General features: G+C 60.9%; 97 protein-coding genes, 2 tRNA genes and 1 riboswitch (2 of these 100 cut by a window edge). Of the genes, 75 read left to right on the top strand and 24 right to left on the bottom strand.

The annotated features are described in order from the left end of the window. Together JOD50_RS06810 and JOD50_RS06815 are read right to left on the bottom strand one after the other, a co-directional pair. Nucleotides 1-1628, bottom strand: the 5' portion of a protein-coding gene (locus JOD50_RS06810; protein WP_204880915.1) for a DUF885 domain-containing protein. Its footprint begins 43 nt before the window's first position; the window shows 1628 of its 1671 coding nt (coding positions 1-1628); it begins with the start codon at nt 1626-1628; the stop codon falls past the left edge of the window. Nucleotides 1629-1653: 25 nt separating this feature from the next. After that, the gene (locus JOD50_RS06815) at nt 1654-3603 is read right to left on the bottom strand and encodes a heavy metal translocating P-type ATPase (protein WP_204880916.1); all 1950 of its coding nucleotides are present in this window, start codon (nt 3601-3603) and stop codon (nt 1654-1656) included. Between the two features lie 224 nt (nt 3604-3827). On the opposite strand from JOD50_RS06815, the gene JOD50_RS06820 reads away from it, so the two are divergent. From JOD50_RS06820 to JOD50_RS06830, 3 genes are all read left to right on the top strand, one after another. Then, on the top strand, nt 3828-5402 hold the full coding sequence (locus JOD50_RS06820) for an AAA family ATPase (RefSeq protein ID WP_204880917.1): 1575 nt from the start codon (nt 3828-3830) through the stop codon (nt 5400-5402). Nucleotides 5403-5497: 95 nt separating this feature from the next. Further along, complete coding sequence (gene catA / locus JOD50_RS06825; protein ID WP_204880918.1) at nt 5498-6367, top strand: catechol 1,2-dioxygenase; 870 nt, start codon at nt 5498-5500, stop codon at nt 6365-6367. 441 nt (nt 6368-6808) lie between these two features. Beyond that, entirely contained in the window at nt 6809-8695 is a 1887-nt protein-coding gene (locus tag JOD50_RS06830; RefSeq protein WP_204880919.1) for an FAD-dependent monooxygenase, read from the top strand. Nucleotides 8696-8787: 92 nt separating this feature from the next. Here the strand turns inward: JOD50_RS06830 and JOD50_RS06835 are convergent, their stop codons facing one another. Both JOD50_RS06835 and JOD50_RS06840 read right to left on the bottom strand, forming a co-directional pair. Continuing rightward, complete coding sequence (locus JOD50_RS06835) at nt 8788-9891, bottom strand: enolase C-terminal domain-like protein (protein ID WP_204880920.1); 1104 nt, start codon at nt 9889-9891, stop codon at nt 8788-8790. Between the two features lie 26 nt (nt 9892-9917). After that, nucleotides 9918-10844: a LysR family transcriptional regulator gene (locus JOD50_RS06840; protein ID WP_239541551.1), complete on the bottom strand. Its 927-nt coding sequence runs from the start codon at nt 10842-10844 to the stop codon at nt 9918-9920. Nucleotides 10845-11090: 246 nt separating this feature from the next. Here JOD50_RS06840 and catC point away from each other — a divergent pair, with 246 nt between their 5' ends. Next, nucleotides 11091-11399: a muconolactone Delta-isomerase gene (catC, locus tag JOD50_RS06845; RefSeq protein WP_204880921.1), complete on the top strand. Its 309-nt coding sequence runs from the start codon at nt 11091-11093 to the stop codon at nt 11397-11399. A 99-nt stretch (nt 11400-11498) separates the two neighbouring features. On the opposite strand, the gene JOD50_RS06850 is transcribed toward catC, so the two are convergent. From JOD50_RS06850 to JOD50_RS06875, 6 genes are all read right to left on the bottom strand, one after another. After that, on the bottom strand, nt 11499-12350 hold the full coding sequence (locus tag JOD50_RS06850) for a MetQ/NlpA family ABC transporter substrate-binding protein (RefSeq protein WP_204880922.1): 852 nt from the start codon (nt 12348-12350) through the stop codon (nt 11499-11501). 54 nt (nt 12351-12404) lie between these two features. Continuing rightward, a complete protein-coding gene (locus JOD50_RS06855; RefSeq protein WP_204880923.1) occupies nt 12405-13142 on the bottom strand; it encodes a methionine ABC transporter permease in 738 nt (245 codons plus the stop codon). Then, on the bottom strand, nt 13139-14113 hold the full coding sequence (locus JOD50_RS06860; protein ID WP_204880924.1) for a methionine ABC transporter ATP-binding protein: 975 nt from the start codon (nt 14111-14113) through the stop codon (nt 13139-13141). Before JOD50_RS06860 ends, JOD50_RS06855 begins: the two co-directional genes overlap by 4 nt. A gap of 283 nt (nt 14114-14396) precedes the next feature. Then, nucleotides 14397-16265 carry an ABC transporter ATP-binding protein gene (locus JOD50_RS06865; protein WP_204880925.1) on the bottom strand — a complete coding sequence of 623 codons (1869 nt, stop codon included), beginning with the start codon at nt 16263-16265 and terminating at the stop codon, nt 14397-14399. A 136-nt stretch (nt 16266-16401) separates the two neighbouring features. Next, nucleotides 16402-16653 carry an acyl-CoA carboxylase subunit epsilon gene (locus JOD50_RS10450; protein ID WP_204880926.1) on the bottom strand — a complete coding sequence of 84 codons (252 nt, stop codon included), beginning with the start codon at nt 16651-16653 and terminating at the stop codon, nt 16402-16404. Then, nucleotides 16650-18263 (bottom strand): acyl-CoA carboxylase subunit beta, encoded by a 1614-nt coding sequence (locus tag JOD50_RS06875; RefSeq protein ID WP_204880927.1) that lies wholly within the window; start codon nt 18261-18263, stop codon nt 16650-16652. The genes JOD50_RS10450 and JOD50_RS06875 overlap by 4 nt, the downstream gene beginning before the upstream one ends. 317 nt (nt 18264-18580) lie before the next feature. On the opposite strand from JOD50_RS06875, the gene JOD50_RS06880 reads away from it, so the two are divergent. The 11 genes from JOD50_RS06880 to tpx all read left to right on the top strand — a co-directional run bounded on the left by JOD50_RS06880 (nt 18581) and on the right by tpx (nt 31856). Beyond that, the gene (locus JOD50_RS06880; protein WP_338052053.1) at nt 18581-19462 is read left to right on the top strand and encodes an SDR family oxidoreductase; all 882 of its coding nucleotides are present in this window, start codon (nt 18581-18583) and stop codon (nt 19460-19462) included. 103 nt (nt 19463-19565) lie between these two features. Beyond that, nucleotides 19566-20684, top strand: coding sequence for a biotin--[acetyl-CoA-carboxylase] ligase (locus JOD50_RS06885; protein WP_204880928.1), 1119 nt, complete (start codon nt 19566-19568; stop codon nt 20682-20684). Between the two features lie 36 nt (nt 20685-20720). Continuing rightward, nucleotides 20721-21242, top strand: coding sequence for a hypothetical protein (locus tag JOD50_RS06890; RefSeq protein ID WP_204880929.1), 522 nt, complete (start codon nt 20721-20723; stop codon nt 21240-21242). 163 nt (nt 21243-21405) lie between these two features. Continuing rightward, on the top strand, nt 21406-22821 hold the full coding sequence (locus JOD50_RS06895) for an adenylate/guanylate cyclase domain-containing protein (RefSeq protein WP_338052054.1): 1416 nt from the start codon (nt 21406-21408) through the stop codon (nt 22819-22821). A 101-nt stretch (nt 22822-22922) separates the two neighbouring features. After that, entirely contained in the window at nt 22923-25277 is a 2355-nt protein-coding gene (gene ligA / locus JOD50_RS06900; protein WP_204880930.1) for an NAD-dependent DNA ligase LigA, read from the top strand. Continuing rightward, nucleotides 25274-26809, top strand: a complete 1536-nt coding sequence (locus tag JOD50_RS10625) for an inositol monophosphatase family protein (RefSeq protein ID WP_204880931.1) — start codon at nt 25274-25276, stop codon at nt 26807-26809. Before ligA ends, JOD50_RS10625 begins: the two co-directional genes overlap by 4 nt. Before the next feature lie 101 nt (nt 26810-26910). Further along, nucleotides 26911-27207 (top strand): Asp-tRNA(Asn)/Glu-tRNA(Gln) amidotransferase subunit GatC, encoded by a 297-nt coding sequence (gene gatC / locus JOD50_RS06910; RefSeq protein ID WP_204880932.1) that lies wholly within the window; start codon nt 26911-26913, stop codon nt 27205-27207. A gap of 6 nt (nt 27208-27213) precedes the next feature. Further along, complete coding sequence (gatA, locus tag JOD50_RS06915) at nt 27214-28764, top strand: Asp-tRNA(Asn)/Glu-tRNA(Gln) amidotransferase subunit GatA (protein ID WP_204880933.1); 1551 nt, start codon at nt 27214-27216, stop codon at nt 28762-28764. A 2-nt stretch (nt 28765-28766) separates the two neighbouring features. Next, complete coding sequence (gene gatB, locus JOD50_RS06920; protein ID WP_204880934.1) at nt 28767-30260, top strand: Asp-tRNA(Asn)/Glu-tRNA(Gln) amidotransferase subunit GatB; 1494 nt, start codon at nt 28767-28769, stop codon at nt 30258-30260. A 134-nt stretch (nt 30261-30394) separates the two neighbouring features. Then, nucleotides 30395-31288, top strand: coding sequence for a ribokinase (locus tag JOD50_RS06925; RefSeq protein WP_204880935.1), 894 nt, complete (start codon nt 30395-30397; stop codon nt 31286-31288). 73 nt (nt 31289-31361) lie between these two features. Next, nucleotides 31362-31856: a thiol peroxidase gene (tpx, locus tag JOD50_RS06930; RefSeq protein WP_204880936.1), complete on the top strand. Its 495-nt coding sequence runs from the start codon at nt 31362-31364 to the stop codon at nt 31854-31856. Between the two features lie 187 nt (nt 31857-32043). On the opposite strand, the gene JOD50_RS06935 is transcribed toward tpx, so the two are convergent. Further along, nucleotides 32044-32922: a phosphotransferase family protein gene (locus JOD50_RS06935; protein ID WP_204880937.1), complete on the bottom strand. Its 879-nt coding sequence runs from the start codon at nt 32920-32922 to the stop codon at nt 32044-32046. Nucleotides 32923-32952: 30 nt separating this feature from the next. Between JOD50_RS06935 and JOD50_RS06940 the strand changes: the two genes are divergently transcribed. Then, nucleotides 32953-33777: a CPBP family intramembrane glutamic endopeptidase gene (locus JOD50_RS06940; protein ID WP_204880938.1), complete on the top strand. Its 825-nt coding sequence runs from the start codon at nt 32953-32955 to the stop codon at nt 33775-33777. A gap of 52 nt (nt 33778-33829) precedes the next feature. Here JOD50_RS06940 and JOD50_RS06945 read toward each other — a convergent pair whose 3' ends face one another. Continuing rightward, nucleotides 33830-34471 carry a VOC family protein gene (locus tag JOD50_RS06945; RefSeq protein ID WP_204880939.1) on the bottom strand — a complete coding sequence of 214 codons (642 nt, stop codon included), beginning with the start codon at nt 34469-34471 and terminating at the stop codon, nt 33830-33832. Nucleotides 34472-34672: 201 nt separating this feature from the next. After that, nucleotides 34673-34788, top strand: a riboswitch (SAM riboswitch). A 104-nt stretch (nt 34789-34892) separates the two neighbouring features. Between JOD50_RS06945 and JOD50_RS06950 the strand changes: the two genes are divergently transcribed. The 3 genes from JOD50_RS06950 to JOD50_RS06960 all read left to right on the top strand — a co-directional run bounded on the left by JOD50_RS06950 (nt 34893) and on the right by JOD50_RS06960 (nt 38197). After that, nucleotides 34893-36224, top strand: a complete 1332-nt coding sequence (locus JOD50_RS06950; protein WP_204880940.1) for an O-acetylhomoserine aminocarboxypropyltransferase/cysteine synthase family protein — start codon at nt 34893-34895, stop codon at nt 36222-36224. Nucleotides 36225-36308: 84 nt separating this feature from the next. Continuing rightward, entirely contained in the window at nt 36309-37499 is a 1191-nt protein-coding gene (gene metX, locus JOD50_RS06955) for a homoserine O-acetyltransferase MetX (RefSeq protein ID WP_204880941.1), read from the top strand. A 23-nt stretch (nt 37500-37522) separates the two neighbouring features. Beyond that, nucleotides 37523-38197, top strand: coding sequence for an alpha/beta hydrolase (locus JOD50_RS06960; protein WP_204880942.1), 675 nt, complete (start codon nt 37523-37525; stop codon nt 38195-38197). Between the two features lie 58 nt (nt 38198-38255). Here JOD50_RS06960 and JOD50_RS06965 read toward each other — a convergent pair whose 3' ends face one another. Further along, nucleotides 38256-38495, bottom strand: a complete 240-nt coding sequence (locus JOD50_RS06965) for an RNA-binding S4 domain-containing protein (RefSeq protein ID WP_109303838.1) — start codon at nt 38493-38495, stop codon at nt 38256-38258. Between the two features lie 140 nt (nt 38496-38635). On the opposite strand from JOD50_RS06965, the gene JOD50_RS06970 reads away from it, so the two are divergent. The 11 genes from JOD50_RS06970 (at nt 38636) to JOD50_RS07020 (ending at nt 51568) form a co-directional block, all read left to right on the top strand. Beyond that, nucleotides 38636-40024: a glycine--tRNA ligase gene (locus tag JOD50_RS06970; protein ID WP_204880943.1), complete on the top strand. Its 1389-nt coding sequence runs from the start codon at nt 38636-38638 to the stop codon at nt 40022-40024. Then, nucleotides 40021-40959 (top strand): GNAT family N-acetyltransferase, encoded by a 939-nt coding sequence (locus JOD50_RS06975; RefSeq protein WP_204880944.1) that lies wholly within the window; start codon nt 40021-40023, stop codon nt 40957-40959. Before JOD50_RS06970 ends, JOD50_RS06975 begins: the two co-directional genes overlap by 4 nt. Then, on the top strand, nt 40952-42298 hold the full coding sequence (locus JOD50_RS06980) for a YibE/F family protein (RefSeq protein ID WP_204880945.1): 1347 nt from the start codon (nt 40952-40954) through the stop codon (nt 42296-42298). Before JOD50_RS06975 ends, JOD50_RS06980 begins: the two co-directional genes overlap by 8 nt. Further along, on the top strand, nt 42295-43500 hold the full coding sequence (gene dusB / locus JOD50_RS06985) for a tRNA dihydrouridine synthase DusB (protein ID WP_420825529.1): 1206 nt from the start codon (nt 42295-42297) through the stop codon (nt 43498-43500). The genes JOD50_RS06980 and dusB overlap by 4 nt, the downstream gene beginning before the upstream one ends. Nucleotides 43501-43585: 85 nt before the next feature. After that, nucleotides 43586-44968, top strand: coding sequence for a deoxyguanosinetriphosphate triphosphohydrolase (locus JOD50_RS06990; RefSeq protein WP_275587736.1), 1383 nt, complete (start codon nt 43586-43588; stop codon nt 44966-44968). 9 nt (nt 44969-44977) lie between these two features. Continuing rightward, nucleotides 44978-46921: a DNA primase gene (gene dnaG, locus JOD50_RS06995; protein WP_204880946.1), complete on the top strand. Its 1944-nt coding sequence runs from the start codon at nt 44978-44980 to the stop codon at nt 46919-46921. A 129-nt stretch (nt 46922-47050) separates the two neighbouring features. Then, a tRNA-Asn gene (locus JOD50_RS07000) sits at nt 47051-47122 on the top strand. Between the two features lie 102 nt (nt 47123-47224). After that, complete coding sequence (locus tag JOD50_RS07005) at nt 47225-48310, top strand: glycosyltransferase (protein ID WP_204880947.1); 1086 nt, start codon at nt 47225-47227, stop codon at nt 48308-48310. Nucleotides 48311-48479: 169 nt separating this feature from the next. After that, entirely contained in the window at nt 48480-49322 is an 843-nt protein-coding gene (locus JOD50_RS07010) for a phage holin family protein (RefSeq protein ID WP_204880948.1), read from the top strand. Nucleotides 49323-49444: 122 nt separating this feature from the next. Beyond that, nucleotides 49445-50335 (top strand): DMT family transporter, encoded by an 891-nt coding sequence (locus tag JOD50_RS07015; protein ID WP_204880949.1) that lies wholly within the window; start codon nt 49445-49447, stop codon nt 50333-50335. Between the two features lie 48 nt (nt 50336-50383). Further along, entirely contained in the window at nt 50384-51568 is a 1185-nt protein-coding gene (locus JOD50_RS07020; protein ID WP_204880950.1) for a glycosyltransferase, read from the top strand. 145 nt (nt 51569-51713) lie between these two features. On the opposite strand, the gene hutH is transcribed toward JOD50_RS07020, so the two are convergent. From hutH to JOD50_RS07040, 4 genes are all read right to left on the bottom strand, one after another. Beyond that, on the bottom strand, nt 51714-53273 hold the full coding sequence (hutH, locus tag JOD50_RS07025) for a histidine ammonia-lyase (RefSeq protein WP_420825530.1): 1560 nt from the start codon (nt 53271-53273) through the stop codon (nt 51714-51716). A gap of 56 nt (nt 53274-53329) precedes the next feature. Beyond that, entirely contained in the window at nt 53330-54538 is a 1209-nt protein-coding gene (gene hutI / locus JOD50_RS07030) for an imidazolonepropionase (RefSeq protein ID WP_204880952.1), read from the bottom strand. Between the two features lie 47 nt (nt 54539-54585). Further along, nucleotides 54586-56289 carry a urocanate hydratase gene (gene hutU / locus JOD50_RS07035; protein ID WP_204880953.1) on the bottom strand — a complete coding sequence of 568 codons (1704 nt, stop codon included), beginning with the start codon at nt 56287-56289 and terminating at the stop codon, nt 54586-54588. A 186-nt stretch (nt 56290-56475) separates the two neighbouring features. Further along, nucleotides 56476-57330, bottom strand: a complete 855-nt coding sequence (locus tag JOD50_RS07040; RefSeq protein WP_204880954.1) for an IclR family transcriptional regulator — start codon at nt 57328-57330, stop codon at nt 56476-56478. A gap of 299 nt (nt 57331-57629) precedes the next feature. Here JOD50_RS07040 and JOD50_RS07045 point away from each other — a divergent pair. From JOD50_RS07045 to JOD50_RS07055, 3 genes are all read left to right on the top strand, one after another. Beyond that, a tRNA-Ile gene (locus JOD50_RS07045) sits at nt 57630-57703 on the top strand. A 742-nt stretch (nt 57704-58445) separates the two neighbouring features. Next, nucleotides 58446-60608 carry a Rib/alpha-like domain-containing protein gene (locus JOD50_RS07050; RefSeq protein WP_204880955.1) on the top strand — a complete coding sequence of 721 codons (2163 nt, stop codon included), beginning with the start codon at nt 58446-58448 and terminating at the stop codon, nt 60606-60608. 148 nt (nt 60609-60756) lie between these two features. Continuing rightward, nucleotides 60757-61134, top strand: a complete 378-nt coding sequence (locus tag JOD50_RS07055; RefSeq protein ID WP_204880956.1) for a hypothetical protein — start codon at nt 60757-60759, stop codon at nt 61132-61134. Nucleotides 61135-61254: 120 nt separating this feature from the next. On the opposite strand, the gene trhO is transcribed toward JOD50_RS07055, so the two are convergent. After that, nucleotides 61255-62157: an oxygen-dependent tRNA uridine(34) hydroxylase TrhO gene (trhO, locus tag JOD50_RS07060; RefSeq protein WP_204880957.1), complete on the bottom strand. Its 903-nt coding sequence runs from the start codon at nt 62155-62157 to the stop codon at nt 61255-61257. A 95-nt stretch (nt 62158-62252) separates the two neighbouring features. Further along, nucleotides 62253-63539 (bottom strand): hypothetical protein, encoded by a 1287-nt coding sequence (locus JOD50_RS07065; protein ID WP_204880958.1) that lies wholly within the window; start codon nt 63537-63539, stop codon nt 62253-62255. A gap of 420 nt (nt 63540-63959) precedes the next feature. On the opposite strand from JOD50_RS07065, the gene JOD50_RS07070 reads away from it, so the two are divergent. Next, complete coding sequence (locus JOD50_RS07070) at nt 63960-65582, top strand: peptide MFS transporter (RefSeq protein WP_204880959.1); 1623 nt, start codon at nt 63960-63962, stop codon at nt 65580-65582. A gap of 62 nt (nt 65583-65644) precedes the next feature. Beyond that, the gene (locus JOD50_RS07075) at nt 65645-67750 is read left to right on the top strand and encodes a CocE/NonD family hydrolase (RefSeq protein ID WP_204880960.1); all 2106 of its coding nucleotides are present in this window, start codon (nt 65645-65647) and stop codon (nt 67748-67750) included. 53 nt (nt 67751-67803) lie between these two features. Here the strand turns inward: JOD50_RS07075 and JOD50_RS07080 are convergent, their stop codons facing one another. Further along, on the bottom strand, nt 67804-68400 hold the full coding sequence (locus JOD50_RS07080) for a M23 family metallopeptidase (RefSeq protein WP_338052056.1): 597 nt from the start codon (nt 68398-68400) through the stop codon (nt 67804-67806). 394 nt (nt 68401-68794) lie between these two features. Between JOD50_RS07080 and rpsB the strand changes: the two genes are divergently transcribed. The 6 genes from rpsB to JOD50_RS07110 all read left to right on the top strand — a co-directional run bounded on the left by rpsB (nt 68795) and on the right by JOD50_RS07110 (nt 73982). Then, nucleotides 68795-69631, top strand: coding sequence for a 30S ribosomal protein S2 (rpsB, locus tag JOD50_RS07085; protein ID WP_204880962.1), 837 nt, complete (start codon nt 68795-68797; stop codon nt 69629-69631). Nucleotides 69632-69673: 42 nt separating this feature from the next. Beyond that, nucleotides 69674-70510, top strand: coding sequence for a translation elongation factor Ts (tsf, locus tag JOD50_RS07090; RefSeq protein WP_204880963.1), 837 nt, complete (start codon nt 69674-69676; stop codon nt 70508-70510). Nucleotides 70511-70728: 218 nt separating this feature from the next. Continuing rightward, nucleotides 70729-71454 (top strand): UMP kinase, encoded by a 726-nt coding sequence (gene pyrH, locus JOD50_RS07095; protein ID WP_204880964.1) that lies wholly within the window; start codon nt 70729-70731, stop codon nt 71452-71454. 158 nt (nt 71455-71612) lie between these two features. After that, nucleotides 71613-72170: a ribosome recycling factor gene (frr, locus tag JOD50_RS07100; RefSeq protein WP_109303815.1), complete on the top strand. Its 558-nt coding sequence runs from the start codon at nt 71613-71615 to the stop codon at nt 72168-72170. Between the two features lie 59 nt (nt 72171-72229). Continuing rightward, nucleotides 72230-73330: a phosphatidate cytidylyltransferase gene (locus JOD50_RS07105; RefSeq protein ID WP_338052057.1), complete on the top strand. Its 1101-nt coding sequence runs from the start codon at nt 72230-72232 to the stop codon at nt 73328-73330. Between the two features lie 88 nt (nt 73331-73418). Then, a complete protein-coding gene (locus JOD50_RS07110) occupies nt 73419-73982 on the top strand; it encodes a DivIVA domain-containing protein (RefSeq protein ID WP_204881589.1) in 564 nt (187 codons plus the stop codon). A gap of 95 nt (nt 73983-74077) precedes the next feature. Here JOD50_RS07110 and JOD50_RS07115 read toward each other — a convergent pair whose 3' ends face one another. Beyond that, nucleotides 74078-74542 (bottom strand): GNAT family N-acetyltransferase, encoded by a 465-nt coding sequence (locus JOD50_RS07115; protein ID WP_204880965.1) that lies wholly within the window; start codon nt 74540-74542, stop codon nt 74078-74080. A gap of 188 nt (nt 74543-74730) precedes the next feature. Between JOD50_RS07115 and JOD50_RS07120 the strand changes: the two genes are divergently transcribed. The 6 genes from JOD50_RS07120 (at nt 74731) to JOD50_RS07145 (ending at nt 82521) form a co-directional block, all read left to right on the top strand. Next, nucleotides 74731-75993, top strand: coding sequence for a 1-deoxy-D-xylulose-5-phosphate reductoisomerase (locus tag JOD50_RS07120; RefSeq protein WP_338052058.1), 1263 nt, complete (start codon nt 74731-74733; stop codon nt 75991-75993). Nucleotides 75994-76049: 56 nt separating this feature from the next. Next, the gene (locus JOD50_RS07125; RefSeq protein WP_204880966.1) at nt 76050-77402 is read left to right on the top strand and encodes a M50 family metallopeptidase; all 1353 of its coding nucleotides are present in this window, start codon (nt 76050-76052) and stop codon (nt 77400-77402) included. Nucleotides 77403-77573: 171 nt separating this feature from the next. Continuing rightward, on the top strand, nt 77574-78710 hold the full coding sequence (gene ispG, locus JOD50_RS07130) for a flavodoxin-dependent (E)-4-hydroxy-3-methylbut-2-enyl-diphosphate synthase (RefSeq protein ID WP_101630705.1): 1137 nt from the start codon (nt 77574-77576) through the stop codon (nt 78708-78710). 68 nt (nt 78711-78778) lie between these two features. Next, nucleotides 78779-79657, top strand: a complete 879-nt coding sequence (locus JOD50_RS07135) for a GNAT family N-acetyltransferase (RefSeq protein WP_204880967.1) — start codon at nt 78779-78781, stop codon at nt 79655-79657. Between the two features lie 192 nt (nt 79658-79849). Continuing rightward, on the top strand, nt 79850-81646 hold the full coding sequence (locus JOD50_RS07140) for a proline--tRNA ligase (protein WP_204880968.1): 1797 nt from the start codon (nt 79850-79852) through the stop codon (nt 81644-81646). 83 nt (nt 81647-81729) lie between these two features. Continuing rightward, nucleotides 81730-82521, top strand: coding sequence for a sulfite exporter TauE/SafE family protein (locus JOD50_RS07145; protein WP_420825541.1), 792 nt, complete (start codon nt 81730-81732; stop codon nt 82519-82521). On the opposite strand, the gene JOD50_RS07150 is transcribed toward JOD50_RS07145, so the two are convergent. Beyond that, nucleotides 82518-83522 carry a hypothetical protein gene (locus JOD50_RS07150; protein WP_204880970.1) on the bottom strand — a complete coding sequence of 335 codons (1005 nt, stop codon included), beginning with the start codon at nt 83520-83522 and terminating at the stop codon, nt 82518-82520. The genes JOD50_RS07145 and JOD50_RS07150 overlap by 4 nt on opposite strands. Before the next feature lie 82 nt (nt 83523-83604). On the opposite strand from JOD50_RS07150, the gene JOD50_RS07155 reads away from it, so the two are divergent. The 24 genes from JOD50_RS07155 (at nt 83605) to JOD50_RS07270 (ending at nt 109851) form a co-directional block, all read left to right on the top strand. Beyond that, nucleotides 83605-84198 (top strand): ribosome maturation factor RimP, encoded by a 594-nt coding sequence (locus tag JOD50_RS07155; protein ID WP_204880971.1) that lies wholly within the window; start codon nt 83605-83607, stop codon nt 84196-84198. 2 nt (nt 84199-84200) lie between these two features. After that, nucleotides 84201-85181 (top strand): transcription termination factor NusA, encoded by a 981-nt coding sequence (nusA, locus tag JOD50_RS07160; protein ID WP_101630710.1) that lies wholly within the window; start codon nt 84201-84203, stop codon nt 85179-85181. A 58-nt stretch (nt 85182-85239) separates the two neighbouring features. Further along, entirely contained in the window at nt 85240-85557 is a 318-nt protein-coding gene (locus JOD50_RS07165) for a YlxR family protein (RefSeq protein WP_338052059.1), read from the top strand. Nucleotides 85558-85756: 199 nt separating this feature from the next. After that, nucleotides 85757-88633 (top strand): translation initiation factor IF-2, encoded by a 2877-nt coding sequence (gene infB / locus JOD50_RS07170; RefSeq protein WP_338052060.1) that lies wholly within the window; start codon nt 85757-85759, stop codon nt 88631-88633. Between the two features lie 202 nt (nt 88634-88835). Next, complete coding sequence (gene rbfA, locus JOD50_RS07175; protein ID WP_204880974.1) at nt 88836-89264, top strand: 30S ribosome-binding factor RbfA; 429 nt, start codon at nt 88836-88838, stop codon at nt 89262-89264. A gap of 7 nt (nt 89265-89271) precedes the next feature. After that, a complete protein-coding gene (gene truB, locus JOD50_RS07180) occupies nt 89272-90180 on the top strand; it encodes a tRNA pseudouridine(55) synthase TruB (RefSeq protein ID WP_204880975.1) in 909 nt (302 codons plus the stop codon). A gap of 68 nt (nt 90181-90248) precedes the next feature. Beyond that, a complete protein-coding gene (locus tag JOD50_RS07185) occupies nt 90249-90623 on the top strand; it encodes a hypothetical protein (protein ID WP_239541793.1) in 375 nt (124 codons plus the stop codon). A gap of 43 nt (nt 90624-90666) precedes the next feature. Then, the gene (locus JOD50_RS07190; protein ID WP_338052062.1) at nt 90667-91143 is read left to right on the top strand and encodes a hypothetical protein; all 477 of its coding nucleotides are present in this window, start codon (nt 90667-90669) and stop codon (nt 91141-91143) included. A 115-nt stretch (nt 91144-91258) separates the two neighbouring features. Continuing rightward, complete coding sequence (locus tag JOD50_RS07195; protein WP_204880977.1) at nt 91259-92254, top strand: bifunctional riboflavin kinase/FAD synthetase; 996 nt, start codon at nt 91259-91261, stop codon at nt 92252-92254. 48 nt (nt 92255-92302) lie between these two features. Continuing rightward, nucleotides 92303-93130 (top strand): class I SAM-dependent methyltransferase, encoded by an 828-nt coding sequence (locus JOD50_RS07200; protein WP_239541553.1) that lies wholly within the window; start codon nt 92303-92305, stop codon nt 93128-93130. 181 nt (nt 93131-93311) lie between these two features. Beyond that, complete coding sequence (rpsO, locus tag JOD50_RS07205) at nt 93312-93581, top strand: 30S ribosomal protein S15 (protein WP_204880978.1); 270 nt, start codon at nt 93312-93314, stop codon at nt 93579-93581. Between the two features lie 280 nt (nt 93582-93861). Then, nucleotides 93862-96090, top strand: a complete 2229-nt coding sequence (locus JOD50_RS07210) for a polyribonucleotide nucleotidyltransferase (RefSeq protein ID WP_204880979.1) — start codon at nt 93862-93864, stop codon at nt 96088-96090. A gap of 177 nt (nt 96091-96267) precedes the next feature. After that, nucleotides 96268-97041, top strand: a complete 774-nt coding sequence (locus JOD50_RS07215; RefSeq protein ID WP_204880980.1) for a cyclase family protein — start codon at nt 96268-96270, stop codon at nt 97039-97041. A gap of 40 nt (nt 97042-97081) precedes the next feature. After that, nucleotides 97082-98791, top strand: coding sequence for a thiamine pyrophosphate-binding protein (locus JOD50_RS07220; RefSeq protein ID WP_204880981.1), 1710 nt, complete (start codon nt 97082-97084; stop codon nt 98789-98791). Between the two features lie 137 nt (nt 98792-98928). Beyond that, a complete protein-coding gene (locus JOD50_RS07225; RefSeq protein ID WP_204881593.1) occupies nt 98929-100320 on the top strand; it encodes a M16 family metallopeptidase in 1392 nt (463 codons plus the stop codon). A 124-nt stretch (nt 100321-100444) separates the two neighbouring features. Beyond that, nucleotides 100445-100939, top strand: coding sequence for an S-ribosylhomocysteine lyase (locus JOD50_RS07230; RefSeq protein WP_338052063.1), 495 nt, complete (start codon nt 100445-100447; stop codon nt 100937-100939). Between the two features lie 43 nt (nt 100940-100982). After that, the gene (gene dapB, locus JOD50_RS07235; RefSeq protein ID WP_338052065.1) at nt 100983-101756 is read left to right on the top strand and encodes a 4-hydroxy-tetrahydrodipicolinate reductase; all 774 of its coding nucleotides are present in this window, start codon (nt 100983-100985) and stop codon (nt 101754-101756) included. A gap of 51 nt (nt 101757-101807) precedes the next feature. Next, nucleotides 101808-102266, top strand: a complete 459-nt coding sequence (locus JOD50_RS07240; protein ID WP_204880982.1) for a hypothetical protein — start codon at nt 101808-101810, stop codon at nt 102264-102266. A 10-nt stretch (nt 102267-102276) separates the two neighbouring features. Continuing rightward, on the top strand, nt 102277-103179 hold the full coding sequence (dapA, locus tag JOD50_RS07245; RefSeq protein WP_204880983.1) for a 4-hydroxy-tetrahydrodipicolinate synthase: 903 nt from the start codon (nt 102277-102279) through the stop codon (nt 103177-103179). A 17-nt stretch (nt 103180-103196) separates the two neighbouring features. Further along, nucleotides 103197-104906: a ribonuclease J gene (locus JOD50_RS07250; protein ID WP_204880984.1), complete on the top strand. Its 1710-nt coding sequence runs from the start codon at nt 103197-103199 to the stop codon at nt 104904-104906. A 116-nt stretch (nt 104907-105022) separates the two neighbouring features. Beyond that, nucleotides 105023-108076: an FtsK/SpoIIIE family DNA translocase gene (locus tag JOD50_RS07255; protein ID WP_204880985.1), complete on the top strand. Its 3054-nt coding sequence runs from the start codon at nt 105023-105025 to the stop codon at nt 108074-108076. Next, nucleotides 108055-108663 (top strand): CDP-diacylglycerol--glycerol-3-phosphate 3-phosphatidyltransferase, encoded by a 609-nt coding sequence (pgsA, locus tag JOD50_RS07260; protein WP_204880986.1) that lies wholly within the window; start codon nt 108055-108057, stop codon nt 108661-108663. The genes JOD50_RS07255 and pgsA overlap by 22 nt, the downstream gene beginning before the upstream one ends. A 63-nt stretch (nt 108664-108726) precedes the next feature. Continuing rightward, nucleotides 108727-109218: a CinA family protein gene (locus JOD50_RS07265; protein ID WP_204880987.1), complete on the top strand. Its 492-nt coding sequence runs from the start codon at nt 108727-108729 to the stop codon at nt 109216-109218. 192 nt (nt 109219-109410) lie between these two features. Next, nucleotides 109411-109851, top strand: coding sequence for a helix-turn-helix domain-containing protein (locus tag JOD50_RS07270; protein ID WP_204880988.1), 441 nt, complete (start codon nt 109411-109413; stop codon nt 109849-109851). 157 nt (nt 109852-110008) lie between these two features. Here JOD50_RS07270 and JOD50_RS07275 read toward each other — a convergent pair whose 3' ends face one another. Beyond that, a complete protein-coding gene (locus JOD50_RS07275; RefSeq protein ID WP_204880989.1) occupies nt 110009-110245 on the bottom strand; it encodes a DUF3046 domain-containing protein in 237 nt (78 codons plus the stop codon). A gap of 351 nt (nt 110246-110596) precedes the next feature. On the opposite strand from JOD50_RS07275, the gene recA reads away from it, so the two are divergent. Both recA and JOD50_RS07285 read left to right on the top strand, forming a co-directional pair. Then, on the top strand, nt 110597-111646 hold the full coding sequence (gene recA / locus JOD50_RS07280) for a recombinase RecA (RefSeq protein ID WP_204880990.1): 1050 nt from the start codon (nt 110597-110599) through the stop codon (nt 111644-111646). After that, a complete protein-coding gene (locus tag JOD50_RS07285; RefSeq protein ID WP_204880991.1) occupies nt 111643-112785 on the top strand; it encodes a regulatory protein RecX in 1143 nt (380 codons plus the stop codon). The genes recA and JOD50_RS07285 overlap by 4 nt, the downstream gene beginning before the upstream one ends. 22 nt (nt 112786-112807) lie before the next feature. Here the strand turns inward: JOD50_RS07285 and JOD50_RS07290 are convergent, their stop codons facing one another. Next, entirely contained in the window at nt 112808-113290 is a 483-nt protein-coding gene (locus JOD50_RS07290) for an FBP domain-containing protein (protein WP_204880992.1), read from the bottom strand. Nucleotides 113291-113433: 143 nt separating this feature from the next. Here JOD50_RS07290 and miaB point away from each other — a divergent pair, with 143 nt between their 5' ends. Further along, complete coding sequence (gene miaB / locus JOD50_RS07295; protein WP_204881596.1) at nt 113434-114963, top strand: tRNA (N6-isopentenyl adenosine(37)-C2)-methylthiotransferase MiaB; 1530 nt, start codon at nt 113434-113436, stop codon at nt 114961-114963. Nucleotides 114964-114973: 10 nt separating this feature from the next. Beyond that, a protein-coding gene (miaA, locus tag JOD50_RS07300; RefSeq protein WP_204880993.1) for a tRNA (adenosine(37)-N6)-dimethylallyltransferase MiaA crosses the window boundary here: on the top strand, nt 114974-115343 show its start. Its footprint extends 542 nt past the window's final position; the window shows 370 of its 912 coding nt (coding positions 1-370); the start codon lies at nt 114974-114976; its stop codon lies off the right edge, out of view.

The raw sequence follows: 115343 nt of genomic DNA on the forward strand, positions 1-115343 counted from the left end.
AGCTTGAGTGCGCGGGTGTGGAAGTCTTTCGCGCTGAACTTGGAGCCTTCACGCTCTTCGGCTTCTGCGCGGATCTGCATCCAGATCTGCTCGCCGATCTTGTAGGACGGAGCCTGGCCCGGCCAGCCCATGTAGCGCAGCCACTCGAACTCGATGCGGCCTTCGGATTCGAATACGTTCTTCTTGAGGAACTCGAGGCCCTTCTCAGCGGTCCATACGCCGGAACCCCAACGCTCTGGGATATCGAAGCCGCAATGCAAACCGATGTCGAATACGACGCGGGCCGCACGCAAACGCTGAGCCATGAGCATTCCGAGGCGGTCGCCTGGATCTTCGAGGTAGCCGAGTTCTTCCATGAGGCGCTCAGCGTAGAGAGCCCAGCCTTCGCCGTGTCCGGAAGTCCAAGCGAATTCGCGGCGGAAGCTGTTGAGTTCGTCCGAGTTGATGGTCGAGGTAGCGATCTGCAGGTGGTGGCCTGGCACGCCTTCGTGGTAGACGGTCGAGGTTTCAGACCACGTCGTGAACGTGTCTTCGCCCTCTGGCACGGACCACCACATGCGGCCCGGGCGGGAGAAGTCATCGGATGGGCCCGTGTAGTAGATACCGCCCTCGTTGGTTGGAGCGATCATGCACTCGAGGCGATCCATAGGGGGATCGATCTCGAAGTGAGAACCGGCGAGCTCGAGCACGGCCTTGTCGGAGAGCTCCTGCATCCACTCGCGCAGCGCATCGGTTCCGTGAAGCTGGCGTGCAGGGTCTGCGTTGAGCACGTCCATCGCCTCCTCGATGGATGCGCCTGGCTTGATCTGCTCGGCGACCGCTTCTTGTTCTGCGATGATGCGGTCGAGCTCTTCAACACCCCACTGGTAGGCCTCTTCGAGGTCTACCTCGGCGCCGAGGAAGTCACGCGAAGCGAGCGCGTAGTATTCGCGGCCGCACGCGTCTTCTTGGCGGGCCGATGGGCGCAGAACGTCGGTGACGTACTCCGCGAAGTCTGCGTAGGCTTTGCCTGCCTGTGTCGCGGCGGCAACGAGTTCCTCGCGTGCCGCGTCGTCGAGTCCGGCAGGGGCTGCGATCTCGGTGATTTTCGCGAAGTAGCCGTCTTCGGCCGCGTAGGCCGCGCACTGCTCGGCGACGATGTCTACCTGGCGTACCGCGGGGACCTTGCCGTTGGCTCGAGCCTCTTCGAGGGTTGCGCGGTAGCCCTCTAGCGCGGCAGGGATGTGTTTGATGCGGCGCGTGATCCCGGCCCAGTCCTCAGCGGTCTCCTGCGGCATGAGGTCGAGGATCGATCGGATGCCTTGGGCCGGGGACGCGATGTTGTTGAACGACGGAACCCCGGTGTCCAGCAGTTCGAGCTTGACGGTGAGGCGCTCGTTCATGATGTCGAGCGTGACGGCGTCGGCGTCATCGGTTGGCTCGAGTGTCTTGAGCTTCTCGAGCGTGGATACCAACAGCTCGCGCTCCTGCGCTGTGCCTGCGGGGGAGTAGTCCGCGTAGTGGTCTGGGGCGTCTGGGCTCCCGATGCTCACGAGGTGTTCAGGCACGAGCTTGCCGAACGCGGTCATGAATTCCTCGGCAACTGCATCGATCGCCGAAGGGGTACGTGGTGATGTAGGTGTAGTCATGAAACTAGCCTAAAACGTTATCGCTCTAAATGAGAGCTCGGTCACGGTTCGTCGCGTTCCGCCGAGGGAGGAATCGGCTCACACGGTCCGGGCCACCCAGTGCACGGAGTGCATAGAGGATGCACGCGAGGTCCACGACTTCCTGCAGTAGCGCGCCGATGGTTGCCGGGATGAATCCGAAGGCCGCGAAACCCATGAGGCTCAGCGAGAGGGCGATACCGATGAGGATCGCGGTCACTGCAACCTGATATGTCCACTTGCCGACGTCGACCGCGCGGGCCACCAACGAGATGTCTTCACGGGTGATCACGGCGTCGGCGGATTCACTTGCGGCCGATGCTCCGCGTGCACCCATCGCGACGCCCACGCCGGCCGCGGCCAGCACTGGGGCGTCGTTGATGCCGTCGCCGACCATGAGGGTCGGCTGTTTCACCTCGGTGATGCGGCGGACTTTGTCTTCAGGCAACAGGTTGCCGGCAATGTCGGTGATACCGATGTGTTGACCGACCGAATCTGCGGTCGCTTGGTTATCGCCGGTCAGCAGCGCGACGTTGTTGACGCCGAGTCCGCGTAGGGCCTCGATGGTTCCGGCGGCTTCTTTGCGAACCTCGTCTGTCATGATGATGATCCCAGCGAGTTTTTCGCTAACGCTGATGTATACAGCGGTTTGGGAGGCCTGTAGTTCAGGCTGAGCGACCTCGCCCACGATTTCTTCGATGAAGGTCTTCTTGCCGACGCGAACATCCTGGCCGTCGACGACCGCACTCACGCCGTTGGTTGCGATCTCGCTCGCATCGTGGGCTTCAACCATTTCCAGGCCGCGTTCTTGCGCTTCCTGGACGATGCCGTGAGCCAGGACATGCGACGAGAACTGTTCGGCGGTCGCCGTGACCTGCAATAGGCGGTTTTCCTCGAAGCCTTCGGCGGGGAGGATGCGTTCGATGCTGGGGTGGCCGAACGTCACGGTGCCGGTCTTATCGAAGGCGGCGGAGTTCACGCGGGACAGTGTCTCCAGGGTTGCGCCGCCCTTGACGATGACACCCAAGCGCGAAGCGCGGGACATTCCGCCCATGAACGCGACGGGGGCGCCGATCAGTAGCGGGCAAGGGGTGGCCAAGACCAGGACCTCAGCGAAACGCACCGGATCGCCAGAGAGCAACCACGCAACCCCCGCGACGAGGAGTGAAACGATCGTGAAAGGAACGGCGAAACGGTCCGCGACGCGAACAGTTGGCGCTTGCTGCTGCTCAGCTTCGCGCACGAGCTGCACGATGCGTTGATATTGCGAATCGTCCGCGGTCGCGACTGCACGAACGCGGATCGCGGTGTGACCGTTAATAGAGCCCGACATGAGCTTCTCGCCACGCGTCTTGCTGAGGGGGAGCGGTTCACCTGTGAGGCTGGCTTCGTCGACCGAAGCGTGATCGTCGAGCAGTTCCGCATCCACCGGAACCACCTCGGATGGGCGAACCAAAAGGACATCGCCCACCTCAACGGCGGTGACCGGAACGTCGACGAGGCCTCGCCCGGCGGCTTCCAGGTCATGGTCTGCAGTGCTAGCTAACGCATCGGCGGTTGCGTCGGCGTGCGAGCCGTCTGCCGTGATGCGGTGAGCGGTATCGGGTGCCTTATCAACCAGCGCGGTGAGCTCACGTTGGGCTCTTGATGCCGCATAGTCTTCGAGGGCTTCGCCACCGGTGAGCATGAGCGCGATGATCGTCGCGGCGATGTATTCACCCACCAAGAGCGATGCGACCATCGCGACAACCGCGAGGATATCGAGGCCGAAGTTGCCCCGTAGGACGCTCTTGACCATGTCGACGGCCGTGATGAAGATGATGACCGAAACGTACCCGGTGGCAACCCACCGGGCAGCTGGACTGTCGATGGCCCACAACGTGACGACAACCGCGAGCGCTACGAGCGTTGCGATCGCCAGAAAATATTTCTTCGCAAAACCTTTAAATCCGCCCATGGCCCCATGATGTGCCAAACCCCTGACGGTTTCTAGCGAAGCCAGGCTAACCATAGTTAGATCAGCCTTAGCGAACCTATATCTGAAATGTCTAAGTTCATATAGACTAGGTAATTCTCGAGTCTCAAAATGTCCGCTAAGGTGAGGTGCAGAACGGGTGACCTAGGTCACTAGAGTAAGTCCTGGATCACTAAGGTGATCGTGTTGTGTGAGGAGTGGACCTGATGTTCATTGCGCCAGCCGCAGTGGTTCGAGCCACGACATCAGAAGACATGGCGGTATCCCGCGAACAAGCCAAAACATGGCGTTCTGAAGGCATGGGGATTCCCGACCGATTCCTCACGGACTACGCACTTGAAGACCTCGCTGCAACCGCCGAATCTCTAGGTAACGAGACCTTCGTGCGTACCATCGCCGCAGTGCAAGCCGCACGCAAGGGTGACTACGGGACCATCCCGAGCATCGAATCGGCCGAAGCGCTCTTCAAGCAGTTCCTTGCCGACGACAAGATCGACGGCTGGGTCTACGTGCAAGAAGAAGACGGATACCTGCACCCGTACCTGGTCGCCGACATCAAGTTTGAACACGCCGACATCTCTCGCGATGCACGCGTCAAGATCACGATGGAGGCTGACAGCCCGACGGTTCAGCGGCCTTCCAAGACGCCACGGCTTTTGCTCCTGGAAGACACCGCGATCGTAGGTAAAACCCCGGAGCAGGCGCTGACCGCCCAGGGTGCATTCCATGAGACCGAAGAGCTCAAGGCCGCCTATCAGAAGCGCCGCGACGTCTATCAGGACATCATCGACAACGGTTTCGCGCAGCAATTCATGTTCACCGGAACCGCGATCCGCACCGAAGACCACAAGTCGCCCAAGAACCGCACCAATCGCAAAGTGGTTCAGGACGTTAAGCCGGGTTCGATCGCGCCGCTGCGCACCGGAGCTCCATCAGTCCTCGCTGACAGCGCCGACGGCCAGGGCCTCGGTGAAGTTCCCGTCGTAACCGCCGTCGCGGTCTTCGACCTTGCCGCGCAAGACTACATCGACGTCAACGTCGGCGACCTCACCCCGTACGAATACGACGAAAACCTGCGAGACAAGCTGGTTCTGCCAGAAGAGCAAGTCGAGCTGCTCGACATCCTGACCTCCGACATCTCCGTGTTCACCGGAGACATCATCGAAGGCAAGTCTGCAGGCAACGTGATCCTCGCTCGCGGCCGGCCAGGCGTCGGTAAAACACTGACCGCGGAGGTCTACGCCGAAGTTTCGCACCGCCCGCTGTACTCGATCCATACCGGGACGCTCGGGATCAACCCCGAATCGATCCGGAAAAACCTCGAGACCGCATTCGAGCGTGCCAAGCGCTGGGACGCGGTGCTGTTGCTCGACGAAGCCGACGTCTTCGTACTGCAGCGCGGGCTTGAGCTTGAGCAGAACGCGATTGTCGCCGAGTTCCTGCGCACCCTCGAGTACTACGACGGCCTGCTCTTCCTCACGACCAACCGCGTGGATGGGGTCGACGAGGCCATCCTGGCTCGTTGCGCAGTCGTGATCGACTACGACCTGCCAAGCCGTGAAGACGCCCGCACCATCTGGGGCATGCTCGCAGACGGCCACGGCGCTGACCTCGGGGACGAGTTGCTCGAGACCCTCGTAGAAACGTTCCCTGAAGTCACCCCGCGCGACATCAAGATGATCCTCCGCCTCGCACTGCGCATCGCGGCATTCCGCAAGGACGAACCGAATCTCGAAGCGTTCATCACCGCGGCGAAATACCGGGGCATCCATCCTGCATAAGCCTTCCGTAGCGGCACCAGACCAGGCGCCGCATCGGGATATAACCTCAACCCAACCCAGAACGACCACAACTACTCAACCCATAAGGAGCAATCATGGCTACCCAGCACACCCAGGCATCTGAAGCCCGCGCTGCAGACTCCGGCGCACAGGCATCGGCCCGCTTCAAGGACCGTGCTGCTGCACACCGCGGCGATCAGCCAGTTGACCACGAGCGCGTTAGCCTGCTTGCCGGCAAGGCCATCAAGGCCCTGACCGACATCGTCTACGAAGAGAAGGTCTCCTACGACGAGTACAACGCCCTGAAGTCTTGGCTCATCAAGGTCGGCGAAGACGGCGAGTGGCCGCTGTTCCTCGACGTATGGATCGAGCACGCAGTTGAGGACGTAGCAACCGAGCACCGCGAAGGCTCCAAGGGCACCATCGAAGGCCCTTACTACGTCGAAGACTCGCCAGAGTACGAATGGGACGCCAAAATCCCGATGCGCGAAGACGAGCCGGGCACCCCGTTCCGTTTCAAGTCCAAGGTCACGGCTGTTGACGGCACGCCGCTCTCGAACGCCAAGATCGAGATGTGGCACGCCGACGAATACGGCCTGTACTCGCAGTTCGCTCCAGGCATCCCGGAGTGGAACCTGCGCGCAAGCTTCCTCGCTAACGAGGACGGCGAATTCGACATCAAGACGATCCGTCCTGCGCCATACCAGATCCCAACCGAAGGTGCATGCGGTCAGCTGATCGAGGCCGCTGGCTGGCACGCATGGCGTCCAGCACACATCCACGTCAAGGTCTCCGCGCCAGGCTACGAGCTGCTCACCGCGCAGCTCTACTTCCCAGGCGACGAGCACAACGACGACGACATCGCATCGGCAGTCAAGCCAGAGCTCATGCTCGACCCTAAGCCGGCAAGCGACGGCGAAGGCGAAGAGGTCCAGTACGACTTCGTCCTCGACCCAGAACGCTGATCCGTATACAGCGCTGATCTGTTGAGGCGTTGAGTAACGCCTCAGGATGAGATAGGCGAGTGGCCCCGACCATTACGGTCGGGGCCACGTCTGTTTAAGCGGTGGTCCAAGCGGAGGTGAGTTAAAGGTTGCCTTCACATCTTTTGCTCTCTTATACAGGTTGTTGTCCGGTTGATACATGGTGAGTTTGAAAAAGAATTTATTGTCTGTATTGATTCAGTATTTCTGACAATTCTTTTTCTAGGTTCGCGGCGTTCGTGCCGGATGTAACTCTGTGATTACAGAGATCGTGTTGGATCAATGCGTACTTCGAGTAAAGATATCCCCACTATTCGGGGAGTCAGATTCAGGTATTGTGCCTCAATTCATACAGTTGGATTAATTGCTAGCTTGGTCTCAATCGCACATTGTGTGACGTGCGTTACACCAGGAGGCAATACCGTGCAGTTTCATATTTCCGGATACTCAACAGGCGATCCGCTCGAGCTGCCTGCCGCAGGCTATGGCATCGACCGTCCAGATGAACTTCCAGACACGATGGACGTTCTGGTTGTCGGTTGCGGTCCGGCAGGTTCGATCGCAGCGGCCCAGCTCTCGCAGTTCCCAAATGTGAACACGCGGCTCATTGACCAGCGCCCACACCGCCTTGAACTCGCGAATGCAGACGGCGTTCACTCCCGCACCATGGAAACCTTCCAGGCGTTCGGTTTCGCTCACGAGATCTTCGCTGAAGCTCACGAGATCACCGACATGGCATTCTGGGTTCCGGACCCACAGAACCCAGAGAACATCATGCGGGAGGTCAGCACCGCGGAGCTCGGCCCTGAGTACAGCGAATGGCCGATGATGCTCATCACACAGGTTCGCATCATCGATCACTTCAACCGGTTCATGAAGAACTCGCCAACCCGCATGAAGCCTGACTACGGGTGGGAGTTCGTTGATCTCGAAGTTGCGCCAGAGTCAGCCAACGAGGAGTACCCGGTTACGGTCACCTTGCGCCGCAACGGTGGCCCAGAGGACGGCACGGAACGCCAGGTCAAAGCCAAGTACGTTGTGGGTGCCGACGGCGCGAAGAGTAAGGTGCGTAAATCGCTCGGCTACCGCCTCCGCGGCAACCAGGCCAACCACGCATGGGGTGTCATGGATGTTTTCGCTGACACCGACTTCCCAGATGTTCGCAAGAAGTGCACCATCAAGGGCAACTCGGGCCGTTCCATCCTGCTCATCCCACGCGAGGGCGGCTTCCTTGTGCGCTACTACGTCGACCTCGGTGAGGTCGCAGAGGACGACAACCATGCAGTGCGTGAGACCCCGCTGCAGACCGTGATCGACACCGCGAACGAGATCATGCACCCGTACAGCATTGACGTTAAGAATGTCGTATGGAACACGATCTACGAAGTCGGCCACCGCGTCTCAGACCACTTCGATGACCGCGACTCCGAATTCACCGAGGGCGCGCACCCTCGCGTATTCATCGCCGGCGACGCTTGCCACACCCACTCCGCAAAGGCGGGGCAGGGGATGAACGTTTCGATGCAGGACGGTTTCAACCTCGGTTGGAAGCTCGGCCACGTAGTTTCAGGCAACAGCCCACAAGAGTTGTTGCGGACCTACGCTGAAGAACGCAAAGACATCGCTCACCGCCTCATCGAATTCGATAAGCAGTGGTCTACGCTCATGGCGACCCCGGCCGATCAGCTACCGGACCCACAGACTGTGCGCCGCTTCTACAACCAGACAGCGGAGTTCAACGCAGGCTACCTCACCGAATACGAGCCTTCGATGCTCACCACGAGCGACGAACATCAGGAGCTGGCTGCAGGCTACCCGCTGGGTCGGCGCTTCCGTTCCGAAATGTGTGGCCGCGTGTGCGACCTGGTCCACACCCACATCGGGCACGAACATGCCGCTGATGGCCGCTACCGTGTCTATGTTTTCGCTGACTCGGAGATGCCAGGGGAATCTGAACGACTCAACGCCTGGGCAGACTGGTCGCAAGAGCACCTCGACTCGAGCCTGTTCGATGTCAAGGTCATCTTCCAACAGAACTATCGCGCATTCGACATGCGTCACGTGCACTCGGCGTTCAAACCGCGCGTGGGCGACTTCCAGTTGCTCAACATGGAGAACGCATGGGGAACCCTCGAAGACGTCGATATTTTCGAAACCCGAGGCATCTCACGCGAGGGCGCCGTAGTGGTGGTCCGCCCAGACCAGTATGTAGCCGGCGTGTTCCCGTTGGATCAGACGGCTGAGCTCGGAGAATTCTTGGGACGCACTTTCAACGACGTGAAAGCCAAGGCATCGTCCGTGAAGGCGTAGAAACAGCGCACGCCAGAGAGGGCGCCGCATCCACGCAAGGATGCGGCGCCCTCTCTGTTGCTGTCAGTCTGTTGATGCGTAGCGAGTGCTGTTTACAAGTCCACGCGGTAGCGGGCGAGTTTCTCTTCGTCGATCTCAGCGCCCACGCCCGGCATATCGCGGACCGCGATGCGCCCGTCAATAATCTCGATCGGATCAGCGAGCAGGTCGTCAGCCATGTCGAGGAAGTTAGACAGCTCGCCCGCACGCGCCGATGACGCCTTGTGTGCGGCGCCGAAGGTCACGGTCGCCAGGGAACCGACCTGGGTGTCGATCTGATTGCCCATCGTCACATCAACGCCGAGGCCCGTGCACAGCCCGAGAATCTCGGTCGCCTCAGTGAAACCGGAGCGCGCGGTCTTGATACAGATCGCGTTGCAACCGCCGGATAACAGTTCGCGCGAAGCGTCCCCGGCGGTCGGAACAGACTCATCGCCCACAATTGGAATACGCGAGTGGGTTACCAAGCGGCGGCGGCCCATCGCTTCTTTCGCGTCGTTCGGTTCTTCGAACAGAGTGATCGGGAGGTCCTCGATCTGCCGCAGAACATCCATCGCCTGGTTCGCGGTCCAGCCGCGGTTGGCGTCTAAGTAGATCTCGACGTCGTCGCCAAGGTGTTCAACGAGCGCGTGGCACGCCTCAACATCCTCGCTCACGGGCAGCCGGCCGACCTTGAGCTTGAACGTTGTGATGCCGTACTTCTCACCGAACATCTGAGCTTCCTCAACCAGCTCGGCGGCCGGCTTGAACCCGAGCATGTGGGAGACCCGCATCGAATCCGTGTAGCCACCCAAAAGCTTATGCACCGGCTGCTCGGTGATCTTGCCTGCGATGTCCCACAACGCGATATCGACCGCACCCTTGGCAACCTGGTTGTGGATCGTGCGGTGCATGATCGCACGCACCTTCTCGCGATCCATCGGGTTCAAACCAACGATTTCTGGTGCGAAAACCTCGTCGATAATCGACTTGATCGAATGCTGGGTTTCACCGTAGGTGTAAGGCCGTGGAGGGGCATCGGCAACGCCTGTGACGCCAGCATCAGTGTGGATGCGCACCAGCACGTGCTCGGCGTTGTGCACCTCGCCTGAGGCGAATTTCAGTGGTTTCACGTACGGGATGTTGTACGGGATCGCCTCGATGCCAGTGATTTTCACGGTGTCCTCCCACGGTCGGTAGGTTTTTAGCTCTTGTGTGTGCGGTTCCGGTCTGTCGTGTCCGGCTGCGGCAGTTTGGCCGCCGCGTCGATGGTGGTGGTAATGAAGTTTTCTGCGATAGGGGTCAGTGCGTCGCCCTTCCACGCGATGCCGAGGCTGACCGTGATGTCGGTCTGCAGTGGGCGCAGGACGATGGACTCCTGGAAGGGGTACTGTGCGGAATACGGAACGAACGCGACCCCGATGTTCGCTGCCACGAGCGCGTTGAGCGTGCTGGTCTCGGTTGCGGTTTGCACCACGCGCGGCCGGAATCCGTGTTCGCGGCACGCCTGATGCGCGAGCGAGGCTACGGCGGATTCGCGGGGATAGCTCACGACATCGATGTTCATGACGTCTTCGGGGCTCACTGGCCCGGTGTCTTCCGCGAGGGGATGGTTCCGGCTGATCGCCAACGCAAGCCGGGTATCCATGATGGGCTTGTAGTTCAGCTCATCGGATGAAATAGGCGGCCGCAGTACAGCCAGATCCATCCGGTTGTCGAGCAACGCTTGCTCCATGTGGGGAGTCAGCAATTCGCCGAAGACTTTGAGCCGTACCGATGGGTATCGATGGTGGGAGAGGCGGATTGCGGCCGGCATGAGTTCGTGGGTCGCGCTGCCTGTGAAGCCAACCCGAAGCACGCCTGCGGAGCCGGCACCGACATCGGTCACGTCACTTTGCGCAGACTCCACCGCGGAAAGGATCCCGGTTGCCCGCTCGAGGAGTAGTTCGCCGGCGGGGGTGAGGTCAACGCGGCGGGTTGTGCGTTCAAACAGCTGAGTTCCGAGTTCTTGTTCGAGCTGTTTGATCTGCGCTGAAAGCGGCGGCTGGGCAATGTGTAGTCGCTGGGCGGCGCGTCCGAAGTGCTTTTCTTCTGCAACTGCCACGAAGTACCGCAAATGGCGTAGTTCCATGGGTCCTCTCCGTTTCGTGCAGGCATTAATACTCGGTCTGATATTCGGGGCGCGTTAGACGCATCGCAACCGGACACCGAGTCCGGTGACGTATCTCACCTTAGATTCAGCGGGGCTGGATGTGAAAGACTTTTATGAGCCTTACTCATATGCCGCATATATCAATGCCTGTGGTTTAGATACTTCAGACTACGGTAAAGGGTGAATAGGCTGAAGCGTAGGCACACACATACGAAGGAGATCACGATGCTGTTTCTAGCCCGCATGGACGTTCACTTCCCGGAGAACATGGATCCGGACACGATGGCTGATTTCCAGAAGCGCGAGAAGGCCTACTCGTCTGACCTCCAGAACCGCGGCATCATGAAGGGTATCTGGCGTGTGGTCGGGGAGTACTCCAACTACTCGATGTATGACGTCGACGGCCACGATGAGCTCCACGCGATCTTCCAGGGATTCCCGATGTTCAAGTACATGGACGTCAAGGTGACTCCGCTGGCTACCCATCCGAACGCGACCAAGAGCGACTTCTTCGCGCCTGCCGCCGGGAACTGAGAACCGGAATAGTACAAGCTAAAACGCAGCGGCTTGAGAGACTCTGTTCTCTCAAGCCGCCGCGTTTATTGGTGCAGCTAACGTATGTGTGTAGCTGAATTAGAACGCTGGGATGACGGTTCCGTCTTTCCAGTTTTCTTCGATGAACTTCTTGACCTGATCGGAGTGCAACAGCTCGTCGAGCTTCTTGATGTTCTCGTCGTCCTTGTTGGCTTCACGCACAGTCAAGAGGTTGGCGTACGGGTTGTCTTCAGCCTTCTCGAGGAACAATCCGTCCTCGGACGGGGTCAGGCCGCCCTCGAGTGCGAAGTTGCCGTTGATGACTGCGCCGTCGAGGTCTTCCATGACGCGCGGAAGGGTAGCGGCATCGGCTTCAACGAACTGGAGATTCTTAGGGTTCTCAGCGACGTCGTGGATTGTCGCGGAGACGTCTTCAACGCCGTCCTTGATCTTGATGAGGCCAGCGTCCGCAAGGAGCTTGAGCGAGCGGCCCATGTTGGAAGGGTCGTTAGGGATAGCGATCTTGCCGCCGTCCTTGATCTCGTCAACACTCTTAGCCTTCGAGGAGTACAGCGCCAAAGGCTCGATGTGGATGCCCTTGAAGTGAGCGAGCTCGTAGCCCTTCTTGGAGATTTCTTCCTTGAGGTATGGCTCGTGCTGGAAGTAGTTGGCGTCGATGTCGCCGTCGTTGAGCGCCTGGTTAGGTAGCGCGTAGTCGGTGAACTCCTTGATCTCGAGATCAAGGCCAGCGTCCTTGGCGAGGTTATCATCAACGAACTTGAGGATCTTGGCCTGCGGGACCGGGGTAGCGCCGATCGTCAGGGTCGTGATGTCGCCGTCTTTCTTACCAACGCTGTCTTTGTCGTTGCCGCCCATGAGGCCGCATCCAGCGAGGCTGACGGTGACTGCTAGTGCGGCAGTGCCTGCCGCGAACTTACGCAAGAAGCGCATTGTTCTCCTTAGGGGTGAGTGTTCCTAGGTTGGTGTACCTGAGGACGATTCGGATTAGCGGTGGTTGACGCGGCGCGCGAGCCAGTCACCGAACATTTGAATAGCAATAACGATTGCGACGACGACGATGATGCACGCGAGCATCGTGTCCGTCTGGTATTGGCTGTAGCCATAGTTCATCGCGAGTGCACCCAGGCCTCCGCCACCGACTGCGCCGGCCATCGCCGTGTAGGAAACCAGCGTGACCGCGGTGACGGTCGCAGACGAAACGAGCGCGGGCAAGGCCTCGGGGATCATGACTTGGCGCACGATCTGCCCGTTCGTAGCTCCCATCATCTGCACGGCTTCGATCTTGCCTGTAGCCACTTCACGCATTGCGCTTTCAGCGAGCCGCGCAAAGAACGGGATCGCGCCCACGGCGAGCGGGACCACGGTCGCTTCCCACCCGATCGCTTTACCGACCATGAACCGCGTGAACGGGATCAACGCGATGATGAGGATGATGAACGGGATAGACCGGCCGAGGTCCACGATCGAGCTGATGATGCGGTGAATCACAGGGTTCGGGGCGAGCCCGCCCTTCGACGTCATCCATACCCAGATGCCCAACGGCAAGCCGAGCAGTACCGCAAACGCCGACGAGAACACGGTCATCAGGAGTGTCTCTTGGGTTGCTGGCCACAGCGAGTCGCGGATCACCGGGTTGTTGAACCAGGTTTCCTCGTCTGCAGCGAGAACCTGCCCAGGGACGGTGTGGAGGTGTGTAGCGAGCGTGTTCAGTTGGGTGATCATGCTGCTTCCTCGACGTAGATTCCGCGTTCGGACAGGGTACGAGCCAGTGCTCGGGTGGCTTGAGTATCGGTGCTGCGGATGCGCATACGGCCCACATCGAGGCCAGCGATGCGTTCCAACGTCGCGGCTTCAACCTCGACGATCGGGGTTCCGGCTTGCTGTGCAGCGTCGAATACCTCGGATGCTGACATGCCCGCGATGCTAATTTCCAGCATCGCGGTGTCGTCCTCGGCGTCGCGGATCGGCGCGGATGGCAACGGGATGAGCTCGCGCGCGAGCTTCGAGGAAGGATCCGAGAGCACATTGCGCAACGATGCGGTGTGCTGATTCCGGCCTTCAGCTAGCAGGGTCACGGAATCGCAGATCTCACGGACCACCGACATCTCGTGGGTGATGATCAAGACGGTGATGCCGAGGTCGTCGCGAAGGCGCTTGATGAGGGCCAGGATCTGGGCGGTCGTGGCTGAGTCGAGCGCCGACGTCGGCTCGTCACACAACAAAATCTTCGGTTCGGTCGCGAGCGCGCGTGCGATACCGACGCGCTGACGCTGCCCACCCGAAAGCTGAGCCGGATGGTTGTTTTCGCGACCATCTAGACCAACCAGGGTTACGAGTTCACGTGCCCGCTCCATCGCCTGCTTCTTCTTGACCCCAGCGATCAGCAGAGGGTGAGCGATATTCTCCAGCGCGGTCTTGGAATCCAACAGCTCGGCGTGCTGGAAGACCATCCCGATGGATCGGCGGGCTTGACGCAAGCGAGCGCCGGAATAAGCGGTGACGTCTTCGCCGTTGATTTCCACGGTCCCTGACGTCGGGGTCTCGAGTCCGGTAAGGCAACGAATCAGAGTGGACTTACCTGCGCCCGAACGTCCGACAATTCCGTGGATGAGGCCGGACTCAACGTGCAAATCGATGCCATCTAAAGCAGTTGTGCCTGCGAACTCTTTACGCAAGCCTTTCAACGTAATCATCGGACCCTCCCTTCAAAGTGACACTGGCCCTAGCGGCCGCGAATAAGTAATTCCAAGGTGTCTAGCGTACGCCTATTACCGTGCAACGACGGCCCACGCGCGCGTTAACCCGGGAACACAAACACTGACACAGTATGCGCATGATCAATAAAACACATGCGTATTGTGTTACAGAACATGTCAAGAATGGGGCCAGAACCGGGCGAATCGTGGCAGGGATCACCCTGAGATGATCATTCGAGGAGTGTTTCTAGGGCTGCGTAGGAGCGACCTGCGCCCGACCTCATTCCTGAGAGGCGAACTGGGTTCGGTACAGCTCGGCGTAACGTCCGCCCTGAGCTAGAAGCTCATCGTGGTTGCCTCGTTCGACGATCCGGCCGCCCTCAACCACAAGGATCGCGTCCGCCGCACGGATCGTAGACAAACGGTGCGCAATCACGAGGGCAGTGCGGCCAGCCATCGCTTCCGATAGCGCGTTCTGGACCGAGGCCTCATTCGTGGAATCCAAAGCGGATGTTGCCTCATCCAAGACGACCACAGCCGGAGCAGCCAGAAGCAACCGTGCAATCGTGAGTCTCTGCCGCTCGCCACCAGACAATCGATAGCCGCGCTCACCGATCACCGTATCCAGGCCATCGGGCAGTGCCTCAATCACAGGCTTGAGCCGTGCACGCTCCAGCGCAGACCACAGTTGCTCATCCGTCGCGTTTGGCGACGCGATCGCGAGGTTATCGCGGATCGATTCATGGAACAGGTGCCCATCTTGGGTCACGACGCCGATCATGTGTTTGAGCGAATCGAAGCTCACGTCACGCACATCGACATCGTTGAGCATGATGCTGCCTTCCGTCGCGTCATACAGCCGCGGTAGAAGCGACGCGATCGTGGACTTGCCAGCGCCGCTCGAACCAACCAAAGCGACAGTCTGGCCCGCCTCAATCGTGAAATCGATCCCGTGCAAAACCTCGGAACTGTCGCGCTGATCCAGCACCGCGACATCCTCGAGCGAGGCCAGCGAAACCTGTTCGGCCGTCGGGTAGGCAAACCGCACCTCGTTGAACGAAACCTTGACTGGGCCGGGACCCAACGCGACCGCATTCGGCTTCTCCTTGATCAGCGGATCCAGGTCCAAAACCTCGAAAACCCGCTCGAACGAGACGATCGCGCTCATGATGTCCATGCGGGCGTTCGCGAGCATCGTCAACGGCGCATACAAGCGCGTCAACAGCATCGCGAGCGTCACCACTTCACCCGCATTGAGGTGCCCCAGTACCGCCTGGACACCACCCACGCCATACACGAGCGCCAAAGCCAACGCTGAAACCAGTGTGAGAGCCTGCACGAACGTCGTCTGCAACATCGCGGTCTTGATGCCGATGTCCCGCACCCGGCCGGCACGATCGGAAAAGGCCTGCGATTCCGCGCCAGGCACACCGAACAGCTTGACCAGGGTCGCTCCACCCGCGGAGAACCGCTCCGTCATACGTGTAGACATCGCCGCGTTGTAGTTTGCAGCTTCGCGTTGAAGCGCGGCCAAACGGCCGCCCAGAAGGCGCGCGGGGATCAAGAACACCGGCAACAGCAAGATAGAAAACAGCGTGACCTGCCACGAAATCGTGACCATGACACCCACGGTGAGTGCGAGCGAAACGATGTTCGCAACCACCCCGGAAAGCGTGTTCGAAAAGGCTCGCTGAGCGCTGATGACGTCGTTATTCAGGCGTGAAACCAGAGCGCCCGTACGGGTGCGGTTGAAGAACGCGATGGGCATCGTCTGAACGTGATCAAACACTGTGGTCCGCAGATCGTAGATCAAGCCTTCGCCGAGCTTCGCAGAGAAGTAGCGGTTCAGCAGGCTGAAGCCGGCATCGGCGAGCGCGAGTGCTGCGATCGCGATAGCGAGCCAAATGATTGTTTCGACCGGACCCCCGGACGTGATCGCGTTGACGACATCACCCGCGAGGACCGGAGTGATGACCCCGATCACCGAAATCACAACAGAGATACCAAGGAACAAAAACAGCATCGTTTTGCGTTTGGATGCGAAGCCCCAGATGCGCTTGAGCGTCCCCTTGGAGATCTTCCCGTGGTCTTTGGTTCGCTGTCCTGCCATGGTGCGGTGCAGAACCATCCGCGGTGAAAACTGACTCATCGACATCCTCCTTGGGACGCATCATGTACGCCGCGCTGTCAATAGCGCGCTGAGAACGATGCGGCAGGCCGATGCGTACGGTGTTCGTACGCATCGGCCTGCCGTAAGGCGGTGGGTTGCGGGCCACCGCTTGAGTTTATTTGCGCCGGAAAAGCCCCGGTAGCGTCGTCAACCGTCCGCGGATGGTTGCGGCGCGGCGCAGGATTTCGCTGCGGGTTGACGGTGGCGCTTGCTCAGCGGCCTGGCGTGACTGAGCCTCTGCAAGGATGACGGCGAACAGCGCCGCGATCTCCTCATCGGTGGCTTCGCCACGCACCACCCGAAGGTCAGCCGGCTGCGGAGCCGACGTGGTTTGTGGTGCCCAGGAAAAATCTTGCGTGGTGCTCACAGTGGAATGTTCCCATGCTTACGGTCAGGGTTGGTTGCATGCTTATCGCGGGTTGCGCGCAGGCCCTTGACAATCTGAACGCGGGTCTCGCTCGGGGCGATCACCGCATCGACATAACCGAGCTCAGCGGCCTGGTACGGGTTGAGAAGCTCGGCTTCGTACGCGTCGATGAGCTCGGTGCGGCGAGCCTCGACGTCGCCGCCTTCCTGCTCAACGGCTGCCAGGTCACGGCGATACAGGATGTTGACAGCACCCTGCGCGCCCATCACGCCGATCTGCGCGGTAGGCCAGGCCAGGTTGATGTCAGCGCCGAGCTTCTTGGAGCCCATCACGATGTAGGCGCCGCCGAAAGCCTTACGGGTGATGACCGTGATCTTAGGGACGGTCGCCTCGGCGTACGCGTACAGTAGCTTTGCGCCGCGGCGGATGATGCCCTGGTCTTCCTGATCCTTGCCTGGCAGGAAGCCAGGCACGTCGACGAACGTGAGGACCGGAATGTTGAACGCGTCGCAGTGGCGCACGAAACGCGCGGCCTTCTCGGAGGCTGCGATGTCGAGGGTTCCCGCGAACTGCATCGGCTGGTTCGCAACGATGCCCACGGTGGAGCCTTCAACGCGGCCATAACCGATCATGACGTTCGGAGCGTAGAGCGCCTGCATCTCGAAGAACTCGCCGTCATCGAGCACACCCTCGATGACCTGACGCATGTCGTAAGGCTGCGAGGCCGAGTCCGGGATCAGCGTGTCGAGGGCTTCGTCGTCCTCAGTAACCTCGAGCTCAGGTTCGTCGGCGTAGAGCGTCGGCGGGGAGGCGAGGTTGTTGCTTGGCAAATAGGAGAGCAGTTCGCGCACGAAGTCGAGCGCGTCGTCCTCATCCTCCGCAAGGTACGTGGACGTACCTGTTTCAGCGTTGTGGTGGCGAGCACCACCGAGGGTTTCCATGTCCACGTCTTCGCCCGTGACAGCCTTGATGACGTCCGGGCCGGTAATGAACATGTGGGACGTCTTGTCCACCATGATGACGTAGTCCGTCAGGGCAGGGGAGTATGCGGCGCCGCCAGCCGACGGGCCCATGATCACAGAGATCTGAGGGATGACGCCCGATGCGTGCACGTTATTGCGGAAGATGTCAGCGAACATCGCAAGGGAGGCGACACCCTCCTGGATGCGGGCGCCACCGCCGTCGAGCAGGCCGATAACCGGCATGCCGTTACGCAGAGCGAATTCCTGAACCTTGACGATCTTCTCGCCGTTGACGTTGGAGAGCGAGCCGCCGAAGACCGTGAAGTCCTGCGAGTAGATCGCGACCGGACGGCCGTCTACGGTTCCGTAGCCAGACACGAGGCCGTCGCCGAGCGGGTGCTTCTTCTCCATCCCGAAGGCTGTGGTGCGGTGCTTAGCCAGCGCATCGAACTCAACGAAGGAGCCTGGATCCAAGAACATGTCGATGCGTTCGCGGGCGGTGTTCTTGCCGCGGCTATGTTGCCGCTCAACCGCGGCCTCGCCACCAGGGTTGATGGTCTCAGTCATGCGGCGATGGAAGTCCTCGAGCTTACCGGCGGTCGTTGTGAGATCCAGCTCATCCTGCGGATCAGACGGCTGTGCGGTCATCGCTTGCGAACTCTCCTTCGTTTTGGTGGAAACCTCTCAAAAAGAAAGGCATCTCGCCCATTCTACGGGGTATTTGCCCTTAAGCATTTGTGGGAGTCCTACAAAAACAGGGTAGAAAGCCCGGTCTGTGTCGACGGAATCGTCGATGGCGAGTCGCTCGGACACGTCGGTGACAACTAGTTACTCTCCGGTCACTTGGGCAATGTAACCTGGATCACAATGAATCATGTTGGATGCTGAACACCGCCTCAGCGCCCAACGCCATCTCAGCAACGAACACAACGCTGCACCGTTTGTGACCGCACCAGGAGGTACACGTGAGCAACCCAACCGCGACCCTCAAAGGCAAAACCATCCTCATGTCCGGAGGATCCCGAGGCATCGGCCTCGCGATCGCTCTTCGCGCTGCCCGCGACGGCGCGAACATCGCGATTCTCGCAAAAACGGCCGAGCCGCACGCGCACCTTGAAGGCACCGTGCACACCGCAGTCCAAGAGATCAACGACGCCGGCGGCCGCGGCCTCGCAATCGTCGGTGACGTGCGCAACGACGATGACATCCAGCACGCGGTCGACGCAACAGTAGAAGAGTTTGGCGGCATCGACATCGTGATTAACAACGCCTCCGCGATCAACCTCAGCCCAACGCCGGCGCTCGACATGAAGCGCTTCGACCTCATGCACCAAATCAACATGCGCGGAGCCTTCGCACTACCGAAAACCGCGTACCCGCACCTCAAGAAGGCCGAGAACCCTCACATCCTCACGCTCTCGCCTCCGTTGAACCTCGACCCCAAATGGGCCGGCGCACACCTCGGCTACACGATGGCTAAATACGGGATGAGCATGACCACGCTCGGCTTCGCGGCAGAATTCGCGGCAGACGGGATCGCAGCGAACTCACTGTGGCCGGCGTCGCTCATCCACACCGCCGCGATCGAAAATCTCCCCGGCGGCGAAGCCATGCTTTCCGGCGCACGCACCCCAGACATCGTCGCCGACGCCGCACACCACATGCTGACCCAGCCATCACGCACCTTCACCGGCCAATTCCTGACCGACGAAGAAGCGCTCGCCGACGCCGGCGTCACCGACCTCAGCGGCTACGCCATCAACCCCGACCACCCGCTCACCGCCGACATCTTCCTGACACAAGACCGCATGCCGAAAGGATCGATCTCGCCGATCCCAGGGGAGTGACATCGCTCATCTCAGGGGAGTGAGACGCCACGGCGCGATATGTTGATCAAGGTATGTTCTTAGAGGCATCCGACGTCAGATATCAACACAAGTAAAGGCTGACATGCACACCCCAGAGCGACTTGAAGCCGACATCATCACCGCCAACGCGCACGCCGAATGGGCGGCGCTGCACGGTTCTGAACGCACATCCGTATGGCCGCGGCTTATCGTCAAGGACCACACCGAGTCCACGAACGATGACGCGATCGCTCTGCTATCCAGCGGTGAGCTGGGCGGGCCGGACATGCCCGATGCGACCGGAACGTTGATCGTCACGCTTGATCAACGCTCGGGTAAAGGCCGGCTGGGCCGCGCGTGGGAAGCTCCCGCGGGTTCAGGGCTCGCGATGACGCTGGTGATTCAGGCGCCGTCGAGCGTCCCGACCGAATCGCTCGCGATGGCGTCGACGCTCGTAGGGCTCGTGTGGCGGGACGTTCTCGCGGCGTCCACGGCCTCCGATGTGGGCCTCAAGTGGCCTAACGATGTTCTGGTGGACGGCGAGAAAGTCGCAGGGATTCTCGCGCAGGTTGCACCTTCGTCGCCAGGGCCGCGTGGCGCGGCCGCTAGCGCGGACGGTGGCAAGACGGGGATCGACAAGACGGGGTTGGCCGATAAGACTGGTTTGGCCGATAAGGCGGGCGTTGCCAACAAGGCTGGCGTCGCTGACAAGACCGGCGTGGGTGATAAGACCGGCGTCAAAAACGGCATTGACAAGACCGGCACCGCAACTGGGGAACCTACCAATGTGACGCGCGCTGGGGGCCTCAATCTCGTCGTCGGCATTGGAACTAACCTGACCCAAACCAAAGACGAACTACCGGTGCCAACCGCGACCTCGCTCGCGCTTCACAACTGCATGACCGACGTTCATCGCCTCATCTCGGCGTTCTGGACCCGCGTGCTCGCAGTGCTCTCCGAATGGCTGCCGGCAGGCGGACCTCTCGACCAGCCGCTGGGTTCGCTCGGCTGCGCAAGCCTCATCGACGCAACCCGCAAACACTGCGCAACCATCGGAGTGGATGTGCGCGTCCACCTGCCCCAAGACGTCGAAATCACAGGCGTAGCGCGTGACGTCGACGAATACGGGCACCTCATCGTCGAAGACAGCGCGGGCAAGCGGCACCAGATCTCTGCGGGCGACGTCATCCACGTCCGCCGCAGCGATGGTCACTATGCCTAACAGCCGATAACGGCTCACCTGAGTGGAAGAGTAAGAATGGTCCCGCGGAAACTGCTGCACCCCGGCGAAGAGGTTGTGATCCGAACTCGTCGGCACCCACGTGCGCTGCGCTCCGTGGGGTGGGTTGTGGTGATTGTGACGGTCATCGCCGCGATGCTGGGCGGATTCGCGTGGCGGATTGCGGAGCTCGGTGACCCGTGGACGTGGATCTCCCGAGTAGCGGTCGTGCTCGTGGCTGTGGCGTGGGGCTTGGCTGTGCTGCGCTGGGTTCTCAGGCCGCTCTGGATGTGGGTCACGACCCACATCACCCTCACTAACCAGCGTTTCTTTATTCAGCGGGGGCGCACGGTTCAGCATATTCCCGTCCACCAGGTCACCGGGGTGTGGTTCAAGCCGGTGGATCGCGAGCAGCGCTCGCCGGGGGTTTTGGTCTTGGCAGCTAACGGCCGTGAAGCGACGTTCCGTAACGTTCCGGACGTCGCCCGGGTTGCGGGGTGCCTCCGGCGCGAAGCTGCGGCTGCGCAGAGGCATATGGTCATGGTGCCGTACGGCATATGAATCGTGGTGCCGTTCGGCATGTGAGCAGTTGACCGCATCGTGGACATGACGTGATCTTTGGCACATTTTTCGATGCAAGGTGTAAGAATAGAGGGGGTATGTTCTGCCCCAGCCTCCGCATACACAACAGCAAACTATCTCTACGGGAAGGACGGTGCTGACAGTGAGTCACGAGAACCCATCTGATCGCACCGAAAACCCCGAAGAGTATGCGGCGCTGAGCCCGGTCCCGCCGCCGTCGTTGAGACCTGTTACCGCGGAAATGAGTAGCGTCGCTCCGGAAGTATCAGATGCCGGCGAGCATGCCGAAGGCGGAGACAAACATACTGCGACGGCACAGATGCCGGCCGTAGAAATGCCAGTCGTTTCGGGGCACGTGCCTGTGGCCCAGACCAAGCCGAGCGAACCGGCGATGCCGGTGAGCGCGTCGAACCCAACTGCATGGGAAGCACTCGATACCCACGCCATCGGGGCCGTCCCTGAGCTTGGCCCGATCACGACGTCGATGCCGGTCTTGGAGACCAAAACCGAGACCGAGGACGAGGTGCGGGCCGCGGCTCAGCGGCTTGAGATGCGGTTACGGGGTTCGGCACGCACGATGCGCCGCCGCGAGATTGCGGCACACGTCGGGGTTTCGCTGCACTCCGCGCGCAAACTGTGGCGTGCTTTGGGGTTGCCGCGGGTTTCGGACGATCAGGTCGCGTTTACGATGCGGGATCAGCGCGCGCTCGAAACGATGGTCGATCAGGTCCGTCAGAAGCGTTTGTCTGAGGACGCGATGCTCTCGATCGCGCGTTCGATTGGTCAGCTCACGGACCGCATGGCGATTTGGCAGATCGAGGCGCTTGTTGAGGACCTCGTGGCCACTCACGGGATGAGCGATCTTGAAGCGCGCCGGCAGGTTGTTTTGCTGTTGGACGAGATGTTGGATCCGTTGTTGAAAATGGTCAACTATTCGTATCAGCGCAACCTCGCGGCAGCGATTCACCGGCAGGTTTTGCGCGCTGAGTCGGGTTTGCGTTCCTCGAATGAGTACCGGACGGGTACGGAGGACGATGCGGCGCTTCCGTTGGCGCGGGCGGTCGGCTTTGCTGACATGGTGTCTTTCACGTCGCTTTCTCGCGGCATGGATGCGCGGCGCTTGGCTCGGTTGGTTCAGAACTTTGAGTCGCGGTGCGCAGCGATCATTTCGACTGGTGGTGGCCGGTTGGTCAAGACCATTGGCGATGAGGTTCTCTACGTTGCGGAGACGCCGCAGGCTGGCGCTCGGATCGCGTTGACGCTGGCGCGGGCCTTCAGCCCGGAAGAGGATATGCCTGAGGTCCGTGTGGGCTTGGTGTGGGGCCGTATCTTGTCGCGTTTGGGCGACATTTATGGTGCGACGGTGAACATGGCCGCACGGTTGACGTCGATGGCCGAGCCTGGCCAGGTTTTGATCGATCCGCTGACGAGCCAGGTTTTGGCCGGCGACGAGCGGTTTGAGATTGAGCAGTTGCCCCCAGTTGAGCTGCAGGGCTTCGGCTCGGTGACTCCGTCTGAGATGTCGCCGGGGCCTGACGCAATCTTGCCGGTCGACTGAAGTTCGTGGCATAACGGCCGCGGTTCACGATAAAGCCCGGGTTGACGACATAGCCCGTGGCTGTGGTTCAAACTGTCAGACCACTGGGGCATGATGGATGCGTGGTAACTGACAAGGCATCGAAAGCATCATCTGTACCGGCCGTATCTGTAACGGCTGGCGACTCTGCAACGGGCGAGTCCGCGGCTGTCCCTGCGCATGAATTGCGGGATGAGTACGCGGATCTCGTCGATAAGGTCCGCAAGTATCGGCACGCGTATTACAACGAGAACACGCAGTTGGTTTCTGATGCCGAGTTTGATGAGTTGTTTGCTCGGCTTGAAGAGCTTGAGGCGCTGCACCCTGAGTTGGTGACGAACGATTCGCCGACGCAGGAAGTCGGCGGTGAGGTTTCGGCGGCGTTTTCGCCGGTTACTCACCCGAGCCAGATGTATTCGCTCGAAGACGTTTTCACTTACGAAGAGCTTGAAGCCTGGTTTGAGCGCGCCCGCACCAATAGTGCCTCGCTTGCGCCCGGGGTTGAGATTAAGTGGTTGACCGAGGTCAAGATCGATGGGCTTGCGGTGAACCTGATGTACCGCGATGGTGTCCTGGACGTCGCGGCAACCCGCGGGGACGGCACGACGGGCGAGGACGTCACGGATAACGTCAAAACGATCGCCGATATCCCGCACCAGTTGAAAGGTGAGGGGTGGCCGGCCGAGCTTGAGGTCCGCGGCGAGGTGTTCATCCCGTCTAAGGAGTTTGAGGCGTTCAACGAATCGCTCATCGCCGAAGGTAAAGCGCCTCTCGCGAATCCTCGCAACGCAGCGGCAGGTTCGCTGCGTCAGAAAGACCCAGCCCAGACCGCTAAGCGTCCGTTGCGGATGTTCGTGCACGGTGTGGGTGCACGCGAAGGCATGGACGTTGAGTCTCAGCACGAGATTTACGCGCAGCTTGAAGCGTGGGGGCTTCCGGTATCCCCGTATAACAAGCTGTTCCACACCACCGACGAAGTGTTCGCCTACATCGATCAGATCGGCCAAGACCGCCACAGCCTGGTTCATGAGATCGATGGCATGGTCATCAAGATCGATGACTTCCAGGCGCAACGTGCCTTAGGTTACACCTCCCGCACTCCTCGCTGGGCTGTCGCATATAAATACCCTCCAGAGGAAGTTCACACGGATCTTCTGGAGATCCGCGTGCAGGTCGGACGCACCGGCCGAGTCACGCCATACGGCGTGATGCGTCCTGTCACGGTGGCTGGTTCGACGGTTGAGCGCGCAACCTTGCACAACCGCGATGTGGTCAAGGCCAAGAATCTGCTCATCGGCGACGTCGTGGTGCTTCGTAAGGCAGGCGACGTCATCCCTGAGATCGTGGGGCCAGTGCTTCCGCTGCGTGAAGGCCGCGAGGACGAACTCTCCGAGTGGGTCATGCCAAGCGAATGCCCATCGTGTGGAACGCCGTTGCGCCCCGCGAAGGAAAGCGACGTAGATCTCCGTTGCCCTAACAGCCAACACTGCCCAGAGCAGCTGGCTCAGCGTGTTGAATACGCGGCCTCCCGCGGTGGGCTCGACATCGAGGCTCTCGGTGCCGAAGCGGCTATCGCTTTGACGATCGGCCCGGGACCGGACCCTGCTGAGAACAACGGGGTTCCGGCTCCTTCGGGTCCTGGGCCTTTGACGACCGAACGCGACTTGTTTGACCTTGCCGACCCGGAATCAGCGCTGTCGAAGTCGCTCGCGGATGTCCGCGTGTGGCGCGAGAAGCGGTCGAAAGGCCAGGGAACCGGCGTGTGGGAGCTACGCCCATACTTCTATACGCGTGGAACCTCGGCTAAACCCGCCGGGCCCAACGCGAATACGCAGAAGCTGTTCCGCGAGGTCGCTGGCGCTATGGGCAAGGACCTGTGGCGTGTGCTCGTCGCGTTGTCGATCCGCCACGTTGGCCCGACCGCATCGCGGGCCCTAGCTCAGCGTTTCGGCTCGATGGATGCGTTACGGGAAGCGGTAGCGAACGAGAACGCTGTCGAGATCCTTTCCGATATCGACGGCGTGGGAACGATCATCGCTGAAGCGCTCGTGGACTGGTTCCAGGAAGACTGGCACGTCGAGATCGTAGACGCGTGGCAGGAAGCCTGGCGGGCCAACGGCTACGAGATGGCCGACGAGCGAGACGAAGAGATCGCGGCGATCCTCGAAGGCCTCACGATTGTTGTGACCGGATCCCTTGAGGACTTCTCCCGAGACGAGGCGAAAGAAGCGATCCTCGCACGCGGCGGCAAAGCTACGGGGTCGGTCTCCAAGAAGACGAGCGTTGTGGTCGCGGGTGAAGCCGCCGGGTCTAAGCTCACGAAAGCCCAAGAACTCGGCATCCCAGTCCTGGACGAAGACGGATTCAAAGAACTCCTCGAACACGGCACATCCGTTCTCGAAGAAGACGCAGCACGTGAGGGAGGTGGCGACCAGTGAGCCACGCTCATACGGCCTCGGACCCTGTAGTGGCAGAGGTGTTCGACGTGGCGCTGGGCGCTGCGCATGCGGGCGCCACGGTACTCGCATCGATGCGGGGCCAGGCAGAAATCACCGCTCAAGCCGACACGAAATCCGCGGCAGGGGACTGGGTCACCCAGGCCGACCGTGCATCCGAGCAAGCGACCCGCGAATACATCCACGCCCGCCGGCCAGACGATGCGCTCACTGGCGAAGAATACGACGCAACCGGCGACACATACGCCGAATACCGTTGGTGCATCGACCCGCTCGACGGAACCGCGAACTTTGTGCGCGGACTGCCGCACTACGGGGTATCCGTCGCGGTGGCGCGCCGCGAATATCTCAGCGAATATCGTGGCGAAGACGGCAACCCAACCGAAGACACCCCATTCGTTGAACAGTGGGTGGCCGGGGTAGTGATCGCGCCTGAGCTCAAGCAGATGTGGGCGGCCACTGCGGGCCATGCGTACACAGCTCCGTGGAATGCCGAGAAGACCCCGCCTCGGTACGGGGAAGAATCCAGCCGAACCCTCACAGCGGAGGTCTCCGAAGGCGCTTCCGGCCAGGCTCGGATTCTCGCGTATGGATTCGGCTACGGCGCTGACCAGCGTCAAAGCCAAGCCCAAGCGCTGACACACCTCATCCCGCACTTCGACAACGTCCGCCGCCTCGGTTCAGCCGCCATCGACATGTGCCTCGTAGCGGACGGGACCCTCGACGCCTACGCGGAAACCAACATCAACGAATGGGACTGGGCGGCCGGCGCATTCATCGCAGAAACCGCAGGCTTCCCGGTGCAACGCCCCCTCTGGAACGGCTCCCACAGCTACGGATGGTGCCTCGTAGGTGATGTCCACGGACGATGGCTCGGTCCAATCGCCGCCATCGACACGGGCAATACAGCGCACGCTAGCGATGCATCCAGCGTTAGCGATGCAGTGACCGTTGACGCAGCCAGTGGTGACGGTGAGGTCAACGCGGGTGCCATCACGCTCCGTTACGCGACCTACCACGATGATGAAGTGATCCGTGAGCTCACCGAGCGCGCGTACCTACACGCCGGATACTTCGGGTCCGCAGACCACCGCTACATGCAACGGGTTGCGCAGGTAGCAGAACGCCGCAGGCATGCACTCATGCTCGTCGCGGAAGACGCTGACCAGAACATCGTGGCGTCAGTGACGTTCTCGCTCGCAGGCAGCCTGTGGGCCGACCTCGCCGAGGACGGCGAGCTTGAGATGCGGCTCTTGGTTGTGGACCCGCGGTTCCAACGCGCGGGTCTCGGCGGGAAACTTGTCGAAAAGTTCCTCGAGTTCGCCGGGACGTTGCACGGTATTCGCAAGCTCGTTCTGACCACCACACCTGATTGGGAACCAGCGATGCGTTTCTATGCCCGCTACGGATTCTCACGCGACACCCACCGGGACATCGACATCCCAGAAGTACCTGGGCTATGGCTCGCGGCATTCAGCAAAGAAATCAGCCCGCACCACACGTCGGGGTCGTGAACAGAACTCACATACAGACCTCAAAATGCCAACTACGGCAACTGCGCCTAAACTGGTGCAAGCACTTAAGCCCATCGGGACTTTGAAAGATTGGGAGGGAAATGTCTGGAATCTCACGTGACCAAGTGGCGCACCTAGCGACCCTGGCACACATTGCCATGACAGAAGAAGAACTCGACAGGATGTCCACAGAGCTCGACGCGATCGTGGACGCCGTCGCCTCAGTCAGCGAAGCCGCAACTGACGACATCTCGGCAACCAGCCACCCCATCCCGTTGACCAACGTGATGCGCGAAGACGTCGTCGGCGAAACGCTCACCCAAGCGCAGGCACTCGCCAACGCACCTGATGCTGAAGACGGCCGCTTCCGTGTCCCAGCGATCCTGGACGAGGACTGATAACCCATGGCAGAGATCTACGAACTTTCCGCATCCGAACTCGCCGCAAAACTGCGTGCACGCGAGATCACCAGCGAAGAAGCCGTCAAAGCCCACCTGGACCGCATCGAAAAGCTCGACGGCGTCATCAACGCATACCTGCACGTCAACGCTGAGGAAGCGCTCGATGTAGCGCGCGAAGTCGACCAGATCCGTGCAGCAGGCGGGGCAGAAGCAGAAGCCCTCCACCCGCTCGCCGGCGTGCCCATCGCAATCAAGGACCTCATCGTCACCAAGGGGCAGCCGACCACCGCAGCATCCCGCATGCTTGAAGGCTGGATGAGCCCCTACGACGCGACCGTGATCGCCAAGATCCGCGAAGCCAAGCTGCCGATGCTCGGCAAGACCAACCTCGACGAATTCGCGATGGGTTCCTCAACCGAATACTCCGCATTCGGCGTGACCCGTAATCCATGGGACCTCGACCGCATCCCAGGCGGCTCCGGCGGCGGCTCCGCAGCAGCGGTCGCAGGCCACCTCGCGCCACTCGCCCTCGGAACCGATACCGGCGGATCGATCCGTCAGCCATCCGCTGTAACCGGCACCGTCGGCGTCAAGCCAACCTACGGTGCGGTCTCCCGCTACGGCGCGATCGCGATGGCATCCTCGCTCGACCAGATCGGTCCCGTCGCACGCACCGTGTGGGACGCAGCCGCACTGCAAGAGCTCATCGGCGGCCACGACCCGAAGGACTCGACCTCGCTCGAAGGCGACTCCGAAGGCCTCATCAAGGCGGCCGAAGAAGGCGCGTCCAGCGACCTCACCGGCGTCAAGGTTGGTGTGATCTCGCAGCTGCGCGGCGGCGAAGGCTTCGAAGACGGCGTGACCGCATCCTTCGAAGAAACCCTCAAGACCCTCGAAGCGCGCGGCGCCGAAATCGTCGAGGTTGACTGCCCGAACTTCACCTACGCGGTCGGCGCGTACTACCTCATCATGCCGTCCGAGGTTTCCTCGAACCTCGCCAAGTACGACGGTGTTCGCTTCGGCCTACGCGTCCTCCCAGAGGACGGCCCCATCACGATCGAACGTGTCATGGGCGCATCCCGCGCTGCTGGCTTCGGCGACGAAGTTAAGCGCCGCATCATGCTCGGGACCTACGCGCTGTCCGCAGGCTACTACGACGCCTACTACGGTTCGGCACAGAAAATCCGTACGCTCATCCAGCGTGACTTTGCGGCCGCATTCGAGAAGGTTGACGTGCTCGTGACCCCAACGGCTCCGACCGTCGCGTTCAAGATCGGCGAAAAGATCGACAACCCTGTTGCGATGTACCTCAACGACATCGCAACCATCCCAGCGAACCTCGCAGGAATCCCAGGTATCTCGATCCCATCCGGGCTCTCCGAAGGCCTCCCAGTAGGCGTTCAGTTCCTCGTGCCAGCCCACGAAGACGCCCGCATGTACCGCATCGCTGCAGCCGCTGAGGCCGCACTCGAAGAAAGCTACGGCGGCCCGCTTCTAACCCAGGCACCAAACCTGGACGAAGCAGTCGCAGCCCGCGTTCAGGAGGCTAACTAAACATGACAGAGATTGTTGATTTCGACGAAGCCCTGACGCGCTACGAGCCAGTCCTCGGCTTCGAGGTCCACGTCGAGCTGAACACCAAGACCAAGATGTTCTCCTCGGCACCCAACGAATTCGGTGACGACCCGAACACCAACGTCAACGAAGTCGACCTCGGCCTGCCAGGTGTGCTTCCCGTCGTGAACAAAGCAGGCGTCGAGTACGCGATCCTGCTCGGCTTGGCACTCAACTGCAACATCGCAGAATACTGCCGCTTTGCCCGCAAAAACTACTTCTACCCGGACACCCCGAAGAACTTCCAGACCTCGCAGTACGACGAGCCCATCGCATACGACGGCTACCTCGACATCGAGCTGGACTCCGGGAAGGTCTACCGCGTCGAAATCGAACGCGCACACATGGAAGAAGACGCCGGCAAGCTGACCCACGTGGGTGGCTCCTCCGGCCGAATCCAGGGCGCATCGAGCTCGCTCGTTGACTACAACCGTGCAGGCGTTCCACTCGTCGAGATCGTGACCCGCCCTATCACGGGTGCCGGCGCGGATGCCCCAGAGCTTGCGCGCAAGTACGTTGAGGTGATCCGCGACATCGTCAAGGCGCTCGACATCTCGGATGCCCGCATGGAACGCGGCAACGTCCGCTGCGACGCGAACGTTTCGCTCATGCCGATCGGTTCCGAGAAGTTCGGTATCCGCTCCGAAACCAAGAACGTCAACTCGCTGCGCTCCGTCGAACGTGCCGTTCGTTACGAGATTTCCCGCCACGCCGGAATCCTCGACGCCGGCGAGACCGTGGTTCAGGAGACCCGCCACTGGCACGAAGACACCCGTACTACGTCGTCGGGTCGTCCGAAGTCCGACGCCGACGACTACCGCTACTTCCCAGAGCCAGACCTCGTGCCGATCGTCACGACCGCCGACCAGATTGCCGAACTGCGCGAACGCCTTCCGGAGCTGCCAGCCGCGAAGCGTTCCCGCCTCAAGGCTGCGTGGGGCTTCTCTGACGAAGAGTTCCGCGACATCGTCAACGCCGGCCTCATCGACACGATCGAAGAAACCGAGAAGGCTGGCGCGGACGCATCCGCAGCACGTAAGTGGTGGATGGGCGAGATTTCCCGCATCGCGAACGAAGCGGACAAGGACGTCACCGAAGTCGGGATCACCCCGGCACACGTCGTAGAGATCGAGAAGCTCATCGGCGAGAAGAAGATCAACAACAAGATCGCCCGCCAAGTGCTCACCCACGTCGCAGACGGAGAAGGCACACCGGGCGAGATCGTCGAGAAGCGCGGCCTTGCAGTCGTGTCCGACGACGGCGCGCTGACCGAAGCCGTCGAACAAGCGATGGCCGATAACCCGGACGTGGTCGAAAAGATCAAGGCCGGCAACCAGAAGGTCATCGGCGCCCTCATGGGACCGATCATGAAGGCGACCCGCGGCCAGGCCGACCCAGGCCGAGTCCGCGAGATCATCCTCGAGAAGATCAACTAACCTCACCTGGTCCCCGTCACAACCCAACACGTGACGGGGACCAGCGGTTAACCCACCCGACGCCACCGCCGTCGTCGAGACCCACTGCAACAGGGGCATCACCCCAGCAGGCGCACCACCCAAGGAGAACGTGCATGAGCAAGCCAACCGTCACCGTCGTGGGGTCCACCAACCTGGACATCACCGCAACCGTGCACCGCCTCCCTGGGCCGGGCGAAACCCTCCTCGGACGCACGCTCGTGCACTCACCAGGCGGCAAAGGCGGCAACCAGGCGCTCGCAGCTTCCCGCGCAGGCGCCAACGTCCGGTTCATCACGGCAGTCGGGAGCGACGAAGCCGCACGCGAAGCACACGAGCTCCTCGCCGCGGACGGCGTTGACCTCGACCACGTCCTCGTACGCGAAGATGAGCCAACTGGGACCGCGATCATCACTGTCGACCAGGGCGCCGAAAACACGATCATCGTGATCGCAGGGGCCAACCAGCACCTCGACGCTGGAGCCGTCCAAGCGCGCGCCGCTGCGATCGAAGGCGTCGTCGTCTTGCAAGGCGAAATCCCCGTGACCGGAATCCAGGCAGCCTTCGCGGCAGCAGAGGGCCGCGTCGTGTTTAATCTCGCGCCCGTCATCGACGTGCCAGCAGACCTGATCCTGCGAGCAGACCCGCTCGTCGTCAACGAACACGAAGGCGCGGGCGCCCTCACGATGCTCGGCGGCAACCCGGACGGCCTGAGCGACGAAGAGATCGTGCACGCGCTCAAAGCAGCAGGGGTGCGTTCGGTTGTCATGACGCTCGGAGCCAACGGCTCCCACGTCATCGACGATGAGGGCGAACACAAAATCCCGGCCCACACCGTAACTCCCGTCGACACGACAGGCGCCGGCGACGCCTACGTGGGCGCCCTCGCCGCGCGGCTTGCAGCGGGGGACAGCCTCGCCGACGCCGCCGGGTACGCAACCCGCTACGCCGCCGACACCGTGACCCGCGCAGGAGCGCAAGCGTCCTACGGTGTTCTGCCCGTACGATGAAACTGCCAGGTAGCGGTTAAGCCTGAGGCCAAACCCCTGCCGCGAACCAGGTCAGATCTGAAAGGATAGACGCATGGCTACTATCGAGTTCCAAGGTAAGACCCTCAACACCGTCGGCGCCCTCCCTGCAGTGGGCCAGGCCGCTCCAGAGTTCACCACCGTCAACACCGACCTCGAAGACGTGACTCTCAAGGACCTCGCGGGCAAGCGCGTTGTCCTGAACGTCTTCCCATCCATCGACACCGGCGTATGCGCCCAGTCTGTACGCGAATTCAACAAGCGTGCAGCGGGCCTCGACAACACCGTCGTTGTCACCGTGTCCATGGACCTCCCGTTCGCTCTCGGTCGTTTCTGCGGCGCTGAAGGCATCGACAACGTCATCGCAACCTCGGCGTTCCGCTCGAGCTTCGGCGAAGACTACGGAATCAAGTTCGCGGACGGCCCAATGAAGGGCCTCATGGCTCGCGGTGTCATCGTCATCGACACCGACGGCAGCGTGCTGTATTCCTCCCTGACCCCAAGCGTGGGTGAGGAGCCAGCCTACGACGAGATCCTCAACGTCCTCTAAACCACACACGTGCTGGCGCCCGGGGTCACAAGCCCCGGGCGTCTCGCGCATCCAAACACCCCTCGCTCAACAACCCGCGCAAGATAACGCGGGCGCACTGCCCGGCGCAGTCATCGTGGCTTACCTGCTGTTCTTCGTGCGAACCTACCGCTCGCAGTAACGGAGTTGCGTTGGCGTCTGTGCGGCTTTAGCGCAGTAGTTCAAGGCATGTGTCAGCCGCCACTGCTGCCCGCATGATGCGCGGCTGAGTCTTCCTCAAGAGCCGCCCCCACGTCTTGACCCCGCCGCGTAACGCGGCGTCGGCAACACGCGTCAACGCGAACGCCCCATTCCATACGTGAGCCCGGGCCGCGAAAAACTCATCCGGCGCCGCCTCATCTATGACATCCTGGCCGTGCCACAGCGATAAATGCGCGAGATTAATCGCAGGATCCCAACGCGAAGCCTTATCCCAATCCAGAATCCCTACCAGCTCGCCGTCACGCCAGTGCATATTCCTGCCGGCTAGATCCCCATGCACCAAACTCTGCGGCACAGCAGAACCCGCGGCATACCCAATCTCGCCCACGGCAGCTAACACCGCGGCAGCACTTTCGCGCACACCGGGATCCAACGCATCAATCGCGGCATCCTTGCGGTCCTGCGTCCACTCCGGCCCGGCATCCCACGCGGCACCCACCAAGTCTTCATACGCATCGCGAGGGACCGCCATCAGGTCGGCAACAATTCGCCCCAACACAGCCGGGTCACCTTCACGCAGCGGGTGCGCGGAGCCAGGGATAAACCGCTGGACGATCCCGCCAGCCGCATCGACGGCGGAACGGGACTCGGGAACGAGCCACGGAACATGCGGGGCCAGCGCGTCCACCAAAGCGGCCTCGTGAGGCTGCGCGAGGGCTTCCTCACGCGTACGCGCCATCCGAAAAACAACCTCAGGAACTGGATCCCCCGGGATCAGAACCACATTCGACTTACCCGATTCCTCAACCCGGCCGGATACCCAAGCGGCATCAGGGTACAAAGCAGCGGCGCGTTCGATTTCTTTACGGAGCGGTTCCCTGGCCATGCCACCAGCCTACCGAGCATAATCGGATGCATGAGTTCCCAACCCCCACATTCGAACACCGGGCATGACCAAGCCGCGCCGCCGCAGGCGGTTACTTCGAAGGCTGTTCCGTCGCGCGCGGTTTTGGGGTGGGAGATCGCTATCGTTTTGGCGCTGTCGCTCGGCAAGTCCGGGGTCTACGCCCTCATTGACCTGCTCGACACCATCACGCGAGGCCCGATTTCTTCCGGCACAGCGGCGCTCAACACGTCAACGGGGACGCGCCCGTGGATCGATCTGCTGTATCAGCTTGCGGGGATTTTCTTTGCACTCGCGCCGGTCGCGCTCGTGATCTACCTGGTGTCCCGTTGGCCGGGTAACAATCCGTTGCACAGGTGGGGCATTGACGGCCGACGATGGGGTGCGGACGCCGCTGTAGGCGTCGGCTTCTTTGTGCTGATCGGGGTGGGAACGCTCGGAGTGTACGCGGCGGGCCGCGCGTTGGGCATCACGACCGCGATCACCACATCGGGCCTACCGGATGTGTGGTGGAGCATTCCGGTGTTGCTGTTGGCGGCGCTCAAGAACGGGCTACTCGAAGAGGTCGTGGTGCTCGCGTACCTGCATGAGCGGCTCTCCACACTCAAGTGGGGCCCTGCAGCCATCATCCTTTTCTGCGCTGTGGTGCGCGGCTCATACCACCTGTATCAGGGCATCGGGCCGTTCATCGGCAACGTAGCGATGGGCGTGATCTTTGGGATGTATTACCTACGGAAGCACCGTGTTATGCCGCTGATTTGGGCGCACTTTTTGCTCGACGCGGTAGCTTTCGTGGGCTACCCGCTGTTGGCTACCTGGTTCGGTTACGGCAGCTAAAACGCGCCGCCGCTAGCCGCACACTACCGCCGCTAGCGGCGCGCTACGGCGGCTAGATCGTGACGAGTCCCTGAGGAGTTTTCAGCGTGACCGACTGCAGGCCTGGCATCCCGGAAGGGGCCGTGTAGTTGAACACGACGTTGCCCTTGAAGTCTTCACCTGGGTGGCCGAGCCATTCGTCGATGCGGTCGCGGTTGCCGGAGATCGTGAGCTCCACGATTTCACCGTGTGGCTCTTCGGCCATGGACGGGTGCAGGTCCTCGAAGCCCTCATCCCAGCGCAGGAAATAAGGCAATTGTGGGTCTGCGATGAGCCCGTTGATACCGATCTGCCGCCACGTGAGTTCGCGGCCGTCCGGGAACTTACGGGAGCCAGGGACAGCACCGCGCTGGAGGCGTTCTTCGATTGGGGTCATGTCGTCGACGGAAACAACCCAGCCCATCCAGCCGCCGCCCATCTCGGAGCGCTCACGCACAGCTTTGCCGAATGGCTGCTGCAACGTGGCCGGGTGGTCGAGTACCTCGACGACTTCGAGGTACTGGTGGTTGCGGAGTGGGAAGAACACGTTGCGTGTTCCGAAGCGTGGGTGCACGCCTCCTTTGACGTATCGGAGTCCGAGCTGCTCGGCGATACGGTCAGCAGTAGTCGTCAGGCCCTCTGGCCCGCATGCGTAAGAAACGTGGTCGAGCTTCATGGTTTAAATCTGGCACTGTGTGAGCTACATCTCTACTTAGGTTTGCCTAAGTTGAGGTTTCCGATGTGCTTGTTTATGCGACTGGGAAGGGCCTGTAGGTCTTCGCGAAAGGTCATGAAATAAACGCCGATGCGCGGCGCGGTTCACATTGTGAACACGCTCTGGCCTCGTCGTTCATCAGTGCTGTACGCTAATGAGCAAGGTCATGAGTGCCAGTGCAAAACCCCGGTTTGCTGGCCGGCAACCCTCCGTCCGCGGCGGGGTGCCCCGGGTGAGGACCTGGCCACACGGGAATGCCGCTGTGGCAAGCGCGGGCTATGCCCGCCCGTAACCGGGCGGACGTAACTTTTCCTCTTCAAGCGTTGTCGTCGTCTGACATGCGCGGGCAAGCCCCTCACAGTGAGCAAGGGGTGCTCTTTTAATGTCCCAGCAGAAATTTGAAACTCGTCAGATTCACGCCGGCCAGACGCCAGACCCAGTCACGGGGTCGCAGGCTCTACCGATCCACTTGACCAACGCGTACGTGTTCCCGGACACCGAATCGGCGGCGAATCGTTTCGCGTTGAGCGAGCTCGGCCCGATCTACACGCGCCTCAACAACCCAACCACCGAGGTCATCGAAAACCGCATCGCAAACCTCGAAGGCGGTGTCGGCGCGCTGTTCGTCGCATCCGGCATGGCCGCAACAAGCTATGCGATCCTCAACGTCGCAGAAGCCGGCGACCACATCGTCGCCTCGCCATCCCTCTACGGCGGAACCCAGAACCTCTTCAAGCACACCTTGCCTAAGCTCGGCGTTGAGGTCACTTTCGTGGAGGATCCAGACGATCTCGACGCCTGGCGCCGCGCGATCAAGCCGAACACCAAAGCGTTCTTCGGCGAAACCATCGGCAATCCACGCCAAGACGTGTTCGACATCGAAAACATCGCCGCAATCGCACACGACGAAGCCGGTGTGCCACTCATCATCGACAACACGCTGGCAACCCCGTACTCGCTGCGGCCTATCGAATGGGGCGCCGACGTCGTCGTCCACTCCGCAACCAAGTACCTCGGCGGCCACGGAACCGTGATGGGCGGGGCCATCATCGACTCCGGCAACTTCGACTACACCAAGCATCCGGAACGCTTCCCGGGCTTCAACCAGCCGGACGAGTCCTACCACGGCATCGTCTACGGCCGCGACATGGGAGTCGGTTCGCCTCTGGGCGCGAACCTTTCCTACATCCTCAAGATCCGCGTGCAGCTGCTGCGTGACACGGGTGCGGCGATCTCCCCAATGAACTCGTTCCTGATCGCTCAGGGCCTCGAGACGCTCTCGTTGCGCGTTGAGCGGCATATCGAAAACGCGCAGAAGGTCGCTGAATGGCTCGAAGCCCGGGACGACGTCTCCGCGACCATCTACGCGGGCCTGAAGTCCTGCCCGTGGTACGAACGCGGCCGCCACTACGCACCGAACGGCGTGGGTGCGATCGTCTCGTTCGAAATCAAGGACGCAGAGGAAGACGAAGAAGCCGCCCGCGCTTTCGTGGACGCGCTCGAGCTGCATTCGCTCGTTGCCAACCTGGGTGACGTTCGCTCGCTTGTCGCGCACCCGTCGTCCACGACCCATTCGCAGCTGAGCCCTGAAGAGAAGAAGGCCGCCGGCGTTGGCCCGGGCACGGTCCGTCTATCCGTGGGCCTCGAACACGTCGACGACATCATCGCTGACCTGCAGAAGGGTTTCGACGCATTCCACGCCGCCCGCGCATAACGCACGGGAAGCGCCACTTGCTGGCGCCCGGCAACGGAATCGTCAGGAACCCATCAAGCAAAAGTACTAAGCGAAGGCAGCGTCATGACGTTGGATGTACGAGAGCACTTGCAGCACAACGCCCCGGAGAACGGCGTGAAGATCCTTTCTCTAGGGCCGCTGGATCTGGAAACGGGCGGTCACTTGCCGCAGACCCACATCGCGTATGAGGTTTTCGGCGAGCTCAATGCGGACCGCAGCAACGCCGTCTTGGTCTTGCATGCGTTGACCGGCGATACTCATGCTGCGGACGGCGGGCCAGCCGACGATGCGGTTGCCGGCTCGCAAGCCAACGATGCGGCATCCACGGCCGCGGCTGCACCGGAGCCGGGCTGGTGGCGCGATGTCGTGGGGCCGGGTAAGCCCGTGGACACCAATACGTATTGCGCGGTGGTTCCGGCGGCGCTTGGCGGATGCTCCGGAACGATCGGCCCCGCATCGCTGGCCGAGGACGGCCAGCCGTATGGTTCGCGGTTCCCGTTCGTGACGATCCGCGACATGGCTGCGCTTGAGTTCCGGCTCATGCAGGCGCTCAACATCGATGCATGGCATGCGGTTGTGGGCGGCTCGATGGGTGGTGCCCGTGCGCTCGAATGGGCCGCGAGCTATCCGGAGCACGTCAAGCGGTGCGCCGTGATCGCGGCGACCGCGGAGTCCTCGGCTGAGCAGATCGCTTTCGCGCAGATCCAGACTCAAGCGATCCGACTCGATCCTGAATTCCACGGCGGTGACTATTACGGTCACGGCAACGGGACCGGCCCACAGCGTGGTCTGGGTATCGCGCGCCGTCTTGCGCACGTTTCCTACCGTTCCGCTGCCGAGCTCGACCATCGCTTTGGGCGCTCGCCGCAAGGCGAGGAGCTGCCGTTGGGTTCTGCTGGCCGCGATGAGCGCGGCCGGTACGCCGTCGAGTCGTATCTTGATCACCAGGCGCACAAGCTCGTGAACCGCTTTGATGCGAACGCATACCTCACGCTCACGGAGGCCCTCATGAGCCACGATGTGGGTCGCGGCCGCGGGGGAGTCGAGGCGGCGCTCGGCGCTCTTGATGGCGTCGAGTTCTTCATCGCCGCGGTTGATACGGACCGCCTGTATTACCCGCAGGAGTCGCAGCGGATCGCGGATGCGCTCCCGGGCGATGTTGAGGTTCACGTGGTCTCAACGCCGGTGGGTCATGATGGCTTCTTGACGGATGGGCATCAGCTGGACGCGCCGTTCCGCGAATTCCTTGCGTGAGTGCCGCGTGGCAGGATGGTCTTATGATTGAAAAGTGGGAACCGTTTGTTGTTGAGCATGTGCCTGAGGGCGTGAATGAGTCTGCGCCGCTCTTGGTTTTCTTGCATGGTTTCGGCGCGGATGAACGCGACCTCTTGCCGATTGCGAGCATGCTTCCGGAGCAGTTCATTATGATGTCGGTGCGTGCGCCGCTTGAACTGGGTTTTGGCGGTTACGCGTGGTTCCCTCTTTCAAACCAGGATCTGGAGTTCAACTCGGCTGATTACAGCCAGGTCGTTGAGGATCTGACCGAGTGGGTTGTTGAACGCAAGAAGCAGCACGAAACGGTCACGTTGGTGGGCTTCTCGCAGGGTATGGCGATGGCGACCTCAGTTGCGCGCCGTGCTCCCTCCGCTGTGGATGCGTTGGTGGGTTTGTCGGGTTTCACCCTGGAGCAGTTCGCTGACGATGCGGGTGAGGATTTCTTCAAGGATGAAGAGTTGGCGTCGCGTGAAGAGAAGATGCCGATGTTCTGGGGACGCGATCCGGAAGATCCGGTGATCCCGGACCGGTTTATTGAGCCGACGAACACGTGGGCGCGCGCGAACACGGACCTCACGAAGGTCAATTACCAAGGCATCGGCCACGGCGTCGGCCAGACCGAGATCCGTCACATCGGCGAGTTCCTGACCGCCAAGGTGCTCGGCGCTCAGGTGTAGGCCGCAGGCCTAGGCGCGCAGGTTGAGGTCGCTGTCCTAGGCGACAGACCCAGCGGCGTTAGAAGTCTTCGTCCTCGCGGGCCACACGCAACGTCATGTCGTGAAAGCCGACCACGTCGTCGAAATCGAGTTGCCGGCCACGGCGGGTTTCGACTTCGCCGTTGACGGTTGCGGCACCATCGGCGATCTCTTCGCGAGCCTGCACGCCGTCCTCAACCACGTTGGCAAGCTTCAAAAACTGACCCAAACGAATACCTGCGGTGCGGACGGGTACGTCAATGATGTCTGCGGAGCTCATATGTCCAGGGTCTCACGAGCAGAGCTAACTACGCACGCCTTCAATAACGCGCCAAATATCCTACGCAACCGTTAGGATTGACGACAGACCACAACGGACCGCAGCCGGCGGCCCGTGACAACCGATGGAGTTCACTCAACATGGCAGCAGCGTCCAAGCTGGATAAGGTCATTTCACTCGCTAAGCGGCGTGGGTTCGTTTTCCAGGCAGGTGAAATTTACGGAGGTTCGCGCTCTGCATGGGACTACGGTCCGCTGGGTGTTGAGCTCAAGGAAAACATCAAGCGCCAGTGGTGGAACACGTTCGTACGTTCCCGTTCGGACATGGTGGGCCTGGACTCCTCGATCATCATCCCGACCCCGATCTGGCAGGCATCCGGCCACGTTGAGACGTTCACCGACCCGCTCGTCGAGTGCCTGTCGTGCCACCGTCGCCACCGCGAAGACCACCTTCTCGAGGCCTATGAGGCTAAGAAGGGCCGCATGCCGGAAGAAGGCATGGCGGAGATCGTGTGCCCTGACTGTGGCAACCGCGGCCAGTGGACTGAGCCGCAGCAGTTCTCGGGTCTCATGAAGACCTATCTCGGTGCCGTCGATGATGAGTCGGGCCTGCACTACCTGCGCCCGGAGACCGCGCAGGGTATCTTCGTGAACTTCTTGAACGTCGTGAACTCGGCCCGTCGTAAGCCCCCGTTCGGCATCGGGCAGATCGGTAAGGCGTTCCGCAACGAGATCACCCCAGGTAACTTCATCTTCCGCACGCGTGAGTTCGAGCAGATGGAGATCGAGTACTTCACCCCACCTGAGCAGGCGTCTGAACTGTTCGATGAGTGGGTTGAGGACTGCTGGAACTGGTTCGTTGACCTCGGTGTTGACCCGGATAACCTGCGTAAGTTCGACGTCCCTGAGGGCGAACGCGCACACTATTCGGAGCGCACGATCGACCTCGAGTACCGTTTCGGTTTCCAGGGTTCGGAGTGGGGCGAGCTCATGGGTATCGCTAACCGCACCGATTACGACCTTAAGCAGCACATCGAACACTCCAAGACTGACTTGTCGTACTTCGATCAGGCGAAGGGCGAGCGTTACGTTCCGTACGTTGTTGAGCCTTCGTTCGGCCTGACCCGTTCGATGATGGCGTTCCTTGTGGATGCCTACCACGAGGACGAGGCACCGAACACGAAGGGCGGAACCGACGTCCGCACCGTACTCAAGCTTGACCGCCGTCTGGCTCCGGTCAAGGCCGCTGTCTTGCCGCTGTCCCGTAACGAGAAACTGTCCCCGCTGGCTCGCGAGCTGGCTCAGAAGCTCGGCGCGCAGTGGAACGTTGACTTCGATGACGCGGGCGCGATCGGCCGTCGTTACCGCCGCCAGGATGAGATCGGTACGCCATTCTGCATTACCGTGGACTTCGATTCGCTTGAAGACAACGCTGTCACTGTGCGTGAGCGTGACACGATGCAGCAGGAGCGCGTCGCGATCGATGAGCTTCCTGCTTATCTTGCAACCCAGCTGATGGGAGCTGTATGAGTGTGGCTGAACTTGAGGGCCTGACGTTCCGCCCGTGGGCGGAAGGCGACGACCTGCGTCTGTTGGAAGTGTGGGGTGGCCCCCGCACTCCGCAGGCGCATGAAGACCGAGCCATGTTGCGGCCCTCGAGTGATGAGCCGTTCGCTCGTTGCATTGTCGCTGAGCTGAATGATGTTCCGATCGCGGCGGGCGTCGTGTATTCCTCTAGCCTGCATCCGCAGCGGTACTGGTTCTATGTTGAGGTCGCTTTGGGCGAACGTCGGCAGGGGATCGGGCATCAGTTGCTCGCGCTTTTGAAGGCTGAGTTGCCTGCGGGTGCGCAGCTGAAGTCGCGTTATACGGCGGCTGCCGCGGGCGAGAACCCTGATGCCGATGGTGCTGCCGGCTTCCTCGCGGCCGAGGGCTTTGGCCTGATCAACAAGTCGATGCTGGTGGTCGTTGAGCCGTCTGCGTTGCCTTTGCCTGAATTCGCTGAGGACGGGCTGGTGCTTGAGGAAGCGGCGACGGGCTCTGTTGAGTTGTCCACGTTGGTCGCTGAGTTCTATAACGCGACGCATGCGTGGGATCCGTCGACTATGACGTTGGGTCTTACTCAGACGATGCTGTTGGGTCCGCACACAGGCGCCAAGGGTGCTGTTGTGGTTCGTGACCGCGCGATGGGAGAGGACGCTCCGATCCTCGCGTTCGCGGTTTCGTATGAGCCAGCGCGTCCGGACGCTCCGACCGAGGTTTTGTTGGGGTGGAACCCTGAGCTGGATGAGGAACGCGCAGCGCAGGCTTGCAGGGATTTGCTGGCGATGCTGGTGCATCAGTTCCCGGTTCAGCTCGAGGTTGATACCGCGATGGTTCCGCTGGGTCGTGTGATTGACGAGCTGGGCCCGAAGGGGTTGGCCACGATCGTCACGACGACCAATATTGTTGCGACGGATGCGTAAGGATCTTTTCCGCCGCAGCCCTGGTGACCGCGGCTCTGCAGGGCACGGCGCCCATGAGCCTCACGGGCACAGTCATGATGCTCCGATTGCTAACCCGCGGTTGCGTCGTCGTGCCACGATCGTTCTGACGGCCATCTTGATCCCGCTTGCCCTGCTCACGATTGCGGGGCTTGTGTGGTTGTGGCCGAGCGCCAATGAACGGCCAGATTCGTTGGGTCAACCGTATTCGGCTGCCCCGGGCGTCAGTATTCTGACGTTGCCGGTGGACAAGGTGGATTCGGACGGCAGTTGTGCCGCTTCGGATTCGCATGCCGGGGACGTGGAAATCGAGTCGGACGAGACCTGTAGCGTCCCGTACGTCACGGATCCGGAAACGGAGCAGCTAGTTCCGATGCAGATCCCGCCTGAAGTGGAGAACCACAATCCTCCAGAGGTCGGGGACAAGATTCGCGTCATGCTGATCAGTGCTTCCGTGGGTGGGGAGGACGTCGGCCCGGATGCGGCTCCGACCGCTACGTTCATCGATTACAACCGCGATTTTCCGGTTGCGTTGCTCTCGATCGTGTATGCACTGCTTGTGATTGTGGTTGCTGGCTGGCGTGGCTTCCGCGCTCTGATTGGGCTCGCGTTTTCGTTTGTGATTTTCGGCTGGTTCATGTTCCCGGCGCTCTTGGCGGGTAAGCCTGCGCTGTGGGTTGGGCTGGTTGGCGCGATCGCGATCATGTTCGTTGTCTTGTACTTCGCCCATGGGCTTACGGCACGCACCACGACAGCGTTGCTGGGCACCATCGTCGGGCTTTTTGTGACCGCGGGCATCGCGGTGTGGGCCACTGACAGCGCATCGCTGTTGGGGCTGGGCGAGGATTCGACGTACACGCTCAACCAGGTCGTGCCGAATGTTTCGCTTTCGGGGATCGTGTTGTGTGGCTTGTTCATCGCGGGTCTTGGCGTGCTCAACGACGTGACGATCACGCAGGCTTCCGCGGTGTGGGAGCTCGCAGATGCTAAGCCGGATGCTTCGGCGCGCGAACTGTTCAGATCTGCGATGCGCATCGGGCGAGACCACATCGCCTCCACGGTGTACACGATTGTGTTTGCGTATGCGGGTGGCGCGATCGCGACGTTGCTTTTGATGAGCATGTACGACTATTCGATGCTGAAGTTCCTCACGACGGGTGAGCTCGCCGAAGAGGTCGTGCGCACGTTGGTGGCTTCGATTGGTTTGGTCATCGCGATTCCGGTGACGACGCTGATCGGTGTGATCGTGGTCAAGGCCTCGATGCAGGGCGCCGGTTCGCATGGCACGCCGGCCGCGGAGCATGGCACCATGGAATCGTGACTATTGCAAGCCCTATCGCCCCGTTGAGCACCGGTGAGACTGATCATCCGGTCAAGCTCACGTTGCCTGAATTGTGTCTGCGTGACCTCAGGTTCGCTTCCCCTGTGGTGCTTTCGCCGATGGCGGGAATCACGAACTCGGCGTTCCGACGTTTGTGCGCCGAATACGGTGATGGGTTGTTTGTGTGCGAGATGGTGACCTCGCGCGCACTGGTTGAGCGTACGCGGGAGTCGATGCGGATCATCAAGCATCACCCGGATGAGCGCATCCGCTCGGTTCAGCTGTACGGCGTGGAACCGAACACGGTGCGCGCGGCGGTGCGGATGCTCGTCGAAGAGGGGCGCGCGGACCACATCGACCTGAACTTTGGGTGCCCGGCTCCTAAGGTCACGCGTAAGGGCGGCGGTTCGGCGTTGCCGTGGAAGATCGATCTTTTTGAACGTCTACTGGCCGGCGCTGTTGAGGAAGCGCATGCGGGTAACGTCCCGTTGACGGTCAAAGTCCGTAAGGGCATCGATGACGATCATTTGACGTATATCGAGACCGGCAAAATGGCTCGCGACCTGGGTGTCGACGCGATCGCTCTGCATGCCCGGACGATGAATCAGCACTATTCTGGTCGCGCGGATTGGGAGGCACTCGCGCGTTTCCGCGGGGAGCTTCCGGACATTCCCGTGATCGGCAACGGCGATATTTTCAGCGCCGAAGACGCCGTGGACATGGTTGAACAGACCGGTGTTGACGGCGTCCAGATTGGTCGCGGTGTTCAGGGTAAGCCGTGGCTTTTCGGAGATCTTGAGGCCGCGTTGAACGGTTCGCCGGTGCGCTATCGGCCAACTTTGGGCGATGTTGCTGGCGTTTTCCGCCGCCATGCTGAGCTGCTCATCGAGCATTTCGAGGACGAGTTCCGCGGCTTGCAGGATCTGCGCAAGCACGTGGCCTGGTACTTCAAGGGCTATGAGGTCGGGGGTGAGGTCCGTTCGGGGCTCGCGAAGGTTTCGGGGCTCGATGAGCTGGATGGGTTGCTCTCGAAGCTCGACTGGGATGCCCCGTACCCGGGCAAGGCGGCGGAGGGTTCGCGTGGTCGCGCCGGTAGCCCTAAGCGCCCGCATCTGCCGCAAAACTGGCTGGAGTCGCGCTACTTGAATGACGAGCATCAGGCCATGATTTCCCACGCGGAATTGGATATTTCCGGTGGGTGATCAGGGTTTGAATCAAGGGCAGGGCTTGAAGCAAGAGCAGGGTTCGAAGCATCCGCGGTATCACGTCGGCGTTGCCGGCGAAGCTCTGGCGTCCATCGCCGGCTATGAGACCCACGACATGGAGCGCTGGGTTCCTGAACCACCTAAGAAGGCGTACCGGTCTGCGTTTGAGCGTGACCGCGCCCGCGTTTTGCATTCCTCCGCTCTGCGCCGTCTGGGCGCTAAGACTCAGGTGGTCGCGCCGTTTTCGGACGACTTTGTGCGTACTCGGCTGACGCATTCGCTTGAGGTCGCGCAGGTGGGTCGCGAACTCGGCGCGGCGCTGGGTTGCGATCCGAACGTCGTGGATACCGCGTGCCTTTCGCACGACTTGGGGCATCCGCCGTTTGGTCATAACGGTGAGAAGGTTTTGGATCAGCTGGCCGATGAGTGCGGAGGCTTTGAGGGTAATGCGCAGACGCTGCGTTTGCTGACTCGGCTCGAGACGAAGACGTTCCGCGCGAATGGTGCTTCTGCCGGTTTGAATCTGACGCGTGCGACGTTGGATGCGACGATCAAGTATCCGTGGACGCGGCAGGAGGCTCCGCTGACGCGTGAGGGCCGACCGACCCGCAAGTTCGGTGTGTATGCGGACGATGAGCCGGTGTACCGGTGGGTTCGCGATGGTCGTGAGGATTCTGCGACTCCGTTGGAGACGCAGGTCATGGATTTGGCGGATGATGTCGCGTATTCGGTGCACGATGTGGAAGATGCGGTGAACGCGCATCGTTTCCAGTTGCGTTGGGTCCAAGAGAAGGCGCGCCGTGCGCGGGTCATCGATTACACGCAGCGCTGGTACCTGCCGGACACGCCTGAGGACGAGATTGATGCGGCGCTCAAGCGGCTCGAGCGTGCCGAGGAATGGGTTCCGGTGGTGGATGGCGGCCGCCGTTCGCTGGCTGCGTTGAAGGATATGACGAGCCAGTTCATCGGCCGGTTCTGTTCCGCTGCGCTCAAGGCGACGCAGGAGCGCTACGGTACGGATCCGTTGACGCGGTACGCCGCGAATCTTGTGGTTCCGCGTGAGACTGAGGTTGAGATCGCGGTCATGAAGGGCATGGCAACGGCATACGTCATGACGGTCGATGAGCGTCAACCGATCTATGACCGCCAGGGCGAGGTCTTGAGCGAGCTCGTTGAGCTGTTGCTGAAGACGGAGGGGGAGTACCTCGAGCCGATCTTCCGTGAGGATTACATCATGGCGGTCGACGATGCGGCGCGGGTGCGCGCGGTGATCGATCAGGTTGCATCGCTCACGGATTCCTCAGCGCTCGAGTGGTACTTCACGTTGGTGCGCGGCGGCCAGTTCCCGCCTGCGGTGGGGTCGCACGATTTCTTTGTCCCGGTTTCGACGCCTGACAAGAAAGCGCCTGGCCGGAACGCACCGGTTGGGAACTCGCTTGGCACGTCACCTGTGGGGGAGTCCTAGAGTGGTGACATGGCTGGGTTGATTAGGCGTGCGGACATCGATGAAGTCCGGGAACGCACGGATATTAAAGAGATCGTCGAGGAGTACGTTTCTCTCAAGTCCGCTGGTATTGGCTCGTATAAGGGGTTGTGTCCGTTCCATGATGAGCGGACCCCGTCGTTTCATGTGCGTCCGCAGATGGGTTCGTATCACTGTTTCGGTTGTGGCGAATCCGGCGACGTCATCGCGTTCTTGATGCAGATGAATTCGACGTCCTTCGCGGAGACCGTCGAATACCTTGCAGGACGTGTGGGTGTCACCCTGCACTATGAGGACGGCGGTTCCGGCCCGACCAAGGAGCAGGTGGGCCGTCGTCAACGGCTTTTGGATGCCCATAAGGTTGCTGAGGAGTTTTTCCGTAAGCAGTTACAGACCCCTGAGGCGCAGACAGCGCGGGAAGAACTGACGAGCCGCGGGTTCACCGCTGAACATGCCGAGCAGTTCGGTGTCGGTTATGCGCCGCAGGGCTGGGACAACTTGTTGCGTTTCTTGCGCAACAACGGGTTCACGGAGGACGAGCTCAAAGAAACCGGGATGTTCTCGGAGGGCCAACGCGGTATTTATGATCGCTTCCGTGGGCGTTTGATCTGGCCTATCCGCGATCTCACTGGTGCCACGATCGGTTTCGGTGCCCGCAAGCTGTATGAGGAGGATCAAGGGCCTAAGTACCTGAACACTCCGGAGACTGCGATCTATAAGAAGTCGCAGGTTTTGTATGGCGTGGATTTGGCACGCCGCGAGATCGCTAAAAAGAAGCAGCTCGTGGTGGTTGAAGGCTATACGGACGTTATGGCGTGCCACCTGGCGGGGATCACTACGGCGGTCGCGACGTGCGGTACCGCGTTCGGTGCCGACCACATCAAGGTTGCGCGGCGTTTGCTTTCGGACTTCGGCTCCGGGGGCGAGGTCATCTTCACGTTCGATGGCGACGAAGCTGGTCAGAAAGCCGCGTTGCGTGCGTTCCGTGAGGATCAGCGCTTTGTCGCGCAGACGTTTATCGCGGTGGGTCCAGACGGCATGGATCCGTGCGATGTGCGTCAGAAGCGCGGGGATGAAGCGTTGCGTGACGTGTTGAATCATAAGACGCCGTTGTTTGAGTTCGCGCTCAAGGCCGAATTGAAGCAACACAATCTGGAAACGGTCGAGGGCAGGGTTGCGGCGATGCGTGCTGCGGCGCCGATCATCGCGTCGATGCGGGATTCCGCGATGCGCCCGGCGTATATCCGCGAGGTAGCTGGCTGGCTCGGTATGGAGGTCGGGGAAGTCCGGCGCGCCGTCGCTCAGTCCGGCCGGGGAGGTCAGCCCGGACGCGGAAGCCAGCCCGGACGTGCTGGTCAGTATGGAGCGGGCCAGTACGGCCAGGGTCAGGGCGCTGGTCGCTCGTCGGTGAACGCTCCGGCGCATGGTTTTTCGGGTGAAGCCGCGGGGCCCGTGGTTCCTGCCGGAGTGAACTTGACGGATCCTGCAACCAAGATCGAGTGGGATGCGCTCGAAGTTGTGATTCAGAATCCGCATTTGATTGATGCTGATGCGTGGGCGCAGTTCTTTGAGGCGAAGTTCCTCACGCCGGCGCACGCGGCGATCAAGGATGCGATTGTTGTTGCCGCGACCATGCAGGTTTCGACTGCGGTGTGGGTTGAGACGATTCGCGAGCAGGTCCCGGAACCTTTGGCCGCTTTGGTTTCGCAGATGGCTGTTGCTCCTTTGCCGGCCTCGAACGAGGATGAGTTGCGCCGTTATTGCAAGGGGATCGTGAACCGTTTGCTTGCGATGCAGATCAACCGGCAGAAAGCTGATTATGCGGCCGAGCTGCAACGTGTGGGCTCGGATGACCCTGAGCGGGTTGAGCAGTTGCATCGAAAGCTTATGGAGCTTGAGATGCAGCGGCGCCGCTATCAATCAGAAGCGTTGTGAAGTTTCAAAAGGGCGCTGTGACCGTGCCGTACCAGGCGAATTCACCGCGAAAGATGACCTTCGCCACAACAGAAAGCATCCGTTTTGCCATCCAGGTAAACGCCTGGTAGAGTCTTCTTCTGTTGTCGATCCCTCGTAGCTCAACGGCAGAGCACTCGACTGTTAATCGAGCGGTTACTGGTTCGAATCCAGTCGGGGGAGCTGATGCAAAAGCTCCGGAACTAAAATGGTTCCGGAGCTTTTTCTTTTTGAGGATGCTTTTCAGGATCGCTTTCCGGCGTTGGCTTGCGGAGGAGTGGGTTCGTGCACTTGGTTGTTGATGCGCGGTATACGCGCACCGATCATCACGACGGTATTTCACGTTTCACGGCGTCCCTGATCGAGGCGTTGGCGCCGCACCATGATGTGCGGATGCTGATTTCTGATGAGGCGCAGTTGCCGATGTTGCCGAAGGTTCCGTACGTCAAGATCAATTCGCCGACCTCCCCGCTGGAGCCGTTGACGGCGTTGCGGGTCAACCGTTTGCGCCCGGATGTTGTGTTCAGCCCGATGCAGACGATGGGTTCGCTGGGGCGTCGGTTCCCGCTCGTGCTGACGTTGCATGACTTGATTTATTATCAGCACCCTACTCCGCCGGGCTTCTTGCCGGCTCCGGTGCGGTTGTTGTGGCGGCTGTTCCATAAGGCGTATTGGCCGCAGCGGTTTCTGCTGAACCGCGCCGATGTTGTGGTTACGGTTTCGGGGACGACCCGTTCGCTCATGCGTGAACACCGCCTCACAAAGAGACCTATCCGCATCGTTTCTAATGCCTCGGCCCCGTTGGGCGAGCCGCGGGATGCGGCCGAGGGGGCCGCGAATGAGCTCGTGTACATGGGTTCGTTCATGGAGTACAAGAACGTCCAGACTCTGATCCGGAGCATGGCGCATCTGCCGGGGTACACGCTGCGCCTGCTGTCCAAGATCCGGCCGGACCGCCGTCGTGAGCTTGAAGCTCTGGTCCCGGAGGGTGCCTCGGTTGTGTTCCACGACGGTGTGAGCGAGGAGGAGTACGCGCGGCTGCTGCGGCGTGCGCGCGCCTCTGTCACGCTGTCGAAGGCTGAAGGCTTCGGCATTCCGTTGGTCGAGGCGATGGGCCTGGGCACTCCGGTGGTGTGTGCTGACACCCCGATTTTCCGTGAGATCGGCGGGGATGCCGCGCTGTTTGTCGACGCGGAAGACGACGCGGGCTTCGCGTCCGTTGTTCGCTCGCTTGAGGATGCGGATGAGTTCGCGGCGCGCAGTTCCGTGAGCAGGGAACGTGCCGCTGAATACTCGTGGGAGCGTTCCGCTCAAGCTTTGTGGAAGGCGTGCGAGGAAGCGTACGAGCTGTACCACGCGAACGGGCGGTAGGCTCTGTCACTCGGGCCGGCGACTACCCGTGCGGTGTGAGTTGATGCTCAGCTGTGTGGAAGCTGGGATCTGAAACTCATGTTTCTGAGTAAACGGTGATAGTTTTGTTCTAGAAACCACAAGCGATTCGCACCCGGTTTGTTCCGAGTGTGCTAGGAGACCGGATTTCATGACACAGCAGGAGCAGTTGCCTCAACCGCAGAACCTGCGTCAGACCGCATCTGTGATGATGCGTTTGGCCCCTAAGCAGATTAATGACGAAGTTCAGCTGACGTTGCGTCAGCTTCAGTCCAAGGGTGTTTCCTTGGGTGTGGCTGTTGCGTTGCTCGCTGCTGGCCTGGGCCTTCTGGGCTTGCTGGTGATCGCTCTGGTTGTTGCCGCGATCGCTGGTTTGGCAACCGTGATGCCGCTGTGGTTGTCCGCGTTGCTCGTCGCTGCGTTGTTCCTGATTCTGGCCCTGATTTTCGTGGCCGTGGGCGCCACACGCGCTAAGAACGTCGTTCCTGAAGCGATTGAAATCCCGAAGAACGCCGTGACTCGCTTGCGTTATGACATGGGTGCGCTTTCGCAGGGTACTGCCTTCAGCATCGCTGAATACGAGCAGAAGCAGAAGGAAAAGGCTGAAGAGAAGAAGCGCAAGAAGGATGCTTCCAAGAAGCAGACCAACCCGAACTCGCGTGAAGACCACTCGCAGACGTACCAGGAGAAGCCTTCTGAGGGCGAGCTGAAGCGTCGCTTGTCCCGCCGCCGCGAGCACTTGGCACACTTGCGTGACACCTTGGGCCGCCAGTCGGATGTCAAGGCTCGCGTGGGCTCGGTTGCTCAGCGCACCGGTCTGGTCAGCACGGGTGGCGACTCCTATGAGGCTAACCGCGCAGCTGGCGAGAAGGTCATGCCAATCCTTGGTGCCGCTGCCGGTATCGCTACCGCGTTGCTCGTGATCTTGGGCATCTCCAAGAAGCGCAAGAAGAAGAAAGCCAAGAAGGCTACCAAGGCAGCGAAGCAGAACTAGACGAAGCTGACGCACATCTAGCGTGTAATCGAGTTCAGCTGGTATTCGAGTTTTGAACAATACATTGACGCGCTGGCAGGTCGGGAATACCGGCCTGCCAGCGCGCGTCTACGGTGCATAACATGGTCTGGATAGCTGTCACAGCGGCCCTTGTGTCGGCCGCGTTCCTGGCGCTGGGTACTCAGCGTCAGGCCGCTGCCGTGCGTAACGCACACGGCCGTGAGGTGAGCGGCCGCCAGATCGTTGAGATGCTCAAGAACCGGACGTGGCTTTTTGGTCTTGTCCTGATGATCACCGGCGTGATCCTCAACATCGTTGCGCTGTCCTTGGCGCCACTCACGGTCGTCCAGCCGCTCGGGGCTGTCGCGCTCGTTTTGACGACCATCATCAACTCGTGGGACCGCAAGATACGCATCAACGGCGCAACGTGGAGGGCCATCGCGGTGTGCACCATCGGCGCGATCGGCTTCGTGCTCCTCGCGATCAAGGCGACCCACGAAACCTTCGTGACCGGTAATCAGCGGGTTATGATCATCATCCTGCTCGGCATCAGCGGCATCATCCTCGGCGTCCTCGCGCTCGTGCATCGCCGCCGCAAAGGCGGTGCGATCTTCTATATCGTCGGCGCGGGTATCCTTTTCGGTTTCACCGCTGTCCTGGTGCGCACCATCGCGGTGACGTTCCTGAATTGGGACCCTGAAGCTATCTGGTGGAAGCAGGTTCCGTGGGGCGCGATGGTCGCGATCGTGATCGTGGGCATCATGGGTCAATACTTCAACCAGCACGCGTACGCTTCCGGGCCGCCAGAGCTTGTGGTTGCGGGGCTTACGGTGATCGACCCGATGGTCGGCGTGCTGATCGGTGTCATCATCCTTGGCGAGCTAGCGCCAGGGCTTCCGTGGTACACGGCCTGCGGGATGATCGCCGCGGGAGTGATCGCGATCATCGGCGTGTTGCAACTGTCACGGCACCACCCCGATTCAGTGGCACCCGAACGCACCGAGGTTCGGTAGACTCTTGAAACTGTAACTATGACGTCGAGATAACTGGAGTATGCGTTGGTGACACAGGAAACGCCACTGCGAATCCTTATCGCTTGCGATACCTACCCGCCCGACGTCAACGGCGCGGCCGTGTTCTGCTACCGCTTGGCAACCAACCTGACCAAGCGCGGACACGAAGTCCACATTCTCGCGGTCCGTAACGACCGTGGCCCATCCTTCGTTGAGCATCGGCCAGAGGCTACCGTTCACCGCGTAACCTCCCACAAGGCGCCAACGCACGAAACCTATAGGCTCGTGACCCCGTACTCCGCCAACAAGGTTGCGGGCCGGGTCATGGACGAAATCAAGCCAGACGTCGTGCACATCCAGTGCCACTACATGATCGGACACGCCGCCCAGAAGCAAGCGACCAAGCGTGGCATCCGTTTGATCGCAACCAACCACTTCATTCCGGAGAACCTTGAACCGTTCCTCCCGTTCCCGCAGTGGTTCCTCAACATCGTTTCTCGCAACTCGTGGCGCGACATGGGCAAGATCATGGGTAAGGCCGCCGTGGTCACCACACCGACCCCGCTTGCAGCACGCGCGATGCGCGAGAACGCTGGCCTCACAGACGTCCTGCCGCTGTCGAACGGGATCAACTCCGCGCACTATGAGATGCGCGAGAACGAAACGTTGCCGCAGCGCGACTACCAGACGGTGTTATTCGTTGGCCGCCTTGCGGTAGAGAAGAACATCGACGTCCTGCTGCGTGCGATCGCTCGTTTGAATCAGCATCCGCGTCCACACGTGCGGATCGTGGGCGAAGGCGAGCAACGGCCTAAGCTCGAGGCGCTCGCCGCTGAGCTGGGCATTGAGGAGCGCGTGCACTTCCTCGGCTTCGTGGACGACGAAACTCTGCGCCAGGAATACCTGTGCGCCGACGTCTTCTGCCAACCTGGCACAGCGGAGCTCCAGTCGCTCGTGACGCTTGAAGCGCTTTCGGCTTCCCGCCCCGTGGTGCTCGCGAACGCGCTCGCACTGCCGCACCTCGTCGACGAGGGCGTCAACGGCCACCTGTTTACCCCGGGCGATGACCAGGACCTCGCGGAGAAGCTCGTAAGCATCCTGGATCTTTCGCCGGCTGAACGCAAGGCGATGGGGGAGGCTGGCCACCAGATGGCGCTCAAGCACGGCGAAGAGAAAACCATCAAGACGTTCGAGGCGCTCTACCGCGGCGCTAACGTCCACGATTACCTCTAAAGCTCGCTACTGCCAGTTGAGCGGGGCTAGTTCAGTTGCAGCTCGCGCTGCACACTTCACATAACGATGCCGGGGTCACCTTCTGAGGTGACCCCGCCATCGTTATCTAGCCCGCGCTATTGTGCCTGCTGAGTGGTGTGCCGCGTTAGTCCTGTTTGCGGTGGCTGCTCCACGGGTGTGCCGCAACGAACTCGACAGCGGCCTCGATGTCTGGCGCGAGGAAGCGGTCCGGGCCTGGGCCTGGGACGGTCGCACGGAACGCTTCGAGGACCTCTGCGGTGGCTGGGGATGGCTTGAGCGGTGCGCGCAGGTCGATAGCGCGGGCAGCGGTCATGAGCTCGATTGCCAGAACGCGACGCAACGCGTCAATAGAGGTGCGCAGCTTGCGGGCAGCGTGCCAGCCGAGCGATACGTGGTCTTCCTGCATCGCAGAGGACGGAATTGAATCGACCGACGCCGGGGAGGCGAGGCGCTTCATTTCAGCCACCAGGCCGGCCTGGGTGTACTGGGCGATCATGAAGCCCGAGTCCACGCCCGGATCATCCGCGAGGAACGGCGGGAGACCGAAGCTACGGGACTTATCGAGCATGCGGTCGCTACGGCGCTCCGAGATCGAGGCGAGGTCGGCGGCTGCGATTGCGAGGAAGTCTAGAACGTAAGCAACCGGCGCACCGTGGAAGTTGCCGTTCGAGGTGACCGTGCCGTCTTCCAGGACCACAGGGTTGTCGATTGCGGAAGCCAGTTCACGCTCGGCAACCGCCTCAGCGTGAGAGATTGTGTCGCGTACCGCACCGGCAACCTGTGGATGGCAACGCAACGAGTATGCATCCTGTACGCGGGAGCCTTCCTTCATGACGTCGGCGACGATCGGGGAGTCCGTGAGCCAGCGGTACACGTTGGCGGCCGAACGCGCCTGGCCCGGGTGCGGACGCAGCGGTTCGTGGAGCTGCGGCGCGAACACGGTGTCACGGCCACGCAAGCCCTGGATCGACATCGCGGTGGTCAGGTCGGCAACGTCGACCAGGTCACGCAGGTCATCCAGAGCCATGAGCAGCATGCCGAGCATGCCGTCGGTTCCGTTGATGAGGGCGAGGCCCTCCTTCTCGGCGAGCTCGAGCGGCTCAATACCGGCTTCGGCAAGCAGCTCAGGGACTGGACGTTCAACGCCTTCAGCATCGCGGGCGCGGCCTTCGCCGAGCAACACGATTGCGCAGTGGGCGAGCGGCGCGAGGTCGCCGGAGCAACCGAGCGAACCGTATTCGTGAACAACCGGCGTGATGCCAGCGTTGAGCAGCTTCACAAGGTTCTCAAGCACCACGAAACGCACACCCGTGCGGCCGGTTGCGAGCGTGCGCGCCCGCAAAAACATCAGCGCGCGGATGACTTCCCGCTCAACTTCTGGCCCGGTTCCGGCGGCGTGGGAGCGGATCAAGCTCGACTGCAGTAGGGTGCGGCGTTCCTGGGGGATCGAGGTGTCAGCGAGCGCGCCGAAACCCGTGGATACGCCGTATACCGGGGTCGTGGACGCCGCGAGGTCCTCGACGTGCCGGCGCACCGCGTTGACGGTCTCGAATACCTCCGGGCCCAGCTCAACCGTGGCTCCGTAACGGGCGACCGCCACAACGTCTTCAGCGCTGACTCCCTTGGGGTTCAACACCACGGTCGAACGTGCAGCGGAGTTTTCTGGATTCTGTTCTAGGGACACTGAGTGCTCCTTCATGAAAAATCAATACGTGGGCCACGATGTGGCCGGAAGAATAATTATTCGAACGAACCAGCGATCAGCTCGCCGTTCTTGACGGTTGCGCGGACTCCCACCATGCCTGGGCGGTACGCGAGGTGGATCGCGGCGGGCGCATCCAGAACAGCGAAGTTGGCAGGCGCCCCGCGGCGCAAATGGCCGATGTCGGTGCGCCGTAACGCTGCCGCCCCACCTAGCGTTGCGGCTCGGATGGCCTCGGCCAGGGTCATGTGTTGTTGCAGCACCGCGGTGGTGATGCAGAACGGGACCGATGACGTATAGGACGTGCCGGGGTTGAGGTTGGATGCAATCGCGACCGTGGCGCCCGTATCCAGGAGCTCACGCGCAGGAGCGAGCGGAGCGCGCGTTGAAAGATCGCATGCCGGGAGGATCGTCGCAACGGTGTCGGAGGCGGCGAGCATCTCGATGTCTTCTGCGCTCATGAAGTTGACGTGGTCAACGCTCGCGGCACCGAGCTCAACCGCCATCGCGGCCCCACCCGTGTGGCCAATCTGATTACCGTGGACACGCAAACCCAGGCTGCGTTCCTGCCCAGCCTTCAAGACCCGCATCGATTCCTCGACTGTGAAGGCGCCCTGCTCGCAGAACACATCGATCCACGCGACATGCTCGGCAACCGCGTCCAACATTGGGCCGCACACGAGGTCAACGTAGGCTTCGCGGTCATGCTCGTACTCGGGCGGAACCAGGTGGGCGCCTAGGAATGTGACTTCCTCGACGTGCCGAGCAGCAACCCGTGCGGCGAGCGCCTCGGACTCCACGTCCAGCCCGTAGCCCGTCTTGGTTTCCAGCGTCGTGGTACCCAGCGCCGCAGCCTGTGCAACACGCTCGGCAACCAGCTCATCGAGCTTCGCTTCCGACGCCGCACGCGTCGCCTGAGTCGTGACCGCGATACCGCCAGCCGCATACGACTGACCCGCCATCCGCGCCTCAAACTCAGCTGAACGGTCTCCATCGAAAACCATGTGGGAATGCGAATCAACCCACCCCGGAACCACGACGGAGCCAGCGAGATCTACCTGTGCATCGGCATCAGGCGCGGCAGAAGCAGGGCCAGACCACGCGACCACGCCCTCCTCAACAACCAGCGCGGCATCACCCACAACACCGGCCTCAGCCGAAGTAGCGAGCTTTGCGGAATCCACAGCGCCATGCTCAGGATCAAACGACCACAGTTCACCAATCGAGGTGTACAGCGTCGAGGTCACAAGCGCTCCTCTCAAACGGTTCTGAATATTGTGACTGGTTATTCAGACTAGTCGCGAACGCGCGGCTTCATTGGAACGCGCACGCCGCGCTCATCCGCAACCTCAACAGCGCGCGAATAGCCCGCATCGACGTGGCGGAACACGCCCATCGCAGGATCATTCGTCAACAGCGCGGTCAATTTAGCAGCTGCCAGCTCGGTGCCGTCTGCCACACCCACCTGGCCTGCGTGGATCGAACGACCCATGCCCACGCCGCCACCGTGATGCAACGAAACCCAGGTTGCACCCGAGCTGGTCGCTGTGAGTGCGTTGAGCAGAGGCCAGTCAGCGATCGCATCCGAACCATCCAGCATCGACTCGGTCTCGCGGTATGGCGAAGCCACGGAACCTGAATCCAGGTGGTCGCGGCCAATCACAATCGGAGCCTTGACCTTGCCCTCGGCAACGAGGCGGTTGAACAACAGGCCAGCCTGGTGGCGCTCGCCGTAACCGAGCCAGCAGATGCGGGCTGGAAGACCCTCGAACTCGACGTGCTCAGCCGCGGCGTCTAGCCAACGATGCAGGTGCTCGTTTTCAGGGAACAGTTCCTTGAGTGCCTCATCGGTTACACGGATATCCTCAGGGTCGCCCGAAAGCGCAACCCAACGGAACGGGCCCAGGCCTTCGCAGAACAGCGGACGAATGTAGGCAGGGACGAAGCCAGGGAAATCGAAAGCGCGCTCGAAACCTGCGTGGCGGGCCTCATCGCGGATGCTGTTGCCGTAATCGAAAACCTCAGCCCCGGCGTCCTGGAAGCCAACCATTGCCTCGACGTGGGCAGCCATGGATTCGCGAGACTTCTTCGTGAAGCCAACTGGATCAGCCGCCGCCTCGCGGTCCCAGTCCGCGAGCGCGATCTCTGCAGGGAGGTAGGAGAGCGGATCGTGGGCCGATGTCTGGTCGGTAACGACGTCGATTGTGAGCTCGCCAGCCTTGTGGCGGCGCAGCAGCTCAGGGAACACAGCAGCGGCATTGCCTTCAATACCAATCGACACCGCCTCGCCAGCCTCAGCTGCCTGCTGCGCGCGTGCGACTGCCGCATCCAGGTCGTCTGCGATCTCATCCAGGTAGCGCTTGGAGCGGCGACGTTCCAAGCGGGTGCGGTCCACATCGACCACGAGTGCGACGCCACCGTTGAGCGTTACCGCGAGCGGCTGCGCACCGCCCATGCCGCCGCAACCCGCCGTCAGCGTGATGGTGCCCTTGAGGGTTCCGTTGAAACGCTTCTTGGCAACCGCGGCGAACGTTTCGAACGTGCCCTGCAAGATGCCCTGGGTTGCGATGTAGATCCACGAGCCCGCGGTCATCTGGCCGTACATCATGAGGCCTTCGTCTTCGAGCTTGCGGAATTCAGGCCAGTTAGCCCAGTCTCCAACGAGGTTCGAGTTAGCGATCAGCACGCGCGGGGCCCATACGTTGGTGCGGATGATGCCGACAGGCTTACCGGACTGGACCAGGAGTGTTTCGTCTTCGGCGAGGTCCTTGAGGGAGTCGACGATGGCGTCGAAGGCTTCCCACGAGCGTGCAGCGCGGCCGGTGCCGCCATATACAACGAGGTCGTCTGGACGTTCTGCAACCTCAGGGTCGAGGTTGTTCATGAGCATCCGCAGGGGCGCTTCGGTCTGCCACGAACGGGCGTTGAGCTCGGTTCCGCGAGGCGCACGAACTTCACGTGGTTCGTGGCCGGGGGAGGTGGTGTGGGCAAAGCTCATGATGATCTCCTTCGCTACTGACTGCGCGGCCTTAGGACTGGTGTGCAGTTGTTTTAGTGACCTGCAGATAGCTCATCATGAAATAGGTCACACTGCATTAAAAAGCGCGTGATCACGCTAAGCGAATCCGAGATCTCGGACAAAGTGCGGGTGTGGCTGTATCCAGGAGGGTGAATGACAGGTGGCTTAGACGCCGGCGCGAACGTTCGCGCTGACGGATCTGTCGGCCGATTTCGCGGCGGTAGGGGCGACCTCGGGGGTTACAAGTTCGTTTTCAATGACGTCGTTTGGCTGGTGCGCGATGGATGGGGCGAGGATGCCCAGGCGTCGCTGCAACGTCGAAGCTGCGTCACGCAAGAGCTCGAGGCGACGGTTGAGCGCGAGCTGGTCTACTGGGGCCTTGCCTCGCTTCCAGGTCAATGCCATTGCGGCGATAGGCCAGTTCGAGGAGTCAAACACCGGGACTGCAACTGAACAGAACTCAGGGGTGACCTGGCCGTCTTCCCAGCCGTACCCGAGCTCTCGCGTCTTCCTGATCGCTACCGCTGCACGAGTGCGCTCAGGACCCAAACGATAGAGGGCGTTGATCTGTTGGCTCGGTAGGTGAGCGAGGATTGCTCGCCCGCTCGCGGTGCGAAGTGCGTCCAGGCGGACGCCGACGTCTGTGATGAGGCTCGTTCGGTTCTGTGCGCGGGCCTCGACAAGGTAAACAATCTCGTGTCCACGCAAGATGGAAAGGTGTCCGGATTCTCCGACCTTGTCAACGAGGCCTTCGACCACGCGACGGCCCAGGCGAGCCATGGGCGCGTGACGGTTGTAGCCGGAGGATAGCTCGTGGGCGGAAGGGCCGAGTCCGTAGGCGCGGTCTTCAGCGTGGTGGATCACGTAGCCGCGGGCGATGAGTGCCTGCAGGATGTCGTAGAGGCTCGAGCGGGGGATCTCCAGGGCGCGGCCGATGTGGCTCGCGGCGGTAGGTCGCGGCTGAGCCGCCAAATACGAGAGGATACGCAGCGTTGCGTCTGCAGCAGGTACTTTCGACATGATGGCCCCTCCCTGGAGTGTGAGCGGAATCTCAAAACGTAGGTTTTATTAGTTCACCACAAATTTGAAGTAAATGCTTCACTTTCTTGAAACGTCTCACGGAGTGGAACTGGGAACTATCTTCATCTAACCCAGATTTTGGGCGCTATAGAGTGTGGTTTCTTTAGTCACACATGCCCAAAAGTCACTTGAAAGTGCTGATTTGGTCAAGTGACCGCTGGTGTGGGGTGTATTTTCACGCGCTGTGGACGCGTCAGTTAGGCTTAACACTCGTAGTTGCCGATGTCTGAAGCAACTATGGGGCGTTAGCTCAGTTGGTTAGAGCAAAGGACTCATAATCCTTGGGTCGCGGGTTCAAGCCCCGCACGCCCTACGAATGTAATGTGTCGGGACATCGTTCATACGAGGTCCCGACATTTTTATGTCCGGGGGCTTCGATGCGTCGGGTCGTCGTTCCGCTTTTTGATGGATATGCCAGGAAGCCGTTCCGTTTTGAGATGCCGCTCAGCCATGACGAATGACGATTGTTGTGCGGTTTGCGGCGTTTGCGTGGCAATTCTGTTGTTGCTCTGGTTGCTGTCTGTCGGTCGCGCTACTGGTGGTGGCATTCGTGGAGCGAACAGTAGCCTGACATGTGGGTGAACGTTGCTATGAAACCAGGCGCCGCACACTCTATGAATTACGTAATCGTTACAGGAGTTTTCAGCGTGTAGTTATCGCTGAGCTTGGAAGTCCAACGAACAGTCTTTCTAAATCACTCTATGTGGTTCAACTGTGATTTGTTGGCCAAATCATCATTCGAAGCTTGAGGATCAGCGCCTTGCACATGCTTCATTACTGACTAGTAGATTAGAAAACCCATTTCGAGACAGTCTTCTCAACTGTACAAATGTGACTAAAGAGACTATTGTTAGCCAAAGTAGCCCTATCTAGCGGATGGTGGCTACCGTTATGAATACGTCCACATTCATAGGAAGTCAAGAACTCATGACCTTTGAAAGCTCCCCCCCCCCCAGAAGAACGGTCGCGGTTGCGACTCCTCGTATAACCCACCGCTTTGGCGTCGCGGCGTAGCAGCTCTCTCTGTTAGCGCTGTTCTTGGCGCTGCAGGCATCGTGAGCGTTGCCGCTGTTAACAACACGCAGAGCGCATTCGCATCCGAAAACACTGTTGAAGCTCCAGCTCCAGAAGCTGCTGAAGACGCTCCGAAGGCTGGCGAGGAAGCCCCAGCACCTGACGCTGGCGAGGAAGCCCCAGCACCTGTCGCTAGCGAGGAAGCCCCAGCACCTGTCGCTAGCGAGGAAGCCCCAGCACCTGACGCTGGCGAGGAAGCCGCAGCACCTGTCGCTGGCGAGGAAGCCGCAGAAAAGGACCCTGCAGCTGAGCAGGCTAGCCTGTTCCAGGTTGCTTACACTGAGGTAGCTGTCACCGAGGGTGACGTTGCTGAGATTGCCGCTCCTACTTTCACGGATGCAGAGTCCGGCGCGGCAGTCGATGCCCCTGCAGGAACCACGTTCGCACTCAAGAGCAAGATCGCGGGCGTTTACGTTGACGAGGCAACTGGCGCTATTACCGTTGGGGAGCCGGCTACCGCCGCTGCTCCGTCAACCGGCGTCTACGAGGTTGCTGTAATTTACCCAGACGGCTCCAAGAAGACCGCTGTTGCGACCGTGAAGGTTGTTCCAACCGAGCAGGCTAAGCTCTACCAGCCTGAGTACACCGAGGTGACTGTCACCGAGGGTGACGTGGCTGAGGTTGCTGCTCCTAAGTTCACCGATGAAGAGTCCGGCGAAGAGCGCGACATGCCAGAAGGCACCACCTTCGCACTCAACGCTGGCGACATCGAGGGTGTCTGGATCGACGAAGAGACCGGCGAGATTAAGTCGTCGGCTACCTATGCTGCCCCAGCAACCAACACCTACGAGGTTGCTGTAACTTACCCAGACGGTTCCAAGGATGTCGTTGTTGCGACCGTGAAGGTTGTTCCAACCGAGCAGGCTAAGCTCTACCAGCCTGAGTACACCGAGGTAACTGTCACCGAGGGTGACGTTGCTGAGATTGCCGCTCCTACTTTCACGGATGCAGAGTCCGGCGCGGCAGTCGATGCCCCTGCAGGAACCACGTTCGCACTCAAGAGCAAGATCGCGGGCGTTTACGTTGACGAGGCAACTGGCGCTATTACCGTTGGGGAGCCGGCTACCGCCGCTGCTCCGTCAACCGGCGTCTACGAGGTTGCTGTAATTTACCCAGACGGCTCCAAGAAGACCGCTGTTGCGACCGTGAAGGTTGTTCCAACCGAGCAGGCTAAGCTCTACCAGCCTGAGTACACCGAGGTGACTGTCACCGAGGGTGACGTGGCTGAGGTTGCTGCTCCTAAGTTCACCGATGAAGAGTCCGGCGAAGAGCGCGACATGCCAGAAGGCACCACCTTCGCACTCAACGCTGGCGACATCGAGGGTGTCTGGATCGACGAAGAGACCGGCGAGATTAAGTCGTCGGCTACCTATGCTGCCCCAGCAACCAACACCTACGAGGTTGCTGTAACTTACCCAGACGGTTCCAAGGATGTCGTTGTTGCGACCGTGAAGGTTGTTCCAACCGAGCAGGCTAAGCTCTACCAGCCTGAGTACGCACCTGCAACCGTTGAACTCGGTAAGGTCGGCACCATCGAGGCTCCTAAGTTCACCGATGAAGAGTCCGGCGAAGAGCGCGACATGCCAGAAGGCACCACCTTCGCACTCAAGGATGCTCCAATCGACGGCGTCACGATCAACGAAGAGACCGGTGAAATCACCGTCGAATCGACCTACGCGGCTGTCAAGAACGTCTACGAAGTTCTCGTAACTTACCCAGACGGCTCCAGCGAAGTTGTCGTAGCAACGATCGACGTCATCGACTCGCCAGTCGAAGAAGAGCCAGGCGAGGAACAGCCAGGCGAGGAGCAGCCAGGTGAAGAGCAGCCAGGCGAGGAGCAGCCAGGCGAGGAGCAGCCAGGCGAGGAGCAGCCAGGCGAGGAGCAGCCAGGCGAGGAGCAGCCAGGTGAAGAGCAGCCAGGTGAGGAGCAGCCAGGTGAAGAGCAGCCAGGCGAGGAACAGCCAGGCGAGGAGCAGCCAGGTGAAGAGCAGCCAGGCGAGGAACAGCCAGGCGAGGAGCAGCCAGGCGAAGGCGACCTCGCACGCACCGGTGCTGAAGTCGGTGGCCTGATGGCTCTCATGGCTTCGCTCATGGCAGGTGCAGCATCGCTCTTTACGATCCGTCGCCGCAAGAGCGAACAGTAAGGCAACCCCTTACCCCGTCGTTCAATAGCTGAACACAGCGTGGCCCCACTCCTTAACGGAGCGGGGCCACGCTCCGTTTAATGACAGAGACATAAACAGCTGCAGACATCCCATACAAGAAATCCCCACCCTGTGCCACACTAAAGACATGAACGACAACGCAGCGGCTTCAAATAACTCAGTAGCCTCGAACCACACTCCAGAACAAAAGGCGAGCCTTGAGCGGCTCAACGTGGCCCAAGACAACCTCATGAAAGCTCGCGCGGCCCATGAGAAAGCGCTGGAAGGGCTCGAAGCCATCAAGGTGTTCAACGAAACCATGAAACCGCTCATGGACTACTACGACAACGGATGGCTAGCCGACGTCAACGCCACCTCGTCGATCTACGAGCGCCCAGAAGCCGCAGGCGAAGACGAAATCTGGGACATGCACGGAGGCCAATACGAACTCATGCGCAAACTACTCGCGATCTCCTCACAGTTCTTCGTGCACGTCCCAGGCGAAGACGACGAAACAGAAAACTAACCTGCCAACACGGGTCCCAAGCCGCCTGCCACCCAGCCCAATAACAACGGAAGCCCAATAACGGCGATGGCGGAGTCACCACAAGGTGACTCCGCCATCGTCATCTGAAAGCTACGCGTACTAGCTGCTAGCTAGCGCAGACTGCTCCATGCATTCCGGGCATTCAGGATGCTTACCAGCCGCAGTGCAATCCTCACAACGCAAGAACTGGGAACGGCACGAAGGGTGCACACAGTTCACAAACTTCGGCGTACGCTCACCGCATTCGATGCATGAACCAAGGCTCTCGGCGCCCGCACCGAACTCCATGTGCATGCGCTTATCGAACACATACAGCGAGCCGTCCCAATAGCCGTCGTTCCCGTAGGCCTCGCCATAGCGGACAATCCCGCCATCCAGCTGATAAACCTCCTGGAAACCACGGTTCTTCATCAGCACCGTGAGAACCTCGCACCGAACACCACCCGTGCAATACGTGACGACAGGCTTATCTTTGAGGTTGTCATACTTGCCGGACTCGATCTCCTCGATGAAATCGCGGGTCGTGTCGGTGTTTGGGATCACGGCGTTACGGAAACGACCGATCTCGGCCTCCATCGCGTTACGGCCGTCAAAGAAAATAACGTCCTCGCCGCGCTCATCCATGAGCTCATGCAGCTGCGCAGGCTTAAGGCGTTCGCCGCCGCCCACAACGCCGTTCGCATCGACCTGGATCTCATTCGGGGTCGTGAACGTCACCAGCTCAGGGCGCACCTTGACTGAAAGGCGCGGGAAATCATCGCCTAGGCCATCCGACCACTTGATGTCCGCAGTGCGGAACGGCTCATAGGAACGCGTGTTCTTCACATAGCGTTTAACATCCTTGATGTCGCCACCGAGGGTCGCGTTGATCCCATCCTTCGAGATGATCACGCGCCCTTTAAGATTGCAGCTTTCAGCCAGCGTGTATTGCCACAAACGCACAGCCTCGGGGTCTGCGAGTGGAGTAAACACGTAGAACAACACAATTTTCTGAACCGACATACCCCTTATTCTACGCCGATGGCGCCGGAACCTCATGTGAGATCCGACGCCATCGAACGCTATGCCTTAGTGCTTCAAGGCTTTGTATCTTCGCTTTAGAAGATGCCCTTCGACTTAGCTGGCTTACCGCCGTCGTTGAGGGTGATCTTCTTGGAGCTAACACCCTGGTCGTTCCAGGTGGACTTGTCGCCCTTAGCGCCCTTGATCTGGGTCACCTCGATGCTGTTCTTCAGACGGCCTTCGGAGGTCTTGCCGTCACCGAAGCTGAAGGTAGCGACGTGCTGCTGCTCGCCAGCCTTGACCGGGTTGGACAGGGTTACCAAGAAGGAACGGGTCGAGGTCTTGGTGTTGAAGCCGAGGTCACGCACGTGAGCACCCTTGTACTGGGTCGTGGTGATGAGGCGATCAACGCCCTTCGGTCCGTCTTCAGTCTTGACGTCAACGCGGTAGGTGACCGATGGGGACTCCGAGTAGTAGCGCTCGGTGCCCGCGTTCTTGATCTTGAGGGCAACCGAACCTGCGAAGCCCACAGCCTTAGCGTCAGAAACGGTCAGCTTCGGCTCGAGGTCCAGCTTTGCTGGCTTGGCTGGCTTAGGGTTGATCGGCAGCTTCGGCTCGAGGTCGGCTTCGAGTTCCTTGTTGACTGGGCGGTCGCCTGCACCTGGCTTGCCGCTCTGGTCGGAATCGGCAGCGTTGTTGTAGAGCTTGACGCGGACCTCGTTCTTGATCGGCGCGAATGCGGACCAAGCGGTTGGGGTGGACCACGTGCCGTTCGCGAGACAGAACTGCTGGGTGCCGGTCATCGTGATAGCGCGGAAGCCGTAGGTTGCGTCGCCGGTGTAGCCGGCTGGAACGTCGTATGGGCCGATGGTCTGGCCGACCTGCCAGGACAGCGAGTAAGAAGCAGAGCCGCCGATGGTCTTAGCCAGGGAGAACGCGATGCCTGCGTTGGTCGTGGTCTTGTCCTGGCTCTGGCTGCCGCCCAGGTTCACGTCCATGGACTGCGACTTGGAGCCGTTGACTTCGAGGCTGATCGATTGCGACTTCGAAGTGTTCTGGGTCAGCGGGATTGGGTTCTTGGTGTTGTTGGTCGTGGAGACAGTGCCGACTGGCAGGAACGAGTCGGTGACCTTGTAGACCGTGGTGCGGCGGTCTTCGCTCGCGTTGCAGACTGGGCGAGGGTTCAGGACGTTGGCCTTGAGGTGATCCGACTTGTGCGTGGTCTTGACGATCGGCAGGTTGGCGTTGAAGGCCGGGGTTTCTGGGTATTCGTGAATGTCGGTGGCCGCGTTTGCAGGTGCAAGGCTCAGGCCGCTCAGCAGCAGAGCGGATGCTCCGACTGCGGCTGCGGCGGTGGTGCGCAGTGTTGTTGTGCGGGACATGGTGTGTCTCCTTGAATTGTGTGTCTTCTTGAGACGATCGAAAGGTTGAAACAGAAAACACCATATGCGTGACAGGTGTCACAAATTACTCACGAGTAAGTACTAAATCTTTCGGATGCTTTTGGTTCTGTTTTTGTTCACCTAAAAACACTCATTTGTCTAGGTTCTAAGATAAATGAGGCTGAGAATTGGCTGTGCGTGAGGGTGAATTCTGCGAGATCTAACGGTTTTTGTTATTCCAACGAGATTATTAAAGATTTTTTGACGTTTTATGGCGTGTTGGAAAGAAACGAGTAGGCGTCAGAAACGTTCTGTACCTCGAAAGGGTCGGGGGCTAGCGTTGATAACGAACTAGCACAACCTATAGCGACTGCAAGGTTTGAATGACACTGGCAATGCGTCGTGTATGAGAGGTGTGAAATGAACAGAGACGAACAACAGAGTCAGGCAGAATCAGAGTTCAGTCTGGACCCGATCCCGGTAGAAGGCGCCCCCGGCGAGGTCCTGATCGACGGGGTGCAGATTGCCGAAGACCGGATCCCTCGCGAGAAACTCGCCCAGGCTAGCGAGCACGACGAGAAGGTCCACCAGGACCGCCGCTTCATGGGGCACCCCATGGGTCTCTTCGCGCTCTTCAACCTCGAGATCTGGGAGCGCTTCTCTTATCTAGGCTTCCAAGCGATTCTCGCGCTGTACTTCGCTGACGCGATCGCCAACGGCGGGCTCGGCTACGAACAGTCGACCGCATCGTCGATCGTGGCGGCCTACGGTGCCCTGGTCTATTTGCTGGGCATCGCTGGCGCATGGGTAGCGGACCGCATCGTAGGAACAGGGCGAGCCACACTGTGGGGCGCGATCATCATCGCCGCAGGTCACATCTGCATGGGTCTGCCGGCCGAAGTGACCACATGGACTGGCCTGGGACTCATCATCCTCGGCACAGGCCTGCTCAAGCCGAACGTCGCCACACAAGTTGGTGAGCTGTACGGCAAGGGCGACGCCCGCCGCGACTCCGGCTTCGCAATCTACTACGCCGGCATCAACATCGGTGCGTTCCTCGGCCCACTCGTTGCAGGCTGGTTGGGTCAGAACATCAATTGGCACCTCGGCTTCGCATCCGCGGCGGTCGGCATGGTCATCGGCCTCATCCTCTACATCGCGATGGGCCGCAACCTCGGCGGTAAGCGTCGCGAAGTTCTGGTCCGTGCCGCATTCAAGCCGGATGCGAACTTCTGGATCATCGTTGTGGCAGCGGTAGCTGTAGTCGCTATCGGTATCTTCTTCGGAACCCGCTCGACATCTGGCCTCGACAACGTGGTCAACGCGGTCACGGTCGTGACGATGATCGTTCCGGTCGCTTTCTTGCTGTGGATGTACTTCTCCAAGCGTGTTACCAAGGCAGAACGCGGCAACCTCGGCCCATACGTGTTGCTGCTGATCGCGTTGATCGCATACAACCTCACGTACTTCCAGACCGGTAACACGCTGAACTTCTTGGCGCTCAATAAGACCAATAACAACGCGTTCGGTTTCGAATACCCGTCGACGTGGTACATCTCGCTGACTGCGATCGTTGAGATCATCATGGGACCTGTTCTGGCGTGGCTGTGGGTCAAGATGGGCCGCCGCCAGCCGTCCGTGGCTACCAAGGTCGGCATCGGTACGATCCTCGGTGGTCTCGCGTTCCTGACTGTTGCGTTGGGTGCCGCTGTGACTCCGGCGATGGGGCTGCTGGCAAGTGTGTGGCTTATCGGCTGCTACATCTTCTTGGGCCTGGGTGACCTGATCCTGCAGACCTCCGGTATGAGCGCAACCACCAAGCTGGCTCCTCGTGCGTTCGCTAGCCAGACGATGGCGGTGTGGTTCGCGGCGATGGCACTGGTTCAGGGGCTGCAGGCGCAGATCGTGAAACTGTTCGACTTCGACGAGTTCTCTAACGCGGTCGCGTACTTCGGTATTCAGGGCGGTCTGATTGTTGCCTACGGTGTGTTCTTGATCCTCGTGAGCCCGTGGATGACCCGCCGCATCAAGGCTGTCGCCTAGCCGGCTACGCAAGTTGCTTTGGCCGCCGCGTCAAGACTTACCTGTAAACGAAAGGAATGGACATGCTTAAACCTGAAGACCTTCCGTTTGACGTCAAGATTGTTGAAAACTGGATTCCGCTCAGCGACGGCACCCGGTTGTGGATGAAAGCGTGGATGCCGGTCACCGAGGAACCGGTTCCAGCGATCCTCGAGTATCTTCCATACCGCCACGGCGACTGGACGGCTCCGCGCGACCACGAGCGTCACCCGTTCTATGCAGGCCACGGTTACGCGTCCATCCGCGTAGATATTCGCGGTCACGGCAGCAGTGAAGGCGTGCCTGGGGATGAATACGATCAGCAAGAGCACGACGACGGGCTCGAGGTGATCGAGTGGATCGCTAAGCAGGACTGGTGCACCGGCAAGGTCGGTATGTTCGGTATCAGCTGGGGCGGGTTCAATTCGCTTCAGCTGGCGAGCTACAAGCCTGAGGCCTTGAAGGCGATCGTCACGGTGTGCTCAACCGATGACCGCTACGACAACGACGTCCACTACTTCGGCGGCTCGATGCTCGGGATCGACATGCACGCGTGGGCTGGGACGATGCTCGCGTTCGAATCCCGCCCGGTTGATAAACGGGTGTGGGGTGATAAGTGGCTTGATCAGTGGAAGTGCCGTCTAGAGAACATCGAGCCGTTCATCGACACCTGGGTTGCGCATCAGGTGCGCGATGACTACTGGAAGCACGGCTCCGTGTGCGAGGACTACAGTTCTCTGGATGCTGCGGTCATGGCGGTGGGCGGCTGGTATGACCCGTACCGCGACACCGTTTTGCGTTTGACCGAGCACCTTTCTGCGCTCGGCAAGAATGTTCGCGGCATCGTGGGGCCGTGGGCCCACCAGTATCCGGACCGTGACCTGCGTCCGGGCCCGCACATCGACTTCCTGGGTGAGACCCTGCGCTGGTGGGATCACTGGCTCAAGGGGGAGGACAACGGGGCGATGGATACTCCGTTGTTCCGTGGGTGGATCACGGATTCGGTTCCGCCGCGCTCCGCATACGAGAAGATGCCGGGCCGCTGGGTTGCCGAGAATCAGTGGCCGAGCCCGCACATCAAGCCAACCGAGCTGAGTTTGGACGGCGCGCACATTGCCCCGGTCGCGGCGCAGACCACCAATAGCGACGGTGCAGTTGAGGATGGTGGGGTAGAAGTTCGCGTGGCATCGCCTCAGGATGTGGGTGCCGATGCGGGCCGTTACTTCCCGTACGGCAACGCGGCTGATCTCCCGGTGGATCAGCGAAGCGATGACGGTAAGTCGGTTGTTTTCGATTTCCCTGTGGTTGAGGACATCGACATCCTCGGCAACGCTTCGGTCAAGCTGCGGGTCAAGTCGCCGACGAAGCGCGGGCAAGTGTATGTGCGCATCAACGACGTCGCTCAAGATGGATCGTCGACGCTGGTGACGCGCGGCAACCTGAACTTCAGCGCCCGCGAAGGCCGCGATAAGGCTGTTGCGATGCCGGTGGGCGAGTGGGTTGACGTCGAGGTCCCTATTACTGGTGTGGGCTATAGGATCCCTGCCGGGCACGTGTTGCGTGTTGCGGTCTCGAGCGCTTACTGGCCGTGGGTTTGGCCTCAGCCGGGCGGTGAAGGATTCAGCCTCGATCCTGCGGCGAGCGTGCTCGTGTTGCCCATGCGTGATTCGACTGATGGCGGCGATGCGGGTGAGCGTGCTGCGCTGGATGCTTCGGTGCGTTTCGATGATCCGGTTCGCATGGTTCCGTTGGATGTGAAGTATCCGGAAGCCGGTGAAGCTGGTGCCGCTGGAACAGCTCGTCCGGAACGCCTGATTTCGCAGGACGTCGTGGCCAACCAGACGGTGTTGCAAGTCGACCCCGCCTACGGTGGCACCCGTGTGTATCCGGATGGTCTGCACTACGACGAAGACACCGTCGAGACCTACTGGATCAACAAGGATGACCCGTTGTCTGCGCGCACCGAATCCGTGTGGACGGTCGGGATGCGCCGACCAGACATGGACTGGGATACCAAGATCGTCGCGACAACCCGTATGCGTTGCGATGCCGAGAACATCTACACGTACTCGCATGTACTCGCGTATAACGGCGAGGAACTGATCTTCGAGAAGACATGGGAGAAAGCGCATCCACGTATCGCAAGCTAAGTGAGTGAATTCGCTCAACAGTAGCGGGGCTAACGTCTAGACCTCCATAGTTTTTATGGCCCGGATCCTGGCGGGGTGTCAGCATCCGGCCATAAAACCGAAGGCTGTTCAGACAACAGTGTTCGGGGGTCTCTGTATAAGACGTTGGCTCCGCTACCTGTCTTTAAACCCCAATGAACGCATCGCTGATCACACGGGCCACCCGTCGCGACCGTGCCAATGCGCTCGCCGGCAGTAACGCGATCGCCCTTGCTAACCGATGCATCGACAGGTTCAACGGTTGTACGCCAACCTGAAGGCAACTGGATCGCAACCACGGGCCGGCCAGCAACAGTGCCAACGAAGCTGACCACGCCGTCGGCGGGTGCAGCCACAGCATCGCCGGCGGCAGCTTTCAACTGGACCCCGCGGCTTCCAGCGCTCCACACATGCTCAGGGGCTTCGAATCCACGCAACATGCCTACGTCTTCCCAGGATTCGTGTTGCCTAGGTTCACGACCGACCGGCGGAACCGGTTTCGCAGCTGTGAGGGCTACCGTGCAAATCAGCGCAAGCATGCACAGCAATACCGTTCGCGGTAGGCCGATGCCGGGCAGGGTCGCGATAGTAGACAAGCGGCTACGAGCGGGAGAGGGGCTGTGAACTTTCATGGTTCACAGTTCACTGCAGGATCGATGCGACTGGGCGCCTGCAAGTGAAAATGTGGATAGAAAACCGGCTTAAAAGAGCTTGTGGATCAGTGGAAAATGCAAGCCTAAACATGATGTAGAATTGGAACAGCAGTTTTGTGCGTGCGATCTCGTGTGCCCGAAACTGACTTCGCGTGAAGACGCTGCATATCGCCGATACACATCACCATCGATGCGCATCATAGACATGCACGCCCATCCCACGGTCCACAACTGGAACACTCCCGCAACGGGATACCGGAACTGGAAACGGATGAAGCGACCACCGGTGCGTTTTCACTAGGGGCCGGCAAACCCGCTAGGCCAATAACCGTCAAATACAACAGGGCCACTGTGCCCGTACAAGGAGAACGCAATGTCCGTCGTGACCATGCGCCAGCTGCTCGACTCCGGTGTCCACTTCGGCCACCAGACCCGCCGCTGGAACCCAAAGATGCGCCGCTTCATCATGACCGAGCGCAACGGCATCTACATCATCGACCTGCAGCAGTCGCTGTCTTACATCGACCGCGCATACGACTTCATCAAGCAGACCGTAGCCCACGGCGGCACGATCCTGTTCGTCGGTACCAAGAAGCAGGCTCAGGAAGCAATCGCTGAGCAGGCTCAGCGCGTCAACATGCCATACGTCAACCACCGCTGGTTGGGCGGCATGCTAACCAACTTCGCTACCGTTTCCAAGCGCGTTAACCGCATGAAGGAACTCGAAGAGATCGACTTCAACGACGTAGCAGGTTCGAAGTACACCAAGAAGGAACTTCTCCTCCTTGAGCGCGAACTCACTAAGCTGCGCGCAAACCTCGGCGGTATCCGCAACATGAACCGCACCCCATCCATGCTGTGGGTTGTTGACACCAAGAAGGAACACCTCGCCGTTGACGAGGCAACCAAGCTGGGCATCCCAGTTGTCGCTATCCTCGACACCAACTGCGACCCAGACGAGGTTCAGTACCCAATCCCAGGTAACGACGACGCCATCCGCTCCGTCTCCCTGCTGACCCGCGTTGTTGCAGACGCTGTCGCTGAGGGCCTCATGGCTCGCCAGGGCGGCAACAAGGGCGAAGCTGAAGAGCCAATGGCTGAGTGGGAGCGCGAACTCCTCGAAGGTGAGAACGCCTCCGAGAAGGCAGAGGAAGCTCCAGCCGAGAAGGCTGAAGAAGACGGTGGCCAGGCGGCTACCGAGTCCAAGTAATTTTCCGTCCATTACAACTTCCTACGAACGGGGATAACTCGAATGGCGAACTACACCACCGCAGACATCAAGGAACTGCGTGAGCGCACCGGCGCCGGCATGATGGATGTCAAGAAGGCTCTCGACGAGGCTGACGGCGACACCGCCAAGGCCCTCGAGATCATTCGCGTGAAGGGCCTCATCAAGGCCTCGAAGCGTGAAGGCCGCGCAACCGCTGAAGGCCTCGTCGCCGCAACGGTTGTTGACGGTGCAGGCTACATGCTCGAACTCAACGCAGAGACCGACTTCGTTGCTAAGAACGAGAAGTTCGTTGAGCTCGCAAACAAGGCTCTCGAAGCTGCAGTAGCTAACAACGTCGCTGACGTTGACGCTCTGCTCGCAGCAAAGATCGGCGACAACACTGTTGCTGAGGAAATCGAAGAGCTCTCCGGTGTTCTGGGCGAGAAGATCCAGCTCCGCCGCCTCGAAAAGGTTGAGGGCGCTCTCGTCAAGGCCTACCTGCACAAGACCTCGCAGGACCTGCCAGCTCAGGTCGGCGTTCTCTTCGCAGTAGACGGCACCGGCGAAGCCGCAGAGACCGCGGCTCACGACGTCGCTGTTCACGCAGCAGCTATGGCTCCTGTCTACCTCACCCGTGAGGATGTCCCAGAGGATCTGGTTGCTGAAGAGCGCCGCATCGCTGAGGAGACCGCACGCGCCGAGGGCAAGCCAGAGCAGGCTCTGCCGAAGATCATCGAAGGCCGCATGACCGGCTTCTTCAAGGAGAAGGTCCTGGTCGACCAGCCATTCGCTAAGGACACCAAGCAGTCCATCCAGCAGGTTCTGGACGCTGCTGGCGTCAAGGCTGTCGCCTTCGCACGCTTCCGCGTAGGCGCCTAACACGCCTCAGAGGAGCGTCATGCTCCAATAGCGCAACGTGTGCCCGCACTCATACAGAGTGCGGGCACACGTTTTTAAAGCAACTACCGCACCGGACGCCAACGTGCCGATGAACCGCGCGTGAGGGACGCAACCGGCATGCCTCGCACAGCCGCGCCTGGCGTATGCGAAAATAAAGGTCGATTGCCTACATACCTCCAAGGCCCAGAGGAGCCCCGATGTCGAACACCCCAACCAAGCAACGCCGTCGAGTTCTGTTGAAGCTTTCAGGAGAGGTTTTCGGTGGCGGCAAACTGGGTGTGGACCCCGCAACAGTACGACGCATCGCCGAGCAGATCGCTTCCACTGTTGGGGAAGTCGAAACTGCAATCGTTGTGGGTGGCGGTAACTTCTTCCGCGGCGCCGAACTCGCCGAATCAGGCATGGACCGCTCCCGTGCCGACTACATGGGCATGCTCGGTACTGTGATGAACTGCCTCGCGCTCCAGGACTTCCTCGAACAAACCGGCGTTGAAACCCGCGTTCAGTCCGCGATCTCGATGTCGCAGGTCGCAGAGGAATACATTCCACGCCGCGCGATCCGCCACCTGCAGAAGGACCGCGTCGTGATTTTCGGTGCGGGCGCCGGCCTCCCATACTTCTCGACCGATACGGTTGCCGCTCAGCGTGCGCTCGAAGTGCATGCAGACCAGGTCCTCATGGCGAAGTCAGGCGTTGACGGGGTCTACACCGCCGACCCTAAGACCAACCCTGACGCCAAGAAGTTCGACACACTGACCTACAGCGAAGCCCTCGCCGGCAACATCCGCGTCATGGATCAGACCGCGATGACGATGTGCAAGGACAACGGCCTCGACATGTTCGTCTTCGGTATGGAAGGCGAAGGGAACGTCGCCGCGGCGATCCGCGGCACCGCGGAAGGTACCCACGTCACCGTAGGCTAAGTGCCGCATCGGCCGCCGTCACGCTACAAGCCAAACAGGGTAGACGTGAGGCTCGGGGCCGCCGGCGAGTAGCCTAAGATATAAGACAGGATGCACCTTTGGTGAACACAACCTGTGGTGCACACAGACGGTGTAGATAGAACCCCGAAGGAGTTCCGATGATCCAGGAAGTGCTGAGCGAAACTCGCTCCGCAATGGAACGTACGATCGAAGCAGCGCAAGAAGACTTCGCAACTGTTCGTACCGGCCGCGCAAACCCGGGCTTGTACGCGAAAGTGATGGTCGAATACTACGGCTCCTTCACCCCGCTTCAGCAGCTGGCTTCCTTCCAGGTTCCAGATGCACGCACCATCCTCATCAACCCGTACGATGCGTCCTCGATCCGCGCGATCGAGAAGGCGCTCTCGGACTCGGAGATCGGCGCTAACCCATCCAACGATGGCCGCCAGATCCGCATCACCATGCCGGAGCTGACTGAGGAACGCCGCAACGAATACGTCAAGCTCGTACGTACGAAGGCTGAAGAGCACAAGGTCGCTCTGCGTAACCACCGCCGTAAGGGCAACGACATGCTCAAGGAACTCGAGGAAGACGGCGGCGTCGGTGAGGACGACGTCAAGCGTGGTGAAAACGAACTTAACCAGTTGGTTCGCCAGTTCGGCGACCAGATTGACGAGATGACCAAGAACAAGGAAGCCGAGCTTCTCGAAGTCTAATGACACACCCGTCTGGTTCCCGGAATGAGTCCAGCCCTGTCGAGGGGCTGGACTCATCGGTGTCTGCTGATGCAACGAAGGCACGCCGCGTGGCGTCGACTGATGTCGATGCGCCCTCGCGTGCTTCGGAACGTCCAGCGGCACCCGGGAGCCGGCGTGCCCGCCGCGAAGCCGAACGTGCAGCGGCTCGCGCGGCCGCTACCGGAGACCCTGACTCCGGAGCATCGACTGACACCGCATCGACTGTCACGGCGGAACCCGTAGCCGCATCGACCGTCACGGCGGAGCCCGTCGCCGCAGAACAGACCATTACAGCGGGCGCCACTACAGCGCCTGAGCCTAAGCAATCGAAAGCGGGGCGTGACCTTCCCGCGGCAATCGGTGTTGGCATGGGCCTCTTGGCTGCGCTTGGACTGGGGCTTTTCGTTTTTCCCTACCTGCTGATTGCTCTTGGGTGCTTGGTCGCGGGTATCGGGTCGTGGGAAGTCTCTCGTGCGCTCAAGGCGCGAACGGGTATTCCGATCCCACTCGCGCCTCTGCTCATTACAAGCCTCGCATTGCCGTTGCTTGCGGGCCTCTACGGCCCTGTTGCGTTGTCGCTTGGTCTCACAGCGTGCCTCTTGCTGGTGGTGCTCTGGAACATGCTGGAGGGCAGGTCTCACGGGCCGCAGTCGATTGGGCTGAGCCTCCTCGTGGTTGGGTGGGTTCCCCTTCTCGCGTCGTTCGCGTTCCTGATCTTCCAAAGTGAACGTGGCGCGTCCGCGTTGCTCACGGTGGTCCTGCTCGTTGTTTCTAACGACACGTTCGGTTACATCGTCGGCGCTACACTCGGCAAGCATCCGATGGCCGCCCGCATCAGCCCTAAGAAGTCTTGGGAAGGGTTCGCAGGCTCTGTGCTGGGCGCATCCTTGGTCGGGATTGCGCTGTGCCTGTGGGTTTTGCGGATCCCGTGGTGGCTTGGCCTGGTTTTGGCTGTCGCTACGGTCATCTGCGCTACGCTGGGTGATTTCGCTGAGTCGATGGTCAAGCGGGCGCTTGGTGTGAAGGACATGTCTAACTTGCTACCGGGGCACGGCGGGATGATGGATCGATTGGATTCTTTGTTGTTTGCGATGCCTTTCGGGTACGCGGTGGTCATGCTCGCTGAAGCGTTGGGCTGAGACCGCTGGGCTGAAACTCAGATAAACTCTCACATGCACACACCTCTATAGAAGGAGCGCGACGGTGCCTCACACGGATAACGCCGATATGGCTGGCACGTTGTTTAACCGGGTGGCGGACGACGCCTTTGGTTACGACACGGGGCAGGTCGAGAATTTCTTGGCGCGCGCCCGCAAGACGTACGAGTCGCGCAATCTCAACAAGGATGTCGTGACGAGCTCCGTTGTGCGCCGTGCAACATTCGACCCCGTGCGGGGCGGTTATGAGCCACGCGAAGTCGATGCCGCTCTGGACCGGCTCGAGGATGTTTTTGCGGCCCGTGAGCGGAACGCACTGATCGAGGCTGAGGGGCACGATCGGTGGCTCGAAAACATTTCGCAGGTTGCGATGGTCCTGCGTGCGCGGCTGCACCGTGAGCCAGGCGAGCGTTTCCGCCGTCCTTCGAAGAAGAATATTCCGTCGTATAACGTCGCGGACGTCGATGCGCTGTGTGACCGCCTGATCCAGTACTTCGAAGAAGACGTCCCGTTGAGCGTTGATGAGGTGCGTCGAGCCGTATTTGGCCGCGCCGAGGGCGCGGAAGGCTACGAAGAGAATCAAGTTGACGCGTTTTTGGATCGCACGATCGAACTCATGGCTGCGATCGACTAACACGGCAATGTGATCCGCTAATACGACTTAAACGCTGAGGGCCTGGCACTCAACAATGCCGGGCCCTCAGCGTTTAAGCATGCTGTGCTGAAGCGTTAGCTGAGCTCGAAGTGGTCTTCGGAGACGATCTCTTCACGCGCGTTAGAGAAATCTTGTGTTTGGCCGATCTGCTTGAAGCCGCGGCCTTCGAGGATTTTGTGGGTCCCCACGTTGTCGGCGACCACGGAAGCACGTACCGGCCGCTGTGGGAACTCCTCAAGCATCGCTTTGACGGCGGCGGTGGTGACGCCTTGGTTCCAGAATTCTTTGGCGGTCCAGAAGGAGAGTTCCGCATAGTCGTCGTGGAACGCCATGACGATCGAGCCGGCTACTTCACCGTCGTGTTCGATGGTGCGCACCTCGATCTTTGGGTCGCGGAGCATGCGGCCCCAGTGGTAGTCGAAGACGCTGCGGTCGCTGGGGTTGCGGGCGCTGAATGCTGCCATGAGGTTGGCATCCGGGTCCTGCTGGTGAGCGAAGAAGTGCTCGAGGTCCGCAGGTTCAACGGGGCGCAGGCGCATGTTTCCTCCGGGTAGCTGTTGTGTCAGTGTGTACAGGTTACCTATCTTAGGCCAGATGTGGTGTGCCTGGGATTTGCGTAAATGTTTGCCGGTGGAGGGTGGGGTTGCTCGATGGGGCGTTCATTCGTGGGAGACTAGCAGGGGCGCCGCTGCGCTTTGCTTTTGTTGTGTTGTTGAGGGGGCTTGTTGTGGCTCGGTCTGTTGTGGTTGTGGGTTCGACGGGGTCGATTGGTACTCAGGCTTTGTCGCAGATGGTGCGTGCTGCGGGCCGGTTTGTGGTCCGTGCTCTTTCTGCGGGGCAGCAGGCTCGTGAGTTGGCGGCGCAGGCGGTGGTGTTCCGGCCGGATGTGGTGGGTTTGGCTGGCGCTGAGGGGATGAGCGCTGACGATGTGCGTGGTGGATTCTTGTTGCATCTTGCGGGGGCTAAGGAGACTGCGGCGCGTGACGGTGGGCTTGATCTCGCGGGCGTCGGTTTTGTTGAGGTCGATGCGACGGGACTGGATGAGTATGAGCCCGAGCTCGTAGTCGGTGAGGATGCGGCGCGTGTGTGCGCTGGTTTGCCGGATGTCGATGTGGTGCTCAATGGGGTCACTGGGTCGCGTGGTTTGCGGCCGACGTTAGCCGCTATTGAGGCGGGTTCTGTGGTGGCCTTGGCTAATAAGGAGTCGCTGGTTGCTGGTGGCAGGTTGGTCATGGAAGCGGCGGCTCCGGGGCAGATTGTTCCGGTGGATTCGGAGCATTCGGCGATCGCGCAGGCGTTGCGTTCGGGAGCGCGTAGTGAGGTTGAGCGGCTCATCATCACCGCATCGGGCGGTCCATTCCGCGGCTGGAGCGCGGAACAGCTGGAGGATGTGACGCCCGAGCAGGCGTTGGCGCACCCGACGTGGGACATGGGGCGCGTGGTGACCACGAATTCGGCGACGTTGGTGAATAAGGCGCTTGAGGTGATCGAGGCGCACCTGCTGTTCGATGTTGCTCTGGACAGGATTGTTCCGGTTGTACATCCGCAGTCGGTCGTGCATTCGATGGTTGAGTTCGTGGATGGTTCCACGATTGCGCAGGCCTCGCCGCCGGACATGGGTTTGCCGATCGCGCTGGGCTTGAACTGGCCTGACCGTTTGCCGGGTGCGTGCGCTCCGGTCGACTGGACACAGGGGCATACGTGGGAGTTTTTCCCGCTGGATCATGACGCTTTCCCGGCCGTCGAGCTCGCAAAGAAAGCGCAGGAGACTTCGCCTACTCATATGGCTGTGTTTAACGCTGCGAATGAGGAAGCTGTGGACGCGTTTCACGATGGCGTGATTGGTTTCCGTAGAATCGTGGAGGTCGTCGCCCAAGTCGTTGAGGCTTACGATGCGGACGCTAATGCCGCGGAATATGGCCGTAGTGTCGAAGGTGTTTTGGCTGCTGAGACGTGGGCTCGGGACGCTGCCCGCAAGCTGTGGGCTTGAGTCGGCCCGCACAGCGTGGGCGTGACGCGGTTTAGGTTGTACCGGTTGGGATTGTGATGGATCAGGTTCTCGCGTATGTGATTGGCGCGCTCGTGATGCTGGTGGGTATCGGCATTTCGATTGCGTTGCATGAGGTCGGGCATTTGGTGCCGGCTAAGGCGTTCGGTTTGCGTGTGCCGCGCTACATGGTGGGTTTCGGGCCTACGTTGTTCTCGTTCCGCAAGGGGGAGACGGAATACGGTATCAAGCTGTTGCCGTTGGGTGGCTACATCACGATGATCGGTATGTATCCGCCGCATCAGGATGGTAAGCAGCGCCCTACGCGCACTGGTATTTTTCAGCAGCTTTCGGATGAGGCTAAGAAGGCCGAATCGGAGACGTTGCAGCCCGGCGATGAGAAGCGTCTGTTCCTGAACTTGCCTGTGTATAAGCGGATCATCATCATGTTGGGTGGTCCGTTCATGAACCTCATTTTGGCGTTCGTGTTTTTCGGGATCGTGCTCACGGGATTCGGGACTGCCACGCCAACGACCACGGTTTCTGAGGTGTATCAGTGCATTCAGTCGGTAGACGACGAGAACGCTCGCCCGGCGGGGGAGGCTCAGAAGTGTCCGGAGGGGGCTCCTGCGGGGCCTGCGTACGCGGCGGGCTTGAAACCGGGGGATGTCATTACTTCGGTTGACGGAGTGAAGCTATCTGACACGGATTGGTCGGCGCTCACGGACCGTATTAAGGCAAGCCCTGGTAAGGAGCTCAGCATCGGTTACGTTCGCGATGGCGTCGAGGAGACGACGACGTTGGTGCCGATTGAGACGGCCCGCCCGGTGGTCTCGCCGTTGGGGATGGTCGAGAAGAACCCCGACGGCACGGCAAAGACTCAGTCGGTGGGATTTGCGGGGATCGGCTCGACGGCCGAGATCCGCCCACAGTCGGTGACTGCGGTTCCGAGTTTTGTGTGGGAGAACGTCAAGGCTGTTTCTGGTGTTGTGACGCAGCTTCCTCAGAAGGTTGTGGGGGTTGCTCAGGCCGCGTTTAGTCCGGCTGAGCGTGATCCGAACGGCCCGATGTCCGTGGTGGGCGTGGGCCGCATCGCGGGCGAGATCACGTCGTTGGATCAGGTGAGCTTCAAGGATAAGATCGCGAGTTACGTGAGCCTGATGGGATCGTTGAACGTCGCGTTGTTCGTGTTCAACTTGATCCCGTTGCTCCCGCTGGATGGTGGCCATATTGCGGGTGCGTTGTGGGAGAAGGTTCGTAAGGCGTTCAATAAGCTGTTCAAGCGGCCAGATCCTGGCCCTGTGGATCTGTCGAAGATGTTGCCGGTCACGTATGTTGTTGCTGGTTTGTTGCTTGTGATGGCTGTGATTTTGATTTATGCGGATCTGGTGAAACCGGTTTCGTTGCTGTAGGGATCCAGGAGAACCAGCGCCAAGCATGGGAAGATAGAGGGCAACGGTACAACGATGCGCTGCTGGCCGTGCGAGCGCGGGTATACCCTGGGCTTGAACGGGTTCGGTAGTGGATCCGTCCATCACGTATGAGTTCTTGGAGGACACCTCGTGTCATCGGTTAATTTGGGAATGCCTGCACCGCCACCATTGACGTTGGCGCCGCGTCGAAAGACCCGCCAGATGATGGTAGGCAACGTTGGTATGGGGTCGGATCACCCGATCACGGTGCAGTCGATGACGACGACGAAGACGCACGATATCGGCGCGACGCTGCAGCAGATCGCTGAGCTCACGGCCGCTGGTTGCGACATTGTGCGTGTCGCGTGCCCAACTGACAAGGACGCCGATGCGCTGAAGGTTATCGCTCAGCAGTCCACTATCCCTGTGATTGCGGATATTCACTTCCAGCCTAAGTATGTGTTTGCCGCCATTGAGGCGGGTTGCGGCGCAGTGCGCGTGAACCCGGGCAACATCCGTAAGTTTGATGACCAGGTCGCTGAGATTTCTGCCGCCGCGAAGCAGTACGGGACGCCGATCCGCATCGGTATCAACGCTGGTTCGTTGGATAAGCGCCTGCTTGAGAAGTATGGCAAGGCCACCCCTGAGGCGCTCGTGGAGTCCGCGCTGATGGAGGCGGAGCTGTTCGAGGAGAACGATTTCTACGATTTCGGTATCTCCGTCAAGCACTCCGACCCGGTCGTGATGATTCGCGCGTACGAGTTGCTCGCCCAGAAGGGCGACTGGCCACTGCACTTGGGCGTGACCGAGGCCGGCCCCGCGTTCCAGGGAACCATCAAGTCCGCGACCGCATTCGGCGCGTTGCTGAGCCAGGGCATCGGCGACACGATCCGCGTTTCGCTTTCTGCCCCTCCGGTTGAGGAGATCAAGGTCGGCGAGCAGATCCTGCAGTCGCTTAACCTGCGCCCACGCCAGCTTGAGATCGTGTCATGCCCATCGTGTGGCCGCGCTCAGGTCGATGTGTACGAGCTAGCGAACAACGTGACCGAAGGCCTCAAAGACTTCAAGGTTCCGTTGCGCGTCGCCGTCATGGGTTGCGTCGTCAACGGCCCGGGTGAGGCACGCGAAGCAGACCTTGGTGTCGCTTCCGGTAACGGTAAGGGCCAGATCTTCGTCAAGGGCGAGGTCATCCGCACCGTCCCTGAAGACCAGATCGTGGAGACCCTGCTCGAGGAAGCCCACCGTATCGCGGAAGAAATGGGTGCTGACGAAACCGAGGGCGCATCGCCGTCGGTGTCGGTCCACTAGCCCAGTTCACTGCGTTCAGCTATGAGTCCATGGTGATTCGACAGATCGTGAACCGGGCGGGAGCCCGTGTGGCTGATCTGTGCTCGCCGGACCCGAGCGTCCGCACACTCACGAACGCGGACGCCCCGGCGCTGCTCACGTTGATCGCGCGGAACCCGCTCCAGCATGCGTTTATTCAGCAACAGCTCGATGTTGTGGACGGCAGGATCGATGTGTTGCCTGGCGCGCGCATCCTCGGCCGTTTCGACGATGCGGGAACACTGGTTGCGGCGTGCTGGGTAGGCGCGAACGTGGTTCCTGTCACGAGCGATCAAGGCGATGAGGCGCGGGAACACGGTGAGGCGTTCGGGCGCCGGATCCTCACCAGCCGGAAACGCTACGCTTCGATTTTCGGCCCGAAGGCTGGGGTCGAAGGGATCTGGGATGTCCTCAAGACCAGCCCAGGGTTTCCTCCGCGCAGCGTGCGGCTGACCCAGCCGTTCATGTCGCTCGAAGCCCCTCCCGCCATCGAGCCTTCGGGGCTTGTGCGGCAAGGCTACGTGAGCGATTTCGACGCGTTCTGGCCAGCATCCGTAGCGATGTTCACCGAAGAACTTGGTTATTCACCGCTCGACGTCGGCGAGGCTTCTTACCGCGCCCGCGTCAAACAGTTGCTCGCGTGCGGACACACGATGCTGGAACCAGGAGCCGCCGAAACAACGGTGAGGTTCAAGGCAGAACTAGGCATCGTGACGCAGGTAGCGACGCAAATCCAAGGCGTATGGATGCATCCAGACCAACGCGGGCTAGGGCTTTCGACAAGCCGCATGGCCGCCGTCGTCGAGCTAGCGCAAGCGTGGGCGCCGGTCACGACCCTGTACGTCAACGACTACAACTATGCAGCGCGAGCCCTCTACGAAAAAGTCGGTTTCCAGACCACCGGGACGTTCGCGACCATCCTGCTGTGAGCGACCATCCTGCTGTGAGCATCGTGCGCCGCTAGAGCTACCCACACCGTGAGCCGCCGTGCGTTGCCTGTCCCGCTGGTTCGCTCGCGCAGACTACACTGGACACGAGCCGTGACCGGATTCACCCGGTTTACGCACCCTTATTGCCGATTCACTCTGCACACGCCGATACACCCTGAAAGGGGAGGCCCTGTGGTAACACGCCTTTCAACGTTCTTCCTCCGCACACTGCGCGACGACCCAGCTGAAGCTGAGCTCGCAAGCCACAAGCTGCTGGTACGCGCCGGCTACATCCGCCGTGCAGCCCCGGGCATCTACTCGTGGCTGCCGCTGGGCCTCAAGGTTCTGAACAAGGTTGAGAACATTGTGCGCGAAGAGATGAACGCGATCGGCGCGCAAGAAGTCCATTTCCCGGCGCTGTTGCCCAAGGAACCGTATGAGGCGACGGGCCGTTGGGAAGAATACGGCGACAACATTTTCCGCCTGCAGGACCGCCGCAAGGCCGACTACCTGCTCGCGCCAACGCACGAGGAAATGTTCACCCTCCTGGTGAAGGACATGTACTCCTCGTACAAGGATCTGCCGGTGTACCTGTACCAGATCCAGACCAAGTACCGCGACGAAGCCCGCCCGCGTGCTGGCCTGTTGCGCGGCCGCGAATTCATCATGAAGGACTCCTACTCCTTCAACCTCGATGAGGAAGGCCTCGACGAGGCATACGCTGCCCACCGCACGGCGTACCTCAAGATTTTTGAGCGCCTGAGCCTCGAGATTCGCCCGGTCTTCGCGATGGCGGGTGCGATGGGTGGCTCGAAGTCGGAAGAATTCCTGCACCCAACCGAAGCGGGAGAGGACACGTTCGTGGTGTCTCCGGGTGGTTACGCTGCCAACGTTGAGGCCGTGACGACGCCGCCGCTGGACCCGATCGACTACACCAACGCGCCAGCCGTCCACGTAGAACTGACCCCGAACAGCGAGACCATCGAAACGCTCGTTGACGTAGCGAACGAGAACCACCCGAAGGACACCCCGTGGACTGCCGCGGACACGCTCAAGTGCGTTGCCGTGGTAGTTGTAACGCCGAACGGGGAGCGCGAACTCGCCGTGGTGGGTGTGCCGGGCAACCGCCAGGCTGACCTCAAGCGCATCGAGGCAACCATCGGCGAGCTCATGGGTATCGCCGGCGAGTCCCAGGTTGAGGTCGCTACGGATGAAGACCTCGAACGCCATCCGGAGCTCGTCAAGGGATACATCGGCCCTGGTTTGTCGAAAGAAGAAGCCGTATTGGGCCGCGAGGCGCGTTCGGGTGTTCCGTTTTTCGTTGACCCTCGCGTGGTTGAAGGTTCGAGCTGGATCACCGGCGCGAACCTCCGCGACCATCACGTATTTGGCTTGGTTGCTGGCCGTGACTTCGGTTGGGACGGCGTGCTTGAGGCTGTTGTGGTCGAAGACGGCGACCCGGCACCTGATGGCTCTGGTCCGTTGAAGACGACCCGCGGCATCGAGATGGGGCACATCTTCCAGCTGGGCCGCCGTTACGCTGAGGCGCTGGATCTGAAGGTTCTGGATCCGAACGGCAAGGCGCAGGTCGTCACGATGGGCTCCTACGGCGTTGGCGTGACCCGCGCTGTTGCGGCTATCGCCGAGGCACACCACGATGACAAGGGACTCGTATGGCCGCGCGCTGTGGCTCCGGCCGATGTCGTGGTGATCATCGCCGGTAAGGGCGATGAGCTCACGGAGACGGCCGAGGACATCGCGGGCAAGCTCGATGAAGCCGGCCTGGACGTCATGCTTGATGACCGTGCGAAGGTTTCGGCGGGTGTTAAGTTCCGCGACGCTGAGCTGATCGGTATCCCGACCACGGTTGTTGTGGGCCGCGGTGTGGCCGATGGTGTGGTCGAGGTCAAGGACCGCGCCACCGGCGAGGCTGAGAACATTGCGCTCGATGCGGTGGTTGAGCACGTCGCGCAGCTTGCGTCCCGCTAAGTTCACTTGATGCGTGTGGCCCGCTGGTGCAATACCGGCGGGCCACACGTGTGTTGCGGGTCTACTATGGGGGAATGGATTTCATCCTTACCGACACTGGCGCGCTCAACATCGGGTTGATTCTGTTGGTTTTGGGGGCCGGTTTCCTTGCGGGATGGGTCGATTCGGTGGTCGGCGGTGGCGGGCTGATTCAGTTGCCGGTCGTGTTGCTGATTCCGGGTTTGAGCCCGGTCCAGGCTTTGGCGACGAACAAGGTCGGCTCGATTTTCGGAACCACAACCTCGGCGATCACGTATGGCCGGCGGGTGCGGCCAGATGTAGCGACGAGCCTTGGACTTGCAGTAACTGCCGGGTTAGCGTCGGTCGGTGGTGCGGTGGTTGCCTCGGTGCTGCCTACGGAAGTGTTCAAACCCATCATCCTGTTGGCGCTCATCGTGGTTTTCATTTTCACGCTCGCCAAGAAGAACATGGGCTCGGCCACGGTTCTGAAGCATGCACACATGAAGCATCACGGCCGCGCGTGGGCTATCGGCGCCGCGATAGGTTTCTACGATGGCGTTCTGGGCCCGGGCACGGGGTCCTTCCTCGTGATCGCGTTGGTCGGGATTTTGGGTTATTCGTTCCTCGACGGTTCGGCGCGCGCGAAGATCGCTAACTGGGCCACCAACTTCGGTGCTTTGTGCTTCTTCATTCCTGCCGGCCACGTCGTGTGGCCGCTCGGGATTGCTCTGGGCATCGCGAACATGTTCGGCGGCTATATCGGTTCGCGCATGGCGGTTTCGGCCGGCTCGCGTTTTGTGCGCATCGTGTTCCTGGTTGTGGTGACCGCGCTCATCGTGAGCGTCGGTGCCGACACGGTGCGCCAGTTCGTTTAGCGAGTATGCCCTGCAAGCTGGAACGCCAAAGCGACCAGCGCGATGCGGGCCTTGCCTTCGTAGTGCGGCGCGAGACGCTGCAACGGCTCCGCTAGTGACGCCTTCGCGGCTACGAGCTTTTCTGGTCCTGCGGCGAGGTACTTATCGCGAGGTCCGATGGTCGCGGCGGCATATGGATGCCCGGAAGCTTTCCCGAGGCCTAGGGTCAGGTCGCGGGACGCCTCGAACCACTGCTGGTTGGCGGCGGTCGGGTTCCGGTAGGTAATGATGCGCGCGGCTTCGGTGATTTTAGCCGACGTGTCGCCAGCGCGGTCCCAGAGTTCGGCCGCGCGGTCCGCTTCCGTTGGTTGTGCTTTCGCAACGACCTTCTCCAAAGCGGCAACCGGATCAGTGACCTTAGCGGAAGCCGCCGCTTTCTTGACCACTGCTGCCGCATCGTTATCCACCGGCGGAGCACCGGCCTTCTGGGAAGCCGAATACAACGCAACCGAAGCCGCGATCAACCGGTCCACATCGCCACGGTTCAGCGGCGTGTCCTTGGGAGGGTGCAGGGCCAGCCGCATGAGCTCACCCGAAAACACAGAAGCACGTTTCGCATTCGCCTGGCCGCTCGCTTTGCGTGACGCGACGTGCTCTTCGATCTTCCGCATCTCACGGTTCGATACCGGGCCGCCCCACGCTTTCGCCCCGCCCAAAAGCTCATATACAGTCTGCGATGCCTTCGCGACGTCCTCGCCGCTGTGAGCTTTCTCAACATACGCAACCAAGATCCGCGCGGAATACACGGGGTTCTCCTCGGTGCGCATCACGGATTTATAAGCGACCGCATCACCCGGGCGAGCATTCGCAGAATAGCCCGAAGTTGTTGTCGTGACGCCCAGCCAGCATGCGCTCACCATCAAAACCGACACAACGGCGCGAGCGAGCCGAACACCCGGGTGTGAAACCCGCGCATGAGGGCGGCTGGCAGCTGCAGCCGCAGAATTCTGAATTGAACGCATACCGCTATAGTCCCATGCGGGTAGTGTAGATCTGTACAGGCAACGCACAAACAGTACAGGCACAGCGCGACGAGAGGAAAGCATGTCAGCCCACAACGTGTCGACCCATGAGGGTTCGCCATGGTCACCGCAAGCCATCACAGAGGCCATCAAGCCTGTGGTGAGCCAAGCTGGCCTGATCGTTGAAGACGTGACCGTCAAAGGTGGGGACACGCCAACCCTGCAGATTATCGTTGACCTCCCAACCGGCACGGAAACGGTTGAGCTCGATGCTCTGGCCGAGGTTTCGCAGCAGGTAGGCGAGGTTCTGGACGAGGGCTTGCTGGCTTCCTCAGGGGCCTACGAGCTTGAGGTGTCCTCTCCGGGCGCTACACGACCGCTCACACAGCCACGTCACTTCCAGCGCAACGTGGGTCGCGTCATCCGCGTTGTCGGCGAAAATGAAGACTTCACCGGAACCGTTCTGGAAGCCGATGACGCCGGCATCGTGATCGAGCCGATCAAGCCAGCCCCGAAGAAGGGCATGAAAGACAAGGTGCTTGACCCTGTACGTCGCGAGTATGCTGACATTCGTCGCGCAAAGGTAGACATCGAAGCCACCGCGGCGGCACGGTTGGCGGCAGCACAAGCCGCCGAAGAAGCGGCAGAGCCAGGTCTAACGGGCGAGGAGGCCTAAGAATGCATATCGATATGACGGCGTTGCGCCAGCTTGAAAAAGACCGCGACATCCCACTGGATAGGCTCATCAACGCGATCGAACATGCGCTTGTCCTCGCATACGACAAAGAGCCCGGCGCGATCCGTGGGGCTCGCGCTGAGCTTGACCGCAAGACCGGCGTGGCTACCATTTGGGCCCCAGAAGTCGACGAGAACAACCAGCGGATCGGTGAGTTCGACGACACCCCGGCAGACTTCGGCCGCGTCGCCGCTGCCACGGCCCGTCAAGTGATCTTCCAGCGTTTGCGCGACGCCGAAGACGAAGCCGTTCTGGGGACGTTCCGCGATAAGCAAGGCGAGATCCTCTCCGGCGTGATCCAGCAGGGCCGCGATCCGCGCATGATCCAGGTGGACCTTGGCACCCTCGAGGCTGTTTTGCCGCCACCAGAGCAGGTTCCGGGCGAGGATTACAGCCACGGCCGTCGCCTGCGTGTGTACGTAACCGATGTGCACCGTGGACCTAAGGGCCCATCGATCACGGTCTCGCGTACCCACCCGCAGCTCGTGCACAAGCTCTTCGAACTTGAGGTCCCGGAGATCCAGGAGAAGTCGGTCGAGATCGTCTCGATCGCTCGCGAAGCCGGCCACCGCACCAAGCTCGCGGTACGTGCTCGCGTTGAGGGTCTCAACGCCAAGGGTGCATGCATCGGGGAGATGGGTTCCCGCGTCCGCGCAGTGATGAGCGAGCTCAACGACGAGAAGATCGACATCATCACGTGGGATCCAGACCCTGCACAGTTCGTGGCGCACGCGCTCTCTCCAGCTAAGGTCCTCTCGGTTGAAGTTCTCAACGAAGACCTCCATCACGTTCGCGCTGTAGTCCCGGACGATCAGCTCTCTTTGGCGATCGGCAAGGAGGGCCAAAACGCCCGCCTTGCGGCCAAACTCACGGGCTGGCGCATCGACGTTGTCTCGCCTGCACGCCAAAGCGCTGTAGACTAGAGAGGTCAGACGTTTAGCCTGGCACGCCCGAATACAGGCCTCGCGATGGGAGCTCGTGGTGAACAACGGTTCTTCACGCTGCCCCATACGCACCTGCATCGGCTGCCGGCAAACCGATGACCAAGCCGTTCTTTTGCGGCTAGCGCAAGAGTCCGGAAGCACGCGAGTGGTTCCGGATCCGCAACGCCGTAAAACGGGACGCGGTGCATGGGTGCATCGCGACCCCGAGTGTGTACGGCGGGCAGTCTCTCGCAACGCGGCCAACCGAGCCTTCAGGGCTCAGGTCGTCGTAGACGAAGAGGAGTTGCTTGCCGTCATCAACCTGGGCACAACCCGTGTCCAGGGCTCAACCATGACCGATCAGAAAGCGGGTTAAGAAGAGTGGCAACCCGATGAACACGCAACGGTGATGGGCCAGAGATGAAAAACCTCAGGCTCGGAAATCAGCGTGCGTTCCGCTTGGCGGAGCGCACACCACGAAATCTACGGTCCGTGGTCTTACGCGAAACGTGCAACGCTTTCACTAGCTGATGCGCGTCAGCGCAGAAGGATACGCGGACCAGACTAGGAGAATTGTGGCCAAGAAGGTCCGCGTACATGAGCTCGCTAAAGAGCTCGGTATTCCATCCAAGGAAGCCATGGCAAAACTTGAGGAGATGGGCGAGTTTGTCCGCTCAGCTTCCTCCACGATCGAGCCGCCGGTCGTCAAGCGCTTGCGTGAAGCATTCCCAAGCGCAGCAGGCACCGATTCCGCTCAGTCGGAACAGCCTAAGGTCAAGACGGCACAGGTTCAGGGTGCAGGTACCCGTACCTCCGATCCGGCACCAGCGGCTCCAGCTAAGCCAGCTGACACCACGCCTAAGCCAGCCGCTAAGCCGGCAACCGCTAAGAAGGCAGACACGGCAGCTAAGCCTGGCCCGAAGCCAGGCCCTAAGCCTGCGGCAAAGGCGACGGAGAAGCCTGAAGCTAAGCCAGCATCGGACGTTAAGCCAGCCGCGAAGAAGGCACCGGCAGCGCCTAAGCCGACCCCAGGCGCAGCGGCACCGAAGCCTGGCCCTAAGCCAGGCCCACGTCCGGGAAACAACCCGTTCAGCACTCCGTCCCAGGGCCGCGGCAACGACGCCGGCCCACGCCCACCACGCGGCGGCGCCCGCCCAGGCCCACGCCCAGGCGGCCAGCGCGGTGGCGCTCCACGCCCAGGCAACAACCCGTTCGCAAGCCAGCAGGGAATGCGCGGTGAAGGCGGCGGTGGCCGCGGTGGCCAGCGTCAGGGCGCAGCGGGTGCAGGTGGCCCACGTCCGGGCGCACCACGCCCACCACGTGGCGCAGCAGCGGGTGGAGGCGGTCCACGCCCTAACCCGAACATGATGCCTAAGAAGCTCGACCTCAACGTCAACCAGCCGGGCCCAGGCGGCCGCGGCGGCGGTGGCGGACGCCCAGGCGGCGGTCGCTCCGGTGGCGGCGGCGGAGGCTTCCGCGGTGGCCGCGGTGGCGGTCGCGGTAACGCAGCAGGCGCATTCGGTCGCGGCGGTCCACGTCGTGGTCGTAACCGTAAGTCGAAGCGCGCAAAGCGCCAGGAGATGGAGCAGCAAGGCGCACCAGTCATTGGCGGCGTGGTTGTTCCACGTGGCGATGGCGAAACTGTGGTGCGTCTGCGCCGCGGTGCAACTCTGGCGGACTTCGCTGAGCGCATCAAGGCAGATCCAGCGGCACTCGTGACCGTGCTGTTCCACCTCGGTGAGATGGCTACGGCTAACCAGTCGCTCGACGAATCGACGTTCGAGATCCTCGGTGAAGAGCTGGGCTACAAGGTCCAGGTTGTCTCGCCTGAGGACGAAGAGCGTGAACTGTTCGAGTCCTTCGACATCGACCTCGAGGCCGAGGAAGAGGCCGAGACCGATGACATGCTCGAGCCACGCCCACCAGTGGTGACCATCATGGGTCACGTTGACCACGGTAAGACCCGCACGCTGGATGCGATCCGTCGTTCCAACGTGATCGAGGGCGAAGCCGGCGGTATTACCCAGCACATCGGTGCATACCAGATCTCTACGATGCACGAAGGTGACAATGGTGAAGAGGAACGCCTCTTGACCTTCATTGACACCCCTGGTCACGAGGCCTTTACGGCTATGCGTGCCCGTGGTGCCAAGGTCACTGACATCGCGGTCCTGGTTGTTGCAGCTGACGACGGCGTCATGCCGCAGACGGTTGAAGCACTCAACCACGCGCAGGCCGCGGATGTGCCGATCGTGGTTGCGGTCAACAAGATCGATAAGCCGGAAGCTAACCCTGACAAGGTTAAGGGTCAGCTCGCCGAGTACGGTCTGGTTCCTGAGGACTACGGCGGCGACACGATGTTCGTGCCGATCTCCGCTAAGCAGAACATGGGTATCCACGACCTGTTGGATGCGATCCTGCTAACCGCGGACGCCGCACTTGAGTTGCGCGCTAACCCGGACAAGGACGCTCGCGGTATCGCGATTGAAGCGAACCTCGACAAGGGCCGCGGTGCGGTCACGACCGTCCTGGTTCAGTCGGGTACGCTCGCGGTCGGTGACACGATCGTTGCCGGTAAGGCGCACGGTCGCGTTCGTGCGATGTTCGACGAGAACGGCGAAGCCCTCGACGTCGCGCTGCCATCGCGTGCGGTCCAGGTCCTGGGTCTTTCGAACGTTCCACGCGCTGGTGACACGTTCATCGTGACTCCGGACGAGCGTACGGCACGTCAGATCGCTGAGCGCCGCGAAGCAGCGGACCGCAACGCGATGCTCGCGAAGCGCCGCAAGCGCATTACGCTTGAGAACTTCGACGACGCTGTTGCTGAAGGCAAGATCGATACCCTCAACCTCATCCTCAAGGGTGACGTCTCGGGTGCTGTTGAAGCGCTCGAGGATTCGCTACTCAAGATCGATGTGGGCGACGAGGTTCAGCTGCGCGTCATCCACCGTGGTGTGGGTGCTATTACGCAGAACGACGTCAACCTGGCGACGGTCGACAACGCGATCATCATTGGCTTCAACGTCCGCCCTGCGGAACGCGTTGCTGAATACGCCGATGAAGAGGGCGTCGACATGCGCTTCTACTCGGTCATCTACCAGGCGATCGAGGACATCGAGAACGCACTCAAGGGCATGCTCAAGCCTGAGTACGAGGAAGTCGAGCTCGGATCCGCAGAGATCCGCGAGGTCTTCCGTTCGTCCAAGTTCGGTAACATCGCCGGTTCGATCGTTCGTAACGGCCTCATCCGTCGTAACGCGAACGCTCGCTTGGTGCGTGACGGCAAGGTCGTCAACGACAACCTCAAGATCGAGTCGTTGCGTCGCTTCAAGGACGACGCCACCGAGGTCCGCGAGGGCTACGAATGTGGTATCGGCCTGGGTAGCTTCAACGACATCAAGGAAGGCGACATCATCGAGACGTGGGAGCTTCAGGAGAAGCCGCGCGTCTAGTGAGAAGAATGTAGCGTGATGAACCGCCTCGCAGGTGGTGGACGCTAACGAAAGCCCGCGGCGGGTTGAGCGCATGTCTGCGCTTGCCCGCCGCGGGCTTTCGCGTTGCAGGAAGACTACGCAAGCACCGATAGGATAGGGGGAGCGAAATTATTGTTGATAGCGCACATCAGAATCGTGGTGCGCGGGAGAGGAGCACATCATGACTGGTTCGCCTCGTGCGGCTAAGTTGGCTCAGCGCATCAAGGTCGTTATGGCGCAGGCTCTCACGAAGGTGGTTCGTGACGATGCGATGGAGTCCGTTACGGTCACGGATGCGCGCGTGACGAATGATCTTCAGAACGCGACGGTGTACTACACGGTTTTCGGTGACGATGATCAGAAGGCTTACGTCGCTGAGCTGTTTGAAACGAACCGTGGTCGTCTGCGTAAGGAGTTGGGTTCGCAGTTGACGACGCGGTTGACCCCAACGCTTGAGTTCGTTCCGGATGAGGTCCCGATGAACGCTTCGCACGTCGAGGATTTGTTGCGTGCAGCGCGGCAGAAGGATGCTGAGGTCGCTGAGCTTGCTGCGGGTGCGGAGTTCGCGGGCGACGCTGATCCGTATAAGGAAGCGGAAGAAGAGGCTTAAGCGCTGTATGTCGAAAGCGCAGTCTGAACCGACCCCTGGTCTGGTTGTTGTTGATAAGCCCGCGGGTATGACGAGCCACGATGTGGTGGGCCGTTTGCGCCGTCTTGCTGGCACCCGGAAGGTGGGGCATGCGGGGACGCTGGATCCGATGGCGACCGGCGTCTTGGTTGCTGGCGTGGGGCGAGCTACCCGGCTTTTGACCTACATCGTGGGCGAATCGAAGACCTACGCGGCGACGATCCGCTTGGGCCAAACCACAACGACCGAGGACGCTGAGGGCGAGATCCTTGAGCGTCGATATGTTGCGGCGGTGACGCGGCCACAGCTTGACGATGCGGTTTCCGGGTTGACGGGCGAGATTCAGCAGGTTCCGTCGGCGGTGTCTGCGATCAAGGTTGACGGTAAGCGCGCGTATCAGCGGGTGCGTGACGGCGAGGACGTCCAGTTGGAGGCCCGCCCGGTTACGGTGCACCGTTTCGATGTCCTGGATGTTCGCCGGGCCGATGACGGTACCACGATGGACGTCGACGTTATGGTCGATTGTTCTTCGGGCACGTATGTGCGCGCTTTGGCGCGAGACCTCGGTGAAGCTCTCGGTGTGGGCGGCCATTTGACGGGGTTGCGCCGCACACGTGTGGGCGGTTTCAATGTGGGTCAGGCCCGGACGTTGGAGCAGCTGGGGGAGCAGTTCAGCGTTTTGTCGTTGGCTGATGCCGCGCGCCGACTGTTCCCGGTGCGTGAGGTGAGCGACGAGGAAGCCTTCGAGCTGGGGCATGGTCGCCGTATCACGCCGTCGGAATCTGCTGGCGTGACGGCAGCGATCGACCAGGCTGGCGAGCTGATTGCGTTGATTGAGAACAAGGTTCAAGGCACGCATTCGATGGCGAAACCGGCTTTGGTGTTCGCCCCACGCTAGGCCGCGCACACCTCTCAATAGTTGTTCTAGTTTCAAAGTTTTTCCGGGGAGATTAAGTAGCCGTGTTGATGGATGGCTTCGCGATCGCGGGCGTTGTGGTGTGCGTTATCTCTATGGTCGTTGGTATTGCGATGACGGTCATGCGCACGTTTCCTGCGGACTCGTCGATTCTGAGCCTTGGGCTGGTTGAGCTGTACCTGGTTGTATATGGCGTTCAGGCGGCGATTCGGCATGCGGGCTCGCAGCCGCTGATTGGTGCAGGCTGGGAGTTTTGGGGATACCTCGCAACTGCGTTGTTGCTGGTCCCGTTGGCTGCCTGGTGGGCTATCGGGGATAAGTCCCGGTGGTCTAACACTGTGATGGCTGCCGCTGGTTTCACCGTGTTGGTGATGCTGGTGCGCATGCAGCAGGTGTGGCACGGCCAGGGTTTTTTCGCCGGCTAGGAATACGGTGGGCTAGGAATTGATGAGTGGAATGGATAATCACGTGACAGATACAGCACGGCGGAAAGGCTCAGCACAACCGAACTCAACACAACCGAACTCAGCGCAACAGAGTCCAGTGCAGGCTAAGAACAAGGGCCTGGGCCGCATTTTGGTTGCGGTGTATGGCGTGTTTGCGTTGTCGGCTTTCGCGCGTTCGGCGTATCAGATCGCTACTGAATTCTCGGTTGCACCGGTTGCGTTCACGCTTTCGGCTCTCGCGGCCGTGATCTATATCGTGGCGACGGTCGCGCTAGCGATGCCGGGTATCAAGGCCTGGCGCGTAGCGTTCGTGGCGGTCATCGCGGAGTTCGTGGGTGTGGTTGTGGTTTCGATTCTGTCCTACGCCTCGCCTGAGCTGTTCCCTAAAGCGAGCGTGTGGAGCCACTTCGGTCAGGGCTATGGTTATGTACCGTTTGTTCTGCCGATCATCGGTTTCTGGTGGCTGTGGGCCCACCGCCCTAGCAAGGCAGCGGCGTAGGTAGCTCTGCAGCACAGCCAAGAGTGCCGCGTAACTGTGCCCCGCATCGGCGGCTAGCTTGTTCGTGAGAGAATAGCGCCGGGCGTAATCGATCTTCAGCACGCGAGGAGTCTTTGTGCATATTTGGAGGGATCCTGCCGAGGTTCCGGAGTCGTTGACGTGTTCGGTGGTGACGATCGGTAATTTCGATGGTGTTCACCGCGGTCACATGGCTTTGCTGGATCGTGTTGTGAAGCTCGCCGCGGCGGCGGATGAGCCGTGCCTGGGTGTTGTCATGACGTTCAGTCCGCATCCGGCCACGGTGCATAGGCCTGCGTTTGCGCCGGTTCCGATCATGGCTGATGAGATTAAGGATATCCACTGTGCTGAAGCCGGGATTGACGCGGTTTTGCGCTTGAATTACACGTGGGAATTCGCGCAACAGACCCCGGAAGAGTTCATCAAGAATTACGTCGTTGATGTGTTGCATGCTCGCGCCGTGGTCGTGGGCGAGGATGTGCGTTTCGGCCTCGATAATGCGGGCGACATCAACGTCTTGCGTGAGCTTGGTGAGAAGTTCGGTTTCGAGGTTGTCACGCTTTCGGATGTGGGGGAGCAGCGGCGCTGGTCCTCGACGTGGGTGCGTGAGGCTCTCCAGGTTGGCGACGTAAAGTCTGCGGCTGAGGTTTTGGGCCGTAACCACCGCATGTACGGGGCCGTGGTGCATGGTTTTGCGCGCGGCCGCGAGCTGGGTTTCCCGACTGCGAACTTGTCGGATGAAGCGACTGGTTTGATGCCGGCTGACGGCGTGTATGCGGGCTGGTTGATCGATGAGGCGGGCGTGTGGTGGCCGTCAGCGATCTCGATTGGAACGAACCCGACGTTCGACGGCGTGGTGCGCGTGGCCGAGGCGTTTGTGATGGACCGGCCGGAAGGTGAGCAGGTTGAGGAGTTCAATCTGTACGACCAGAAGGTAGTGCTCGAGTTCGTGGATCACTTGCGCCCGACTGTCACGTATCGCGGACCGGAAGCGTTGATCGAGCAGATGCACGTGGATGTCGACCGGGCGCGCGAGATTCTGCGTGGGGATGCCGACGCCCGTCCCGACGTCGTCAAAGTAGCCGCCGGTTGATGGCGGTTTTGGTGTAACGGCGGTTGTGATGTGACGAATCGGGTTCCGATGCCTGACGGCAGCATGTCTCGGGTTCCGAATCTTCCGCAGAGCGGGCCGAATCTTGGTGCTGCTCAGCGTTCGCAGATCGGTTCCGCGTGGGCTGGCTCGGGCGCTGATTACGATGCGGTCAGGCCGCACTATCCCGACTGGTGCGTGAGTTGGCTGCTGGGTTCTGAGCCTGGCCGCCGCGTGGTTGAGGTCGGGGCGGGAACGGGCTTGTTCACGCGCGATCTGGTTGCGGCAAGGCACCACGTTGTGGCTGTTGATCCTTCGGAGTCGATGCTCGAGGTTCTGCGCGAGCAGGTCCCGGGTGTCGAGGCGGCCCTGGTTGGCACGGGCGAGTCGACCGGTCTGGATGCCGGTTCCGACGACGATGCGGTCCCGACAGCTGATGCGGTGGTTGCCGCGCAGGCATGGCACTGGGTTGATCCTGTTGCGGCTGGGGCGGAAGCGGCCCGCTTGACGACTGGATCCGCCAGCCCAATGCTTGGGCTCGTGTGGAATCAGCTCGATGTTCAGGTTCCGTGGGTACACCGTTTGGCGCGCATCATGCACGCAGGCGACGTGCATCGGGACGCCGAGGTAGCCGCGCAGGCGGGACCTTTGTGGCGCATCGATGAGGTCCGGGAAGACCACTGGACCCAAGAACTCAGCGTCGAGCAGGTTTTCGACCTGACCCGCACAAGGGCCTATTGGTTGCGTTCCAACCAGAAAACCCGGGAGCGCGTGGAAACTAACTTGCGCTGGTACCTGCACGAACATCTGGGGTATAAGCCAGGCGAGCGCATCGACATCCCGTACCGAACCCTCGCGATGCGTAACGTGCGCGTGTGAGGCGAGCCACATCGACGCTGTGTGCTCGTCGCGGGCTATTGATTGTCTTGATAGACTTACAGATGGTGTTAGCTGCAGTCCGCGGTGGCTACCATCCCCGGCGACGATGGCCCAGTAACACGAGCTGAGTGCGATCTCGCGCGGGTTCACTGTACGCGGCACACTCTCAAGGAGTAAACACATGGCTCTTGACCAGGCCGTAAAGCAGGAGATCATCAAGGAATACGCGATCCACGAGGGCGACACCGGTTCCCCTGAGGTTCAGATCGCTGTGATGTCCCGCCGTATCTCTGACCTGACTGAGCACCTCAAGCATCACAAGCACGACCACCACACCCGCCGTGGCCTCATGGCGCTGGTTGGTCGCCGCCGCCGCATGCTTGGTTACCTCAAGTCTGTAGACATTGAGCGCTACCGTTCGCTGATTGACCGCCTCGGTCTGCGCCGCTAATGTCTCACGTGTTAACGCCCCGGAAACCCTTCCGGGGCGTTAACGCATCAGAAGTTCAAATCCCTGTCCACACAAGGTTTTGAACATGATCTAACCCAATACATAGTCAAGAACGCTGACGCCCGAGACGTTCGCGTGTGGTCCTCGGTAGTGGCCCGCGGTGCAACACATCCGGACTCGTCCTCAACAGGACGGCCAGATGCAGTACCGATGGCCTCGATCGAGCACCAACCGCGAAAACGCGTTTCGTTGTTGACGTGCATTTTTAGGAGAAAACTTAGTGGAAGCTACTGACATTCAGTACTCAGAGGCCGTGATTGACAACGGCCGTTTCGGTAAGCGCACCATCCGTTTCGAAACCGGCCACGTAGCCAAGCAGGCTGCCGGTTCGGCAATGGTGTTCCTCGACGACGACACCTCGATGCTTTCGGCGACCACCGCCGGCAAGCACCCGCGCGAAGGCTTCGACTTCTTCCCGCTCACGGTAGACGTCGAAGAACGCATGTACGCCGCGGGTAAGATCCCGGGCTCGTTCTTCCGCCGCGAAGGCCGCCCATCGACCGAGGCGATCCTCGCGTGCCGTCTTATGGACCGCCCGCTGCGCCCATCCTTCGTCAAGGGCCTGCGTAACGAGGTCCAGATCGTGGTCATGGTGACTTCGATCAACCCAGAGGACTACTACGACGTGGTTGCTATTAACGCGTCCTCGATGTCTACCCAGCTGTCTGGCTTGCCGTTCTCCGGCCCGATCGGCGGCGTCCGCATCGCACTCATCGATGACGGCGAAGGCGCACAGTGGGTTGCGTTCCCAACCAAGAGCCAGCTCGATGACGCCGTGTTCAACATGGTTGTTGCCGGCCGCGTTGCTGGCGATGACGTCGCGATCATGATGGTTGAAGCTGGCGCTACCGACCACGCATGGGACCTCATCCACGGCCGCGGCGTGACCGCACCGACCGAGACCGTTGTCGCTGAGGGCCTCGAGGCAGCTAAGCCGTTCATCCGCGCCCTCGTTGAGGCTCAGGCAGACCTCGCATCCCGCGCAGCTAAGCCTGCTCGCGAGTTCCCAATCTTCCTCGACTTCGAGGACGACGCGTACGAGGCAGTCGAGAAGCTCGCTTCCGCGAAGCTTGCTGACATCTACCAGATCGCTGACAAGCAGGAACGCCAGGACGCCGACGACGCACTCAAGGAAGAAGTCCTTGAGGCTCTCGCGGGCGAAGGCAAGGAGTTCGAGGAACGCGCTTCCGAGATCTCCAAGGCGTACGGCGCAGTCACCAAGCACATCGTGCGCCAGCGCATCCTCAAGGACCAGGTCCGCATCGACGGCCGCGGCCTGACGGACATCCGCCAGCTGCTCGCCGAGGTCGAGGTTCTGCCTCGCGTTCACGGTTCCGCGATCTTCGAGCGTGGCGAAACCCAGATCATGGGTGTCACGACGCTCAACATGCTCAAGATGGAGCAGCAGATCGACTCGCTCGCCCCGGAGAAGGCGAAGCGCTACATGCACCACTACAACTTCCCACCGTTCTCCACGGGCGAGACGGGCCGCGTTGGCTCTCCGAAGCGCCGCGAGATCGGCCACGGTGCCCTCGCAGAGCGCGCACTCGTTCCGGTTCTGCCGTCGCGTGAAGAGTTCCCTTACGCGATCCGCCAGGTTTCCGAGGCGCTCGGCTCCAACGGCTCGACCTCGATGGGTTCGGTCTGCGCATCGACCCTGTCGATGTACAACGCTGGTGTTCCGCTCAAGGCACCTGTTGCAGGTATCGCGATGGGTCTGGTCACCGACACGGTTGACGGCGAGACCCGCTACGCCGCCCTGACCGACATCCTCGGCGCTGAAGACGCGATGGGTGACATGGACTTCAAGGTTGCCGGTACCCGCGACTTCATCACCGCGATCCAGCTGGACACCAAGCTGGACGGCATCCCAGCATCCGTGCTCGCCGCCGCGCTCAAGCAGGCTCACGAAGCCCGCGTCCACATCCTGGATGTCATGGACTCCGCGATCGACTCGCCAGACGAGATGTCGCCATACGCTCCACGCATCATCTCCTTGAAGATCCCAGTGGACAAGATCGGTGAGGTCATTGGCCCTAAGGGCAAGATGATCAACCAGATCCAGGAAGACACCGGCGCTGAGATCTCGATCGAGGACGACGGCACGGTTCTGATCGGCGCGACCGACGGCACTGCAGCTGAGGCGGCACGCGCAACGATCAACGCGATGGCTAACCCACAGATCCCTGAGGTTGGCGAGCGTTACCTCGGTACCGTCGTCAAGCTGACCTCGTTCGGCGCGTTCATCTCGCTGACCCCGGGCAAGGACGGCCTGCTGCACATCTCCGAGCTGCGTAAGCTCAACGGCGGCCAGCGCGTCAACGACGTCGAGGACGTTGTTGGTGTAGGCCAGAAGCTCCAGGTTGAAATCACCAAGGTCGATGACCGTGGCAAGCTTTCGCTCGCCCCAGTCGTTGACGAGGAAGAAGGCGAAGGCGACGCCGAGTAATCTCGCGTGATCGCTTGAGCTGATTTGCTCATACGTGTCAGGGCCCCGGAACCTCACAAAGGTTCCGGGGCCCTGTGCGTCATGAGCTGTCATTGGTTTGGGTTGCGTGTGAGGCGTGGATCACGATAGTAAGCATTGTTAGTGAAACATGGTGGTGTGATCGCTTACGGAGGACGGATGTCTGCGATAGAAGCTTTTATGGCCAGGCTGGCTGCGGGTTCGGTTGAGATGGTGGATCTCACGGCGCCGCTGTCGTCTGAGACGCCTACGTTGACGTTGCCTGACCCGTTCCTGAACCTGGACGATTTCAGCCTCGAGCAAGTTTCGGCCTACGACGAGCCGGGTCCGTTCTGGAAGCACCACAACATCCGCACGGGTGAGCACATCGGAACCCACTTGGATGCCCCGGTGCACTGGATCAGCGGCCGTGACGGTAAGGACGTTTCGGAGATCGAACTTCCGCGGCTCGTGGGCCCTGCGGTGGTCTTGGACTTCACCGCCGAGGTCGAGGCTGACCCTGATTTCTTGGTCGACGTTGAGCACCTGAAGGCCTGGCAAGAGCGCCATGGTGTGTTTCCTGAAGGTGCGTGGCTACTGTTTCGCACCGGCTGGGATCAGCACGATCACAGCGAGGAAACGTTCCTGAACGCAGACGAAAACGGCTCCCACACCCCGGGCTTCACGGTTGAGTGCGCCCGCTACATGGCGGACGAGCTACCGATTTCGGGCATGGGCGTTGAGACCGTCGGGATCGATGCGGGCCGCGGCGGGGAACAGGACCCTCCGTTCCCGGTGCACTACTATCTTCTGGGCGCGGATAAGTACGGGATCACGTCGCTCAAGAACCTCGCGAAGCTGCCGGCGACGGGCGCGATGATTTCGGTGGCCCCGTTGCCTATCGTGGGCGGCACGGGTTCACCGTGCCGTGTCTACGCGTTCGTAGAAAAGTGAGCTCCTAGAAGTACTGGCGTCGAATAAAAGAGAAGTGGTTATGAACGTCGCGGAACAGGTCGGGGCACTGCTGGCTGAGCTGGGTGTCGGGCATGCATTCGGTGTGGTCGGTAGCGGTAATTTCGTGGTGACCAACGCCTTGAAGGCGCACGGCGTCCCGTTCACGGCTGCCCGGCACGAAGGCGGGGCGGCGAACATGGCGGACGCGTATTCGCGGGTCTCCGGCAAGGTTTCGGTGCTGAGCGTGCACCAGGGCTGCGGGCTTACGAACGCGACCACCGGGATCGGCGAGGCCGCGAAGTCCCGTACCCCGATGATCGTTCTCACGGGCGAGTCCGCGGCGAGCGCCGTGGGTTCGAACTTCGCGATGGATCAGGACGGCCTGGCGGAGTCGGTGTACGCGGTTTCGGAACGCGTTCATTCAGCTCAGACCGCGGCCGCCGATGTCGCGCGCGCCTACCGCACGGCCGTCAACGAACGCCGGACGGTAGTGCTGAACCTTCCGCTGGATGTTCAGGTTCAGCCTGCGGTTGCGGGCGCTGTTGCACCCGTGCATGAGACGGAGCCGGTGCGGCCGTCGAAGCACAGTGCCGCACGAGTGCGGCCTACACAGCAAAGCGTTACTGCGCTCGCCGAGCTCATCTCGGAAGCGCAGCGTCCCGTGTTTATTGCGGGCCGCGGCGCGAAGCACGCACGCGATGCGATCGCGCGGTTGGCTGAACATACAGGCGCGCTGGTGGCCACATCGGCGGTTGTTAAGGGCCTCTTCAACGGCGAGGACTTCAACCTCGGGATCTCAGGAGGGTTCTCGTCCCCGGTCACGGCCGAGCTCATCAGCAACGCGGACCTGCTCGTGGGCTTCGGGTGCGCGATGAACATGTGGACCATGCGACACGGAACGCTCATCGGTGCGGACGCGCGCTTGGTGCAGGTTGATGTTGAGGACGCCGCGCTTGGACGCAACCGGCCCATCGACCTCGGTGTGCTGGGTGACACCGCGGAAACAGCCGCCGACGTCCTGGACCACATCCGCGTAGGCCAGCCGGAGCCGCGCATCGGCTACCGAACCGAGGCCAACCGCGAGCTCATCGCGGCCCGCAGCGCGTGGGCGAGCGAGCCGTACAGTGATATGTCCAGTGGTACTGATCTTTCTACCGGCGCTGGAACACAAGCGCGCATCGACCCGCGCACGCTGACCATCGAGCTCAATTCGATTCTGCCCGCGGAACGCATCGTGAGCATCGACTCGGGTAACTTCATGGGGTATCCGAGCCAGTTCCTGGACGTTCCGGACGCGGACGGGTTCTGTTTCACGCAGGCGTTCCAAGCGATCGGGCTGGGGCTCGGCACGGCGATCGGGGCGGCACTCGCTCGGCCCGACCGGATGCCGGTGCTCGGAACCGGGGATGGCGGCTTCCACATGGCCATCGCGGAGCTTGAAACCGCGGTGCGGCTCCGCTTGCCGCTCGTGTGCATCGTCTATAACGACGCCGCCTACGGTGCCGAAATTCACCACTTCAATGCGGATGGTTCCGAGCCGGACATATCCACGGTGACGTTCCCCGACACCGATATCGCGGCCATCGCCCGCGGTTTCGGCGCCGAAGGTGTCACGGTGCGCACGGTTGAAGACCTCGCGGCAGTGCGAGAATGGGTTGAGAGCGATCCACACACGCCGCTCGTGATCGACGCGAAGATCGCGTCAGACTCCGGGGCATGGTGGCTCGCGGAAGCGTTCAAAGGCCACTAATAGTCAGAACCGCACTGTACTGTAATGCAACAGTACGGTGTGCTTGGCCCCGCCCGGATGAGCTGCTGATCCGCCGGTACTGCCTGCCCGGATTCGCTACGAACTCAGCCCAGAAAGGATTTGTTGTGCCCATAGATTTGCCGTTGGTGCCTTCCCCGGAGCGTCTTGAACAGACGCTGCGTCAGGACGAGGACGGTTCGATCGTCCGCCGCACTGTTTTGCCGTCTGGCGTGCGTATCTTGACGGAACACATGCCGGCAGCGCTTTCGGCATCGGTGGGTTTCTGGGTTGGCGTCGGCTCCCGCGATGAGGCGGAGGGCCAGTACGGTTCAACGCACTTCTTGGAGCACTTGTTGTTCAAGGGCACCCCGACTCGTTCCGCCCTCGATATCTCTCTCGCTTTTGACCGCGTGGGCGGGGAAGCGAACGCTGCGACCACCAAGGAAACCACGTGTTATCACGCCCGCGTTTTGGGCGAGGATTTGCCGATGGCGATCGAGGTCATCTCCGACATGGTGACCCAGCCGTTGCTCGATCATGAGGAGGCGGAGCGGGAACGCGGCGTGATCCTCGATGAGCTTGCGATGGACGCGGATGATCCGTTGTCGATGGCTCACGAGCAGTTCTCTCGCCTGATCTTTGGTGAGCATCCTCTGGCCCGCCCGGTGGGTGGCACGCGTGCGGAGATCCGCGAGCTCAAGGTCGAGGAGTTCCGCGACCACTACGTCAAGCATTATGCCCCGGAAACGCTGGTCATTACGGCCGCTGGCGCGGTAGATCACGACGATGTGGTCCGGATGGCCACGGAGGCGCTCAAGGCCGGCGGTTGGGACTTGGATACGGAACGGACCCCGATGCCTCGACGGACTGCGGCGTACGGTGTCGCGATGGATGCGCAAGCGCTCGGGACTCACGACGGTATTCCGGAGCCTGTTGAACAGTTGCGCGCGATGCCTGGTTCCCAGGCCGGCGTATTCCGCATTTATAAAGACATCGAACAAGCCCAAGTGTTCTTGGGTGTTCCGGGCCTGCCATCCGATTCGGAGAACCGCTTTGCGCTCTCGATCCTCTCGACTGTCTTGGGCGGCGGAATGTCCTCGCGCCTCTTCCAGGAAGTACGCGAACGCCGCGGTCTCGCATACTCGACTTTCGCGATGACCGCCGGTTATTCAGACACCGGGTTCTTCTCGCTCTACGCCGGATGCGCGCCCGAAGACGCCGAAACCACGCTCGAAGTCCTGGGGGAGCAGTTTGACCTCATCGCGGCCGAAGGCATCACCGAAGACGAACTCGACTGGGCCGTCGGTTCGCTCGCCGGACAATCCGTCTTGACGGGCGAAGACCACGGCCCACGCATGTCACGCCTCGCAGGCGCTGAGCTCATGACCGGCCACTACGTGACCCTCGAAGAAACCCTTGAGAAGCTGCGTGCCGTAACCCGCGACGACGTCAAGGCGCTCGCCGCACGCTTGGCCGCCCAGCCGCGTACCGCGGTGATCCTCGCACCAGAGGCCTACATCAGCGAATAAAGGCTGCGTTGCTGACAAAGGTTACGACGCCAGGGCTCTCGGTCCCGCCAACCGGTAACGTTAAGGACACATCAACGCAATAGGGGTTCAACGCCGCGGGCGTATACCCGTTTCAGGAGGAATCGTGGCTGAAAAGAACATGGCTAACGTCGAAAGCTTCGAGCTCGACCACACCGCAGTCAAGGCCCCTTACGTTCGCCTTATTGCGGTCGAACATGGCCCAGATGGCAACGGAACTATTTCCAACTTCGATCTGCGCCTGCTGCAACCTAACGAAGAGGCCATCGACACCGCGGGCCTGCACACCATCGAGCACCTTCTCGCGGGCCTGATGCGCACCCGCCTCGACGGCATCATCGACTGCTCGCCGTTCGGTTGCCGCACCGGATTCCACCTCATCACGTGGGGAACCCCAAGCAACGAAGAGGTTGCTCGCGCGCTCAAGTCGGCGCTTGAAGCGATCCGCGACACCGTGGAATGGGAAGACGTCCCAGGCACCACGGAAATCTCGTGCGGTAACTTCAAGGACCACTCGCTGCACTCGGCTAAAGCCTGGGCAGAACGCATCCTGCGCGACGACTTCTCGATCGACGCATTCGACCGCAGCGTGACCGTATAAATAACCACGCCCCACCTCAACAAACATCCTGGAGCATCACACCGTGACTAACCCGCAGACCACTTCACCCCTCCGTGTCGCGATTATCGGTGCGCGCGGACGCATGGGGTCGCAGGCAGTCGCTGCCGTCGGCGGCGCGGAAGACATGGAGGTGGTCGCGCAGATCGGGCGAGGTGACTCGCTCGAAGCCATGGTCGATGCGGGGGCTACACACATGGTGGACCTCTCCGTCCCGTCGGCGACGGCGGATAACGTCGCGTTCGCTATCGAGCACGGCATCCACGCTGTCGTAGGCGCGACCGGCTGGGACGATGAGCGGCTCGTCTCTGTCCGCAAACAGCTTGAAGGCAAGCCTGAGGTTGGTGTTCTGATCGCGCCGAACTTCGCGCTCGGTGCTGTGCTTGCCGCCCAGTTCGCGGCCAAGGCGGCGCCGTACTTCGAATCGGTCGAAGTCATCGAGATGCATCACCCGGACAAGGTCGATGCGCCTTCCGGGACCGCTGACCGCACCGCGCGCATGATCGCCGAGGCCCGGGCAGAGGCCGGAACCGCGCCGAGCCCTGACGCAACCGAAACCGACGCTGACGGCTCACGCGGTGCGGTGATCGACGGCGTCAACGTTCACGCGGTCCGCCTCCGGGGGCTCGTGGCGCATCAAGAAGTTCTGTTCGGTTCGGTTGGCGAAATGCTCACGATCCGCCATGATTCTTTCGACCGCGTCTCCTTTATGTCGGGAGTGTTGCTCGGCCTGCGCACTGTCGCGCAACGGCCCGGGCTGACCCACGGGCTCGAAGGCTACCTGGACCTCGGGGCCTAAATAGTTCGTGGCATAGACCGTTCGCGGCACACAAGGAAGCGCTAGCTCAGTATGAAAGCAAAGATTTTCACCGGCATTATTCTCGCCGTCTATGTCATCTACCTCATCGCGTTCTTCGGTTCCGTGGTGAGGTTGTGGCAGACCGGCCAGCCCATCGCGATCGCGCTCGGCGCGGCCATTCTTGTGGTTCCACTCATCGGCGTGTGGATCCTGATCCGCGAAATTACGTTCGGTGCAACCACCGAGGCAATGGCCAAAGAGCTCGAAGAACAAGGTTTGCTGCCGCACGATGATCTCCCACGCATGCCATCGGGGCGCATCGTCAAAGAAGCCGCAGACGAAGACTTCAAAAAATACGCGGCAGAAGCCGAAGAACACCCAGAAAAATGGCAGTCCTGGCACCGGCTCGCCCTCGCGTACGACGCGGCAGGTGACCGCCGGAGAGCCCGCGATTCCATGAGAACCGCCATATCGCTTCGTAAACAAGCTCGAAACGAAACAGGCAGGTAACCTGGGAACCATGGCACTACACACTGATCGTCCACGCTTCGGAACACTGCTGACCGCGATGGTGACCCCGTTCACCGCCGCCGGTGAGCTCGACCTCGACGCTGCGCGCGCCCTGGCACGAAAGCTCGTTGACGACGGCTGTGACGGCCTGGTCGTGACCGGAACCACCGGCGAGACCTCAACGCTGACCGACGAAGAAAACGTCGCAATGTTCAAAGCGGTCGTCGAGGAAGTAGGGGACCGCGCCGCAGTTGTGGCAGGTAGCGGAACCAACGACACCCGCCACTCGATCAACCTCTCCCGCATGGCGAGAGACGCGGGTGTCGACGGTCTGCTGCTCGTAACTCCGTACTACAACAAGCCATCCCAAGCCGGCATCCAAGCCCATTTCGAGGCGATCGCCGACGCCGTTGACCTGCCTGTGATGCTGTATGACATCCCAGGTCGCTCCGTGAAGCCGATCGAGACCGAAACGATCGTTGCGCTGTCCAAGCACCCCAACATCGTGGCCCTTAAGGACGCCAAGGGCGACCTCATGGAAACCACCAAGGTCATCGCGCAAACCGACCTCGACATCTACTCAGGTGAAGACGGCCTGACCCTCCCGCTGCTCGCGATCGGCGCGATCGGCCTCGTATCCGTCACCGCGCACATCGCCGCGCCGCAATACCGCACCATGATCGACGCGGTAGCCAACGGCGACCTCGCAACCGCACGCAAAGCCCACGCGGACATCGACCCGCTCCAGCGTGCCGTCATGAGCCACCTCCAAGGAGCCGTGGCGTCGAAAACAATTCTTCAGCGGCAGGGTGTCCTGCCGACCGCTCACGTTCGTCTCCCACTTGTTGAGCCGACGGACGCTGAGCTCGCCCCCGTACTCGCAGACCTCGCGGAGGGCGGCCTACATCTATAGAAAGGCGCACCACAAGGATGACTGAAACACCGACCATCGCGTTCGACGTCGACCGGCGGGTATCAGCACCGCCACATCTAGCTAACGGAACACTTCGCGTCTACCCGCTCGGCGGCGTAGGCGAAGTGGGACGCAACATGACCGTCTACGAAATGGACGGCAAGCTGCTCATCGTTGACTGTGGCGTGCTCTTCCCCGAAGAAGAACAGCCCGGCGTGGACCTGATCCTTCCGGACATGTCGCACATCGAGGACCGCCTCGACGACGTTGTCGCCGTGGTCATCACACACGGCCACGAAGACCACATCGGTGCCGTGCCATACCTGTTGCGCCTCAAGCAAGACATCCCGCTCGTTGCATCGCAGCTCACGCTCGCGCTCGTTGAGGCGAAGCTGCAGGAGCACCGGATCAAGCCGTTCACATTGCAGGTTCGCGAAGGCGATGTTGAACAGCTCGGGCCTTTTGAGGTCGAGTTCGCGGCCGTGAACCACTCGATTCCGGACTCGATGGCGGTTCTGGTGCGCACCAAGGCTGGCAACGTGTTCCAGACCGGCGACTTCAAGATGGATCCGCTCCCGCTCGATGGCCGCGTGACCGATCTGCGGGCCTTCGGCCGCTGGGGCGAAGAGGGCGTGGACCTCATGGTCCCTGACTCGACCAACGCCGAAGTCCCAGGCCACACACCTACTGAACGCAACATCCAGCCCGTCCTCGACGACGCCATCGCTAAGGCCGACCAGCGCGTGATCGTGGCGTCCTTCGCATCGCACGTTCACCGCGTGCAGCAGGTCGTCAACGCGGCAGCGAAAGCCGGCCGCAAGATCTGCCTCGTGGGCCGTTCGATGGTCCGCAACATGACGATCGCTTCCAAGCTGGGCTACCTCGACATCCCAGAGGGGATGCTCGTCGATTTCAAGAACGTCGACAAGATCCCGGACCACCAGATCGTGCTGATGTGCACAGGTTCCCAGGGCGAACCGATGGCCGCGCTGTCCCGCATGGCCAGCGGCGACCACAAGATTTCGCTGGATTCCGGCGACACCGTGATCCTCGCGTCATCGTTGATCCCAGGCAACGAAACCTCGGTATTCCGGCTCATGAACGCCCTGCAGTACCGCGGCATCAACGTGATCCACAAAGGTAACGCCAACGTTCACGTCTCCGGCCACGCATACGCAGGCGAGCTGCTGACGGTCTACAACGTCGTTCAGCCGCGCCACGTCATGCCTGTCCACGGTGAACCAAAGCACCAGCTCGCGAACGCGAAGCTCGCTCACGCGACCGGCGTACCTGTAGAGAACCTGCTGCTTGCCAACAACGGAACCGTCGTGGATATCACCGAGGGTGTCCCGAGCATCGTTGGTCAGCTCGACGTCAACTACGTCTACGTGGACGGAAGCCACGTGGGCATGGTCACCGAAGATGACCTCAAAGACCGCATGGTCCTGTCTAAAGAAGGTTTCGTCTCCGTCATCACCGTGGTTGACCGCAAGACTCAGCGCATCATCCAGGGTCCAGACATCGTGGTGCGTGGTGTCGCGGAGACCGCGAAGACGTTCGAAGTCATCAAGCCGAAGATCGCATCCGCACTCGAAGAAGCGATGCGCGATAAGCCAGACCACACGCAGCACCAGCTGCAGCAGGTTGTGCGCCGCGTGATCGGCTCGTGGGTTGGCCGCAAGCTGCGCCGCCGCCCGATGATCGTGCCGGTGGTTGTCGAGGTCTAGCCGCGGCTAGAGGGTGTCATCAGCGCCCGAACACGCATTAATGTTTGCGAGCCCGTTGGGGCCGGTAACAGTGTTGGTTGCCGGTCTCAGCGGGCTCGCGGCGTATCCTGGAACCTATGGCGAGCCGTACTTCCCCCGGATCGCAGCGTTCTTCCGCGTCTTCAAAAAGTGGAAGCAAGCGCTCCGGCAACACAGAATCCACGGAACTGATCCAGGAATCCAGCGAGATTCCTGCACCGCTCCGTGCCATCCAACGCGCCTGGTCGAGCCTTGGTGGGATCATTGGCGCGGGTGTCCGGCAACTCGGAACACCGGTGAAGTTGGAGCCAGGAACGCGGCGTGACGGCAAGGCCCTCACATGGCTCGTCATCGCGCTGATCGTTGCGCTCGTTGAATGGTGGGGCCTGCGCTCAGTTCCCGTGTTCGGTACGTTCACGCATTCGGCTGTTGGCGGTCTTTTCGGCGTCATGGCGGTAGCGCTGCCGGTCGTTCTGTTTATTTCGGCGGTGCGCCTGTTCCGCCGACCCACTGACCACGCAGTCAACGGCCGCATCAGCATCGGATTCGTCCTCGCCCTGATCACCGGAGCGGGCATCGCGCATGTCTCGACGGGACGCCCACCGCTCGATGGCCCGTTCAAAGACCTGTTGGCTAGCGGGGGATGGGTTGGTTGGTTCGCTGGCGAACCACTGGCTGCGTTGCTCACGGAAGGCGGCGCGATCATCGTGCTGTGCCTCGTGGGAATCTTGTCGCTGCTCATCATTACGGGAACGCCGGTCACGAAGGTTCCTGATCGTCTGGTTGGCCTCTACCGGCTGCTGATGGTCGGGAAGGAAGAGTCTGAAGAAGGCGACATCAGCGGTGACCGTGACGGTCACGATCAGTCGTACCTTTACGACTCCGAACGCCGTGACAAAGAGAAGAGCAAGAAGCCGAAGGCTAAGAAGGCTCGCAAGTCGCTGTTCGGGCGCAAGAAAGACGCCGAAACTGACGAAGAGATACTCGAACCGGCTGGTTCGAGTGAGGCCTATGAGAGCCCTGTCATCGACGACGACATCCACGGCCACAGCTCCGGTGATGCAAGCGATGCAGCACCAGAGGAAGCCTCCCCGCCGCCCGGCGTTCGCCGCCCGACCCGCGAAGAAAAGCGCCGCGAAAAACTCATGCGCGAAGCCGGGGTCTACAACGTCGACGAACACGGAGGCGCCGGAACCCCATCGGACGATGAGGACACCGACGCAACAACTGACCTCGACGCAACTACTGATTTTGACGCAACCACTGATTTTGACGCAACCACGGTCATCAACCGGGGGGAACCGGACGCGCATACCCAGGCCATCGACATGACCAGCGCCCTCGCCAGCGGCGAGGATGCAGCGGCAGCCGGTGCAGCATCGGGAGCTGGGGTGGCGCCGACCGCGAAACCTGAGCGGCCCATGCCAGAGCCGCTCCCGCAGCGAAGTGAACAGCTCGAGCTCGCTGGCGACGTCACCTACACGCTCCCGCCGAGCGAATACCTGCCAGCTGGCCCGCCGGCCAAGGAACGCTCGGAAGCCAACGACAAGGTTGTTGCCGCGCTGCAGGAGACCCTGCGCGAATTCAAGGTCGACGCGGAAGTCACCGGCTTCTCGCGTGGCCCAACGGTGACCCGCTACGAGATCGAGCTCGCGCCGGGCACCAAGGTTGAGCGCGTCACGAATCTTTCGAAGAACATCTCGTACGCGGTTGCGTCCTCTGATGTGCGCATCTTGTCGCCGATCCCGGGTAAGTCCGCGATTGGTATCGAGATCCCGAACACCGATAAGGAAGTTGTCTCCCTCGGTGATGTTCTGCGTTCCAACGCCGCGCGCCGCACCGACCACCCGATGGTTATGGGCGTCGGTAAAGACGTTGAGGGCGGATTCGTTGTTGCGAACATGGCTAAAATGCCGCACATGCTGGTTGCTGGTGCGACCGGTGCGGGTAAGTCATCGTTCATCAACTCGCTCATCGTGTCCCTGCTCATGCGGGCAACCCCGGACGACGTGCGGCTTGTTCTGGTTGACCCTAAGCGCGTTGAGCTCACCGCGTACGAAGGCGTTCCACACCTGATCACCCCGATCATCACGAACCCCAAGAAGGCCGCCGAGGCTCTGCAGTGGGTCGTGAAGGAAATGGACACCCGCTACGACGACCTCGCGAACTTCGGATTCAAGCACGTCGATGACTTCAACAAGGCGGTGCGTGCCGGCAAGGTGACGCCGCCGCCGGGATCCAAGCGGGTCATCAAGCCGTACCCATACCTGCTGGTCATCGTCGATGAGCTCGCGGACCTCATGATGGTTGCACCGCGCGATGTTGAAGATTCGATCGTTCGCATCACCCAGCTCGCGCGCGCCGCGGGTATCCACCTCGTGTTGGCTACCCAGCGCCCATCCGTCGATGTCGTGACGGGCCTCATCAAGGCCAACGTGCCTTCGCGTATGGCGTTCGCGACCTCGTCCGTTACCGACTCCCGCGTGGTCCTGGACCAGCCGGGTGCCGAGAAGCTACTCGGCCAGGGTGACGCTTTGTTCTTGCCGATGGGTAAGTCCAAACCGATCCGCGTTCAGGGTGCGTGGGTCACCGAATCCGAGATCCACCGCGTTGTTGAACACGTCAAGGGACAGCTCACCGCGCACTACCGCGACGACGTTGTTCCGGATGCGCCGCAGCGCGAGATCGACGCCGACATTGGCGACGACCTTGAAGACCTGCTGCGCGCAGTCGAGCTCGTGGTGACCTCCCAGTTCGGCTCGACCTCGATGCTGCAGCGCAAACTGCGTATCGGCTTCGCGAAAGCCGGCCGCCTCATGGACCTCATGGAATCCCGAGGAGTGGTTGGTCCGTCCGAGGGTTCGAAGGCCCGCGATGTGCTGGTCAAGCCGGAAGACCTGCCGCAGGTCATCGCCGCGATCAACGGAAGCCCTGCGCCGGAAACCCCGGACGCCCAGCAACAAGCGCTAGCCGACGAAGCCACCTATAACCACCAGCCAACCGACGCATCCGAGGCGGGGGAGAGCACCCCATCGGGCGCTGTATCCGGTTCCGGCGCAGCGGCAGGCCACAGCTCCGGCTACGCTGAAGACACGTGGCACGACGATGACGACGAGGAGTCAGAAGACGCATGGTCGCTGACAGGCCGGTAACCGGGGCGAGCACCGAACCAAAGCAGGTTTCGAGCTGGAACATCGCGAACATCCTCACTGGGATGCGGATCCTGCTGATCCCGGTGTTCGTGGTGTTCATCGTTCTGGACGACGCGGAATACGGCGCGTGGCGTTGGTGGGCGGTCGTGGTGTTTGTGCTTGCGACGATCACCGATTGGCTCGATGGCGCGCTGGCACGCGGCCTGAACCTCGTGACGGACTTCGGGAAGATCGCCGACCCGATCGCCGATAAGCTGCTCATGGCGGTGTCGCTGATTAGCCTGAGCGTTCTTGGTGACCTGACGTGGTGGATCACCGCGATCATCCTCGTGCGTGAAATCGGCGTGACCGTGATGCGGTTCTGGGTCATCAAATACGGTGTGATCGCCGCGAGCCCGGGCGGGAAGATCAAGACGGTCGCGCAGATGCTCGGCACGTTTATCTTGCTGTTGCCGACCGCTCATTTTGTGCACGGCGTGTGGTGGGCCGGTTTTGTGGTCATGGTGATTGCGGCCGCGTTGACGTTGTGGTCTGCGGTCGATTACGTGCGGCAGGCCGTGACGTTGTACAGGAACAGGGAGCGGTAGACCGCTTTCTCTGAGTAGCTGCGACGAACAAGGGTGCCGCGACGAACAAGGATGGTGGGTACGATGCGGGACGCAACGCCGCTGGTGCGCGGGCTTGAACGCGCGGGGCTGACTATCGCCACGGGTGAGTCGCTGACGGCCGGGATGGTTGCGAGCCACATCGCCGATGTTCCTGGTGCTTCCGCTGTCCTGCAGGGCGGGGTCGTGGCGTATCAGGTGAGCGTCAAGCGTGACGTTTTGGGCGTGGACGCGGGTCTTTTGGAGCATCATGGGCCGGTGCATCCGGAGGTGGCGGAGCAGATGGCGATCGGTGCCGCGCGGGCGTGCGGGGCGTGGATTGGGGTGTCGACGACTGGCGTGGCTGGGCCTGAACCGCATGGCGGGCATCCGGCCGGCACGGTGTATATCGGTTGGGCTGTTCTGGACGCGGCCGGGACTCAGGTGCACGCTCGGGGACATGAGCTGCTGCAGTTGACTGGCGGCCGGGCTGAAGTGCGGCAAGCCACGGTGGACGCGGTGGTGGCGCTTGGTGAACAGATCCTCGCGGATTCCTGAAAACTTCCTGATGATTGAGCGCTTCGGGAACAAACGGGGGATGATCGTGGTTACGCTTAATGTCCGATCTTCTTTCGAACAGTTCGCGTGAAGGGACATGCTTGTGAAGGCGCGGCCCATCGCGTGAACGGTTTGCATGATTGAAGATACGCAATTCGCGACACTCAATTCGCAAGGAGAAGCGAGATTTCCATGAACCGACAGCCCACCCAAGTAAACGGAATCACCCGCTGGGCGGGCGTGGAAGACAATGCTGTGAAGAAGGCTGAAGTCGTTCGCCGACCTGTTGTGTTGCGACAGGAAATTGGCGAGGTTCTTCGTCAGATCCGTCAGCAACAGGGCCGTACTCTTCGCGAGGTATCGCACTTGGCGCGAGTTTCCCTCGGCTACTTGTCTGAGGTAGAGCGTGGCCAGAAGGAAGCATCGAGTGAGCTTCTGGCATCGATCGCAACGGCCCTTGAGGTTCCGCTCGCTGTTGTTCTGCGTGAAGTGACGCAGCGCATCGCCCTCATGGAGGGTCTGATTGACGGTAGCTCCGTCCCAGATACGATCCCTGCAGAGTTCTACGAACATGGCGGCGTGTCTGTTCCAGATTCTCTGCCTGAAGACTTCGGTACCGTAGCATCCGCCTAAAGGTGCTGTGATCTAACAAAACTTATATTGACGACTGAGGGCGGATTCCGTGTGGATCCGCCTTCAGTCGTTGTCTAGATGTCAGTCGTTTTCTAGCTGTATAGGGTTCTGGTCTGTATAGCTTTTCCCGCGCCGGGGTGCTAGCCGTTCCTTGTCGCTAGCCATTCCAAGGTGTGTCGCGTAACGGGAGGTCGCGGCCGAGCCATCGTGATTCTGAGACGTCCTTTGCGCGGCACAAAGCAAGCCACACAGTTTTTGGCTCGAAGCCCGCATCGAGAGCTTCAGATGCAGTGAGGCCGTCGCATTCGGTCAGCGCCATCGTGAGCATGAGGTGTTCGCCGGCGGCTTCGCCGAACTCTTCTGTGACCATCCGTTGGAAATCGCTCAAACGCATATCCGGATTTTCTCATGGCGCGGTGGCGGGTGTGTTCGTCGCGGTGCGGTGCGGGCTGATGGTCCTGGAGCGTGCGGGTGACAGGCGAAGATTTTGGGACACGCAAGCCATTATTCGAATGTGTGTTCGAAATCGGTTATTCTGGTTCACGGTATCCACAGACGTATTGCGGGCGGAAGTTATGCACAGTTTGGGTTGTTCCGGAGCAAACTGTCAGACCCCCGTCCTACGCTAAAAACAGTTACACAACGTATAACTAGCTTCCCAAGCAAACGCTTTGAGCTTCCCAAGCACACAGTTGGCTGGCGGATGGATTCGGCAGGCAACGTTATAGATCCGAGAGGACTAAAGATGGCAGCACAGGATCGTGAGAAGGCACTGAATCAGGCCCTCGCGCAGATTGACCGTCAGTTCGGCAAGGGTGCCGTGATGCGCCTTGGTGATGAAACTAAGGCGCCTATTGAGACGATCTCTACTAGCTCGATTGCGCTCGATGCGGCGTTGGGCATCGGTGGTTTGCCGCGTGGCCGCGTCGTTGAGATTTACGGCCCGGAATCCTCGGGTAAGACGACCGTTGCGCTTCACGCTGTGGCTAATGCACAGCGCAACGGCGGTATCGCGGCGTTCATCGACGCCGAGCACGCTCTGGATCCGGTGTACGCCGCCAAGATTGGTGTGGACACCGATGCGCTCTTGGTTGCACAGCCTGACACAGGTGAGCAGGCGCTCGAGATCATGGACATGCTCGTGTCTTCCGGCACGATCGATATCGTCGTGATCGACTCGGTAGCGGCACTCGTTCCGCGTGCGGAAATCGAAGGTGAGATGGGTGACTCTCACGTTGGTCTGCAGGCACGTTTGATGTCCCAGGCTTTACGTAAGATCACCGGTCGCCTCGCCCAGTCCAAGACGACCGCGATCTTCATTAACCAGCTACGTGAGAAGATCGGTGTCTTCTTCGGGTCTCCGGAAACCACGACGGGTGGTAAGGCTCTGAAGTTCTACGCTTCGGTCCGTGTTGATGTGCGCCGTATCGAGACCCTCAAGGACGGCGCCAACCCGGTGGGTAACCGTACCCGCGCTAAGATCGTCAAGAACAAGATGGCGCCTCCGTTCAAGCAGGCAGAGTTCGACATCCTTTACGGCGAAGGCATCTCGCGTGAGGGTGGTCTGATTGACATGGGTGTCGAGAACGGCCTGGTCAAGAAGTCTGGTGCTTGGTACACGTACGACGGCGATCAGCTCGGTCAGGGTAAGGAAAATGCGCGTCGCTTCCTGAAAGACAATCCGGACCTCGCCGATGAGCTTGAGCGTCAGATCCGCATCAAGCTGGGCATCGATGAAGACCCAGAAGCGGGTAACGAGAACGACGCCAACCTGCAGGCTGTCCCTGAAGCATGAGCCGCATCCCGGACACGTCCGGGAACCCAGGAGAGAATCCTGCCGGACTGAGTGACGAAAAGCTTGCCGAGCGCCAGCGCCTCCAAGACCTCTTGGGGCTGGTGCCGGCAAGCTCACTCAGCCAACCCTCAAGCGACAACGCGCCTGCGAAGCCCTCTGACGCGAAGAAAGCAGGGCGAGGCTCGAAACGCAAAACCAAACCGGCTTCGATCCAACAGCTGCAACGCCAACTCAAAACGCTTCGTGAACAACGTCGCGAACGCGAACACCAACCGCTCACAGGTGCCGCGGCGCCCGCATTCGGCCGAACACAGGGCGACGAAGATGAGAGCATCCGTACCGACCAAGCCAACAGTGCGGATGCCCTGAGCAACGCGGGTACCGACAGCGCTCCAGTTCAGGAATGGCTCAACACTGACGCCGAGGTTCCAGAGTGGATGCTCGGCGATCTCCCCGAAGACATCCTCGAACTCATCGAGGAAAGCGAGACCCGAGGGGGAACATCCATCGAACCGGGCAGCCGCCATGACAAAACGAAAGCGGCACCCCGCAACGCGGTATCTGGCAGCCCAGATGCCGCATCTGAGACTTCCGAACTGACGCCAGAACGAACGCCGGAACTAACTACAGAACAAGCCGAACGTCTGTGCCGCGAAACAGCGTTGAGGTTGCTTTCAACACGCGCCCGATCGCGGCACGAAATCGAAGAAAACCTGCGCGGAAAAGAACTCCCCGCCGAAGCCATCACCCACGTCATGGACCGATTCGAAGAAGTTGGACTCATCGACGATGAAGCCTTCGCGCAAGCGTGGGTCGAATCTCGGAACCGGTCGAAAGGCTACGCATCAGCACGCCTAGCTCAAGAGCTACGCCGTAAAGGCATCGCGGAAGAACACATCGCCGCGGCTCTCGAACAACTCGACGGAGACGAGCTCCGAGCCCAAGCAGAAAGCCTTGCACTCAAGCGCCTCGGCCACAACGACCTACCACCAGACCGCTACGGACCAGACCGCAAAGAACGCGAAAAAGTTATGCGTCGGATCGTGAGCCACCTACAGCGAAAAGGCTACGCACCCGGCGTCTGCATGGCGGCAACCCGCTCCGCGATGGAACGCCACGACAACGGCGAACGCGGCTAACCAAACCAGCTATCGCGCTGATCTAACCGATCACGCGGCGCATAAATCCGGTGGAACGCTTCCGCAAAGCCTCAACCCGCTGAGAACTAAACAACTCAGGGTCAAGTGCACCCTCCATCGGGGTCGGCAGACGCCGCGCATACTCGGAGCACCGGAAATCCTCGTGGATCAACGTCGCAACCGAATTACCAGAACGCCCAGAGTCCCCAGCGCGACGAGCCGAAAACATTCGAACCCCAGCCAACTCACTCACATCACGGCACAAAGCGCACACGCCATGCACGCCAGGAGTATGCGTCGGACGCAAAACAGCGCCACGCAAAACCCCATCCACCTCAAGCACAAGATAAGCACGCGTGCGGTCCTTCTGATCCCGCCAACCCAAAAACTCCATCGTCTCCCAGTGATACTCAGCCAAAGGAAACGGCGGGACAGCCGCAGCCGCCTCGCGACGCGTCGCATTCACAAAACAACCAGCCAACGCATCAACACTCACAGCCTGCATAAGCGCTCCTCCTCACAACAGCCCACAATCCCCGATCGACAATCCCCACAGTCCAACATCCCTAGAGTCCAACATTCCCGCAGGCACCGACTCACCATGTTACGTGCCCCTCTCGCTAGACTAGACGGGTGACTTCAACGCCTATGACTGCTTCAAACCCAGCAACCGAACCCCAGACCAACGGTGCGGAGGCGACCGCGCGCACCTACCAGGTCAACACGTTCGGGTGCCAGATGAACGTCCACGACTCCGAACGGATCGCCGGCCTGCTTGAAACCGCAGGCATGATCCCAGTCGACGCCGACGCCAACGAAGGCGAGGCCGACGTCGTCGTGTTCAACACGTGCGCAGTGCGTGAAAACGCAGACAATAAGCTTTACGGTCACCTCGGCATGCTCAAAGCAGCCAAAGACGAAAACCCTAACCTGCAGATCGCCGTCGGTGGTTGCCTCGCGCAGAAAGACCGCGACACCATCGTCAAACGTGCCCCGTGGGTCGACGTTGTCTTCGGAACCCACAACGTAGGGTCCCTTCCGGTGCTCCTTGACCGTGCACGCCACAACAAGGAAGCACAGGTTGAAATCCTCGAAGCGCTCGAGGTGTTCCCATCCACGTTGCCCGCTAAGCGTGAATCACACTCCGCGGGCTGGGTTTCCATCTCCGTTGGTTGCAACAACACGTGCACGTTCTGCATCGTGCCCTCGCTACGCGGGAAAGAAAAAGACCGCCGCCCAGGCGAGATCCTCGCCGAAGTGCAAGCACTCGTCGACGACGGCGCGATCGAAGTGACCCTGCTCGGGCAGAACGTGAACTCCTACGGCGTCGAATTCGGCGACCGCCAAGCATTCTCCAAGCTGCTGCGCGCTTGCGGCGAGATCGAAGGTCTCGAACGCGTCCGCTTCACCTCGCCGCACCCAGCGATGTTCACCGACGACGTGATCGAGGCGATGGCTGAAACCCCGAACGTCATGCCGCAGCTGCACATGCCGCTGCAGTCCGGCTCGGACAAGGTCCTGAAGGCCATGCGCCGTTCATACCGTTCCAAGAAGTTCCTCGGGATCCTCGAGAAGGTTCGTGAGCGTATGCCGCACGCTGCGATCACGACCGACATCATCGTCGGCTTCCCGGGTGAAACCGAGGAAGACTTCCAAGAAACCATGCGTGTGGTTGAAGAAGCCCGCTTCCACCAGGCCTTCACATTCCAGTATTCGCCACGGCCAGGAACCCCGGCCGCAGAATACGAAAACCAGGTTCCTAAGGACGTTGTGCAGGAACGTTTCGAACGTCTCGTCGCGCTCCAAGACCGTATCTCCGCCGAGGAAAACCAGAAGCTACTCGGAACCACGGTTGAGCTCATCGTCGCTGACTCGAAGGGCCGCAAAGCTGAAGAAACCGGCCGGCTCGCGGGCCGCGCTCAAGACCAGCGTCTCGTGCATTTCTCCGTTCCGGAGGGTGCGGAAACCCCACGTCCGGGCGATGCCGTAACCGTACCGATCACACACGCCGGTTCCTTCCACTTGCTGTCAGACCCGAGCATCGAACAGTACAGCCTGCGCCGCACCCGCTCCGGAGACGCGTGGGAACGCGCACAAGCTGACTCGTGCTCGCCAGGTGGCGGCACAAGCGGTAAGGGCGTTTCGCTTGGTATGCCGAGCCTGCGTCCAGAAGCCTAGACGCCCAACCATGTCGCGCCCTGTCATCGCGGTGGTTGGCCCCACCGGAACCGGTAAATCTGAGCTCGCGCTCGAGCTATGCCACATGCTCGATGGTGAAGTAGTCAACACTGATGCGTTGCAGTTCTACCGTGGCATGGACATCGGCACCGCCAAGCTTCCTGTAGCAGAGCGGCAGGGGATCGAACACCACCTGCTCGACATCATGGACGTAGCCGAGGAAGCTTCGGTTGCGGTGTTCCAAGAGCAAGCCCGCGATGCGATCGCTCAGATCCAGGCGCGCGGGAAAACCGCTGTGCTCGTGGGAGGGTCGGGCCTGTATGTGCGCGCGGTCCTGGACGAGATCGAGTTTCCGCCCACTGACCCGCAGGTCCGGGCTG

The organism is Pseudoglutamicibacter cumminsii (genome assembly GCF_016907775.1).
Lineage (GTDB): Bacteria > Actinomycetota > Actinomycetes > Actinomycetales > Micrococcaceae > Pseudoglutamicibacter > Pseudoglutamicibacter cumminsii.

Bases quoted from the DNA above. Each gene is read 5' to 3' on its own strand.
- JOD50_RS06860 (WP_204880924.1), bottom strand. From the start codon at position 14,113: ATGATTACGTTGAAAGGCTTGCGTAAAGAGTTCGCAGGCACAACTGCT.
- JOD50_RS06925 (WP_204880935.1), top strand. From the start codon at position 30,395: ATGAGCAAGCCAACCGTCACCGTCGTGGGGTCCACCAACCTGGACATC.
- JOD50_RS07265 (WP_204880987.1), top strand. From the start codon at position 108,727: ATGCGGGACGCAACGCCGCTGGTGCGCGGGCTTGAACGCGCGGGGCTG.
- miaB (WP_204881596.1), top strand. From the start codon at position 113,434: ATGACTGCTTCAAACCCAGCAACCGAACCCCAGACCAACGGTGCGGAG.
- JOD50_RS07200 (WP_239541553.1), top strand. From the start codon at position 92,303: ATGCCTGACGGCAGCATGTCTCGGGTTCCGAATCTTCCGCAGAGCGGG.
- dnaG (WP_204880946.1), top strand. From the start codon at position 44,978: ATGGCTGGGTTGATTAGGCGTGCGGACATCGATGAAGTCCGGGAACGC.
- JOD50_RS06965 (WP_109303838.1), bottom strand. From the start codon at position 38,495: ATGAGCTCCGCAGACATCATTGACGTACCCGTCCGCACCGCAGGTATT.
- gatC (WP_204880932.1), top strand. From the start codon at position 26,911: ATGTCTGGAATCTCACGTGACCAAGTGGCGCACCTAGCGACCCTGGCA.
- gatA (WP_204880933.1), top strand. From the start codon at position 27,214: ATGGCAGAGATCTACGAACTTTCCGCATCCGAACTCGCCGCAAAACTG.
- JOD50_RS07270 (WP_204880988.1), top strand. From the start codon at position 109,411: ATGAACCGACAGCCCACCCAAGTAAACGGAATCACCCGCTGGGCGGGC.
- JOD50_RS06890 (WP_204880929.1), top strand. From the start codon at position 20,721: ATGGTCCCGCGGAAACTGCTGCACCCCGGCGAAGAGGTTGTGATCCGA.
- pyrH (WP_204880964.1), top strand. From the start codon at position 70,729: ATGTCGAACACCCCAACCAAGCAACGCCGTCGAGTTCTGTTGAAGCTT.
- JOD50_RS06970 (WP_204880943.1), top strand. From the start codon at position 38,636: ATGGCAGCAGCGTCCAAGCTGGATAAGGTCATTTCACTCGCTAAGCGG.
- JOD50_RS07055 (WP_204880956.1), top strand. From the start codon at position 60,757: ATGAACGACAACGCAGCGGCTTCAAATAACTCAGTAGCCTCGAACCAC.
- rbfA (WP_204880974.1), top strand. From the start codon at position 88,836: ATGACTGGTTCGCCTCGTGCGGCTAAGTTGGCTCAGCGCATCAAGGTC.
- JOD50_RS07080 (WP_338052056.1), bottom strand. From the start codon at position 68,400: ATGAAAGTTCACAGCCCCTCTCCCGCTCGTAGCCGCTTGTCTACTATC.
- JOD50_RS06960 (WP_204880942.1), top strand. From the start codon at position 37,523: ATGATTGAAAAGTGGGAACCGTTTGTTGTTGAGCATGTGCCTGAGGGC.
- frr (WP_109303815.1), top strand. From the start codon at position 71,613: ATGATCCAGGAAGTGCTGAGCGAAACTCGCTCCGCAATGGAACGTACG.
- JOD50_RS07115 (WP_204880965.1), bottom strand. From the start codon at position 74,542: ATGCGCCTGCGCCCCGTTGAACCTGCGGACCTCGAGCACTTCTTCGCT.
- JOD50_RS06975 (WP_204880944.1), top strand. From the start codon at position 40,021: ATGAGTGTGGCTGAACTTGAGGGCCTGACGTTCCGCCCGTGGGCGGAA.
- hutU (WP_204880953.1), bottom strand. From the start codon at position 56,289: ATGAGCTTTGCCCACACCACCTCCCCCGGCCACGAACCACGTGAAGTT.
- JOD50_RS07240 (WP_204880982.1), top strand. From the start codon at position 101,808: ATGAAAGCAAAGATTTTCACCGGCATTATTCTCGCCGTCTATGTCATC.
- ispG (WP_101630705.1), top strand. From the start codon at position 77,574: ATGCCTGCACCGCCACCATTGACGTTGGCGCCGCGTCGAAAGACCCGC.
- dapA (WP_204880983.1), top strand. From the start codon at position 102,277: ATGGCACTACACACTGATCGTCCACGCTTCGGAACACTGCTGACCGCG.
- JOD50_RS06885 (WP_204880928.1), top strand. From the start codon at position 19,566: ATGCACACCCCAGAGCGACTTGAAGCCGACATCATCACCGCCAACGCG.
- JOD50_RS06980 (WP_204880945.1), top strand. From the start codon at position 40,952: ATGCGTAAGGATCTTTTCCGCCGCAGCCCTGGTGACCGCGGCTCTGCA.
- JOD50_RS06840 (WP_239541551.1), bottom strand. From the start codon at position 10,844: ATGGAACTACGCCATTTGCGGTACTTCGTGGCAGTTGCAGAAGAAAAG.
- JOD50_RS07070 (WP_204880959.1), top strand. From the start codon at position 63,960: ATGAACAGAGACGAACAACAGAGTCAGGCAGAATCAGAGTTCAGTCTG.
- JOD50_RS07040 (WP_204880954.1), bottom strand. From the start codon at position 57,330: ATGTCGAAAGTACCTGCTGCAGACGCAACGCTGCGTATCCTCTCGTAT.
- JOD50_RS07015 (WP_204880949.1), top strand. From the start codon at position 49,445: ATGGTCTGGATAGCTGTCACAGCGGCCCTTGTGTCGGCCGCGTTCCTG.
- JOD50_RS07065 (WP_204880958.1), bottom strand. From the start codon at position 63,539: ATGTCCCGCACAACAACACTGCGCACCACCGCCGCAGCCGCAGTCGGA.
- catA (WP_204880918.1), top strand. From the start codon at position 5,498: ATGGCTACCCAGCACACCCAGGCATCTGAAGCCCGCGCTGCAGACTCC.
- JOD50_RS06945 (WP_204880939.1), bottom strand. From the start codon at position 34,471: ATGAAGCTCGACCACGTTTCTTACGCATGCGGGCCAGAGGGCCTGACG.
- nusA (WP_101630710.1), top strand. From the start codon at position 84,201: ATGCATATCGATATGACGGCGTTGCGCCAGCTTGAAAAAGACCGCGAC.
- metX (WP_204880941.1), top strand. From the start codon at position 36,309: ATGACGTTGGATGTACGAGAGCACTTGCAGCACAACGCCCCGGAGAAC.
- pgsA (WP_204880986.1), top strand. From the start codon at position 108,055: ATGGTCGCTGACAGGCCGGTAACCGGGGCGAGCACCGAACCAAAGCAG.
- JOD50_RS07275 (WP_204880989.1), bottom strand. From the start codon at position 110,245: ATGCGTTTGAGCGATTTCCAACGGATGGTCACAGAAGAGTTCGGCGAA.
- JOD50_RS06820 (WP_204880917.1), top strand. From the start codon at position 3,828: ATGTTCATTGCGCCAGCCGCAGTGGTTCGAGCCACGACATCAGAAGAC.
- JOD50_RS07150 (WP_204880970.1), bottom strand. From the start codon at position 83,522: ATGCGTTCAATTCAGAATTCTGCGGCTGCAGCTGCCAGCCGCCCTCAT.
- JOD50_RS06855 (WP_204880923.1), bottom strand. From the start codon at position 13,142: ATGATCACCCAACTGAACACGCTCGCTACACACCTCCACACCGTCCCT.
- JOD50_RS07075 (WP_204880960.1), top strand. From the start codon at position 65,645: ATGCTTAAACCTGAAGACCTTCCGTTTGACGTCAAGATTGTTGAAAAC.
- rpsO (WP_204880978.1), top strand. From the start codon at position 93,312: ATGGCTCTTGACCAGGCCGTAAAGCAGGAGATCATCAAGGAATACGCG.
- recA (WP_204880990.1), top strand. From the start codon at position 110,597: ATGGCAGCACAGGATCGTGAGAAGGCACTGAATCAGGCCCTCGCGCAG.
- JOD50_RS07110 (WP_204881589.1), top strand. From the start codon at position 73,419: ATGGCTGGCACGTTGTTTAACCGGGTGGCGGACGACGCCTTTGGTTAC.
- JOD50_RS07125 (WP_204880966.1), top strand. From the start codon at position 76,050: ATGGATCAGGTTCTCGCGTATGTGATTGGCGCGCTCGTGATGCTGGTG.
- JOD50_RS06815 (WP_204880916.1), bottom strand. From the start codon at position 3,603: ATGGGCGGATTTAAAGGTTTTGCGAAGAAATATTTTCTGGCGATCGCA.
- JOD50_RS07290 (WP_204880992.1), bottom strand. From the start codon at position 113,290: ATGCAGGCTGTGAGTGTTGATGCGTTGGCTGGTTGTTTTGTGAATGCG.
- catC (WP_204880921.1), top strand. From the start codon at position 11,091: ATGCTGTTTCTAGCCCGCATGGACGTTCACTTCCCGGAGAACATGGAT.
- JOD50_RS06940 (WP_204880938.1), top strand. From the start codon at position 32,953: ATGAGTTCCCAACCCCCACATTCGAACACCGGGCATGACCAAGCCGCG.
- trhO (WP_204880957.1), bottom strand. From the start codon at position 62,157: ATGTCGGTTCAGAAAATTGTGTTGTTCTACGTGTTTACTCCACTCGCA.
- JOD50_RS07010 (WP_204880948.1), top strand. From the start codon at position 48,480: ATGACACAGCAGGAGCAGTTGCCTCAACCGCAGAACCTGCGTCAGACC.
- rpsB (WP_204880962.1), top strand. From the start codon at position 68,795: ATGTCCGTCGTGACCATGCGCCAGCTGCTCGACTCCGGTGTCCACTTC.
- JOD50_RS07155 (WP_204880971.1), top strand. From the start codon at position 83,605: ATGTCAGCCCACAACGTGTCGACCCATGAGGGTTCGCCATGGTCACCG.
- gatB (WP_204880934.1), top strand. From the start codon at position 28,767: ATGACAGAGATTGTTGATTTCGACGAAGCCCTGACGCGCTACGAGCCA.
- JOD50_RS06850 (WP_204880922.1), bottom strand. From the start codon at position 12,350: ATGCGCTTCTTGCGTAAGTTCGCGGCAGGCACTGCCGCACTAGCAGTC.
- tpx (WP_204880936.1), top strand. From the start codon at position 31,362: ATGGCTACTATCGAGTTCCAAGGTAAGACCCTCAACACCGTCGGCGCC.
- truB (WP_204880975.1), top strand. From the start codon at position 89,272: ATGTCGAAAGCGCAGTCTGAACCGACCCCTGGTCTGGTTGTTGTTGAT.
- JOD50_RS06935 (WP_204880937.1), bottom strand. From the start codon at position 32,922: ATGGCCAGGGAACCGCTCCGTAAAGAAATCGAACGCGCCGCTGCTTTG.
- JOD50_RS07250 (WP_204880984.1), top strand. From the start codon at position 103,197: ATGACTGAAACACCGACCATCGCGTTCGACGTCGACCGGCGGGTATCA.
- JOD50_RS07215 (WP_204880980.1), top strand. From the start codon at position 96,268: ATGTCTGCGATAGAAGCTTTTATGGCCAGGCTGGCTGCGGGTTCGGTT.
- JOD50_RS06950 (WP_204880940.1), top strand. From the start codon at position 34,893: ATGTCCCAGCAGAAATTTGAAACTCGTCAGATTCACGCCGGCCAGACG.
- JOD50_RS07220 (WP_204880981.1), top strand. From the start codon at position 97,082: ATGAACGTCGCGGAACAGGTCGGGGCACTGCTGGCTGAGCTGGGTGTC.
- JOD50_RS06865 (WP_204880925.1), bottom strand. From the start codon at position 16,265: ATGAGTCAGTTTTCACCGCGGATGGTTCTGCACCGCACCATGGCAGGA.
- JOD50_RS07185 (WP_239541793.1), top strand. From the start codon at position 90,249: ATGGATGGCTTCGCGATCGCGGGCGTTGTGGTGTGCGTTATCTCTATG.
- tsf (WP_204880963.1), top strand. From the start codon at position 69,674: ATGGCGAACTACACCACCGCAGACATCAAGGAACTGCGTGAGCGCACC.
- JOD50_RS06875 (WP_204880927.1), bottom strand. From the start codon at position 18,263: ATGACCGCACAGCCGTCTGATCCGCAGGATGAGCTGGATCTCACAACG.
- JOD50_RS07255 (WP_204880985.1), top strand. From the start codon at position 105,023: ATGGCGAGCCGTACTTCCCCCGGATCGCAGCGTTCTTCCGCGTCTTCA.
- JOD50_RS07285 (WP_204880991.1), top strand. From the start codon at position 111,643: ATGAGCCGCATCCCGGACACGTCCGGGAACCCAGGAGAGAATCCTGCC.